This window comes from Chryseobacterium geocarposphaerae (assembly GCF_002797535.1).
In the GTDB taxonomy this organism is placed as follows: Bacteria; Bacteroidota; Bacteroidia; order Flavobacteriales; family Weeksellaceae; genus Chryseobacterium; species Chryseobacterium geocarposphaerae.
The window spans coordinates 230,686-346,028 of sequence record NZ_PGFD01000001.1; the positions used below are offsets into that span (position 1 = coordinate 230,686).

Consider the following 115,343-nt stretch of genomic DNA (forward strand, 5'->3'; position numbering starts at 1 on the left):
AAACCTGCTGAAGCACTTCCTACGAATGCACCTATAATAAGACTTATGCACAGCCATTTTAAAATATAAGGCAAAGCAGGAAATCTTCTGAAGAAAAATTGAATATGAAACTTTGTTTTGCTGCTGAATGTTCTTTGGTTTTTTGACATAACTTTCCTGATCGAATTACTGTTAATAATCTTTTAATCAGGCGTCATCAGCTTTGAAAAGCGGTTGGGTAAGGAAGAACACCATTTCCTTTTAATACTGCAAATATAAGAATTATGATTACAAAATAAAAGATTTATTATTCATGTGGATATCAACATTAAGTTTTAACCATTCAATGAATAATTATCAAATTCTATTAGCTTTATTTGGAATAAAAAATAAATAAAACGGATAATCGGTTATTTATTTTCATATACAGGATAATGCATCGCCTTATCTATTTCAATGGGGTTATTGTATTTTCTGATAACCTCCTGCATGCTTTTGGTTTGTGTATTTAATTCATCTACAGTATGAATTTCCTTTCCGTTGATATTAATTCTAAGATCGTTATTGGATTTGTTGAAATTATTTCTTTCAAAGGCGAAAGGATCATTATAAAACTCCATCATCAGCTTGTGTTTTTGCTTTTCGTTAATAGGAACGGCTTTATTTCCAAAGCTGGATTCCAGAAAATCTGAAGTGGAGTAGATCTTATCAAGTTTTCTGCTTTTAACAAGAGTATACATATAGTTTTTTTTGGCATCAGATAATTCAAAGATCAAACCGGGTAATCCACGGAATTTAAAAGGTCCTTCATTAAATGGAATATCTTTACAGAACCATGCAGTCCAGTTTCTTCCACCAAATTTTGTTGTTGCTTTTTGCAGGGTGTAATTTTCCACTTTTTTAGTCTCATCAGCAATCGTCCAATTGATTTTATCAGTAGTTTTAAATGTATAATATCCATTTTTGATATTGATGAAGTTTTCATTATCAAAGGAATTGATTTTTCTTTTCACCACTTGGCCTGTCATATCAGTATAGCTGGAATTCATTCCGAATTTTTTATTCAAAGAATCTGTAGTGGCAAGATCCCTCCCATAGAACTTCACTTCTTTCGGAGTGATATCCAGGATCATATTCACTTTTTCATATCCCGCCTCAGTAGAATCCATCTTATACTGAAGCTCATAAATATACCGGTGGGTTTGTGAGCTAACCAAAGAAATGATCAGTAAACAAGAAAAGGTTAATAAATCTTTCATAATTAATAATTTTGGAGTTGAGTCTATCTAAAATAAGAATGCTCAAGAATATATTTTCTGCTGATTCTTATACTATCAAAAATATCTTTATCACTGGAGTCCTGTTCAAGAAACCAATAGTTCAGTCCTGCTTTTTCTCTGGCTTCAAAAATCCTTTTAAAATCAATCGTTCCGTTTCCAATTTCAGCAAAGTCTTTTGTACCGGCTTTCATGTCTTTCACATGCCATAAGGGAAATCTTTTCGGGTATTTCTCAAAATAAACCAGCGGATCTAAACCGGCTTTTGAAATCCAATACAAATCCAGTTCCATTTTAATTAAATCTGAAGACGTATTTTCCAGGATAAAATCATAGATATTTTTTGAATCATCAAACTTTTCAAACTCAAAATCATGGTTGTGGTAGGCAAACTGAATTTCTGCCTTTTTTGTAATTTCTCCTGATTTATTAAATAATTCCGGAAGCTTTTGGTAATTTTCAATCGTTCGTTCCTCCGGAAAAAGATAAGAACAAACCATATATTTTGAACCGATGAAGTGTAAATCTTCAACTGATTTTTCCCAATTTTTTAATAAAGTGCCTTCATCGTTATGAAGAATACCTGTGGTATGATGCGAGCTGATTACTTTTAAACCCACATTTTTCAGAACAGACTGAAACTCATTTCTGGTTTTTCCGAAGAAAGAACCGTTATAACCATAGATTTCCAATTCTGTAAATCCTAATTCAGCCAGTTTCTCAAATGTTTTTTCGAGGTTTTTGGCAATAGCATCACGAACGGTGTACAATTGAATGGCCAATGATTTTTTATTCATATTTAAATTAGAAATTCCACAAGAATACAATCCTAAAAATCCCAGTGAAGATAATGTTATGAAATCTTTTCTATCCATTATAAAAAGGGTTTCATCTCATCTTCGATCTGCGTTCTCAGTTCCATAAGACGTTTTGCATATTGTTCTTTTTGTTTTTCCTCTTCGATTTCGGGAATCCATTTGGGAACGGGAAGCTTTTTACCGTTTTCATCAACGGCTACAAAAACAATGATGCAATGTGTTTTCTTATCAAAATTCGGTTGTTTCAGATTTCTTGAAAATACATTGATCGAAATATGCATACTTGAAGATCCTGTGTAAATGACCTGTGCCTCTACTTTTACAATTTCTCCGATTTTGATAGGCTCATAGAAACGGATTCCTCCGACATAAACGGTTACTGAGTAATTTCCACTCCAGGTTGTTGCACACGCATAACCAGCCTGGTCAATCCATTTCATAACGCTTCCACCATGTACATTTCCTCCGTAATTAACATCTGAAGGTTCTGAAATAAACTGAAAAGTAATAGGTTTGTTTTCCATTTCCACTAAAAATTTGATTGAATAAAGGTATTTAATAATTTTTAAAATCATAGATTAAATCCTACTTTTGAAACCGGAAAGTGAAATGAAAAAGAATTTAAATTAACAACAGACTTAAAATAATAATGAAAAAAGTATTTTATCTTAATACCTGCGACACCTGCAGAAAAATTTTAGCACAATTCGACCTTACAGACTGGGAGCTTCGTGAAATCAAAAAAGAACCGATCACGAAAGAAGAATTAGAAGAAATGCATAAAAAAACAAAGTCTTACGAAGCTTTATTCAGTAAAAAATCTACCCAGATCAAATTGAGAGGTTTGGATGTAAAGTCTCTAACAGAAAAGGATTTTAAAGAATTGTTATTGGATCACTATACCTTTTTGAAAAGACCTGTTTTCCTTACTGATAAAGAAATTTTTGTGGGGAATGATAAAAATAATGTGGCAGCTTTGCAGGAGTTTTTTGGAGTATAATAATCATGGGTTTAGGTTTAGAAATCAATTTAGTTTTTGATGCTAAAGAACCTCTTGAAGAGTATTTACATGTAAAAAATAAATATCAGTTCGATGGCAGAAGCGGGCTTAATCTGGTAATGTCAGGAGAAGGAGACGTTGATGCTGGAGATGATGAAATGAGGCTATTAAGACAAATTGAGAAAGTTTTACAGATAGATCTTACATTGTTGGATTTCTGGGAGAAGTATGATGAATTTATCGAAATAAGGTCTTTACGGTTGAAGCTGTTAGAGTTGGAAGATTTATTAGTAAATAATCCGGAATTTTATCATAAGATTTGCTGGGGTCATGATATCGAAAGAGGATATCTTAAAGAAATTTTCCTACAGGATGTCCGATTTTTAATTGAAAGGCTAAATTTAAATCTTAAAAATGGAGCTTGTCTGGTAAAATATATTTCTGACTAATTTTATAAAATCAGCCCCGCAATATCTGCGGGGCTGATTTATTTATATCTTTTTAAGAGATTATACAAAAGGAGCTTTCACTACTTTTGCAGGAATATTTTTGTTTCTTACCTGAATGAAGATTTCAGAACCTAATTTGAAGTGAGGTTTGTCAACATAAGCAAGACCCAAACCTACTTTTTTCATAGGAGACTGTGTTCCTGAAGTTACTTTTCCGATTACGTTTCCGTCTGCATCTACAACAGGGTAGTCGTGTCTTGGAACGCCTTTATCAGTTAATTCAAAACCAACTAATTTTCTGGTTACTCCTTCTTCTTTTTGCTTGGCAAAAGTCTCTTTAGATACGAAATCCTTATCGAATTTTGTGATCCATCCTAGGCCTGCTTCGATTGGAGAAGTAGTATCGTCGATATCGTTTCCGTAAAGGCAGAATCCTTTTTCAAGTCTCAAAGTGTCTCTCGCAGCCAATCCGCAAGGAATAATTCCTTCTTCAGTTCCTGCTTCGATGATTGCATCCCAAAGCTTTTCTGCTGCATCGTTGCTGAAATAAATTTCGAAACCGCCGCTTCCTGTGTAACCCGTATTGGAGATAATTACATTCTCAACTCCGGCTACAGCACCTACTGTGAAGTGATAGTAAGGAATTTCAGAAAGATTGGTCTCTGTCAGTTTTTGAAGAATTTCAGTAGCTTTCGGACCCTGAACCGCCAATAAGGACATATCGTCTGAAGCATTGGTCATTTTTGCTCCGAAAGTATTATATTTTGAAATGTGGTTCCAGTCTTTATCAATGTTTGAAGCATTGACAACCACGAAATATTTGTCATCTTCCATTTTGTAAACGATAAGATCATCTACAATCCCTCCGTTTTCGTTAGGAAGACAAGAATATTGAGCTTTTCCGTTTTCAAGAGCGTCTACATTATTGGTGGTTACGAACTGTAAAAGATCTTTTGAACCCGGACCTTCAATAAAAAATTGTCCCATGTGAGAAACATCAAACAATCCTGCTTTTTCTCTTACTGCAAAATGTTCTTCCGTTACTCCGGAATATTGTACAGGCATCTCAAAACCTGCAAAAGGTACGATTTTAGCTCCCAAAGAAACGTGTTTGTCGTACAATGCTGTTTTCTTCATATTTAATTTCTATTTCTTTATTTTAAAACTATTAAAGGTCTCGTTAAAGAGGCTCATATAGTTTCCGTTCCAGTATTTTTCACCACAATTGATGGCAATTAGATATATTTCTTTATCTCTCTGAAAAACTTTGGTGATCCAGAAAAGCTTTTCTTTCGGGTCAAAATATTCATAAAAATATTCTGTGTATCCTTTTTTGCTTTTGTTGCTTTTTACTTTATTTTCTTCATCAGAAGACTTGTAAAGAGCCAGGATGAATTTTTTTATTTCGGTGGAGGGTAAGTCTAAATCGTGATATTCTGAAATGGTAACTGCTCCGATCTGATTTTTAGGGAAAATATTGACAATATCCGTATTGTTCATAGCTACCCAACCTTCAGGATAATTGATAGAATAATTGGTATTTTCATACGTTTGTGTCTTTTGAGCTGATAAAAACTGCCCTAAGAATAACAAGATAATGAATAGTGAATGCCTGATCATCATTAAAAATGATATTTATATTCTTCTAAAATAATTTTGAACCATTCGGTGAAAGTCTCCGGCTTTTCTGCGATTTCCTTATTCAGATCGTCCATAGAAATATATCTTACTTCTTCTACTTCTTCTTTGTTAAGGACAAACCCCGCATTATAAAAGCCTGTGAAAACATGGTCTAGCTCATGTTCCCAAAGATCTCCTCCAACATCTGCTTTATAAATGAAATGGAATTTCTCCGAAAGATCTGTTTCTATTCCGAGTTCTTCTTGTAGTCTCCTCTTGGCTCCTTCCAGATAAGTTTCTCCAATTCTAGGGTGTGAACATACTGCATTCGTCCATTGGTTTGGAGAATGGTATTTTTTTGATGCTCTTTTCTGCAAAAGCATTTCACCTTTGTCATTGAACAAAAAAACAGAGAAAGCACGATGTAAAAGGCCATTAATGTGGGCCTGCTGTTTTTCCATTAATCCCAAAACTTGGTCATCGGGATTTACTAAAACTACGAATTCTTCCATTTCTACAAATGTAAGTGTAATAAATGTATTTTGGAAATTTTTGTGAAAACATCATAAATTTTGAAGTCTCAGAGGATAAGATTATGAAAATCACTTATTCAGGCTCTTTCCTATACGAACAAAAAGCATAGATAATGCTGCAAATAAAAGCAAAATCCCAAAGGAGTTAATGAGAACCTGGAAATAGCCAAGATTTATCGCATTTATAAAAGGATAGGGATAAAAGTCTGAAAAATATCCTCTGATTAATATATAAAAAAGATACAGTAAAGGGTAAATTGCCCAAGGTAGAATTTGCCTGTAGTTTAGTTTGTTTTTATTTTCATACAGATACCAATATATAAGAACGAGAATAGGAATAATTGTGTGCAGAAGTTCATCTACAAGCCTTTGTAATCCTTTTGGGTCCCATGTTGAACGGAGAATGATCTGATAAACCAGCCCTACAATTAAAATATAAATAGTAATGGCAGTCAGAATTCCCGGCTTTTTAATTTTGGGAATTCTGTTAAAAGCCTGCAATGTAAAATATCCGGCGACTATTATATTGGTAAGGATCGTAAAATAGCTGAAAAATCTGATGTTGGCTTCTGCAAAAGAAATCTGAATGTTTTTTACCATCAGATAATATTGAGCAATAATCGAAAACCATCCGACTAAAGCAAAGATCAAGGATAAAATTCTTTGTGTCATAAGGAGGTGTTTATCTTGATTTTTAAATATAGCTTTATTTTTTCTGAATAGAAAAATTTTAACCTGTAATAATAGAATAAGCGAAAAATTATTAATTTATTCCATTAATGTTATTTTTTATAGTAAAAATTTAATTTAAATGAACTTTAACAAAGGGTTTTTATTTTAAAAGTCATAAATTTGTTGATACAAAATTTCATAATGGAGTTAGAATACAAAGATCACATCAGTCCGATTCTGAAGGACGGAGTAAAAAATTACCTAATTGATATCGATGGAACCATTACAGAAGATGTTCCCAATGAAGAGCCGGAAAGAATGGTTACCTGTGAGCCTTTTCCCGATGCTTTAGAAACCATTAACAGATGGTATGATGAGGGACATCAGATTTGTTTTTTCACTTCAAGAACTGAAAATCTGAAACAAATTACAATCGATTGGCTGGATAAGCATGGGTTTAAATATCACAGCGTGTTGTGTGGGAAACCTAGAGGGGGGAATTATCACTGGATAGATAACCATTTGGTGAGAGCTACTAGATACAAAGGCAAATTTACTGACCTTATAGAAAAGCAGGTAACCATTGAAGTTTTTAAGGAAGATTAAAAAGTATAATTAAAGATTTAAAGATTAAACGATTAAAAGCAGATGCTTTTTCTTTGATTTTTAAATCTTTTAATTTTTAAATAATTAAAAGTATTTATGAAAGTTTTAGCAAACGATGGCTTAGATCAATCTGGAATTGATGCATTAAAGGAGAAAGGTTTTGAGGTAATTACAACAAAAGTAGCACAGGAATTTTTGGTAGACTACATTAATGAGCACAAGATCCAAACACTTTTGGTACGTAGTGCAACACAGGTAAGAAAAGATATTATTGATAATTGTCCATCCATAGAAATTATCGGAAGAGGAGGAGTAGGAATGGATAATATTGATGTAGACTATGCCAGAGAAAAAGGTATACATGTAATTAACACTCCTTCAGCTTCGTCAGAATCGGTAGCCGAATTGGTTTTTGCCCATTTATTTTCAGGAGCAAGATTTTTACAGGATTCTAACAGAAAAATGCCTTTGGTAGGTGATACCGACTTTGCGGGTTTGAAAAAAGCTTATACGGCAGGTATTGAGTTGAAAGGAAAAACAATAGGAATTGTTGGAATGGGGAGAATCGGTCAGGAAGTTGCTAAAATCGCTTTAGGTCTTGGAATGAGAGTAATCGCCGCTGATAGTAATGTAGGAAGAGCAAGTATTAAAGTGAAATTCTACAACAACCAGTTCATCAATGTAGATATTGAAACTGAGCCTTTACAGGATGTATTAAAGCATTCAGATTTCATCACGCTTCACGTTCCGGCTCAAAAAGACGGCTATATGATCGGTAAAAATGAATTTGAAATGATGAAAGACGGAGTAGCTGTTGTCAATTGCTCAAGAGGTGGGGTAATTGATGAAGAAGCTTTAATTGAGGCTTTAGATTCCGGAAAAGTAAGATTTGCTGGTTTAGATGTTTTCATTAATGAACCGACTCCTTCTAAAAAGATATTAAGTCATCCAAAAATTTCTTTGACTCCGCACACAGGTGCCTCTACTTTGGAAGCTCAGGATAGAATAGGACTTTCTTTGGCTGAGCAGATTTCAAGTATTCTTCAAATTCAGTAAGGAGTAATATTAAAATAATAAGAACGCCGCAAATTTGCGGCGTTTTTTATGAATTTTTAGCTTTCAGTAAGTCTCTGATTTCCATTAATAATTTTTGATCTTCTGTAGGTCCTGCCGGTGCAGGTTCTTCTGCCGGAGCTTCTTTTTTCAGTTTGTTGATTCCCTTAATCATAAGAAATAAAGCCAGAGCGACTACAAGGAAGGAAATAGCGGAAGATAGGAACATTCCGTACTTAATAGCTGTACCCGGAATCACCAGATCGGCCAGATTTTTTAAATTTAATTTTTCTAATGTGGGTGTTAAAATAGCAGGTGTAATAATATCCTCTACCAAAGAAGTGACAATTTTACCAAAAGCACCACCAATAATTACCCCGACAGCTAAATCTACCACGTTCCCTTTAACGGCGAACTCTTTAAACTCTTTGAAAAATCCCATATTTATATTTTTTTAATTGTTCCGAAAACTTATCTGAATGAATAATATTCACTAAATTTAAGAAAAACATTTTAAGTGAAAATTTTTACTGCAAAAAAAATTAGACAATGTGATGAATTTACGATTGCCAATGAGCCCGTTTCTTCTGTACAACTGATGGAACGGGCAGCACAGTCGTGTGTCAATTGGATTTTAGAAAACTGTAAAATTCATAAAAATTTTACAATCTTTTGCGGAAATGGCAATAATGGAGGAGATGGATTGGCTATTGCAAGACTGCTCTATTTAAAGGGCTTTGATGTGGATGTTTTTGTAAAAGATACCAAAGGGAATTTTTCTCGGGACGCAGCTGTTAACCTCAAAAAGCTAAAAGATTTTTCAGGGATCAGCATTAAAGAATTTAAAGATTTTCAAAAGGAAAGAATAACTGAACAGACCATCTGCATTGATGCTGTTTTTGGGACAGGACTATCCAGAAAAATGGAAGGAGAAGAACTGAAAATTATAAACGAACTGAATTCCTTACAGAATATAAAAATTTCAATAGATATTCCCTCGGGTTTATTGGCGGATAAAGATTGGGATGAAGATTCTGCTGTTTTCAAAGCGGATTATACATTAAGCTTCCAATTCTGGAAAAAGAGTTTTTTATATCCTGAAACAGGAAAATATACAGGCAAGGTTGTGATTTTAGATATTGGGCTTCATCCTCAATATATTAATGAAACTCATACAACTGATTTTACTGTTGATGATGAGGTTATTAAAAAAATATTCAGACCCAGAAATGAATATTCACACAAAGGAAGTTTTGGTAAGGTTGGAATAGTGGGAGGGAGTTATGGTAAAATAGGAGCTGCTGTTTTGTCGGTAAAAGCTGCTTTGAAAAGCGGTGCAGGGCTCGTTTTTGCCTACAGTCCAAAATGTGGTTATGATATACTTCAGACTTCTTCTCCGGAAGCAATGTTTATGGAAGGTGGAAAAGACTATATTGAAAATATTGACATTGATAAGGATATAGTCTTAGGAATAGGGCCGGGTTTAGGAACCCATCAGAAAACGGAAGAGAGTTTAATAAGGTTTTTAAAGAATTATTCAGCTCCTTTGGTGCTGGATGCGGATGCTCTTAATATTATTTCCAAAGATCCGTCATATGTAGATCTGGTTCCTGAAAGCTCCATTATTACTCCGCACCCCAAAGAATTCGAAAGACTTTTTGGCAAAACAAAGGATTCCTTTGAAAGATCTGATCTTGCTGTGCAAAAAGCCATTGAGCACAAGATTTACATTGTATTAAAAGATCATCATACTCAGGTTGTAACCCCGGAAGGAAATGTTTTTTATAATATTACAGGAAATTCCGGATTGGCAAAAGGAGGTAGTGGAGATATTTTGACGGGCATTTTGACATCATTATTAGCTCAGGGATATTCTCCGGAAAATGCTGCTGTTTTGGGAGTCTGGCTTCATGGGAAATCTGCAGATTTTGCAGCGGAAAAACATTCTAAAGAATCAATGCAGCCTTCGGATGTAATTAAAGAATTAGAAACTATATTCTTATACATCAACAAAAAAGTCACAAAGAAATTGTGACTTTTAAACGTTGTATTCTGAAAAAGAATTATTCAGGTTTGGCATTTTCTGCCTCAGTTATTTTGAACTTTTTGGAATAAATCATAATGATTACACCAGCTATCATAAACGGAATGGAAAGAATCTGCCCTGTATTTAATCCTCCAAACTGAATGAATTCATCTCCTTGAGGTTCTTTTAAGAATTCTACAAAGAATCTGATCGCCCAAAGAATAATAAAGAATAAACCAAATAACCATCCTTGCTGATATTTTTTGTCTGTTTTTCTATATAAAACCCATAAAAGAATAAAGAGAAGTACATAACCTACCGCTTCAAATAATTGAGTGGGGTATCTTGGAACAGTCACACCGTATTCATCACTCATCTGAGGGAAAAGAAACGCAAACGGAGAATTTGCCGCTACAGGCTTACCAATGATTTCTGAGTTAAAGAAGTTCCCCATACGTACAAAAGCACCACCTAAAGCCACTACAATTCCCAATCTGTCATACACCCAGAAAGGGTTTTTCTTAATAATTTTGTATGAATAATATAATGTTGTTAAAATCAATGCTAAAGTTGCTCCGTGGCTTGCAAGACCTGAAAACCCGGTGAATTTAAATTCAGGTTTTGTCTGGATCGGTAAAAATACACTCCAGAAATCCTGTTTGAAAAGCTCCGGCTGGTAAAAAATAACGTGTCCTAATCTTGCTCCTAAAATAGTTCCAATTAATGTCCAGGTGAAAAGAGGTTCAAGATATTTCTGATTAATATGATCAATAGTGAACATTCTTGTCATTAAAAGATATCCGAAACCAAAGGCAAAAATGAACATCAAACTATAGTAATGCAATGTAATTGGCCCCAGATGAATTCCGGTAGAAGGATCCCAGATTTTATATTCAGTATCCAATGCGACCTGATCGGTTGACTGTATTGTTTTTGGAACTTTTGCCAAATATTTATAATCTTCTTTATTTTGCGTAGGCTTAAAGTCTTTATCTAAAAACTGGTATCCGCTCATTTTAAACATATTCAAAGAACTGTCATAAAAAGCTCCCCATCCTCCTTTAGATTCCAGGTTAGCTGAATTTACAATAACAAGTGTATTATCGCTCTTCTTATTTGAAAAGTCTTTGAAAGTCTCAGCATCCGTAGTAGAAAATACTTTTACGGCTATTTTTTCATTATTTATCTTTAATGTGGCGTCAGAAAGTCCGTCTGCATAATTTTGTGAAAAAAGATTTTGTGCTAAAAAAGCAAAAACCAAGAGATAAAGTCTAAAGAATACATTACTCATTATAATGATGTTTTTATATTAATGATTACACTTAGGAGGTACGGGATCATATCCGCTTCCTCCCCATGGATGACATTTTGAAATTCTTTTTACACCCAGCCAAAATCCTTTGAAAATCCCATGAACCTGTAATGCTTCTATCATATAATGCGAACAGGTAGGTTCATAACGACAGTTTTTAGGAAGTAAAGGCGAAATAAACCATTGGTAAAATCGTATTAATAATACCAGTGGAAATGTGATGATTTTATTGAATGTAGGTTTCAAAACATTGCAAAAATAGCGTAAAAAATTGAAAATTAGTTTAAATTTGTTAGAAGTTTCGGAGCTTTAAATGTCTGTTGGTCGGATAAAATCGGGTGTTTGTCGATTTGTTGATTGATCGTTTAAAATCGAAGAAAAGTATTGTTCCGAACATTTACTTATATTAAATCTAGAAAATTGAATCAAAATATTCCCTTAGCTGAAAAATTGAGACCTAAAACATTGGAAGATGTTCTAGGACAGGAACATCTTACCGGAGAAAAAGGAACGATAAGAAAAATGATAGAGAATGATACACTGAATTCTCTTATTTTCTGGGGACCTCCGGGGACCGGTAAAACAACATTAGCTGAAATTATTTCTGAAAAATCCGGGCGCAAGTTTTTTAAGCTTTCCGCAGTTTCTTCAGGCGTAAAAGATGTAAGGGATGTTATAGAAGATGCCAAAAAACAAAATCTGTTTTCCGGAAAATCTCCGATATTATTTATTGACGAAATACACCGGTTCAACAAATCTCAGCAGGATTCACTTTTACATGCGGTGGAAAAAGGTTGGGTGGTTTTAATTGGTGCCACAACAGAAAATCCAAGTTTCGAAGTAGTTTCGGCATTACTTTCCAGAAGTCAGGTTTATGTGTTGAAAGCTTTAACTTATGAAAAGCTGGAAGAACTTATTGATATTGCTTTGACAAGATACAACAAAGATGAAAATGAGAATTTTGTAATTAAGGATAAACAGGCTTTTATTCAGTATTCCGGCGGAGATGGAAGAAAACTGATCAATTCTGTAGAGCTGGTTTTGAATCAGTTTAAAAATTCTGGAAAAAAAGAAATTCAAAATGAAGATGTAATGTCTGTTTTGCAGGAAACAATGGCACTGTATGATAAAAACGGAGAGCAACATTATGATATCATTTCTGCATTTATTAAATCAATGCGGGGCAGTGATCCGAATGGTGCGGTTTATTGGTTAGCCAGAATGATTGCAGGCGGAGAAGATATTAAATTTATTGCAAGAAGAATGCTGATCTTGGCCTCTGAAGATATTGGTTTGGCCAATCCTAATGCTTTGGTGATTGCTAACAACTGTTTTCAGGCCGTCAATGTAATCGGAAATCCGGAAGCAAGGATTATTTTAAGTGAAACGGCAATTTATCTGGCTGTTTCACCAAAGAGCAATTCTGCTTATGCTGCAATAAATGACGCGTTGGCTTTTGTAAAGAAAACCGGAAACTTACCGGTACCTCTTCATTTAAGAAATGCACCAACAAAGTTAATGAAAGATCTGGATTACGGGAAAGAATATAAATATGCCCATTCTTACGAAGGGAATTTTGTTGACCAGGATTTTCTTCCGGAAGAAATAAAAGATTTGAAATTTTATGAACCCGGAAATAATGCTACGGAAAAGAAAATTTATGATGAGCTTAAAAAGAAATGGAATAATAAATATTAAAAAAGGTACCTCACTGAGATACCTTTATTTTTTATTAAGTAATTGATCTACTTATTAGTATTGATATTTTTGAACCGTAGTAATAAATAATGTTTTCTTACCATTAAAATCTTTTACTTCAGTTTTATCAATGATATCTGCATAGATTTTAGTTGAAGCATCATTGAATTCATACCCTTCAATCACTACAGGATTATTTTCCGGAAGCTGGTATTGAGAGTTGAGTGTAGAAAGAGGCATCCAGTCTAAAGTTCCTACGTCTTTTTTATATTTTACTTCCGTCAATCCGTTCTGAGCCAAATAGCTGTATTTTTTTAAGTTTGCAGGAAGCGTAGCAGCTTTATAAGGAGTTGTACTTTGCACCATTCCTTTTCTGGCATTAAATAAGTTTACAGTTCCTACAGCATCATTGCAAACAGCAAACTTTACATTTGGGTTTTTCTGTGCAAATACGGTCACAGAAGCAAACATTAATAAAGAGTATAGAATTTTTTTCATAATCTAATAAATATAGGAATTAAAAACGCGATAAATATACTTCTTTTTTATGAATCTTCAATGCAAAAATGTATTATTTTGAGAATTGTTTAGAAATAAGTATTTTGTTACGGTTATTTATGATATAAGTAAAAAGCATCACTTGAAAGTAATGCTTTTGCTTATATATTATATATGTAAAATATAATTAATTTGAGATTTTACTTACGGATACCTTGACTTTTCCATCGGTTAATAATCCCAGATTTACACCGCCTGTTTCAACAGCAAATGTAATAGTTTCTCCCGCGTTTAGCTGGATCATCGTATTTAATGAGCTTGAAGTTACAGGAACCGCTGCTAAAGTAACTGTTAAAACGGCAACTCTCACAGCATCAAATATCTTTGTTTCATATACAGTGGTTCCGTTTTTTATAATACCCAGTACTTTACTTCCTAATAAGCTTAGATCAACTCCACCTTCTAATTGAAATTCATAATTCACCTCATACAGACCTGCTTCCGGTGCAGTATAAACACCGTTTACAAATGATGCTGAGTTACCTGCTTTTACATCAGTAGAAGTTAAATTAATTTTATTCCAGTTAGTTCCGGAAATCCCTAAATTTAATAGTGACCATGCTCCGTCTCTCGTTGCGTACACGGTTGTGCCTGAACCCATACCTGAACCTGAATTTCCAGTTAGTAACTTCCATGTACTACTAGTGGAATCATAATAATAATATCCAGGAGCTGTAATATTTGCTGTTTTTGGGGTAGGTGTCGTTACTGCAGCAGTAATATATACTATTACCCCATTTTGATTAGTAGTATATACAGCATCTTTAGCAGCTAGTTGATTACCAGTAATTCTTGGAGGAATAAATCCATCCACTTTAGTTACATCTGTTGGACTACCATTTACATCCAACGTTGCTGTGGGAGTAGTCGTATTAATCCCGACGTTTCCTGTCTGTGAATAGCCTGTTGCGAATAAGCCTAAGAAGATCAGGGTGTAGAAATTCTTTTTCATGTTTTATATTTAATTGTTTGTATTCTGAGTAATTAGTGATGTAAATATAATAAAAAAAGTAATGATTTTATAGTTTTTTTAATAAAAATAATCAGTTAAATTTTTGTTTTATTTAATAATTTACTTGAACTATTAAATATTTTTTTTGTTTTATTCTTTTTTATTTGTTTTTTGATGAATTATTCACAGTATTTTGATAATTATTGTTTAAAATTTTAATTCTTGTTCACTGAAATGATTTAAAATACTGGGGGTGAATTTTTAAGTTATTGATATTCAAATATATTTTAATTTTATTCTTGTTTTTCAGTTAAAAATATATCTCTAAATTGTGAAAATAATGTAAAAAATAAAGGCTGTTTCAAAAACATTTACTTTTGAAACAGCCTGAGATATTAATATTTGATTTCTTATTTATTGATTCTGATTCCAGTTTTTGTTAATAAGGTCCATTAAAAAATCCGGACATTTAATAATTTTGTTTGTTTCAGCAGATAAAAAGAAGAGAGTTGTGGAAGCTTCGGTTAATTTTACCTGGTCTTCATTGTAGATTTCATATTCAAATTCTATTCTCACTCCCGGTTTCTTTTTCAGGTAGGTATGAATTTCTAATTTTTGATCATATAAAGCAGGCTTTAAATACTTAATTTTATACTCAGAAACAGGAAGCCAAATTCCTTGATTTTCAATCTCATTATATGACATCCCTATACTGCGAAATAATTCAACTCTACCTATTTCCAGGTACTCTGCATAGTTCCCGTAATAGACATATTTCATAGGGTCTGTTTCTCCGTAACGTACTCGTATTGAGTGTGTTGTGTGTATCATTTTTAGACTTAAATTATACATACAAATATATTTTTAAATAATCAATACCTGCAATATTTTTTTTTGAAAATAAAAAATTGGACCTTTGTCTTCCTTCTAAAAATAATACTAACAAAAGAACTAATCAGGGCATAAATATGGATGAAAATTTAATGATGATATGGCAGAAATGCCTTCAGTTTATGCGTGATAATCTCAACGCAGCTGAAGATAATTCTGATCTTAAAAAGCTTGAAAAATCTTTCGACTTACTGTTTGATAAAGTGCAGCCAATTTCTTTGGTTGACAATAATCTTACATTAATGGTTCCGAGTGATTTTTACAAAGAGTATATTGAGGATAATTACCTGTCCCTGCTTTCTGCTGCCCTGAAGAAAAATATAGGAAAAGGTGTGAAACTTTGGTATTCTGTAATGGAAAATAAGCCGGTTGGTTTAGAAAAACCTGTTACGATGAATATGAAAGGAAAAACAGTTCCCACTCCGAAAGTCCAGGAAACTATGCCGCAAGGTTTCTCTTCCAACATAGTTAATCCGTTTGTGGTTCCGGGAATTAAAAAAGTAAATATAGATTCTAATCTGAAATCAGATTTTTCTTTCGAAAATTACGTAGAAGGAGAGAGTAATAAGTTTGCTGCTACAGTGGCGAGATCTATTGCCAAAAGACCGGGAGCAACTGCTTTTAACCCATTGTTTTTATATGGAGGTTATGGAGTAGGAAAAACGCACTTAGGACAGGCTGTTGGACTTGAAGTGAAAAGTCAATTTCCGGATAAGGTGGTGCTGTATCTGTCTTCTGAAAAATTTATTCAGCAGTTTATTTCAGCGGCAAAGGCGCATAAACAAACAGAATTCGCTAACTTCTATCAGATGGTAGATGTACTGATTATTGATGATATTCAGTTCCTATCAGGAAAATCTGCAACACAAGATAGCTTCTTCCATATTTTTGACTATCTGCATCAGAACGGAAAACAGATTATCCTTACTTCAGATAAAGCTCCGGCAGATATTATGGATATTCAGGACAGAATTGTTTCCCGCTTCAAATGGGGACTTTCTGCAGAAATAAAATCTCCGGATTTAGAAACCCGTAAGAAAATTATTGAAGACAAATTAAGCAGAGACGGTATCGTTCTTACAGAAGATATGCTTGATTTCCTTGCAGCGGAAGCCAAGACAAATGTGAGAGAACTTATTGGGGTGATCAACTCAGTGATTGCCTACTCTACAATTTATAAATCCGACTTAAGTTTAGAACTTTTAAAAGATACGATCAACAAAATTGCGGCTAATCAGAAAAAAGTGATCAACATTCCTTTTATTCAGGAAGTGGTATGCGATTATTTCGGAATTAAGAGGGAACAGCTTTTATCTAAAACAAGAAAAAGAGAAATTGCTCTTCCAAGACAGTTGGCAATGTATTTTGCTAAAGAATTTACCAATGCTACTTTTACGAAAATTGGAGAAGAAATGGGAGGTAAAGATCACTCAACAGTAATGTATGCATGTGAAACGATAAAAGATGTATCTAAAATCGATAAGGAAGTCAAAAAATACGTTAAAGAGCTTACCGAAAGAATTAAACACTAAAATACTTTAAATTAAATACAAGAGATGAAGAATATAGCCTATTCTTCATTTTTTGTTTAGTTTTGCCTGAAGTAATAATATTGCTTTCTAATCATTAAATCAGTTAATTTTTTAAATAAATATTCATGAAAATATTAATGGTCTGTTTGGGAAATATATGCAGAAGTCCTTTAGCAGAAGGAATTATGAAGACCAAGCTTCCTGAAGACTATATGGTGGATTCTGCGGGAACAATTTCTATGCATGAAGGTGAACATCCGGATAAAAGAGCCATAAAGACAGCAGCAAACCACGGTATAGATATTTCAAAACAACGTTCAAGACCTATTGGTGCTAAGGATTTTGAAATTTTTGATAAAATCTACTGTATGGATGTTGATGTTTTGGCAGATGTGGTTTCAAAAGCGGAGAATGAAGAACAAAGACAAAAAATATCCTTATTTTTAGAAGCTGCAGGAGATCATAAAAATACAGAAGTTCCCGACCCGTATTGGGGAGATATGAAAGATTTTGAAAACGTTTTTCAGCTTCTGGATAAAGGCTGCGACAAAATTGCAGAAAATTTATTGTTAGAATCGTAATTTACAATCATCATTAGAATAAGTCAAAACCATGCTTTTTTTATTACCTGCTTATCTTTCTGAAAATACTTCTATCACTCATTTTTCACCTGTGATTAAAGAATATATCATGCAGACAGATTACTTCTTTGTGGAAAATGAAAAAACCGCTAGGAAAGTAGTAAAGTTTTTTGCTCCTGAAAAAAAACAGTCAGATCTGAAACTTTTTCTTTTGGACAAATACACTGAGAACGCTGATATCAAAGAAGCACAGCAATTGATGCTGAAAGGTCAGGATTTCGGATTGCTTTCAGAAGCCGGACTTCCTTGTATTGCGGATCCCGGAAATTTAATGGTAAAATGGTGTCATGAAAAAAATATCAGAGTAATCCCGATTTCAGGACCTTCATCGATTATTTTGGCTCTTATTTCAAGTGGTTTTAACGGGCAGGAATTTACGTTTAACGGATATCTTCCGATTGATAAAAGCGAAAAGAAAAAACAGATTTTACAGTTGGAAAGTTTAGTTCAAAAAACAGGATATTCCCAGATTTTCATGGAAACTCCTTACAGGAATAATCAGCTTTTTGAAGATCTGACGAAGTTTTTATCTCCTAATACAAAGTTATGTATTGCTGCAAATATTAACGATCCTGAACAAGAATTTATTAGAACAAAAACTATTAAAGACTGGCAAAAACAGAAACCGGAACTTCATAAAATTCCTGCTGTATTTGTATTAGGTAAATAATTATAACAAAATTTTCAATTGTCATTCTGACGAAGGAAGAATCTCAACTACATTATTAGAGATTCTTCATTGCATTTTTGCTTCATTCAGAATGACAAGTTAAATGTTAGTTTATCTGGTATTATTTCTTCTTTCTGCCTCTCCATTTCCTCCAAAGAAAAATAAAAACAGGAATCAATAAAAAGAATGGCCAAAGTGATATAATTCCCAGAATAAAAGTCACGAAACTATTCCAACCTTCCGTTACAGAATCACCGAAACGGCTTCCGAAACCAATGTTCGAAGTGGCAGAGCTTCTTACTTTCTCTTTGTACAAGTTCAGATTTAATGTACTGTAATTTACACGGTCATCAATAAAGCGCAGTCTGCCTTCCGATACATCAATTTCGTCTTCAAGCTCGCGGATATTTTCCTGGATTTCCAGCATATCTTTCGTGGTTGCCGCACTTCTCAGCATATCTCTGTACTTTTCAAGATATATTTTTTTGTTAGCCAATTTTATCGAAACATCAGTATATTCCTCTGTAACATCATTTGATGATATATTTTTAGATAAAACAGATCCCACTCCGTTAGAAAAAGAATTGACAAGAGCATCAAAGTTTTTATGGGGAACTCTGATGGTAATATATAAATTTTCGTCTATATCCGTATTCTGAAATTCTTCCTTTTGTACGTAAGCTTTGTTGTTTTTTATAATTTCATTGATCTGATCCTGCGACTTCTTAAGATCTCCGACCTGGATTCTCATATCTCCATTTTTAATAATTTTCTTGGAAATAGTGTCAATTCTTTGTGTTGAAGAAGCCTTATTTTCTGAAGCAGTTTTCTCTGAAGGCTGAGACGCGTATGACGCAACAGGTGAGTTTACTGCTACTTTATCTTCTTGAATAATTTCTGTTAGGTCGGCACGAACTTCCTCTTTGGCAATATTTTCAGATTTTTTACAGCCGATAAGAATGATACAAAGTAGAGAGAAATATAATTTTTTCATACATAAAGTTTTGATTGTTTTATCAAAAAGTATGCGAAGAATTTATTTTTATTCCAAATTTTCAATAATTGTTTGAAATTGATGTGATTTTTATTGTTTAAGCAGTTCAAATACTTAAAATTGAATTTATTTTATATTTTTATTGAATGAAAAAGAGTCTTTTAGTCATTATATGTTTTCCTTTTTTAATCTATGCTCAGGAAGTTCCGAAACTGACAGATGAAATGGCGATTAAATTATCCGAAAAACCGCTTCACTGTATCAATCAGGAGTATCCGAATAAAACCGCACATATTATTAATAATGCCGGAGAAGTTCCGTTGAGTCCAAAAGATCTGCATCCGAGCTTCTATGGATGTTTCGATTGGCATAGCTCTGTTCATGGGCATTGGATGCTTGTTCGTTTATTGAAGACAAAACCTGGCTTACCGGTTGCAAAAGACATTGAAAATATACTTGATAACTCTTTTAAAAAAGAAAATCTTCAGACCGAAGTTGATTATTTCACAAAATATCAATTAACCGGAACATTTGAAAGAACCTACGGTTGGGCCTGGTTGTTGAAACTGGACGAAGAATTAGCAACCTGGAACCATCCGAAAGCGAAAATCTGGCATCAGAATTTAAAACCTTTAACGGATAAAATCCTGGATTCCTGGAAAACGTTCTTACCAAAGCAAACGTATCCGAACAGAACAGGAGTTCATCCCAATACAGCATTTGCTATGGTTTTTGCTTTGGATTGGGCAAAAGCAACAGGGGATAAAAATTTCGAAAATGAGTTGATAGAAAAAGCTAAATATTTCTATTTAAACAATACAAAAACTCCTGCTTATCTGGAACCGGACGGTTCGGATTTCTTTTCGCCAAGTTTAGAAATTGCTGACTTGATGAGAAGAGTTCTACCTCAAAAAGAATTCGTACAGTGGATTAATAAATTCTACGAAAAACGAAGCCTGGAAAATATTGAAAAAATTCCTGTAGTAAGTGATCTGAATGACTATCAAACGGTTCATCTGGTAGGATTGTCTTTTTCAAAAGCATGGTGTATGAAAGGAATTGCAAAATCCCTCCCGGATCATCATCCGTTGAAAAAAGAATTTCAGAAAACAGCAACTATATTTTTAAACAATGGACTTCCATTGCTCTTTCAGGGAAATTATGGCGGAGATCATTGGTTAGCAAGTTTTGCAGTCTATGCTTTAGAAGATTAATATCTTATTCCTAATTTTTTAAGAATAAAACTTAATAACCAGATCGGACCGATCAGAAGGAATTGTAAATCTTTCAGAAATGAAGGTTTTTTGCCTTCAATTTTATGTCCGACAAATTGTAAAATCCAGGTGATGATAAATATGGCCAGGTAAAAAATCCATGATTTTTTGCCAAAAGTGACATTGGCTAAAGAAACAAAATGCTCCATCAAAAGCATTACAAAAATCATGATGATGGCAATTCTCCATGACAATCTGAAATAAAAAATAGTTACCAGAGCCAGAGCGATGAAGCTTGCAATGCTCATGAATCCAAAATATTTCAGATATATATTGGGAGTCGGGATGTATGAGATGAAACCTAAAATAGTCCAGAAGATTAAAGGCACACAAATCCAGTGAATTAGTTTATTGGTAGAGTTTCTGTGACTATCGCCATATTCGGCAAGTAGCAAATCAATCTTTCTCATATCAAGGCTATTTTGTAAAATACTAAAATAATAAATTTTTGCAATCGCTCAAGACTTTGCTTACATTTGTGTTATGTCTGCCTTAGAAAAGTTCGGAGTTGATATTTTTACACAACATAATATATTCGAGAGAATTGCTGTCGATAAACCGTTCCGTCCTGAAAATCCTGCCTTCATTTTCATTAAAACGGGTACGATAAAGCTTAAGCAGCATTTCCGTGATCTTGAACTTTCTGCGAACATGTTCATGGTAACAGATCCGCAAACGATTTACGAAGTGGTTTCAGTGAGTGATGATTTTCAGTCGAGAATGGTTTCCTATAAACGTGAATTTATTTCAGCTTTATCACTAAAGTTCAACAGATTAATAACCTACCGTTACTTCAGGCAGCAAATGAACATCGGAGTTCCTTTTCATCAGGATGAAATGGATGTAGTCTGGAAAAGTGTGAATTTTCTTAAATATATCCTGGATTCGGAGACAGAAATGATGTACAAAAAAGAAATGGTGGAGCATTTGTTTTCTGTTTTCTGTTATCAGATGGCAGGAATTATTTCCAAAGAAGATAACAATTCGATGAATCAGATGTCGAGACAGGAGGAAATTGTATTTGTATTTCTGACTGATCTGGCGGAACATCATCTTACGGAGCGGTCAGTTGAATTTTATGCCGAACGTCAGTCGATTACAACCAGACATCTTTCATCAGTTATCAAGTCTATTACAGGGAAGTCTGCAAGTCAAATTATTGCTTTAGTTGTAATTAATGAGGCTAAAGTGCTTTTAAACTCTTCAAATAAAACTGTTTCGGAGGTTTCTTCAATTCTTGGATTCAGCGATCAGTACTCGTTTTCTCACTTTTTTAAGAAACATTTGGGCGAAAGTCCGTCACAATACAGACATCAGTTCGAAAACTAAAATCTTACATTTGAACATCTTTTTCCAATTCTCAAACATTTGTTTGAGTTTTTGAACGCCATAACTTTGTACTCGTAAAACAAGGTAAAATGGTAAAGAACGTAAAAACAGCACTATCACTCGTGGTAGCACTATTTCCTGCGCTGTTTTTTTCACAAGAAATAAAACAGATGACAGCGAATGAGGTGGCCGAACTTGCCGTGCAAAATCATCAGCAATTAAAAGTTTCGGCACAGAATATCGATATTGCCAAACAGAATACTAATGTTGTCAAACTTCAGAAACTTCCTACCATAACGGCTTCTACAAGTCAGTTTTATTTAGGGGATGCAGTGGCGATCGATAAAGATTTCTCCAATTCCACCAATATTCCGATGCCTCATTACGGAAGCTCTTATGCGGTTCAGGCAACTCAGCTGATCTTCAAAGGAGGATTGGTAAATAAATCTATTGAACTGGCCGGACTTCGCGAACAGCTTTCGAAATTGGATTTAGAAAGGAATAAACAGGATGTGAAATTTTTAGTCATCTCTAATTATTTGGATGTTTATAAGATCTTAAACCAACGGGAAGTATTTCAGAACAACAAAAGATTGGCTCAGGAAAGGTTAAAAAATATCCAGAAATTTTATCAGCAGGGAATGGTTACCCGGAACGAAGTGATTCGTGGTGAACTGGCCATCAAGAATTTAGATCAGGGAATTTTGACTTTAGCTAATAACAAGAAAATCCTGAATTATAATTTAAGTATTGCGTTAGGTTTACCAACAGATACGGAGATCATTCCCATTGAAAGTCTGGAGAGCAAGGATGCCGGAATCGGAATGGAATATTATATAAATCTTGCTCACGAAAGCAATCCTTTAATGAAATCTGCGAAAACCAATATGGACGTTGCAGACAAAAATATTGAGATTATCAAAACCGATAAGTTACCTACGGTTGCAGGCTTTGGAGGATATACTTTACAAAGACCGGTTACCACAAGAAATCCTGTGCTGGATATGTATTCCGGAGGTTGGCAAACAGGAGTTTCTTTAAGCTATAATATTGACAATTTATATAAAACGAAAGAAAGAGTAAAGCTAGGAGAGCTGCAGAAAACGCAGGCCAATGATGCGATGACGTTAACCCAACAGAATATTGATATGACTGTGAACGCGGTCTATGTAAAATACCAGGAATCTATTCAGCAGGCAGATATTTTAAATGATGCTAAAAGATTGGCGGAAGAAAATTATAAGATTACAGAAGCTAAATATTTGAATCAATTGGCAGTGCAGGCGGAAATGATTGATGCACAGAACCAGAAGCTGCAATCAGAACTGGATTATGCCAATGCGGAAATCAATGTGCTGTATCAATATTACAATCTTCTGAAATCTACGGGAACTCTTTAATTTTTAAAACTGAAAACAATGGAAAACAAGGAACAAAATACTCAAAATACATCTTCAGTACTTGTACAGTCAAGTGCTGCAGCAAAAAAGAAAGAAAATAAGAAAAATAAAATCAGAGCCATCATTTCAAATGTTATTGTCTTTTTGGTGATCGGTTTCGGATTGTTCTGGCTGGTTCGTGAATATTTTCATATTGGAGACAAAACTTATACCGAAGCAGCGCAGGTTGAGGAATTCATTAACCCGATTAATACAAGGGTTTCTGCTTATATCAAAGAAATAAAATTTATAGAGCATCAAAAGGTTAAAAAAGGTGATACACTGGTCATTCTTGATAACCGTGAAATTTTAACGCAGCTTGGTCAGGCTGAAGCGGCTTATCAAAATGCTTTGGCTCAAAAAACAGCTACAAGCTCATCGGTAAATACCGTTTCAAATAATGTTAATGTCATGGAATCTAACATTGCCGGTGCAAAAGCAAGACTTTGGAATGCTGAACAAAACTTAACCCGATATAAAAATCTTCTGGCTTCTGAAGCGGTTACAAGACAACAATATGATCAGGTAAAAACTGAGTATGACGCTCAAAAGGCTGCCTATGAAACGTTGGTGAACCAAAAGCAGTCAGCTAACCTTTCGACTACGGAAGTTAAAAGTAAATTAGGAATAAATGATGCCGAAATTAAAAGAACGAAATCTGCTTTGGATATGGCAAAAATCAATTTGTCTTATACGGTGATTACAGCACCTTATGACGGAGTAATGGGAAGAAGAACAATCTCCGAAGGACAATTGATTCAACCGGGACAACAAGTGGCAACGATTGTCTTAAACGGACAAAAATGGGTAACTGCCAACTTTTTGGAAAACCAGATGCCCAATATTAAAATCGGGGAAAAAATGATGATGACGGCAGATGCTTTGGGCGGACAAAAATTTGAAGGAGTGGTAACTGCAATTTCTGCGGCAACTGGTTCAAGGTATTCAAGTGTTCCGACAGATAATTCGACCGGAAACTTCATTAAAGTTCAGCAGAGAATTCCTGTGAGAATTGAGTTTACGGCTTCTAATAAAAAAGAAAATGTAGATAAGCTGAGTGCAGGGATGAACGTGAATGTGAGTTTTGAAAGTAAAAAGTAAAAAGTGAGATTCTATAAGTTAAAAAAATAGTAAGAGTTCAATTGAATTGATTATAAATCTACATAATACTTGAATCTTTTTACTTCTTACTTGGCTCTTATTTAAATCAACAAAAATGTACAACAAAGGATTATATAACGACTGGGTTCCGAAACCTGCACAGCTTTTACTGATTATATTGCTTCTTGCCGTAGTGATGCCATTGGGTGGAGTTTACGTGGGAAACATCAGTTATATAGTAAGCAGAACCGGTGCGATGACCGAATATTTCATGTGGGCGAATTATGCGACAACCATAGGTATGGGAGCATGTATGCCGGTTGTTCTCAGAATGAAAATGAGATTTAAGGTTCGGGATAAAATGACTGTTTTACTGGTGCTTTTGGGATTGCTGAGCTATCTCAATTCAACCACTCTTGATCCGATGATCTTTGTGTTTTCTTCATTATGTATAGGATTTTTGAAAATGATGGTAACGATAGAACTGTTTTTACCATTAATGGCAATGATCGGTAACCGGGGAATTTTTTACGGTGCGTTTTATACCTTTGTCTTAGTGCTTAATCAGATTTCTGGATATTATGCGGCACAGGTTTCAATTAATTATAACTGGCAGCATTTTTATGTCATCATGGCGGTCGCATGTTTTGTACTGGCTTTGGTGCATTGGGGTTTTATGCATGATAAATACTTTGCGTTAAAAGTTCCACTACATTATATTGACTGGCTGAGTATCCTGCTTTTTGTTTCTACATTTATGTTTTCGGCCTATGTTTTCTCATTTGGGAAACAGCAGGACTGGCTCAATTCAAAAAATATTATCAATGCGAGTATAGCAGCTTTCTTGAGTTTTGCTTTGTTAACTATTCGTCAGCTCACTTTAAAAAGACCTTATCTTTCTTTTAAAATATTCACAAAAAATAATGTTCAGCACGGATTGTTCATGCTTTTTATGTTAGGAATGTTTTTAGGAACAACTACAATTCAGAATTCTTTTGCAGTGGGAGTTTTGGGGTATGATCAATTAACGAATGCCAAATTAAACCTGTTAATGATTCCCGGGCTTATTGTAGCAGGAGTTATCGCAATATTTTGGTTTAAAAAAGAAATCCCATTAAAGATGTTTATCTTTTCCGGTTTTTCAGCAATGTTAGGCTATGCAATCGTAATGTACTTTTCGATGGTGCTGGAATTCAATTATGAAAACTGGTATTTACCGATGTTCCTGAAAGGATACGGAATGGGTTCGCTTTTTATTTCCGTTTGGTTTTATACGTTGGATAAACTGGAAATGGATGATATGTTGGCTGCTATCGGATTGGTATTGGTATGGAGAACATTTTTAGCCGTTGGAGTTTTCTCCGCAGTGTATTCATGGTTCCTGTATCATTTTCAGGTGGTTTCCATCGGAGATCTGGCTGTTTATATGGACGGAATGACTGTTACTTCCCAAAATGCAGCAGCTTTTAAAGCTATTCAGCTGAATGCCATCATTGTAGCCGGTAAAAAAATATTCGGATATATTATTCTGGCAGGAATATGTGTATTGGTTTATGTTTTTATACATCATTTCGGAAAAGAACGTTTCGGGTATGTAAGATTTGTTAAAATATTAAGTGGAAAATCAGCTTTAGCAAGAAAGAGACTGCGCGAAAGAAAAAGATTGTTACATGAAATAAAAGATGCAGCGGGTCCTGCATTATAAAGAAACCTTGTTTTTCACCTGTAAAACTCCATTTTATTGTAAGATGGGGTTTTACTTTTTTTATGGCTAAAAAATTAAACAATTATTTAAGAATATGAATTTTTTCATACTGATTTATTTTTATTGTTTCTAAATAAAAATTATTTTTGAAAATATTTTTATAAAATTTTTAATCAAGAAGAATGAAAAAGCATTATGTTGTTGCTGCTTTACTGATTTCAGGAGCTGTATTTTCTCAAACGACTACGGATTCTACAAACGCTAAAAGTATTGAGGATGTAGTCATTGTAGCTTCAAGAAAACCTACGAAAATCTCCGAAATTCCCGGTACGGTTTGGGTTGTTCAGAAAGAAAAAATCCAGGAGCAGGTAAAGAGTGGAGTTCCCATTAAAGAAATGTTGTCTATTTTAATTCCGAGTATGGATATTGGTCCACAAGGAAGAACCAATTACGGACAAAATATGCGCGGACGTTCTGCTTTAATTATGATTGACGGCGTATCATTGAACAGCATACGTACCATCAGCCGACAGCTTGATGCGATTGATCCTTTTAATATTGAAAGAATTGAAGTGCTTTCCGGGGCAAGTTCCATTTATGGAGGGAATGCAACAGGAGGGATTATAAATATCATTACCAAAGTTCCTTCGAAAAAAGGAATTAGTGGGGAAACAGAAGTGGGGGTCCGTACCGGGTTTATGGGGAATGATGACCATGATTTCCGTGCGGCACAATCTATTGCAGCAAAAGGAGAGAAGCTTTTCGGGAGATTAGGAGTTGCGTATCAGCAAAACGGCGGAGTGTACGGAGCTGATCAAAAACAGATCCTTACCGATATTACGCAGACGGATCTTCAATACAACCAGTCTTTAGATATCCTGGCAACGGGAGGGTATAAGTTTAATAACAACCATAAAATTACGGCTTCTGTTCAGTATTATAATTCCAAATTTAATGGAGATCGCAGTTTATATTTAGGTCAGAATCTTGCTGCTTTTACTACAAAAAATGCAAGTCTGCTGGAAATGAGAGATGGCTTTTCTTCGGATAAAAATATCGGAACGGAACGGTATATGGGAACCTTAGCCTATAATGGGAATAACATTTTAGGCGGTCAGGATCTATATGTTCAGTTGGCAACAAGAGGAGAAAAATTAGGTTTCTATCCGTTTCCGGGAACCGTAAAATTACCGGCAACAACTTCTTATATGTCTTCTTCCCAACAAAATACTTTTTATTCAGGCTTAAAAGCTTTATTGTCAAAATCCTGGCGAGGACTTAGTGTAACGTACGGGGTAGATATAGATCTGGAGAAATTTGAAGGAAATCAATCAGTGTACGATATCGCTAAGACCATGTCGAGTGGTGGCTTAGTTAATGAAACAAAGTACAGCTTGGGAAGATATCCTACCAATCATTCGGAAAGTTATGCAGGATACGTTCAGGCAAAATACAATATTCTTCCAAAATTACAGCTTAATGGAGGCATAAGATATCAGAATATGAATGTAAGAGTAGATGATTTCATAGGATCGCAGCAGCAAACTCAGGTGGCTATGGGATACGGAGCATCAGCTTCTGCCATTCCGGGAGGAAAAAGTTCTTATAATGTGACTCTTACCAACGCGGGATTGCTCTATAAATTTAATGAACAGCATCAGGTTTGGGGAACTTTCTCACAAGGAGTAAGTTTAGCAGACCCTTCAAAATACTACGGAATTGGAGTGTATACCCTGAATGCAGGCACAGGAAACTGGGATGTTACTTCAAGTATTAATGTAAAGGAGCAACCTTTACAGGCTATTAAAACCAATCAGTTTGAAGCAGGTTATCGTATTAGCAAAGGAGGATTAAGAGGACAGATTGCCGGATTTTTAAGTACTTCGGATAAAAATATTACGGTAGACAGAACCTCATTCCAGATTTTGGTTAATGATCTGAAACTAAGAAATATGGGAATTGAAGCTGAGGTTTCTTACAGCATGAATAACGGAGTGTATTTCGGAGCCAGCGGATTGTTGATTCAGTCTCAGGTAGATAATAAAGGCGAATGGCAAAAGCAGGAGATTTACAATGCTTCTCCATCAAAATTGGTGACTTATATTGGTTATAATGTCAAAAACTGGTCATTCAGATTCCAGTCATTGCAAAACTTTAAATTGAAGGATGATATTAATAACGAGATTGATGGTTATAATACCTCCGATTTAATGGTAGGTTACCGATTCAATTGGGGAAAATTCAATTTAGGAATTCAGAATATCTTTAATACAGATTACCAAACGATCTGGAGTAAGCGTTCTCAGGTGTTATATTCTTCCTATGGTATTCCTGAACTGTTTAATTATAAAGGAAGAGGAAGAACGTTCAATCTTTCCTATACTTTTGAATTTTAATTTTATAATAAAATAAAAACAGACTTCTTTATTGAAGTCTGTTTTTTATAAGTTAATCGGTAATTTTTAATTACGGAAATACTGTCTTACATCCGCTGAATCAAAAGTATAATCTGCCTGATTTTCAGATTTGTCTAATTTTTTACTGATGGTTAACGCCCATAAAACAAGTTCTTTGCAGAAGTTTTGGTCTTCTTTGCTCAATTCAGAGGCGTTTTCTTCAACAACTGTTGTAAGTGGTTGTATCTTATTCAGTTTAGCATAGAATTCTTTATCCGTATCTGAATAGTTTAACTCAAGCTGATTCTTCGAAAACCATTGGATCAAGTCTGTATATGGAGTTTTAATTCCCTCTTTTTCCAGTTTTGAAATACGCGGGAAAATATCCTCAAACAATCTCATAATGGCCTGATCAATCAGAATTTTGGCAACATGATCTGCACCTTCCTGTTCTCCTTCATACACCAGTTCGATTTTTCCGGTAATGGAAGGAATAATAGACATAAAATCTAAAAGACGGATGCTTGTTTTTTCTGAACCGGTTTCCAAAAGACGCAGTTTAGCCGCTGCAAAAAGGTTTTCCATGGCACTGATCGTCAATCTTGCGCTTACTCCGCTTTTGACATCCACATATTCGCTGTCTCTGGCTACGAAAGCTACTTCTTCCAAAAGATTTTTCGCCAAATCAGAGATCTGGATTTTGTCCCGATCTTCTGAAGAAATTAAAGCCTCCTGCTCGGTAATCTGCTTGGCAAGCTCAACACTTTTAGGGTAATGAGTGAAGATCTGAGAACCGATTCTGTCTTTTAAAGGCGTTACAATACTTCCTCTGTTGGTATAATCTTCAGGATTTGCAGTAAATACAAACTGAATATCCAAAGGCATTCTCAACTGAAAACCTCTGATCTGAATATCACCTTCCTGTAAAATATTAAACAGTGAAACCTGAATTCTGGCCTGCAGATCGGGTAGTTCATTCAAAACAAAGATCGAGCGGTTGGCTCTCGGGATCATTCCGTAATGTAAAACTCTTTCGTCAGAATAAGGTAATTTTAAAGTTGCAGCTTTAATAGGATCAATGTCTCCAATTAAATCTGCAATATTGACATCAGGAGTTGCCAGTTTTTCAAAAAAACGGTCTGAACGGTGAACCCATGAGATAGGTGTTTCATCACCAAGTTCAGCAATCAGATCTCTCGAATACTTTGATATTGGATGAAACGGACTGTCATTAATTTCGGAACCTTTTACAATCGGCATATATTCGTCCAAAAGATTGACCATGCTTCTGGCAATTCTTGTTTTTGCCTGTCCGCGTAATCCTAAAAGATTGATATGATGACCTGCCAAAATTGCTTTTTTCAATTGCGGAATTACGGTGTCTTCATAGCCGTAAAGTCCTTCAAAAACAGGTTCTTTTGCTTTGATTTTAGCAATTAAATTAGCCTGAATTTCCTGATTGATGGTTTTATGAGTATATCCTGAATTTTTTAGTTCTTTAAATGTTGTATCGTTTTTCATTTGTCTAATCATATAATGTTTTATATAGCAGTATTAATTAACGTCTTACTTTGGTTTAACTAACTGCTTTATTTTGGTTTGTAAAGACATTTAACTTTTATCTTTTTCCTTGGCTCTTTTAAATTCTTTTAATTCTATTCTTCTCGTAATCTTCAAAAATCATCTGTCCTAATCCTGAAAGTCCTGTAAGGAAAGCTTTTCCTTTATTCTGAGCGGTAAAGATCTCAACAAATTTTCGGAGATAAGGATCCTGTGCAATCATAAAGGTAGTGATCGGAATTTTCAGTTTTCTTGCCTGTGCTGCTTTATGAAGACACTCGGAAACAATTCTTTCATCAAGTCCTACACTGTTCATGTAATATTCTCCGTTCGGTAACTTCAGGCAGCTTGGTTTACCGTCGGTAATCATGAAAATCTGCTTGTTGGTATTTCTTTTTCTTCGCAGAATATCCATTGCCAGCTCCAAGCCGGCTACCGTATTTGTATGATATGGCCCGACTTGCAAATAAGGCAAATCTTTAATTTTAATCGGCCATGCTTCATTTCCGAAAACAATAATATCAATAGAATCTTTCGGATATTTTCGTTTAATTAATTCCACCAAAGCCATGGCTACTTTTTTGGCGGGAGTAATCCGGTCTTCGCCATACAGAACCATAGAGTGACTGATGTCTATCATTAAAACCGTGCTCATCTGAGCTTTGTGTTTGGTTTCTTCTACGATGAGGTCGTCTTCAGTCATTTTGAGATCTGAAATCCCGTTGTTGATCTGTGCGTTTTTCAGACTTTCGGTCATATTTACCGCTGATAAATCATCTCCATATTGGAAATTCCGGTTTTCTCCATCACGTTCATCTCCGATTCCGGTTTTGGTGGTTCGGTGATTTCCGACACCACTTTTCTGGAGCTTCCCGAAAATCTGATCCAGGGCATACTCTCGCAGTGCGGCTTCCAGTTTGGCAGTCAGTACATTTTTACCTTCTCCGGTTCTGGAATTGCCGTCTTCAGGATCTTCCGCTTTGATATAGCCGCGTTTTTTCAGATCTTCTTCAAAATCTTCACGGGTATATTCATCATCGAAAATATTGTATTCTCTGTCGAGCATATCGAGCCATTCAAAAGCTTCCTCAAGATCGCCGGAAGTGTGGATGAGCAAATCTCTGAATACATCGAAAACCCTGTCGAAATTGGAAATTTCCTCCGGAACATGCTTACTGAAAGTAAAACCCTGATGAACATTAAAACTTTTATTTGTCATGAGGTTGTTCTTGTTTTAAAAGATACAATTTAGGAAATAATGTGGGAACAACGTTGCCTGAGAAATAGAAAATGTTAATCATGCTTATAAAGTATTAAAATGAATTTGAGATGTATGATAGGTAAAAGTCTAATTACAATTATATTTTTCGTTTCTTTTTAGAAGATATTATCTTTGCACTCATATTTACAACTATGAAAGACTTAATGGGACGCGCTATCTGGGATTTTTATCATAACGAAGATCCGAAAGATTTGCAGACTGAAACTTCAATTTCCGAACTGGACGAGCTTCCGGTAGATTATCTTTTCCGCGATTTTGAAAATATGAATGATATTGAACAGAAAGCCTTAAAACTGTCCAGAGGAAAAATCTTGGATATTGGAGCAGGAGCAGGGTCGCATTCTTTATATCTTCAAAATGAAAGAAATCTGGATGTTACCGCATTGGATATTTCACCAAAATCGATTGAAATTTGTAAGCTAAGAGGAATTAAGAAAGCTGTTGCAGAAGATATGCTTCAGTTTGAGGGAGAAACTTTCGATACGATCTTGCTGCTGATGAACGGAACCGGGATTTTCCAGAGTCTTAAAGTTATTGATATTTACCTAAAGAAACTTTATTCTTTATTAAATGATAAAGGACAAATCCTTATTGACAGCACAGATATTTTATACATGTTCGATAAAGATGAAGATGGCGGAGTTTATATTCCGGCAGAAGGATATTATGGAGAACTGGATTATATCGTTCATTACAAAGGTGAATCTGAGGATCCTATTAAATGGCTGTACCTGGATTTCAATACTTTGAAAAATGCGGCTGAAAATAATGGTTTTAAAATTGAGAAAGTTCTGCAGGATGAAGATGCTTATTTAGCTAGACTGACTAAAAAATAATGAATTTAGAATGTTCGACAGGTTCATCATGACATTGCGAATATTCCATTTTGATGTCAAATTTATTTTATGCTTTATAAGATAAGCAAATAGTATTAGAAATGTCATGCTGAGCTTGCCGAAGCATCTTTTTTTTAAAGTATAAAACAAAAAATCCACATGAAATTCATGTGGATTTCTTTATCTGAAATATTAAAGATTATCCAATCTCAATACCATTTTCAACATTGCTGTCATCCGGAGTTACAAAAGATAGCTTTCCATCAGGTTTTGTTGTTAATAGCAACATTCCCTGAGATTCAATTCCTCTGATCTTTCTTGGAGCAAGGTTTAATAAAATCATTACTTGTTTCCCGATAACCTCTTCAGGAGTGAAGCTTTCTGCAATCCCCGAAACTACAGTTCTTACATCAACACCCGTATCAACGGTAAGTTTTAATAATTTATCTGCTTTTTCAACTTTTTCAGCTTCTAAAATGGTTGCTGTTCTTAAGTCTATTTTCGTAAAATCATCAAAAGTGATTTCTTCTTTCATAGGATTGGCGTTAGGGTTTGTTTTTTTATTGTTTTGCTTTGTGTCTTCTAATTTCTGGATTTGGGCTTCAATCACATCATCTTCAATTTTTGAGAAAAGAAGAGATGCTCCATTAATTTTGTGACCCGTTTCAATTAAAACAGATTTTGTCTCAACATCATTCCAGCCTGACCTCTGCACATTGAACATGTTCAATAATTTCTCAGAACTAAAAGGCATGAATGGTTCACACAGCTGAGCTAAAGCAACTGCAATCTGAGCTCCAACAAATAAAGATTGTGCTGTTTTCTCAGGATTGTCTTTAATGGTTTTCCAAGGTTCTTCTGTCTGAAGATACTGATTTCCGAAACGAGCTAAATTCATCAAAGCTGTTAGAGAATTTCTGAATTCATAATTTTCCAGGAATCCTGAAATTTCTTTCGCTGCTTTGTTGATTTCCTTTAATTCGGGACTGCTCATATCACCTTGAGGAACAATTCCGTCATAATATTTATGAATTAAAACAGCAACTCTATTGATAAAGTTTCCAAAAATTCCAACTAATTCAGAATTATTCTTCGTCTGGAAATCTTTCCAGGTAAAATTATTATCCTTTGTTTCCGGAGCTGATGAAAGAAGAGCATATCTCAATACATCTTGTTGTCCCGGGAAATCTTCTACATATTCGTGTGCCCAAACCGCCCAGTTTCTTGAAGTTGAAATTTTATCATTTTCAAGATTCAGGAATTCAAAGGCAGGAACATTTTTCGGCATGATATAATCTCCATGAGCCTTCATCATCGAAGGGAAAATAATACAGTGGAACACAATATTATCTTTTCCGATAAAGTGAACCAAATCAGAATTTTCGCTTTGCCAGTAATCTTTCCAGTCTTTTCCGTTTTTCGCAGCCCATTCTTTGGTGAAAGAAATATAGCCGATTGGCGCATCAAACCATACATACAGAACTTTTCCTTCTGCACCCGGAAGCGGAACAGGAACTCCCCAGTTCAGATCTCTGGTCATTGCACGAGGTTTCAGTCCGTCATTTAACCATGATTTAACCTGTCCGTAAACATTGGGTTTCCAGTCGTCTTTATGACCTTCAATGATCCATGCGTTCAGGAAGTCTTCATATTCATTGAGTGGTAAATACCAGTTCTTTGTTTCTTTTAAGATAGGAACATTGCCGCTTAGCATTGATTTCGGATTGATCAATTCTGATGGAGAAAGGGTAGAACCGCATTTTTCACACTGGTCACCGTAAGCGTTTTCGTTGCCGCAATTCGGACAGGTTCCGACGATATATCGGTCTGCCAGGAATTCTCCAGCCTGTTCGTCAAAATATTGTTCAGACAGTTCTTCGGTGAATTTTCCTTTTTCATAAAGAACCTTGAAGAAATCCTGACTTGTTTCATAATGATTTTTAGACGTCGTTCTTGAATATTCATCGAAGGAAATCCCTAGGTCTGAAAAAGATTTTTTAATGATTTCGTGGTATTTGTCGACGATATCCTGAGGGGTAACCCCTTCTTTTTTAGCTCTTATGGTAATAGGGATCCCATGCTCATCTGACCCACAGATAAACGCTACATCTTTTCCCAATCTTCTCTGAAATCTTGCGTAAACATCCGCAGGAATATAGACACCTGCCAAATGTCCTATATGAACCGGTCCGTTTGCATAAGGCAAAGCTGCCGTAATCATCTTTCTGTTTGACATTTAATAGTAAAGTTTTAGCTGCAAAGATACTGATTATCTCCGAAAATTAATATTTGTGATTTTTTAATAGTCGTAAAATATTAATTATACGTTAAACCTAAATATTTTGTTAAACAATTGTTTAACTTTTTATTATAATATAGATTGTATTATGTTTAGCATATCATCGTTTAATGTATTGGTCTATAGCAATCTAACTTTTTATTGGGTTTTAATATAAATAATTTTATTTTAATTTTTTGTTAATTTTATGATAATTATAAAATTTTTATAAATTGCAAGTCTGGTTTCATGCCAGAACTATAACGAAACTATATAAAAATAAGATTGTGAAAAACTTTACAACAGTACTAAAAATTGCGCCTGCATTTTTATTGGCTAGTTCCATGATTCACGCGCAGACCAAAGACTCTATCACCAAAGAGAAAAAGATAGAGGAGGTTGTTTTGATTGGATATGGTAAGCAGAAGAAAACGGATATAACCGGATCAATCTCTTCCATCAGTGCAAAAGATTTTAATGGGGGTGCTACTTCACCCGGACAATTGATTCAGGGAAAAACTCCCGGAGTTTCCATTGTAGGGAATAGTGGTGCACCAGGAGCCGGAACTGCCATCAGAATTCGCGGTATTGGATCTTTAAGCGGATCTCAGTCACCATTAATTGTAATTGATGGCGTACCTCAAGATTTTAGCGGGATAAGTGGGGCTTCTGATCCTCTTTCCTTAATTAATCCCAATGATATTCAAACATTTGATATTTTAAAAGATGCTTCTGCTACAGCGATCTATGGAAACAGGGCTTCAAATGGGGTAATTTTAATAACCACAAAGCAAGGAACAGCTGGTAAATTGAAAATTAACTTTTCAACTTTAGCTTCTGTGTCTACAAAAATGGGAAATGTAGATGTCTTAGATGCTGATGCATTCAGATCTTTTGTCAATCAAAATGCATCACCAAGCTATGTTGCCAGACTGGGTTCGGCAAATACAAATTGGCAGGATCAGATCTATCAAAAAGCTTGGGGTACAGATAATAATGTTTCATTCTCTGGAGGTGTTAAAGGTTTACCATACAGGGTATCATTAGGTTACAATGAACAAAATGGTATTGTAAAGACCAATTCTTTCCGCAGAACGTCAGCAGCATTCAATTTGAACCCAAAATTCTTTGATAATCACTTGAGTGTAAACGTTAATGCTAAAGGAACATTTACCGATAATCGTTTTCCAGCAACAGGAGTGATTGCAAATGCTACTTATTTTGATCCGACTCAACCTGTGTATTCGGGAAATTCTAATTATGGTGGATATTACGAATGGCTAGATCCGGCTTCTAACACTGGGTTAAACGTTAATGCAACTGCAAATCCGGTAGCTCAGTTAAATGCTGTAAGAGATGTTTCTTCTGTCTGGAGAGCTCTTGGGAATATACAGCTGGATTATAAACTTCATTTTTTGCCTGATTTACATTTCAATGTAAATGCTGGATATGATTATTCAAAAGGGGAAGGTGCAATTACCATTGATCCGGCTTATAAATCTGGTATCGGGGTCTTAGGCTCATACAGACCTTATTCAATGGAAAAGAAAAATAAGTTATTGGAAACTTATTTTAATTATACAAAAAATATAACAAGCTTAAAAACAAATGTAGATCTTACTGCTGGTTATGCTTATCAGGATTTTCATACTACTGCACCACTTGTAGTGACAAATCAAGGAAATGGACAAACAGCAGGGCAAGTAAATCCTGTTGACAGGAAATTGGTTCTACTTTCATTTTATGGAAGGGCGATATTTACTATAGCCAATAAATATATCATTTCAGGATCAATAAGACGAGATGGTTCTTCTAGATTTTATAACGGAACAAGAGATAATCTTTGGGGAAATTTCCCAGGAGTCTCTGTTGCTTGGAAAATTAATGAAGAAGAATTTCTTAAAAACTCAGGACTTAATACTTTAAAATTAAGAGCTGGTTGGGGTAAAACAGGAAATAATGAATTGGGAGATAATTATTATCCGGCATTTGCTTCATATAGTCCGAGTGTTCCTGGTGCACAATATCAATTCGGTTCACAGTATTATTATATGCTAAGACCAGATATTTATAATCCTAATCTGACTTGGGAAACCACAACAACACAAAACCTAGGAGTTGATTATGGTTTTGCAAAAAATAGAATTTACGGTGCAATTGATGTATTTAAGAAAAAAGCAGAAAAGTTATTAGTAGACTCACCGATTGCTGCTGGAGATTTAAGTAATCATAATATCTTAAATGTTGGTAGTATGGATACTAAAGGTATTGAAGGATCCATCACTTTTGTGCCTATAAAAAACGAGCGTACAACTTGGGAAGTATCTTTCAATGCTACACATTATAATTCTAAAGTAACCAATCTTGTAAGTGCAGCAAACGATTCATTCTTTATTCCAATAGGAGACATTACTGGAGGTGTTGGAAATAAAATCCAGGCTCATGCTGTAGGATACCAACCTTATTCTTTCTTAGTGTATCAACAGGTATATGATAATAACGGGAAACCTTTAGACGGCGTTTTTGTGGACAGAAATGGAGACGGAGTTACTAATGCAAGTGATATGTATTATTATAAATCTACTCAGCCTGATGCAATTTTAGGTTTTAATACGAAAGTAAATTATAAAAACTGGGATTTTGGATTAAGCGCAAGAGCTGTATTAGGAAATTATGTTTACAATAACGCTGCCTCTAACAGTTCATTACAATCTGCTTCTACTAATAGTTATCTTCAGAATGTATATTCTTCATCACCACAATATCAATTTTCATTACCTAGATATTTCTCTGATTTATTTATTGAAAATGCATCATTCTTCAGATTGGATAATGTGAATTTGGGATATAATTTTAAAGATGTATTCAGTAAAGGAAGTAGCCTGAAAGTTTATGGAATGCTTCAGAATGTATTTGTAATTACAAAATACTCAGGAGTTGATCCCGAAATTTTCGGTAACATAGATAATGGGTATTACCAAATGCCTAAAGTATATTCTTTGGGGCTTAATTTTCAATTTTAAATAGAATAACAAATGAAACCTAATAAAAATATTTTCAATAAAATAACAGTAGTTGCAGCTTTGGGATTACTGACGATTTCGACTTCATGTGTTAGTGATCTAGAGCAAGAGCCAAGAATAGGAGTCACTTCAACAAATGTTTTCAATGATTTTGCAAACTATCCAAGTGCATTAGCCAAAGTATATGGTGGTTTTGCGAGTGGAGGGCAAGAAAGTAATGGAGGAAATTCGGATATTAATGGTATTGATGGTAACTTTTCTCAATATACAAGATTATTATACACGATGCAAACATTACCAACAGATGAAGCGGTTATTGCTTGGAACGATGGTACTTTGCAGACAATTCATAAAATGACTTGGGATTCTTCAAATGAGTTTATTGCTGGAATGTATTATAGAATTTATACAGAAATTGCTTTTTGTAATGAATTCTTAAGGAATGTGACCGATGAAAAACTGGCATCAAATAATATCACGGGAGATAATCTTAAAGAAGCAAAATATATGAGAGCTGAGGTTAGGTATCTAAGAGCTTTATCATATTACTATGCACTGGACTTATTCGGTAATGTTCCTTTTGTAGATGAAAGCTATTTGCCGGGTTCTACTAATCCTCCTCAAAGAATTACTCGTGCCGATTTATTTAATTATGTTGAATCTGAGCTATTAGCAGTTGCTAATGATATGAGAGATGCACGAACTAATGCTTATGGTAGAGCAGATAAAGCTGCAGCTTGGTCATTGCTTGCAAGACTTTATCTAAATGCACCTATTTATAATGGAAGTAATCATAATAATGATGTAATTACTTACACTAATAAAGTAATTGCTGCAGGATATTCTTTAAAAACCAAATATTCAGATTTATTCTTGGCAGATAATGACAAAAATAACGCTGAAACTATTTTCCCTATTGTATTTGATGGAGTTCATACCCAGACTTCTGGTGGATCTACCTATATGGTTCATGCTGCAGTTGGAGGTAGTATGCCTTCAGAAAGTATGTTTGGAATCAATGGGGGATGGGGTGGTTTAAGAACTACAAAATCTTACGTTGCATTGTTTACAAATTCAAATGATCAGCGAGGGAATTTTTATACTAGTGGACAAAACCTTGAAATCAATAATTTAGGGGAATTTACAGATGGTTATGCTTTTATAAAATATAAAAATTTAACAAGTACAGGACAGTTTGGTTCAGATAGTGCAAAGAATTTCTGTGATGCAGATATTCCTTTATTTAGACTAGCAGATATTTATTTAATGTATGCTGAAGCAACTCTAAGAGGAGGAAACGGTAATACAGCTACTGCTTTGCAATATGTTAACGATATTAGAACAAGAGCTGGCTATACAACGCCATTAGCCTCTATTAACCTTGATTTTATACTTGATGAAAGAGGAAGAGAATTAGGATGGGAAATGACAAGAAGAACAGATCTTATTCGTTATGGTAAGTTTACCACAGGATCATATTTATGGCCGTGGAAAGGAGGAGTAAAAGATGGTAAGAGTGTCGAAAATTTTAGAAATCTTTATCCAATTCCAGCTAAGGATCTAGTTGCAAATCCAAATCTAGTTCAAAACCCAGGGTACTAATCTTAAAACACGATCAAAATGAAACATTTATTTAAAATATTAACATTTGCCCTAATAGGTTTTCTCATAATTGCTTGTGAAAAGGATGAAGATCAGGCAATTTTAGGAGATGGAACAAAGCCGTCTTTATCTGCAGATGCAACAACATTGGTTTTATTAAAGGATGATGAGGCTAATAAGGCTGTTAAATTCAGTTGGGTAAATCCTGTTTTTGATACTCCTGTATCGTTAAGTAATTCTTTGGAATTTGCTAAAGCAGGACTTAATTTTCAAGGAGCACACAGTGTTGATATTACTGCAAAAGACTTATCAGGAACTTATACAGTTGGAGATTTCAATAAAATAATGTTAGATTCAGGTTTTTTACCAGGAGTTGCAACTGCTATTGAAATTAGAATGAAATCTTCTGTTGGTAACGTAGCATTATATTCCAATTCTGTTACAATGACAGTTACTCCTTATTTAACAGCATTCCCTTCCTTTTATTTGGTAGGCGATGCTTCTGCAGTAGGCTGGGATGCGGGAACCTCTCAATTACTTTATAAGAAAGATAATTTTTCAACAATCTATACTTATTTGGAAAATGGTAAAACATTTAGATTCCTTGGACAACAAGGATGGGACCCGCTTAATTATAGTTTAGATACGGCAGGAATGAATGCAGGAAACAAATATTTTAAAACTTGGTCTACGAACTTAGTTGCTTCAACTCCTGAAAACATTCAGTTCAATGGAGTTACAGGAATGTATAAAGTTGTTATTGATGCGGATGCAGCAGTAAAGTCAATTACAGTTTCGGCATCTCCTGTGAATAGCTGGAATCCTACGAATGTTTATTTAGTAGGTACTGTAAATGGTTGGAATGCGGCAACGGCAATTCCAATGACAAGCCTAGGTAACGGGAAGTTTGAGTATACAGTAGCACTTCCTGCTGCTTCAGAATTTAAGTTCTTAGGACAACAAAGTTGGGGAGACCTGGATTGGGGAAATATTACAGCCGATGGAAACACAGGATATCTAGGACCGAAAGGAAGTAATGGTAATATCAAGTTTGATGGAACAGGAGGTAATTATAAAATTTCCGTAAATGTGAAATTAGGAACTTACAAAATCCAGCCATTATAAAATTAATTTAATCTGAATTTACATAGCCAAGTGCTGTTTTTATAAAAGCACTTGGCTATTTTTAAAGTTATAAATAGTCATTATGAAGAAAATTACAGTTGGAGCATTTTTGCTCTCAATGATGTTTGTGGGTGTTAATGCACAATCTTTAAAATCGCCGGACGGAAAATTTGAAATGGATTTTCAGCTGAAGCAGGGAGTTCCGTATTACAATCTTAAATACAATGGTAAAACAGTGGTGGAAGATTCTAAATTGGGATTGAGATTATTTAAAGATGCTTCAATAAAATTCGCGTCAGAAATTGCAAAACCAGAAGATGCCAAATTCGATCTGAACAATGGTTTTTCAAAAGTTGACGAAAAAAGAGATTCAAAAAATGAAACCTGGCAACCGGTTTTAGGGGAAAAGAAAAACTATATTAATCAATATAATGAATTGGCGGTTACGCTGAATCAGGCTTCTACGGATAGAAGTATTGTGGTAAAATTCAGATTGTTTAACGACGGATTAGGATTCAGATATGAATTTCCTCAACAGAAAAATCTGAATTACTTTACCATTCGTGAAGAAGATTCTGAAATTGATTTCCCGACAGATATGAAAGCCTGGTGGATTGTTGCAGATTACGATTCCCAGGAGTATAAATATCAGGAAACAAAAGTTTCTGAAATTCCTGCAAGATGGCCGGAAGCAGCAGATGCAAACGCTTCCCAGACTCTGATTAAAAATGCAGTTCAGTCCCCGGTAATGTTGAAAAGAGAAGGGAAAGAGCCTTTATATATCAATGTTGCTGAAGCTGCAGTTTTGAATTATCCGGCTTCTCATTTAGAAGTGGATGCTCAGAATTTCAAATTTAAAACCCATCTAACTGCTGACAGACAGGGAGCGAAAGGATATATTCAAACACCATCTGTTACGCCTTGGAGAACAATTATTGTATCTCCAAAAGCAGAAGAAGTAATGGCGTCTAAAATGATCTTCAACCTTAATGAGCCTACAAAATATACAGATACTTCTTATATCCATCCGACAAAATACATGGGTGTTTGGTGGGAAATGATTATCGGGAAATCTCAATGGGCGTATTCAACAGCAGAAAATGTACATTTGGATACAACCGATTTTACCAAACTGACTCCAAACGGAAAACATGCGGCTAACAATACAAAAGTAAAAGAATACATCGATTTTGCTGCTGAAAACGGTTTCCAGGGTCTATTGATCGAAGGTTGGAATATTGGTTGGGAAGACTGGTTCGGGCATTCAAAAGAATTTGTTTTTGATTTCATTACTCCTTACCCGGATTTTGATATTAAAATGTTAAATGAATATGCACACTCTAAGGGAATTAAATTAATCATGCACCACGAAACTTCAGGTTCGGCAACGAACTATGAAAGATGGGCAGATAAAGCCTTTCAGTTGATGAACAAATATGGGTATGATGCTGTGAAAACCGGTTATGTTGGAGACATTATTCCAAGAGGTGAGCACCATTATTCCCAATGGACGATCAACCATTTCTACAGAATTGCGGAGAAAGCCAATGAATATAAGATCATGGTAAATTCTCACGAATCTGTACGTCCTACAGGAGAGAGCCGTACTTATCCAAACTATATTTCTGCAGAAGCAGCTCGTGGTACAGAATATGAAGCGTTCGGAGGAAATAACCCGGATCATCAGACTATTCTTCCGTTTACAAGATGGATGGGAGGTTCTATGGATTATACACCGGGAATTTTCCAGACAAAACTAGACTATTATTTCCCTGGAGACAATCGTTTCGTAAAAACAACACTCGTAAAACAGTTAGCGCTTTATGTAACGATGTATATGCCTCTCCAAATGGCGGCAGACTTACCGGAAAACTATAAAAAGCACATGGACGCTTTCCAATTCATTAAAGATGTAGCGGCTGACTGGGATGATACGAAAATCTTATCGGCAGAACCCGGAGATTATGTCGTAACAGCCAGAAAAGCTAAGGGAACTGAAAATTGGTTTGTGGGAGGAATTACTGATGAAAACAAACGTGATTATACAGTGGATTTTTCTTTCCTGGGTAAAGGACAGAAGTATGAAGCAACAATCTACGAAGATGGAAAAGAAGCAGATTATATTAATAATCCTCAAAGCTACAACATCTACAAAAAACAGATTACAAGCAAATCTAAGATCAGTTTTAAAATGGCTAGAAGTGGAGGTTTCGCCATCTCGATTAAGCCTGTAAAATAAAAAATTTCTTAACTTTATAATCCTTAAAGGTTTTGCCTTTAAGGATTTTTTATATATTCTGTTTATATTCTTTGAAAACAGGATAGCCAAAAATCTTATTAAGCAAAATTTTATGAAAAAAATATACGCAATTATTGCACTTTCAGTAGCTGCAGTAGCCTTTTCCCAGAAACCTTTAGACAAGGTAGAGCCTGCATTCTGGTGGAAAGGAATGAAAAATCCTGAACTTCAGATCTTGGTGTACGGAAAAGATATTGCTAAGAATGAAATTGAACTTTCGGACGGTGTTCAGATTAAAAATATCCAAAAAGTTGAAAACCCGAATTACGTTTTTGTAACGGTTAATACCAATGAAATTAATGTTCCGAAGTTTAAGATTATCATTAAAAACGGGAAAAAAAATATAGGCTCTTACACCTATGAACTAAAGCAGAGAAACCCGAATTCTGCGAATAGAGAATCCTTTACTTCAAAAGATGTGATGTATCTGATCATGCCTGACCGATTTGCAAATGGTGATGAAAAGAACGATTCTAGTCCTAATTTAACGGAAAAAGCGAATAGAAACCTTCCCAATGGCCGTCATGGAGGAGATTTAAGAGGAATTATCAACAATCTGGACTATATTCAAAATTTAGGAGCAACATCCGTTTGGCTGACTCCTGTGAATGAAGATAATGAAAAGGTATATTCCTATCACGGGTATGCCCAGACAGATTTATACAAAATTGATGAGCGCTACGGAACCAATGAAGATTATAAAGAGCTTTCCCAGAAGTTGAACCGGAGAAATATGAAGCTGGTGATGGATTATGTGACCAATCACTGGGGAGTTTCTCACTGGATGATCAAAGACTTACCGACAAAAGATTGGATCCATTGGTTTAAAGATGGAGAAAACGGTTTCAGACGTTCCAATTATAAAACCACAACACAGTTTGATACCAATGCCTCTGAAATAGACAAAAAATTGGCATTAGACGGATGGTTCGATACCACAATGCCCGATATCAATCAGAAAAATCCGCTGATTCTGAAATATCTTACTCAAAATGCGATCTGGTGGATTGAATATGCTGAATTGGGAGGCTTCCGCGTAGATACTTATCCTTACAACGACAAAGAAGCCATGGCAAAATGGGCCAAAGCAATCACTGACGAATATCCGAATTTTAATATCGTTGGAGAAACATGGTTGTATACAGCGGGACAAATATCTGCATGGCAAAAAGATTCCAAAACTGGAGAAGCTGCTAATTATAATTCTTATTTACCTTCTGTGATGGATTTTATGCTGTATGGAGATTTACCAAAAGCCTTAAAGGAAAAAGAAGGTTGGGATTCCGGATTGGTGAAGATTTATAATGTATTTACAAGTGATTTCCTTTATCCAAATATCAATAACGTAATGGTTTTCTTCGAAAATCATGATACGGAAAGATGGAATGAAATTTTTAATGCAGATCCTAAAGCCTATAAATTGGGCCTTACTTTGATTTCTACCGTTCGCGGAATTCCACAAATTTATTATGGCTCCGAAATAGGAATGCGTGGTGATAAAAATAAAGGTGGAGATGCAGACATCAGAAGAGATTTTCCGGGTGGCTGGAAATCTGATAAACAGAACGCTTTCGATCCCTCTTCCCAAACCGCTGAGCAAAAGGAATTTTATCAGTTTACCCGTAAATTATTGAATTGGAGAAAAGGCAATGAAGTTATTCATACAGGAAAAACTAAAAATTTCGTTCCTCAGAATAATGTTTTTGTGTATTTTCGATATAATGAAAAAGAAAGTGTGATGGTGGTGCTGAACAACGATGAAAAAGAACAGAAACTGGACCTGAAACATTTTGCAGAATCATTGAACGGGTTTACAAAAGGGAAAGATATCATCTCTGATAAAGAATTTTCAATGCAGAATATTTTAACAATACCGGCAAAAACATCGATGGTGATTGAATTGAATTAAAACATGAATAGCACAAATGTTTTCACAATTAAAACTTTGTGATCTTACTTAAATGAAACGCCTTTGCGAACTTAAAAACATTTAGTAGTTAAAAAGAAAACTTTGCGCTCTTTGCGTTAAAAATAAAATTTAAGGTATATAATTAAATATGAAAAAAACAACAATATTCTTTACCTTCATCCTATTTATATTGAGTTTTATAGGCATTTCAGCTCAGTCAAAATTTGATAAAGAAAAGGCAGAAATCGGAACCATGCTCGATGAATTTAATGTTGCGGCTGCAAAAGCAGATTACACAAAATATTTCAACTATTTTGCGGACGAATCCACATTCATAGGAACAGACGCAACCGAAGTTTGGGATAAAAAAGCATTTATGATCTGGGCAAAACCTTATTTCGACAAGAAAAGAACATGGAATTTTACTTCATTAAAAAGGAATATTTATTTCAGTAAAGACAGAAAACTGGCTTGGTTCGATGAATTGCTGGATACTCAAATGAAGATCTGCCGCGGTTCCGGAGTCGTAGAAAAAATAAATGGGCAATGGAAAGTAAAGCAATATGTACTTTCCGTTACTGTACCCAATGAGGTAGTAGATAAAGTGGTAGTGGAAAAAACACCTATCGAAGATGCATTAATTCAAAAACTGAAAAGATAATGGCAGAAATGGCAGGAAGATATGATGCGGGTAAATTAGGAAGAAAAACAAAACCGAATTTATCCATGCTTCAAATCATCAATATGAGTATGGGTTTTTTAGGAATCCAGATGGCTTTTGGGTTACAAAACGGAAATGCAAGCAGAATTTTAGCCAATTTCGGAGCTGATGTTCATGAGTTGTCATGGTTTTGGTTGGTTGCGCCTGTTACAGGCTTAATTGTTCAGCCTATTATCGGGCACATGGGTGACAATACCTGGAGCCCGCTGGGAAGAAGGAAACCTTATTTTTTAATTGGAGCAGTCTTATGTGCAATCGGTTTGGTGTTGCTTCCGAATGCGGCTTCTGCAACACAGATGATGGCTGCAAATGTTCTGTTATTGGCGGTGATTTTTCTTGCAATGATGGATGCTTCCATCAATGTAGCCATGGAGCCTTTCCGAGCACTGGTAGGAGATATGCTGCCAAAACATCAGGGAACCATTGGTTTTTCGGTACAAACAATTTTGATTGGAGTAGGAGCGGTGATAGGTTCAGAGTTACCAAATTTTCTTGCAAATTTTCAAAAAATTAATCTAGATATTGATTTTTACTTGAGAAAAAATTTGTCTTTCGGCCTGCCTCAATGGATATTAGATATAAAATCAATATCTAATATCGCCCCGAGGGGATTTGTAGCAGATAATGTGATCTATGCATTTTACATTGGAGCTGCCGTTTTGATTTTATCAATTCTTTACACAATTTTTACAACCAAAGAATATTCACCAAAGGAATTTGCAGAATTTGCAGAAGAGAAACAAGAAAAGGATCAGCCATCAAGATTTACAGATATTTTCAAGGATTTTTCAAATATACCTTCCCAAATGAAAAGGCTGGGAGCAGTTCAGTTTTTTTCATGGTTTGCATTGTTTACCATGTGGGTGTTTACAACAAGTGCTTTGGCGACACATCATTTTGGGCTATCACCAGATGATACTCATTCTGCAGAATTTAATAAAGCGGGAGATTTAACAGGAAGCTTATTTGGAAGTTATAATTTTTATGCTATTTTCTTTGCTTTTGCTTTAACACCAATTGCGAAATTTATTGGTAAAAAACAAACCCATGCTCTTGCCTTAGCTTGTGGTGGACTAGGTTTGATTTCAATGTATTTTATTAAAGATGTTAGTTGTTTATGGATTTCAATGATTGGCTTGGGATTTGCCTGGGCAAGTATTTTGGCAATGCCATATGCAATGTTAATTGAAGTGATTCCACAGAAGAAAATGGGCGTTTATATGGGGATTTTTAACTTTTTTATTGTAATTCCTCAGATTATTAACGGAATTTTCGGCGGACCTATTGTAAGTGGTATTTTTGGAAAACAAGCTATCGATTATATTGTTGTTGGCGGAGTTTGTATGCTGTTAGGTGCAGTATTAACCTTGCTTTTCATTAAATCCGAAGCTGAAACTCCAAAAGAAATTGAAGAGGAAATCCAGCAGGTACATTTTTAAAATTCCTCTATATAATTATATATAGAGAGTTTTAAAGGTTATAAAATGGTGATTGAAAGAGGGATTTTTAATCACCATTTTATTTGTCCTATATTTTATTTAATATATCCTTGATTTTAGAGTTAATTTTTTTAGTAAAATCAATATATTTGTGTGTACTTTTTACCAAAATAAAAAAAATTAACAAAAAACATGAAAAAAACTCTACTTTTTGTAGCTATCCTTGCCAGTGTAGTTACAATAAGTGCTCAATCTGGCAATGTGGGAATCAATACTCAACAACCTACTGAAACTTTAGACGTTAATGGAACTTTACGTGTCCGTTCACTAACTGATGGAAGCAGTTCTTCTACTTACGATCAGGTGTTGGTGATGAAAACAGACGGAACAATAGGTAAGGCTTCAAGATCCTCCTTGGGAAGTTCTACATTGAATGCTTTAGTAAAAACTACCATTGAATCTGCAGGTATACATTGTAGTACAGGGGGATTGAAGGTTGAAAGCGGACAGGATACTAATGCGAACGGGGTTCTTGATGCATCAGAAGTGACATCCACAAATTATGTCTGTAATGGAATGCAGGGAGTGCAGGGGATACAAGGACCTCCAGGTCCGCAAGGGGCAACAGGAGCTACGGGAGCAACAGGAGCAACAGGAGTGGGATTAACAAACGGAACAGCAGGGGGACAGGTTTATTTAACAAGTTCTGTTTCTCCATACTCTCCTCAGGCTCCCCAAACTGCAACGGGAGATGTATTGATTAGCAGTACAGCCGTAACTACCATTGCAAATAATGCCATTACTACAGCAAAAGTTGCGGATAATGCCATTACTTTGGCTAAAATATCTGCAACAGGAACTAAAGATAATACAACATATCTTAGAGGAGACGGAACCTGGGCTACTCCATCAGGAGGAGGTTCTTCGGTAAGTGAAGGGTTAGGAAGATTAGTAGATGCCAATAATCAGTTAATTGGATATGTACAAAGTATAGGGACTAATAACTATGTTATTAAAACGAGTAATGGATATATTACAACAATTTCTATTGATGGATCTTTTATAGGAGCTCAAACATATTATAATGATTCAAGTTGTAATGGAATTACAAAATATATTAATTCTGGCGGGGCGGGAACTGTAGGTTATATCAGAAGTGGTAAATATCTTTATTATGAACCTACAACAGGAAAGTTTTTTAAACTTAAAAATATTAATTCAAATGGTATTGCTATTTCTGTAACTATCCCAAGTAGTAGCTATATTTATAATTTTAATAGTAGTACCAATGTTGGTACTTGTACCACAGGTAGTGGTGGAGCAGGTTGGCAAGTGGAAGAAACAGAAACAACGCGTGCCACAATTGGCTTACCAGCTACAATTACACTTCCGCTGACATTACAATAAGCTAAAATAAAAACTTAAAAGCGAATTCAACCTGAGTTCGCTTTTTTATTTAATTTATGAATGGAAAGAGAAAATTCAATTAAATTATACCGAAACTCTTTCTTACCCTACATCAACATTTTCCCAAACCATACTCTGTACATTTGTACTATAAATAATCACAGTATGAAAACAGTATATCATAAAGCAGACACAAGAGGTCATGCCAATCACGGATGGTTAAATTCTTACCATACATTTAGCTTTGCAGGATATCAAAATCCTGAAAGAACACATTTTGGAGTGTTGAGAGTGTTGAACGACGATACCGTAACCCAAGGAATGGGATTCGGAACACATCCTCACAGAGACATGGAAATCATTTCAATTCCTTTGGAAGGAGATCTGGAGCATAAAGATTCGATGGGAACAACTGCCGTTATTAAAAAAGGAGAAATTCAGGTAATGAGTGCGGGAACAGGCGTAATGCACAGCGAGTACAATAAAAATAAAGATCAGGCTGTAAAGTTTTTGCAAATCTGGGTTTTCCCGAGAGAAGTGGGAGTTGAACCGAGATACGACCAGAAAAGTATTAAAGAAGGAGAGAAAATCAATGGCTTCCAACAGATTTTATCACCCAATAAAAATGACGACGGGGTTTGGATTCATCAGGATGCGTGGTTTAATTTAGCTAATTTTACCAAAGGAAACGGTAAAAATTATATGCTTAACAAAAAAGGAAACGGAGTCTATGCATTTGTACTGAAAGGAAGTGCAAAAATCGGAGACAGAATTCTAAATGAAAGAGATGGTTTAGGAATCTGGGATACTCAAAGTTTCAATATCGAAGCAGTTGAAGACACTGAAATTCTTTTAATGGAAGTTCCAATGGAATTACCGGCTTATTTAAAATAAATAATTTCGCAAAGTAAAATTCCCCTCCATTGGAGGGGTGGCGAAAATTCAGAAAGAATTTTTGACGGGGTGGTTAAAACATAAATATTGATTTTAACGAAAATCTTCCCGACCTTTGTGTCAGTAATTAAAAAGCTTATTTAAAATAATATAAAAAACAATGAAAATTTTAGCAATAGCAGGATCCAATTCCGAAGCATCCATGAATAAACATCTGGTATCCTATGCAGCATCAATTTTTGAAAATGCTGAAGTAGAAGTAGTAGACTTAAATCCTTTTGAAATGCCGATTTACAAGCATGAAAGAGAATTGGCAAACGGAGTTCCTCAGGAAGCAAAAGATTTTGCCGCAAAAATTGACGGAGCAAACTTATTGTTGGTTTCTTTACCGGAGCATAATGGAACATACTCTACAGCATTCAAAAATGTGTTCGACTGGGTGTCGAGAATCAAAGACAGAACGGTTTGGAATGAAGTACCGATGTTGCTAATGTCTGCGGCTCCGGGAGCTAGAGGAGGAGCGGGTGTTTTGGAAGCGGCAACCAAACGTTTTCCTTTCCACGGTGGAAATATCGTAGAAACATTCTCATTGCCTTTCTTTAATGATAATTTTGACAAAGCAGCTCAGAAGATTTCCAACGAAGAGAAAGACAGTGAATTAAGAGAGAAAATCAAGAAAATTTCTGCCATCGAATCTATCCTTGAAAAATAGATTTGAAAATTAATATAAAATTAATATCTTTGCAAAAAGAAAAAAGATGAAAATTCAGACCTCCTTTAATCCGTATTTTTCCAAGAAAGGGAATATTGTGGGCTCTGAAATTCTGAGATAAAACAACGGCCGATAATCTACCAAGATTGTCGGCTTTTTTGTTTTCTAAATTTGAATAAAAAGTTTGAAATAAATTTCTAAAAGTAGACATGAGCAACACTTACAAATCAGCAGGAGTAGACAAAGAAGAAGGATACAAAACGGTTGACAAGATTAAAAAAGCTGTCGGTGAAACGCACAATTCAAATGTATTGAATCATTTGGGTAGTTTTGGAGCTTTCTACGAAATCGGCGGATACAAAAATCCTGTTTTGGTTTCAGGAACAGATGGAGTGGGAACAAAGCTTAAAGTGGCTTTGGACTCCAAAAAATATGACTCTATCGGGGTCGACTGTTTCGCGATGTGTGCCAATGATATTCTTTGTCATGGTGCAAAACCATTATTTTTCTTAGACTACCTGGCTTGCGGAAAACTGGATTCAGAAATTGCTGCTGAAATCGTTTTAGGAATGGTAGAAGCCTGTAAAGATAACAACTGTGCATTAATCGGTGGTGAAACTGCTGAAATGCCGGGAATGTATCAGCCGGGAGACTACGATGTTGCCGGGTTCTGCGTAGGAATTGTTGAAAAAGACCAGATTATTGACGGATCTAAAATTAAAGCGGGAGATAAAATTATCGCATTGCCAAGTTCAGGTTTTCATTCAAACGGATTTTCTTTGGTAAGAAAAGTGTTCCCGGATTTCAATGAAGAATTCGAAGGAAAACCTTTATATGAGACGCTTTTGGTTCCTACAAGACTATACTATAAAGATATTCATAAAGTACTTGCTGAGGTTGAAGTTGCAGGTATTGCTCATATTACAGGGGGGGGATTATACGAAAACATCCCAAGAATCATTGGTGACGGACTTTGCGCGACGATCGATGCTTCAAAAATTCAGATTCCAAGCATTATGCTTGAGTTGGAAAAAAGAGGCGGTGTAGCTCGTGAAGAAATGTTCGGAACATTCAATATGGGTGTTGGAATGATCGTAGTGGTAGATGCTGAAAAAGCTGAAAAAGTACTAAGCCTTCTTGATGATGCTTACGAAATCGGGGAAATTACGGAAGGAAGCGAGAAGATTAATTTGAAATTTTGAAAATTTATCAATTAGATAATGTTTCTATTTTATTTTCAAATTAACTCATTTTCAAATTGACTCATTAATGAAAAATATTGTTGTACTCGTTTCAGGTTCAGGAACCAACCTTCAGAGAATCATCGATACCATTGATAACGGAGAAATCCAGAATGCAAAAATATCTTTGGTAGTTGCAGATAGAGAATGTTACGGACTTGAAAGAGCAAAAAATCATAACATAGACAACGTTCTGATTCCGAGAGGAAAAAACTTCAGCAGCGAATTGGCTAAAATCATCCCACAAAATACAGATTTAATCGTATTGGCAGGATTTTTATCCATTCTAAAACCTGAGTTTTGTGAACTTTGGAAAAGGAAAATAATTAATATCCATCCGGCTCTGCTTCCGAAATTCGGAGGAAAAGGAATGTGGGGACACCATGTGCATCATGCTGTTATTGAAGCGAAGGAAAAAGAAAGCGGAGCTACCGTACATTTTGTGACTTCAGGAATTGATGAAGGAGAAGCTATTCTTCAAAAATCATTTGAAGTAACAGAAGATGACACCCCGGAAACTGTAGCGGAAAAAGTTCATATCATAGAATATGAGATTTTCCCAAAAGCAATCAATAAAGTATTGAATAATAATTAAACACAAATTATTAGCGATACAAATTCCCTTCCCTTGAAGGGGTAGTTAAAAAAGAAGTGATTAAACAATATTAATCCTTTGCTGAGTGAAATGCGCCTTTGCGGACAAAAAATATTCAGCAAGAAGTTTAGAAAAACTTAGCGCTCTTTGCGTTAAAATAGTAATTAACAAAACACATTTAGATTTAAATTATTTCGAAAAACAAGGAAAATCTAAGTAAAAATAAAGTAAGGCCCGGAAGTGAAAGACCCGGACTACAGTTTGAAATAGCTGTAAAAAGTAAAAAATCGAAAGTAAAATGAGCAAAAAAAGAGTTTTAATCAGTGTTTCTGACAAGAGCGGGTTGATAGAGTTCGCACAGTTTTTGGAAGCCCAAAATTATGAATTGATTTCTACAGGAGGGACGTTCAAACATTTGAAAGACGCTGGCTTAAATCCAATTCAGATTGATGAGGTTACCAATTTCCCTGAGATGTTGGACGGAAGAGTGAAAACATTACACCCGAAAGTTCACGGCGGATTGTTGGCGGTTCGTTCCAATGAAGAGCACATGAAAACAGTTCAGGAGCACGGAATTGGTCTGATTGACATGGTGATCGTGAATCTTTATCCTTTCTTCGAAAATGTAAACAAAAACATTTCTCTTCACGAAAAGGTAGAATTCATCGACATCGGAGGCCCTTCAATGCTTCGTTCTGCAGCTAAAAACTTTGATTCTGTAACGGTAATTACTGACGTAGAAGATTACGCAGCAGTGAAAATCGAAATGGAGCAAAACGGAGATACGTACATTGAAACTCGTAAAAGGTTGGCAGGAAAAGTATTCAATCTTACTTCTGCTTATGATGCAGCGATTTCAAGAATGCTTTTAGATGAGGAATATCCGACGTATCTCAATGCATCTTATAAAAAAGTTTCTGACCTTAGATATGGTGAAAACCCACATCAGACAGCAGCTTACTACGTTTCTACTTTCGAAAACGGGGCAATGAAAGATTTCGAACAGTTGGGAGGTAAAGAATTGTCTTTCAACAATCTTCGTGATATGGATCTTTGCTGGAAAGTGGTTACGGAGTTCAAAGAAGAAATGGCTTGCTGTGCGGTGAAACACTCTACACCTTGTGGAGTTGCCATCGGAACTTCAGCGTTGGAAACGTACCAGAAAACTTTTGAGTGCGATCCGGTTTCCATCTTTGGCGGAATTGTTGCAATGAATTACAAAATTGATGCGGCAACAGCTGAAGAATTAAACAAAACATTCCTTGAAATCGTAATGGCTCCTGAGTTTGACGAAGAAGCTCTGGAAATTTTAAGAAAGAAGAAAAACTTAAGAATTATAAAAATCGTAAACCCTGTTTCTGACAAACAGACTTGGGTGAAAATCGACGGAGGAATTTTAGTTCAGGACAATGACAGCATTTTCTCAGATGATATTAAAGTGGTAACTGAAACTCAGCCTACAGAAGAGCAGAAAAAAGCATTATTATTTTCTCAGAGAGTAGTAAAATATGTAAAATCTAATGCGATTGTAGTTTCAAACGGAATTCAGGCTTTCGGAATCGGAGGAGGACAGGTAAACAGAATCTGGGCAACTCAACAGGCGATTGAAAGAGCTAAAGAAAAATTTTCAGGAGACCTAGTATTGGCTTCTGATGCGTTTTTCCCTTTCCGTGATGTAGTGGATTTCTGCGCTCAGGAAGGAATTAAAGCAATTATTCAGCCGGGAGGAAGTGTAAAAGATCAGGACAGTATTGAAGCTGCCAATGAGCATAAAATTCCGATGATGTTTACAGGGATTAGACATTTTTTACACTAATTAAAATAGAATTAAAAAATAATTTTGAGATTGTATTTATAGCATTCAAAATTATATATTTGTACAATAAGACTAGATAATAAATAAAGTATGAGAATATTAATCATAGGTGAAGGTGGAAGAGAATCTGCCTTGGCAGCAAAACTTCAGAAAGACTCCAGAGTTACTAAAATGTTTTTTGCCAATGGAAACGCTACTACCGATGCAATAGGGAAAAATGTTCATTTATCAGAGATTAAAGAACTTAGAGATTTTGCAATCAAAGAAAAAGTAGATTTAACGATTGTTGGTCCTGAAGCTCCTCTTGTTGCAGGGTTGAAGGATGAGTTTAAGAAGCATGATCTTAAAGTTTTCGGTCCGACTCAAAAAGTTGCAAGTTTAGAAGGAAGTAAAGCTTTCTCTAAGAAATTTATGCAGACCTATGATATCAAAACAGCAAAAGCTGTAGTATTTGATGCTTATAACGATGCTAAGGAATATATTCAGACACAACAATATCCATTGGTAGTTAAAGCTAGTGGTCTTGCTGGAGGCAAAGGAGTGGTGATCTGTGAAACATTAGAAGAAGCAGAAGCTACGATTCACGATTTTATGATCAGAAGAATATTCGGAGATGCAGGTATCCGTATCGTTATCGAAGAATATTTAGAAGGTTTTGAAGCGTCAATTATTGCGTTCTCAAACGGTGAAAAGATCTTCCCTTGTATTGCTGCTAAAGACTATAAAAAAGCAGGAAAAGGAGATACAGGTCCAAACACAGGAGGTATGGGAACTGTAGCACCAAGCCCTGAATTTACTCAAGAGCATTATGCTGATTTTGAAAAAAATATTCTTGAGCCTACTCTAAAAGGTCTTAAAGGAGAAGGTTTCAGTTTCAAAGGAATCATTTTCTTCGGATTGATGGTGACTAAAAACGGAGCTTATCTGCTTGAATACAACATGAGATTCGGAGATCCTGAAACTCAGGTATTGATGGCTCTTATGGAAAACAATCTTTTAGACGTTATCCAGGACTGTATGAGCGGGAAAGACATCGAGCTTAAATTTAAAGACGAAAAAGCAGTTTGTTTGGTAATGTGTTCAGGAGGTTATCCAAGAAACTTTGAGACAGGATTTGAAATCGTAGGTGAAGATAAAGTGAAACACAGCCAGCTTTTATATGCAGGAGCAATTAAAAAAGGGGATACAGTTGTTTCTAACGGAGGTAGAGTACTGAATATCGTAGCTACCGGTGCAACTTACGAAGATGCCCGTAAAAAAGTTTACGAAGATGCAAGTCATGTACATTTCGATTACGGCTTCTACAGAGAAGACATCGGAAAGTTCTAAACAATAAATCAAAAAAGATTTGGAGAAATCCAGGTCTTTTTTTGTAAAGAATTATTCAATAGGATCGGGCTTTAGCCCGATTAAATAATATAAAAAGAGAAATTGGCTTTAGCCAAAACTTAAAAGATTAATTAAAAAATATTTAGTTAATTTTAATTTAAGATAAGACCAATTTTTGTCATTCCGTAGGCATCTAAGCTATTTAAATTTTTATCATTGCAGTAGAGGTTCCTACGGAATGACAAACACTCTTTTAAAGGATTAAAACAATTAAAAACTCATCATTTATCAATTATAAAAATGAACAACGGTATTATCATATTAGATTTCGGATCACAGTACAACCAGCTTATCGGAAGAAGAATCCGTGAAATGGGAGTATATTCTGAAATTTTACCTTTCAATACACCATTAGAAACACTTTTAGAAAAACAGCCAAAAGGAATTATCCTTTCAGGGGGGCCAAGTTCTGTAAATGCAGAAAACGCTCATTTGGTTGAAAAAGAATTATATGAACAAGGAATTCCTGTATTGGGAATTTGCTACGGAATGCAGCTTACAGCACATCTTTTAGGCGGAAAAGTTCATAAAGGAGTAAAAGGGGAGTATGGAAAGGCTCACTTAGAAATTGTAAAAGAATCTTCTTTATTAAAAGGAGTTTCTAATAACTCAGTAGTTTGGATGAGCCACTTTGATGAAGTTGGACAATTACCTGCAGGTTTTGAATTAAACGCAACATCAGGAGTAATTGCTTCAATGTCAAACGAAGATAAAAAAATCTACTGTGTGCAGTTTCACCCGGAAGTTTCCCATACAGAAGAAGGAGGAAAAATGTTGGAGAATTTCGTTTTCGGAATCTGTAATGCGGAGAAAAACTGGAAACTGACAAACTATATTGAAAAAACAGTTGAAGAAATCCGTGAAAAAGTAGGAGATCAAAAAGTAATCTTAGGACTTTCAGGAGGGGTAGACTCTTCTGTAGCGGCCGTTTTGATCCATAAAGCGATCGGAGATCAGCTGACTTGTATCTTTGTTGACACAGGTTTATTGAGAAAAGATGAAGGCAAGAAAGTAATGGATAATTATGGTGAACATTTCCATATGAACATTAAAATGGTAGATGCATCCGAAAGATTCCTTTCAAAATTAGCTGGAGTTGACGATCCTGAAGCCAAAAGAAAAATCATCGGAAACGAATTTATCCACGTTTTTGATGAAGAATCTCATAAAATTGAAGGTGCTAAATTCTTAGCCCAGGGAACGATTTATCCTGACGTAATCGAAAGTCAGTCTGTAAACGGACCTTCTGCAGTAATCAAATCTCACCACAACGTTGGTGGACTTCCGGAAGATATGGAATTTGAATTACTAGAGCCTCTAAGAGAATTATTCAAAGATGAAGTAAGAAAAGTAGGAGAAGAACTGGGAATTCCTCATCATTTGGTACACAGGCACCCTTTTCCTGGTCCTGGATTAGGAATCAGAGTATTGGGAGCTGTAGATGCTGAAAAAGTAAGAATTCTTCAGGAAGCGGATGATATCTTCATTGAAGAATTATACAAAAACGATTTGTATGAAAAAGTTTCTCAGGCATTCGTAGTGCTTCTTCCGGTAAAATCTGTAGGAGTAATGGGAGATGAAAGAACATACGAATATACAGCAGTAGTTCGTTCTGCAAACACGATCGACTTTATGACGGCAACGTGGAGCAGACTTCCTTACGAGTTTTTAGATACGGTTTCAAGCAGAATCATCAACGAAGTAAGAGGAATTAACAGAGTAGCTTACGATATTTCAAGCAAACCGCCTGCAACGATCGAGTGGGAATAATTTGACTTGAATTTAAATATAAATCCTGCCTTTAGGCGGGATTTTTTTGTTTAATATTTTTACATTTGTTATATGAAGATAGCATTTCTTGGTCCGCAGGCAAGTTTTACGCAGTTGGCGGCTTCACAGATATTTCCGGAAGAAGAATTAATACCCCAATCCAGTATTTTGGATTGTTTTAATGCCGTAATGAATAATGAGGTTGATAAAGCCGTTGTGCCTTTAGAAAATTCAATAGAAGGAACGGTTTCCATGACTTTGGATTATCTCTATAATTTTGATGTTTTTATAGAAACGGAACTGGTAATGCCAATTGCCCATCATTTGATGGTGCATCCTGAAAATTCGGTGTTTGAGAAGATCATTTCCCATCCGCAGGCTTTGGCACAAACCTATCACTTCAGACACGAAAATTATCCTGGAATTCCATCGCAAGATTTTAATTCCACCGCAGCTTCTGCAAAACTGGTGTCTGAGAATCCAAATGAAAAATGGGCGGCTGTAGCCAACCGTTCCGCGGCTAAATTGTATGGTTTAAAGATCATTCACGAAAATATTCAGGATTTTGAACAGAACCATACCAAATTTGTAGTGCTCTCTAAGAGCAAAGAAATCCTTGAGCTTCCCTTACAGAAGACATCAGAAAAAACATCTTTGATTATTACGCTTCCCGAAGATCACGCAGGAGGTCTTCATCAGGTGCTTTCCGTATTTGCATGGCGAAAAATGAACCTTTCAAAAATTGAAAGCCGTACCCTGAAAACAGGATTGGGAAACTATTTTTTTTTCATTAATGTAGCCAGTGAATGGCATCCTGTATTATCTCAAAATGCGATTGATGAGTTGATTGCGCTCAAAGCCAATGTGAAGTTTTTAGGGCATTATAATGAATATCTGTTTGTGGAATAATTATTGTGTAAAAATCCAGATAGTTGATTTAAATCTCTATGCCAAATATTTTTGTATTGCAATGATAAGCTAGTTTTGAGTATATTCTATGATAACTTTTTTAAATTTTAAAAATAAAACACTTCAAAGTGCACTTCTAACTATAGTATTTTATCTTGTTTATTATTTATTGAGCTTATTAGGAGAATATTTTAATAAAACAGGACCTTGCACACCTGGTTTGGGTATTTTACTTTTAATATTTTTACCTATTCTAACGCTTATTTTGTTGATTGTTAATTTGATTAAGTATTATTCTCGCAATGAAAAACATTTGAAATACAGTATATTAATTCATGGTTTAGTATTTTTATCTTTATTGTGTGTTTACATTTATATTTCAAAAGCTAAAATATAAACTACAGATTTATAATTTTCCCATTTTGAATACCTTAGACCAACCTATTTTTCATAATGATTATGTTTGATAAGCAGCAACGAAAACTCAAAAGATCAGCCAAATTATTTTCTGTATTAAGCAAATACGGCTTCAAAGATGTATTGGCGAGAATGCAGGGTGGAAAAAAGGTTGAGGATACTTCAGATGAAATAGTTTCTAAAGGAAGTGTTTATGAGAGAATTCGATTAGTATTAGAAGAATTGGGGCCTACTTTTGTGAAGCTGGGACAAACTTTCAGCAACAGGGAAGATCTGCTTCCTAAAGAACTGATTCAGGAGTTGCAGAAATTGCAGGATAAAGTCGAAACGGTAGAGATGAATGTTGAGGATATTCTGGAAAATGAATTTGATATTTCTGTGAATGATCATTTTACAGAAATTCAGAAAGTCCCTTTGGCAACGGCTTCTATTGCACAGGTTTATAAAGGAATTCTGAATGACGGAACTGAGGTGATTTTAAAAATTAAGAAACCTGATGTTCAGACTGTCATTGAAGATGATCTGTTGCTGATTAAAGACCTTGAAAAACTCGTTTCCTCTTACTCAGAAATAGGAGAGAAACTGAATCTGAAACAGGCGATTTCCACGTTCGAAAAATCTCTGCTCGAAGAAGTTTCATTGATTAACGAAAAAGAAAATATTCTGCAGTTTAGAAGGAATTTCAAAAGCAATAAAGAAACTTATGTTCCGAAAGTATATGAAGAATTCTGTAACAATAATGTTCTTTGTATGGAATTTATTGATGGAATAAAAGTAACTGATAAATCGATACTTTTGGCTAACAATATAGATCCTGTAAACATCTCTGAGATTGGTCTGAGACTTTTTGTGACCCAGATTATGGATTACGGTTTTTTCCATGCTGATCCTCATGCAGGGAATATTTTAGTGAAAAAAGACGGAAAAGTTGTTTTCATAGATTTTGGAGCGGTAGGAAAAATTCCGCCTAACGATAAAGAAGTACTGGAAAATCTTATTGTAAGCTTCGTGGCTAAAAATCCTCATAAGATTGTAAGATACCTAAAAAAAATGGCGATAAGCTATGAAATTCCGGATGAAAGAAGATTTGAAAACGATGTGGAAGATATTCTGAATTTTGTTCACAGTACCTCTTTAAAAGAGATCAATGCACAGGTGATTATCAATAAGATGAAAGATGTTCTAACAGATAATCGACTGCAGATGCCTGATTATTTTTATCTTTTGTTTAAAGGAATTACTTTGATAGAAGGAGTTGGACGAAATATTAACCCGGATCTGGATGTTGTAAAAAGTTTAAGTCCGTTTACCAAAAAGATTTTTGCCCGAAAGATCAGTCCGCAGAATCTTTTTAAAAGCGGAGTCGACCGGGTAATGAATTTTACGGACAATGTAGATGAAATTCCTAGGGAATTGCGTTCCGTTTTACAAAAATTGGATGAAAATAAATTTACGGTTTCCAGCGAGATAAAAAATCTGGAGAAAACGAATCAGTTAATTAAGTCAAGTATTGTTAATCTCATTTTAGCAATGGTTTTAGGAGCCAATATTATTGCAACATCAATTGTTTTTGTTTCAGAAGCTGGTCCCAGAATCGGAGAGTTGTCATTGGTTGCTGTTTTAGGATTTATCTTTTCAATATTTTTAGTGATCATCATTTTGCTGAGAATTACAAGAAAATAATTATAAATCATATCTGTCATTCTGACGTAGGAAGAATCTGTTACTTTTATTGAGATTCTTCCTACGTCAGAATGACAAACTTACTGTTAAGCTTTATCTTAAAACTTCCCTTCAAACTTTAAAAAATTAATTGTCTATCTTTGCAAAATGGAAAAACTCACTTTTGCAGATTTTGATCTTCCGGTTAAAATTCTTGATGTTTTAGCAGATTTAGAATTATTTGAACCTACTCCTATTCAGGAAAAAAGTTTGAAACCTATACTTTCGGGACGTGATGTGATGGGAATTGCACAGACCGGAACAGGAAAGACATTAGCTTATCTTTTACCGGTTTTAAAAACCTGGAAATACAATAAATCCGGAAATCCAACGGTTTTAGTGTTGGTTCCAACCAGAGAATTGGTAGTTCAGGTAACGGAAATCCTTGAAAAACTAACGGAAAACATCACTGCAAGAGTTATAGGGATTTACGGAGGTAAAAATATTAATACACAGAAGCTTTTATTTGATGGAGGGTGTGATATTTTGGTAGGAACGCCGGGAAGGGTAATGGATTTGTCTATTGATAATGCCATTTCATTGAAGGAAGTTCAGAAACTGATCATTGATGAGTTTGACGAAATGCTCAATTTAGGATTCAGACCTCAGTTGACGCATATTTTTGAGATGATGAAAGAGAAAAGACAGAATATCTTATTCTCTGCAACCATGACTGAAGCTGTTGACGAGATGCTGGATGAATATTTTGCAAGCCCTGTTGAAATTTCACTGGCAAAATCAGGAACACCGCTTGAGAAAATAGAACAGACCGCTTATAAGGTTGAAAATTTCAATACGAAGATCAATTTGCTTGAAAATTTATTGAAAAATAACGAGGATATGTCCAAAGTTTTGATTTTCAATAATAACAAGAAGCACGCTGATTTATTATTTACTAAAATTGATGAACTTTTCCCTGGGCAGTTTGATGTCATTCACTCCAATAAGTCTCAAAACTACAGACTGAAAGCAATGAAGCGTTTTGAGAATGAAGAAATACGAGGATTGATTACTACGGACGTAATGGCGAGAGGTTTGGATATCTCAGATATTACCCACGTTATCAACTTTGAAACACCTGATATCCCTGAACAATATATCCACAGAATCGGTAGAACAGGTAGAGCGGATAAAGACGGTAAAGCGATAACTTTTGTTACCAAAAAAGAAGAGCCTTTGATTCTTGATATCGAGTTATTGATGGATAAAGATTTAAAATTCATCGATTTCCCTGAAGATGTAAAAATAAATCCTAAAAAGATTGCTTCTGAAGAAGAGCATATTGCCATGAAGAACCCTGCTCCTGTAAAACTGAATGATGGAGGGGGAGCTTTCCACGAAAAGAAAGCAAAGAATACCAAAGAAAACTGGGGTGGACCTTCGAAAAGAAAAGCGCCTAAGAAGTTTGGAGCCAACAGAGCACAGCAGAAAGCAATCTCTAAATCTAAGAGAAAGAAATAAAATAAGAAACACTTCCATTTGGAAGTGTTTTCTGTTTATCTTTTTAAATAGACGATGTATTCATCATTCGTACCATCTCCGTCATAATCGTCATTCTCTCCCTGAAGAGCAAGTTCAGAATTGGTAAGATTTAATACTTTAAAGTTTATAGTATTATCTTCTAAATTCATTGCAAGTGTTTTTCCTGATTCATTGTAAGAATAGGTTCCCATATCGTTGTCGGAAACACAATTCCCTCCGGTTTTATAATAATCATTGCTGATTAATGCTCCATCTTCTTTGAATACAATAGTCGATTTAGCTGCACATTCATCCGGTATTTCTGTTTCAGAAGATCCATTGCCATATTTATAGCTGAATTTGTTAACCTTCCAGGTTCCGATTATTAAATTTTGATCATCATCATCTTTCTTACAAGAACTAAAAACGAAACCTGCAGCTACAGCTAATAATAAAATTTTTTTCATTGTTATTAATTTTTTTAAAGTTCACAAAGAAATGAATTTTTATTATATCGTGCAAGTAGAGTTTTTTATATTGTTTTTTTGAATTGAAAGTTGAAAAAATCATCCAATAAATGTGAATTCATGATTATTCATCATTGTTTTCACAAAGAAATTAAGCTGCTCGTTATTTTGTAATCTTAAAAAAAATAGCCTATTTCTTATTTGTTTTACTTCATATAAGGATTCATTACAGAAGTCCAAAGTCGGTAACCTTCAGGAGTCATATGGAGCATATCTTCTACAAAAAGGTCTTTTCTGATATTCCCGTTTGAATCGTTCATCACTTTTGTAATATCTATGAAATCAGCATTTTTTTCTTTTTTCATGAATTTAGCAATCTTTTTATTGGCTTCCTTCATTTGAGGCCATAGTTTCTCTCTGCTTGGCGAATACTTAATCGAAATATAATCTACTTCTATTTTCGGGAATTTCTGACGAATTTTCTGATAGAATGTTTTGAATCTGTCAACAACAACATCTGCTTTTAGTTTGTCATCGTCCGCAAAATCGTTTTCCCCACAATAAATGATGATTTGTTTAGGCTGATAATTTAAAAGATCATTCGCATAATAATTAAGATCTGTGAGCCTGGAACCTCCAAAACCTCTGTTAATAATAGTTTTGGTAGGAAAATAATTGGCTACATCCGTCCATTTTGTGAAGGAGGAGCTTCCGATCAAAAGAATAGCATTTTCAGGAGGAGTATTTTCCTGATCAATTTTTTTGAAATTTTGAATGTCTTGCCAAAACATCGGCTTTTTTTCCTGAGAAAAGAAAAGGGCAAAAGTCAGCAATAAGAATGCTGATAACATCTTCTTCATTGTTCTAAATTTTTGTAGGATAAAGGTATAAAAAAACTCCCGGAAAAACCGGGAGTTATGTATTATTATCTTTTAAATGACATATAAACTCGATCATTGACTCCATCTGCATTATAGTCAATATCAGTGGATAAATCTAAAATTTTAAGCTCAGAGCTTGATAAGATTTCTACTCTATAAGGTTGGTCACCATTATTATTATACTTTATGGTAAGAAGTTTAGTTTCTGTGTCATAAGTATACTTTCCTTCGCTTTTACCAGCGACTTTACAATCTGCACCGGTACCGTTATAATATGTATATGAAGTAGAATAATCAATACTGAAATGAGTAATGTCTTTTGTACTGCATCCGGTTACCGGAGTTGTTAAAAGAACAGTTTTACCATCTTTCCCTGATACAATTTCCGTTTTACTTGTCTTCCAATCTCCTTTTAGAATATCTAATTCGTATGCTTGCATATCGTCATCTTTACAAGAAGTAAGCGCCAAGGCTGAAAAGGCAAATAAAAGTAGCTGTTTTTTCATTATCACAAATTTAAGAATGTGCTAAAATATAAATAAATTTGTAATATCAGTAATGAAATAAAGGTTTTTTAAATGAATGTTTGCAAAAAAAATGAATTTATCTGTTTAAGGTTAAAAGTTTAGAGTTTCATGCCTAATTTTTAACTGTAAACTGAAACTCTAAATCTAACATTTTATTAATAGCTCATTTCTACAATCTTGTAGGCATCCTGCGGGGTAAGTTTTTTGTATTCTCCTAAACCTAACCAGTTTCGGTCTGTAAAAGCTTTTTCTACTTTTTCGGCTGTTCCCTTATAATCTTCCGTATATTCTGAAAGTTTGGTCTGGATATGTAAGCTGTGAAAGAATTCTTCCAGTTTTTTTATTCCCAGTTCTGCTTTTTCTTCTGTACTACCATCTTTGATTCTCCAGACTCTTTCTGCATATTGAGCCAGTTTGCCTTTTTTAGTTTCAAAATTATAACGGTAATGTGAAGGAGCGATAATCGCTAAAGTTCTGGCGTGATCAATTCCGAAATAAGCGGTTAATTCATGTCCCATTGCATGAACCGCCCAGTCTGTAATTACTCCTTTTTGGATCAATCCGTTAAGAGCCATAGTACAGCACCACATAAAGTTCCCGGCAGCTTCATAATCAAAATCATCCGCTAACACTTTCGGAGCAGTTTCCTGTAAGCTGATTAAAATACTTTCAGCAATTCTTTCCTGTAAATCTGCAGAAGAAGGAGCGGTCATATATTGTTCCAAAACATGAGTATAAGCATCTGTTAATCCATTCACAATCTGATTTTTAGGAATAGATTTTACCACTTCAGGATCTAAAACAGAAAATTGCGGGAAAAGTCCAGGACCTCCGGAAGATAACTTTTCATTAGTCTCTCTTCTTGAAATCACGTATCCTGAATTCATTTCAGAACCTGTAGCCGGTAATGTTAAGATGCTTCCGAAAGGCATTCCTTCGCCTTCAAAAGTTCTCACAGGTTTTTTTAAGATTTCCCACGGTTCTCCAACATAATTAGCAGCTGCAGAAAGAAATTTTGTTCCGTCAATGACAGAACCTCCGCCAACTGCTAATAAGAAGGTGATGCTTTTTTCTTTAATAAAGTCTAGAGCATTGATCAGTACTTCATATTCAGGGTTCGCCGGAACACCACCGAACTCATAAAGGTCGTGATCTTTTAAAGCTTCTTTTACCTGATCGTAAACACCGTTGTTTTTGATGCTTCCACCTCCGTAAATCATTAAGATTTTAGCATCTTTAGGAATTTCGTTGGAAATTTTAGCAATTTCACCTTTTCCGAAAAGTATTTTTGTTGGATTTTTAAACTCGAAATTAAGCATTGTTCTTACATTTTTTGTTACCCAAATGTACGGAATGCTTTTTCAAAAATAAGTTAAGATTGTTTTAAAATTCCAATGATCATCTTAAATGATACCTATTGAAACTTCGTCTTTATTTCTTCTAAAGTATAAGTAGCAGGTATTATTTCTTTTCCGGTTCTGTCCACAAAACCATAAAGATCTGATCTTGATTTAACCAAAGCCCAATCTTTTTTTATGGCGTCAAACTTTTCTATTTTAGAATAGATAGCAGGAACTCTTTCTTTTCCTGATTGATCAATTAATCCATATCCATCGGAGATCGATTTAACCAAAGCAAAATTATTATCCAAAACTCCAAATTTTTCAATTTTGGAATAGATAGGCTTTACGATCAGCTTTTTTTGCTTATCAATAAAACCAAATGTTCCGGAAGATGTCTTTACCAATGCCCAATCTTTGTGGTATTCATCATATTTATAAATTTTCTGATATTGAGCAAAAGTAAAATGGCTGAAGAATACAAATAGTATTAGCGCTGCTTTATAGAATGACCCAATTACTGATCTTTTAAAGTTCTGATTTTTCATAGTTTGTAAATTGGTAGAGCGAAACTATTGAAAAAAGGTATAAAGACAAAATTAAATTTACCAGTATTAATGAATTAAAGCATAATCAGATGTTTTTAATAGAATCCTTTACTTTTAGACTCTAGTTTTCCTGTTTTTCTATTTATCTTAACTAGAAATGATTCTTTTGTAACGGAAGAAGAGTTGCTAAGCTTTGACAGATACATAATGATATAATGATCTTCAATCTTATAAGCGCCTCCGGATATATTTGAGGAATCAAACATAAAACCATACGTTTGGGCAATCAGGAGGGCTTCCGGAAGATTATCAACAGAGCCGATAAAATTTCTCAATTGCTGTTCAGTTGAAAAGTATTTAGACTGGCTGTTTTCACAGGCAACAAGGTAAGAAAAACAGTTTTCACCTAAACATTTCTGAAAAAAACCTTTGTCAGGAGCAGGGTCATTAATCGTCATATATTCCGGCGCCTGGCTTTCATAGATAATAGCTTTGTCGGGATTCGGATTATTATGAAATACAGACCAGTATTCATATTTTTTATCAGGTACAATAAAGGGATAGAGTAGCTCGGTGTTGTCCAGGATTTCAGGTATTCTTTTGAAATCAGTAGGAACTGTACGTTGGGAGAGCATCAGACCTGGTAGCAGAAAAGAAAAGATTGAAATAATTCTCATAAGTGTTTTCTCAGATAAATTCGTGCCAGTTCAATTACTGGAATATAATTTTATAATATCCTTTTTCATCTGTTACATCTATTTTTATACCTGTGAAAGTTATCTTATTGATCTGATAACCATCACAGCCTCCTTTAAATTCTGATGACTGAATAGAAAAATCAAAAACTTTAATATTAGAACTAAATTTATAGTTTTTTGTACCGTTGTAGGCACCTACGTTTTCTAAAATGATTTTATCATCAGAAGTTTTGGTCAGCTGTACTCCGGTCTGGTTTTCTTCTACAATCGAATAAGAAGCCAAACTACCATTGGTGATAAGGTTTTCATCATTAGAATTAACGAATTCAAAAACGATAGGTTGGGGAGCGTTATAACAGTCTTCACCACAGGCAGTGAAAAGTAAAGCGATTACAAGGAATAAAAATATCTTTTTCATGGAATATAGATTGGTGGGAAATGTAAAATTAGCTATTAATGAATTGTAATCAAAATTAGAATAGCCTTAGTGTTATATATCCCGCAAAAATATTCATAAAATTTATATAATTTTAAACTAAACGTGATTTGAATTCAAAACAAAATCTCCTACATTTGTTATATGATACACGACCAACGCGCAGAAAAATTCAGGCAGATCGTGGAAAATAAGTTCCAGATCTACAATTCATTATTTATGAGCCTGCCTTATGATAAAATGACGAATATCGGGATGTTGCTTCCGTTTCTTTGTGAAGAAAGCAAAATCGGCTATGAAGCCGGAAAAACGCCTGAAGAAATTGTTGAAGAATTTTTTAAAAATCATACAGATTTGCAGACCGAAGAGCAGAAGCTCGAGCTGCTTTTTAAAATTATACAATATATTGAAAGACAGGTTGTTTTATTTGATAGTATTGAGGACGCTGCATTTCCGAATCTACACTCCGAGAGTGATAACGGAACGGTGACCAATATGTATGAACGTTCATTACAGGACCATAAGCTTGAAAAAATACGGGAAAAATTAAAGGATTTTGCAGTGAAAGTTGTGTTTACAGCCCATCCGACACAGTTTTACCCGAATTCGGTGCAGCGAATCCTTCATGATCTGAGAAACGCAATAACGACTGATTCCATTACAAATATCGATATGCTGTTGCAGCAATTGGGAAAGACTCCGTTTGTGAACAAAGAAAAGCCAACTCCGATTGATGAAGCTTTGAGTATTATTTATTACTTGAGATATGTATATTACGATACTATTGGTGAACTTTTTACTAAAATAAAATCAATATTCAGTAATGATCATTTTCATTTGCATGAAGATGTAATTCAACTTGGTTTTTGGCCGGGAGGTGATAGAGATGGAAATCCTTTTGTGACAGCGGATGTGACAAAAAGAGTGGCAGAAGAACTTCATTCTGCTATTTTAAAGGCTTACTATAATAATCTGAAAACAGTTCGAAGAAGGCTAAGTTTTAGAGGAGTTTCAGATGTTTTAACCAAACTGAGCAATGAACTTTATTCAGCAATTTTCAGAAATGAAAAAATTACGTCCGATGATATTATCAAAAGACTGGATGAAGCTGAAAAGATCTTAGTAGAACAACACAATTCGCTATTCCTTGACTTACTGGTAAATTTCAGAGATCGTGTAAGAATTTTCGGGACTCATTTTGCAACCTTGGATGTTCGTCAGGACAGCAGGATTCATCAGAAAGTTATCGATGAAGTTTTTGCTAAAGTTTACGGCGATTTGGAAGCGAGCAATGAGGATAAGTTTAATCAATTGATTCGAATCCCGGAAAAAGTAAATCCTGATGATTTTGAAGATATTATTAAAGATACTTTATTAACAGTTTCTCAGATTTCAGAAATTCAGCAACTGAATGGATTGAGAGGAATGAACCGTTATATTATCTCCAATTCCGACGCGGTAAAAGATGTGATGAATGTGTATGCATTTTTCAAAATCTGCGGCTATAAAGATGAAGATATCAATATGGATATTGTTCCGCTTTTCGAAACCATGGAAGGTCTTGCCAATGCTGAAAATGTAATGAAGGAATTATATCAGAACCCGGTTTACAAAAAGCATCTGGAAAAAAGAGGAAATCAGCAGACCATCATGCTTGGTTTTTCAGACGGAACGAAAGACGGAGGATATCTGAAGGCAAACTGGGAAATCTATAAAGCCAAAGAAGTGTTGACAAAACTTTCTGAAGAAAATGGAATTAAAGTGATATTCTTCGATGGTAGAGGTGGACCACCGGCAAGAGGAGGAGGCAAAACTCACGACTTCTATGCTTCACAGGGAAAAACGATTGCGAATAATAAAATAGAATTAACCATTCAGGGACAAACCATTACCAGCATTTTTGGGAATAAAGAGCAGGCGAAATATAATTTTGAGCAGCTTCTGACAGCCGGCGTTGAGAATGATGTTTTTAAAAATGCTAAAAAAGACTTAACCGAAAAAGAAAGGGCTTTAATCATTGAATTGGCGGAAATCAGTTATCAGAAATATTCGGATCTGAAAGCACATCCTATGTTTGTTCCTTATCTTCAGGAAATGAGTACATTGGATTATTACGGAAAAACCAATATCGGAAGCCGACCTTCGAAAAGAGGAAACGGAAGTGAGCTGAAGTTTGAAGATTTAAGAGCTATTCCATTTGTAGGTTCATGGTCGCAGTTGAAGCAGAATGTTCCGGGGTTCTTCGGTTTCGGTTTTGCCATGCAGCAGATGAAGGAGCAGGGAAGATTTGATGAAGTAAGAGAGCTATATAAAGGTTCGGATTTCTTCAAAACGTTGGTTTTAAACTCTATGATGAGTATGAATAAAACGTATTTCCCGTTAACTTATTACATTAAAAACAATCCGAAATTCGGTGCGTTCTGGAATATTTTGTTTGAAGAATATAATCTTTCCAAGAATATTATGTTAGAGTTAACTGGGTTTAAAATGCTTCAGGAAGAAGATCCGCTTTCAAGAAAATCGGTAAAGATTCGTGAAAGGATTGTTCTTCCTTTATTGAGTATTCAGCAGTATGCTTTAATGAAAATCCAGAAAGGAGAAGGGGATAGAGAAGCGTATGGAAAACTGGTAACACGTTCGTTGTTCGGAAATATTAATGCGAGCAGAAATTCAGCATAAAAGCTATCCCAACTGTCATTCTGAACGAAGTGAAGAATCTCTAAATAAAACAAATAATAATTAAAAATAAAAGCCTCTCGATTTGAGAGGTTTTTTAATTTATTCCTTTATAAATTTCTCATAATATACTTTATCCTTCGTTTGAATTTTCAGATAATAAACTCCTTTTGCAAAACTTTCAACTTTTACAGATTTTTGATTGTTGACTTTAGTAATTAATCGTCCCAAATTATCATAAATTTCAACAGAACTGACCTCTCTCTCCGAAGCGATATTTAAAATATTTCTAACAGGATTCGGAAAGATGACAAGAGAGTTTTGCTTAACGAGTTCAGAGGTATTTAAAACCGAATTATAAAAACTTCCGAAATTAAGAATTCCATATCCCATTTGATCGGTATAACTTGGAAATAGAGAAGCGGTCTGACGCAGTTTATTTCTCATCAGATCTCTGTTCATGGTAGAAAAAGCCTGAATAAGACAGGCAACGCCACCCGCAGCAATGGGTGTTGCAATAGAAGTTCCGGAAACAGTAATGAGAGATCCGTTGTCTACTGTTGTTGAGTTGGTACCTCTTGCCGCTGCATCAGGTTTGATTACTCCTGCTGAATTGGGTCCATACGAGGAAAATGCTGAAGATAGATTTGCGGAATTTACCGAGCCTATTGAGAAAACTTTTGCATTATCTGCAGGTGTTGTGATATAATGCCATGGTTGTTCTCCGGAATTACCGGCTGCAATCAATACAAATATTCCTTTGTTGACCGCAATTTCAGCACCTCTTGCAATGAATGAAGTCGTTCCGTTCATATTTGCGTAGGAATAATTATATTTAGGATCGTCAAAGGCAGAATATCCTAGAGAAGAGGTAATAAGATCTACACCTTTTCTGTCTGCTTCTTCGGCAGCTTCAATCCAGTACATTTCCTCTTCCGGAATTTCCACTGTGGTATTCTCACTTCTGTATAGATAAAAATCGGCATCCGGAGCCGATCCTACAAAACTGTTCTGAAGGTAACCTCCGATTGCTCCTAAAACTACAGAACCATGATTATTCAGGGTTGTATTGTAAATATCAGTGTTTTTTGCAACAAAATCATAGCTGGCTTTTATTTGGCTATTTGCCCATAATCTTGAAAAAGCAGCACCTGTATTTACGAAAGGAAATCCGGTGTCAATTATAGCAATAGAAACACCTGTTCCCGTATATCCTGCAAGATGCAGTGGCTTAAGATTGATTTGATCAATCTGTTCTAAACCAGAGCCATAATTGAAGATTGTAGATAGGTTATTGAATTTTTCAAAACCGTTCCATTTATTTTGATTCTGAATTTTTAAAGTTAATGAAGAATTTTTAGCAAAGCTTTGTACGGATGATACAAACGGAAGTGTTTTTATCAGATTGACCTGTGCCTGGTTAACGTTTACAGCGACGCCATTCAACCATTTGGAATAATCGGTCACAGGAATACCCAAGTTCTGTATACTTTGTATGTAAGATTGTTCTATGGGAGCGTCCTGATCATTTAGTGCTATGCCTAGATTGATTCTTCGGTTCAGGGATTTTTGAGTGAGTTCTGATAACGGATTTGCATAAAATGCAGTTTTATTCGGTTTATCATTAAAATAAACAAAAACAAGTTCTGTCTGAGCAGAAAAAGAAGAGCAAATTGCTAAAAAACAAAAAGATAGAAATTTATTCATGCATTTATTTTGTATAAAGATAAAACAAAATCAATAAAATTTTTGAAAGGATATTAAAATCCTTATTTTTACAGAAATAAATTATTACAGAATCGTGATATACAAATTTATGTAAACAGATACTAAGAATTTGGACGGTTGCGTATAATTAAAAATAAATTTATATATGAAAAAAATTCAGATGGTTGACTTGCAGAGTCAGTATTACAAAATAAAGAATGACGTAGATAATGCAGTTTTAAATGTAATGGATTCGGCGGCTTTTATCAACGGTCCTGAAGTAAAGTCTTTCCAGAATGAATTGGAGTCTTATTTAGATGTGAAGCATGTGATTCCTTGTGCCAATGGAACAGACGCTTTACAGATTGCTTTGATGGCGCTTGATTTACAGGAAGGTGATGAAGTAATCACGGCAGATTTTACTTTTGCTGCGACAGTGGAGGTAATTCATTTGCTTAAGCTTAAATCGGTATTGGTAGATGTGGACTATGATACCTTTACCATTTCAACGGAAGCCATTAAAAAAGCAATCACTCCAAGAACAAAAGCGATCATTCCGGTTCATATCTTCGGACAATGTGCCAATATGGAAGAGATTCTGAAAATTGCTGAAGAAAATAATCTATACGTTGTTGAAGATAATGCACAGGCAATTGGTGCTGATTATACTTTTGCAGACGGAACAGTGAAAAAGTCGGGAACAATGTCGACAGTTGGAACAACTTCATTTTTCCCTTCTAAAAACTTAGGCTGCTATGGGGATGGTGGGGCTATTTTTACAAATAATGATGAATTGGCGCACCGTTTAAGAGGAATTGTCAATCACGGAATGTACGAAAGATACTATCATGATGAAGTAGGAGTAAACTCTCGTTTAGACAGTATTCAGGCTGCTGTGTTAAGAAAAAAACTTCCTCATTTGGATTCCTATAATGAGTCAAGAAGAAAAGCTGCCGATTTTTATGATGAAGCTTTTGTCAATCATCCTAATATTCTGACTCCAAAAAGAGCAGAAGATTCTACCCACGTTTTCCACCAGTATACATTGAGAATTCTGAATGGCAAACGTAATGAACTGCAAAAATTCTTGACGGAAAAAGAGATTCCTGCCATGATCTATTATCCTGTAGCATTGAGAAAACAAAAAGCATATTATCAGGAAAGTAATGACACAGATTTCGTAAATACGGATAAGCTTTTAGATCAGGTGATTTCTTTACCCATGCATACAGAACTTGATGATGAGCAGCTGAAGTATATTACGGATGCTGTGCTGGAGTTTATGGGATAATTTATGCTTCACGACGAAAGGATTTTAAAAAATAAGTTTGCTTATTTTTTTACAATAGTTTTTATTCTTGGTTGGATTATTTACTATAGTGTATTTGCAATAAATATTTTACTTAGAGGTTACAGATTAGCTGAGAAATATGTAAAATTCAGATCTTTTGCATATTTTCTGAATTTTACTGTATTTGTATTATTAATAGTGACATTTGTACATATTTTTAAAGAATCAAAAAAAATATTTATATACTTAAATATTACAAGTTTTTTGATAGTAATTTTAGGTTCTTTAAGTTTTTATATGAATTACGGGGAACTTTGGAAAACATATATTAAATCTTTTTTAATTACACTTAGAAGAAATAGGAACACATAATGATTAAAAAACAATAATTAAAAAAATGGCAATACTCGTAACGGGAGGTCTTGGATATATTGGTTCACACACGGTTGTAGAATTATTAAATAACAATTTTGAAGTTGTTATTATAGATGATTTATCAAACTCGGAGAAATTTATCTTAAAAAATATTGAAGAAATTACAGGAAAAAAGCCTGTTTTCTATCCTTTCGATTTAAAAAGAAAAGAACTGCTGAATCAGGTTTTTGAAGCCCATCAAATTGATGGCTGTATCAATTTTGCAGCTTATAAAGCAGTAGGAGAGAGTCAGGAAAAACCTATTGATTATTATGAGAATAATTTATTTTCATTAATTAATATTTTGCAGGAATTTAAGGAAAGAGGTATTTCAAACTTTATCTTCAGCTCTTCTTGTACAGTTTACGGGCAGGCAGATCAAATGCCGATTGACGAAAATACACCGCTAAAAATGCCGGAAAGCGTGTATGGTAAAACCAAACAAATGGGGGAAGAGATTTTGATAGATTTTGCTAAAGCATATCGACGTAAAATTTCTTTATTGAGATATTTCAACCCGATTGGAGCCCATCCGTCTGCAAAAATAGGAGAGCTACCGATTGGAGTTCCGAATAATCTTGTTCCTTATGTAATGCAGACCGCTGCCGGAATAAGAGAAAAGCTAAATGTTTGGGGAAATGATTATCCGACTGAGGATGGAACTGCAGTGAGAGATTATATTTATGTTGTTGATCTGGCAAAAGCCCATGTCTCAGCCCTGAAAAGGTTATTGGAGAATCAATCTGGAGAAGCGGTAATTGATATTTATAATTTGGGTACAGGAAAAGGATCTTCTGTATTGGAAATAGTAAAAGCTTTTGAAACAGCAAATGATGTGAAAGTTCCATATCAGATTTGTCCAAGAAGGGAAGGTGATATTACAATTGCTTATGCCAATGCCGATAAAGCAGAAAAGGAGCTTAATTGGAAATCAGAGACGACTTTAGAAGATGCTTTGAAAACGACCTGGGAATGGCAAAAATATTTAAATTCAAGAAGATAATTTTTAAAAATTAAATGCTACTTTAGCAAAATAAGGGTTATGTATTAAAGAATCTTTATCAGCAAAATTTTAAATAGAAATTATGAAAACAGAAAGAATAGGCATTACATTTTCTTCCTTTGATTTGCTTCATGCGGGTCACATAAAAATGTTGGAAGAAGCCAAAACGGTATGTGATTACCTTATTGTGGGGCTACAAATTGATCCTTCACATGACAGGCCCAGCAAAAATAAGCCTACCCAGACTATCGTAGAAAGGTATATTCAGCTAAAAGCAGTGAATGCAGTTGATGAGATCATTCCTTATTATACGGAAGAGGATTTAGAAGATATTCTGAAGTCATTTGTAATAGATGTAAGAATCATCGGTGACGATTATATGGACAAAGATTTTACCGGGAAAAAATACTGCGAAGAAAAAGGAATTGAGATCTTTTACAATAAAAGAGATCACAGGTTTTCATCGAGCGATTTAAGAAAAAGAATTTTTGAAGCGGAAAAGCAGAAATTATCAAATAAAGAAATAAGCAAATAAAAAATCCCGAAAGTATTACTTTCGGGATTTTTTGTGTGATATAAAGAAGGATTACATTGGTCCTCCCTGTTGATCGTCTCCGGTTGCATTGGAGTTGATATCTTTTTTACGTTTTGGCTGCTCTACTTTTTCTCCTTGCTTAAATCTGTAAGTTAAAGAAATTGAGAACTGTCTTGGCTGCCATTGCATATATGAATCTCTAACACTATTTGCTGTATATGTTGTAGATCTCATTGATCTGGTGTTGAAGATATCCTGAATATTAAATGCTAATGTTCCGTCTCCTTTCCAGATTGTTTTTGACGCTCCAAAGTTAATAGCATACATATCTTTTCTGTCTTGGTAAGCTGTTTTTTGACCTCCTCTATAAAAGCCTTGAAGTTGGAAGCTAAATGTTTTGTCAACTTTAATTGTTGAAGAAAGTCTAGCTCTTGTAGAGAATCCTTTACCTTCAAAATTAGCAACTGCCTGAATCGGATTTCCTTCTTTATCAAAAGTATCGTATAAAGTACTTCCTTTTGTATTATATCCAAATAAATCAACGTTTCCTAAGAACTTCAACCAGCTTGTTGCATCCCAGTTGAAATTAAAATCTAAACCATAACGATCATCTGTACCCAAGTTAATTGGTTTCGTATGGGATTCTATGCGCTTTGGATCAATAATATTTCCATTATCATCTGTAGCTAAAATATTATATACCAACATTTTTGTGTCATCAGTCTGATGTCTGTAGTATAAGGTAGGATTCAGCGTAAATTTCTTTTTAGAAATACTATATCCAAATTCAAAAGAGTCAACGTAAGAAGGATTTAAATCTATATTTCCGTCGAAGATGTTTTGATTGTCACTATAATTTGGGTTAGGAATCATAAAGAATGATCTCGGACGGTCTATTCTTCTCGTATAGTTTAATAGGAGCTGATTGTCTTTTGCAAAATCATAGCTTAAATAAACGCTTGGGAATAAATTGTTGTAATTTTTAGTGGTTATAACTGAATTTTTAGCAGGATTGGGATTAAGACTCAGATAATTAATATCTACATTCGACAATTCATCTCTTACGCCCACCTGATAACCCAGTTTTCCGATTTTACTTTTGAATTGTAAATAGAAAGCGTTGAAGGTTTCTTTATATGTCGCATCATAAGTATATGGCTTAAGGAAATCCAAAGGCTTTGTTGCTGTGCTTTCACGGACATCATTACTGTAATTATTTGTATTGATGTCAATTCGGTATCCTGCCTCTAACTTTGAAATTTCACCAATAGGCAACTCATAGTCAACTTTACCAATAACAGATTTATTGATTGTATTCTGATTAATGATATCTTTTAAACTATTAATGGTATCATCAATATTAGTATCATTATATGAGCGGCTTCTCTGTAAACTTAGTGATAATGATAAATTCTGTCCTTTATTATCAAATTTATGATCTAATCCAAAATCTCCCTGAAAAGCTAGGTTATTGTTAGTCCCGAAAGTACTTCTGTTTGATGTATAAAAAGGATTTTTAAAAGGAGTATAAGTATAATCAATATTACCGAAATTTTCACTGTCGAATGTTCTTACAGTACCCGATGCATTTACTGATGTTTTTTCGGTGATATCATACACTATACCTGCAGAAGCATTATAGTTGTTATTTTTGCTTTTCGTTTCAGAGTTAGTATCTCTTTGTACCAAATCATCATCTAATACGGCATTGTTAAAATAATCATTGTTTCTACTTGTATTTTTTGACTCTCTGTATCCTCCACCACCATTTAGAAACCAAGTAAAATTGCCTTTTCTCCAGTTAAGGTTAGCATTTAAATTTGTTTGAGGAAGATATCCTAAAGTTCCAATAACACTACCGTTGAAACCAGTCTTCTTACTTTTCTTTAAAATAATATTTAAAATACCGGCAGTTCCGCTTGCTTCAAACTTTGAAGAAGGATTAGTAATTACCTCAATTTTCTCAATCTGATCAGCCGGAATACTTTGTAAAGCATTAGCGCCGTCATCAATTCCAAGTAATGCAGAAGGTTTACCATTAATTAAGAATTTCACATTCGAGCTTCCTCTCATGGAAACTGTACCATCAGTATCTACAGAAACAGAAGGTACATTAGAAAGTACATCCTGAAGATTTCCACCCTTACTTACAATATCCTGAGAAGGGTCGTAAGTCCTTTTATCAAGTTCAACTTTATAAGGTTTTGTGGATTGAGCCGTGATTACAACAGCTTGAATATCTCCGGTTTTTATATTGGTGGCACTTTTTTCCGGTTCAATAGATAAGGCGCCAATATTTCCTGCTGTGGTAATCTGTTTATTGATTACACTTTTCTTGTAATCGATTGCTTCTACCGTAATATCATAGTTTCCCGGGGTAATATCTAATTTATACTGACCTTTTTCATCAGTAAGAGCAGCATCGCTGAGAAGTTTGCTTGTCTTGTTGCTAAAGGTAACAGAAGCATAAGGTACAGGCTGGTTGTTTTTGTTGACAACAGTTCCTGAAATACCCACTTTTTCCTGTCCAAAAGCAAATGCGGCCGCAGAAAGTACAAAAGTAAGTCCTAAGGTTTTTTTAGTGAAAATGTTAATGATTTCCGTCTGATTCATAACGTTTTTTTTGTGTAAAATCGTGAAAGATTTACCTTAATATTGTGAAATTGTAAATACATCGAATTTTCATAATATTAAGATTGTTTATTATTTATAATGTATATGTCGCGTTTTAAAGCTAAATGTTAATTATTGATTAGTTAAAATAAAGTTAAATTTATTTTTTATTTGATATTATTTGAGTTGAGCCAGTCTTGATAAGCTTTTGCATTAATTGCATGCTCTTCCGCATTATCGGTAAATTTATGATAGCCAGGTCTTGATGGATCTGCACACATATAAATATAATTGTTGCTCTCAGCGTTTAAAACAGCATCAACAGAGTTTTTATCAACTATACAGATTGGTCCCGGTGGAATTCCCTTGTTGGCATATGTATTATATGGAGATGGAGTAGACAAATGCTTATAAAATACCCTTTTGATTTGCTCCTTGAAATTGGTCTGTTTATTGATGGCATAAATTACCGTTGGATCAGACTGAAGTTTCATGCCTTTTCTGTAACGGTTGAGATATAATCCAGCAATTGTTTTCTGCTCATCCTTCTTACCCCCGGATTCCTTATAAACAATTGAAGCCAAAGCATAAATCTGATCTCTCGTTAAACCTGATTGCTGCTCTTTGGCTTTTCTCTCACTGTTCCAGAATTCATTGTACTGATCATCAAATTTTTTGAAAAATTCTTCCGGAGTAACCGTCCAGAAAAAGTTGTAGGTATCAATGAAGAAATACTTTTTCAGATCTTCGGCATTATTGTAACCTTTTTCTGTTGCAATAGCATTAAGGTCGTTCACAAATTTTAAAGAATCCAATTCTGTTTTTTTAGAAACTTTACCGATCATCTGATAAACGTCTCCAAAATCACCAATTCTAAAGCTGTTTTCACTTTGATTTCCGGCCTTGATCATATTTACCAGGTTAGCATTCCCCAGTCCTTTTTGAAAGTGATATCTACCTGCCTTGAAATATTGAGCCAGATCTTTTTCTTTTGCCACGGCTTCGAAAGATTCTTGATTATCAACATATTTTGCCGCAGAATCCAAGATCTGTTTAAAACTCGCTTTGTGCGGAATCAAAACATATCCATCATTTTTGATATTGTTTCCGTAATATTTTTTATAAAATCTAACTCCAAAAAATCCGCCTACTACAAATACAAGCAGGATGATGAAAAGAATTGCTTTTTTCATTTAAATGGTGATTAAAGTTTTTTTGGTTTTTAAATAAGATCTACTTTTCCTCTAAAAACCTGTTTTGCGGGTCCTTCCAGCCAGATATTCTGAAAAGAATCTCCATTTTTCTCAGCATAAACCTTAAGATTTCCTCCCAGGGTTTTTACTTTTACAGAAATTAGATTGTTATTTTGAAGAAAAGTTAAAGCGGAGGCTGTAACTCCTGTGCCGCAGCTGTAAGTTTCGTCCTCAACGCCTCGTTCATAGGTTCTTACGAAAATTTCATCATCAGAAATTTTTTCCACAAAGTTGACATTGATTCCTTTTTCCTTATAGTTTTCAGAATTTCTGATGCCGTTTCCGTGGGAAAAAACATTATAATTGATAATATCTTCAACATATTTTACATAATGAGGCGAACCGGTATCCATCACAGTATCTTGCCCATCATTGGAAATGGTTTCTACATCCCTCATTTTAAGTTTTACGATCCCGTTGTGGATTTCTGCTTCATGCTCACCGTCGATGGCCATGAACTTACATTTTCCTTCAAAGATGTCAAGGAAAAATGCAAAGGCCACAGAACAGCGGGCGCCGTTTCCGCAAAAGCTTTTTGAACCATCAGAATTGTAATAATCCACTTCAAAATCATACCCTTTGGCTACATTAATTTTAATAAGTCCGTCTGCACCAATTCCAAAACGGCGGTCGCAAAGTTTTTGAATATTTTCCACTGAAAGATCATTCCATTCTCCGGAACGGTTGTCTATCATGACGAAATCATTTCCAGTGCCTTGATATTTATAAAAATCCATATTTTTTTGTCTCAATTTGAACTTGCAAAATTACTATAATTAATACAAAAAACGAACAGTGTTAACTGTTCGTTTTCTTATTTATAATGGTTTTATCTAAATCCACCACCACTTCTGTTGGGATTGTTATTTTGCTGAGAATTATTCTGCTGCGCACTTCCCGAATTGTTTCTGAAGCCACCATTTGAGCTGTTGTTAGAAGGATTTCGGTATTCGCTGTTTGAATTGGAAGAATTATTTCTAAATCCTCCCTGACGGTTGTTATTTTGGTTTTGATTTCCTTGATTACCTGGATTTCTAAATCCGTTATTAGGTCTTTGACCACCCTGATTGTTTCCGGTATTAGGTCTGTAACCGCCATTATAAGAACCATCGTTCACACCTCCTCTGAACCCGTTGTTAGGTCTTTGTGAGGTTGTATTTCTTCTCTCTACATATACTTTTCTCCTAGAATTATTATAGTTGTAGTAATAATAAGGCATTCCGTTGTCGTAGTAATAGGTGTAATCATTTCGGTAATAATATCCGTCATTTCCCCAATATCCTCCGCTTCCGTAATATCCGCTTGGAGCATAGTAATATCCGTTATTATAATATGGGTCCCCATATCCGTATCCAGTATCTGAATATACTGCACAAGAAGTGAGGCTGCTCATCATTAAAATGCCAAATGCTATTTTAAATAAATTTTTCATGACTTTAATTGTACTTTTTTTTCTTTATAACTTTTTTTCCAATTGAGGTATCCTAAGATAGCCATTATAGTAAATACCAAATATTGAACCGAAGTGATTCCGAGACCTTTATAAATCATCATAGGGATGCAAATAAAATCTCCTATAATCCAAAAAATCCAGTTTTCAATGCGCCTTTTAGCCATAAACCACATTCCGACTAAAAATATGGAAGTGGTTGCTATGTCTAGCTTATTGCCCCAATCTAAATGATATAAACCAAGATTCGTGCCTTTCATGGAAAAATGATTGTCTATATAAGGTTTATAATAATAGATGGTCGTAACCAGGATTATGCTGAACAGAAAAAGTATAATACCATATATCCATTCTTTTCTGGACGCCCAGGTTACTTCAACATGAATATGATCATCAGAATTTTTCGCCCATAATATCCAGCCGTAAATACTCATCACAGTATAATACACATTAATCATACAGTCTCCCAATAATCCAAAATTGAAAAGAATGTAAACGTATATTAAAGTGGAAATAATTCCGGTAGGATAGACCCAGATGTTCTTTTTGATGGAAAAATATACGCTCAGGATTCCGAAGACGGTTGCAAAGGCTTCCAGGAAAATCTGGAGAGAAGTATAGCTTTCATAGGGTTTTATGAAAAGATCATATATATTCATGAGTTCAAAAATAAACAAAAATTAAGAGAGTTGGAAATGATTTAAATGTAGTGGTAATCAGTTTTTTAAGGTTGATTGTTTAAAATTAATGACGAAAAATTGTCAATAAACGTTAAGGTTTCTAAATTTTTTATATTTTCGTAAATCTTTAATAAATAGTAAAATATGTCAAAAATCTGGACGAAAAAGCCGATGAGTGCTTTTGAGAATGATGTTAAAAGTAGTCAGCTTAAAAGAGTACTTGGTAAATGGAGTCTTACAGCTATCGGTATCGGTGCGATTATTGGGGGCGGAATTTTTGTGTTAACGGGTACAGGAGCTTATTATCATGCGGGTCCTGCATTGGCACTTTCTTTTATCATAGCTGGAATCGCGTGTGTTTTCGCAGCTCTGTGTTATTCTGAATTTGCTTCCATTCTGCCTGTAGAAGGTTCTGCTTATGCTTATGCTTATGGAACTGTAGGTGAAATTTTTGCATGGATTATCGGTTGGGGGCTTATCCTGGAGTATGCGATGGGATCTATGACGGTAGCGGTTTCGTGGTCCGGATACTTTAATAAATTGTTAAAAATGTTTGGCCTTCATCTGCCTGATTATCTTACTTCGGATCCGGCAAGTTATGCAGGAGAAGGCTTTTCAATGAATTTACCTGCTTTTGTAATCGTTATTGTAGTAATTTCTTTATTAATAAAAGGAACTAAGGAGGCAGCAAAAGCCAATAATCTTATTGTAATCATGAAAGTTTCAGCGGTTATATTTGTAATTATTGCAGGTGCTTTCTTTATTAATGCTGAAAACTGGAATCCGTTTATTCCTGCAGCTACAATGGTTAAAGAAGGCGAGACCATGAAAGAAGCGTACGGAATTCAGGGGATTATTTCCGGAGCTGCTGCAATTTTCTTTGCATATGTTGGTTTTGATGCCGTTTCAACTCAGGCCGGAGAAGCTATTAATCCTAAAAAGGATGTACCATTTGCAATTATTGCTTCACTTTTGGTGTGTACAGTATTATATATTTTAGTTTCATTGGTTCTTACAGGGATGATGCATTATACAGATTTTAATCCTCAAGGTAAGTTTCCTGATGCTATCAAAGCTCCTGTAGCCTATGCATTTGAAATTGCTGGTCAGGGGTGGGCCGGATATATTATTACGATTGCAGCAACAGTAGGTTTGATCTCTGTATTGATGGTAATGATTATGGGACAATCAAGAATTTTCCTGGGAATGTCTAAAGACGGTTTGATTCCTAAAATGTTCAGCGATGTACACCCGGTAAGAAAAACTCCTGCAAAAAGCTTGATGCTTTTAGGAATTGTAATTGCTACCGTAGCTTCATTAACGCCGATCAGTAAATTAGCTGACATGACGAGTTTCGGAACTTTATTTGCCTTCACTATGGTATGTGTGGCGGTTTGGATTTTGAGAAAAAGAGAACCTAATTTGCCTAGAAACTTTAAAGTTCCTGCATTACCTGTCATTGCAACATTAGGTATTTGTATCAATGTTTATTTGATCTGGAACCTAAGCCATGAGGCGAAATTATTATCAACTGCATGGTTAGCTTTAGGAGTAATTATATATTTTGCTTACAGTATCAGACATTCTAAAATTCATAAAGTTGGATATGGCGAGACGTTTAAAGCAGAGCAGGAGCCTTTACAAAAACCTGATTTAGATCTATAAAAAATTTAAAATGATATAAATCCACAGATTTTCTGTGGATTTTTTATTTTTGTTTATATGAAAAAAATATTTCCTCTGTTATTTTCCTTTTTAGGAGTCTTTTCGTTTTCTCAACAGGTGGTAAGCTTAGAAACCATCTTTAATGATAAAATAAGTATTCGTGCACTTGAAGTGTATGATAACAAAGTCTGGTACAGCGGGACAGATTCTAAATTCGGTTTTGTAGATATAAAAAATCCGCAAGAGCAGAAGCAGATTAAGCTGTCTGAGAAAAAATTACAATTCAGAACATTGGCTCAGAATAAGGATGCTTTTTACGCAATTAATATCGAAAGTCCGGCTGAATTTTTTAAGATTAGCAAAAAAGACTTGACATTTAAAATTGTTTTTAGAGACACTGTAAAAACCGCTTTCTATGATGCCTTACATTTTGTAAATAATGAATTGGCCTATACTTTTAGTGATGCAGATAAAGATAATCATCTGAAATTAGCTGTTTTTAAAAATGGGAAATGGAGTAATTTTAAAAATAATATAAGTCTGAATGAAGGGGAGGCTGCTTTTGCCGCAAGTAATACAAATATAGCTTCAAGCAAGAAATATCTTTGGATTGCAACCGGCGGAAAAGCATCAAGAATTCTGAGAATGAATTTAAAAAATGAAAACATTGAAGTTTTTAATACTCCATTCGTGCAGGGAGAATCTTCTCAGGGAATGTATTCAATAGATTTTTATGATGATAAATTTGGAGTTGCAGTTGGCGGAGATTATACAAAACAAGCAGACAATATCAATAATATCGCGACTACAAATGACGGCGGAAAAACATGGCGAGTTCAGGCATCAGGAAAAAATGCTGGTTATACAACTTGTGTGAAAATTAAGCCCGGTTCTAAAGGGAAAGAAATTATTTCGGTAGGAGATCAGCATATCAGTTATTCTTCAGATTTTGGAAAGACATGGAAAAAAATTTCTGATGAAAAAGGATTTTTTGTTTGCCAATGGATAGATGGGAATACCATAGTTTTTGCAGGGAAGGATAAGATTTCGATTATGGAATTAAAGCTTTAAAAGGCTGGCTAAATTCAAATTTTAAATTCTTGCCATAGAGCATATCTTTCAAATATAGTCCGTTCAATTTTCCTTCAATCTTAAATTTATTTAAAAAATGTCGATGAAAAATTTAAAGATATTTTTCCTTTTATTGATCCCTACACTATTTTACACTCAGAAAATAAGGGTTTTCATTTTGGCAGGACAGTCGAATATGAATGGTTTTGGCTTTAATAAAGATTTACCAAATGATTTGAAGACTTTTAAAGATGTTTACATTTTTCAGGGGAATTCTGTTCCTGATAGTGATTTGAATGGTGGAACAGGTAAATGGGATATTTTAAAACCCGGAAACGGAACAGGTTTTAAGACAGACGGGACGGTAAATACACTTTCCGACAGGTTTGGGTTAGAGATGTCTTTTGCGAAAAAGATCAAAGAATTATTCCCCAATGATAAAATTGCCTTAATAAAATATGCGAGAGAGGGAACTTCTATAGATAGTCTTGCTGCCGGACCTTTTGGGTGTTGGGATGCAGATTTCAACGAAAAAAACGGACTCAACCAGTATGATAACTTTTTAAAAACAGTAAAGAATGCTTTATCTGAAACTGATATTGACAAAGACGGTAAGAAAGACCAGATCGTTCCGTCCGGAATTCTTTGGATGCAGGGAGAAGGTGATGCCAGTTATGATGAAGCTATTGCCAATCGATATTATGATCATTTAAAGACATTAATGAATCAAATGAGAGCAGCGATGCTGACGGATGATCTTCCTGTCGTGATCGGAAAAATATCAGACTCAGGGAAAGATAAGTCAGGAAAAGTATGGAAAATGGGAGAGCTTGTGCAATATGCTCAGGAGAAATTTGTAAGAGATGACAGGAATGCAGCAATTGTCCGTTCAACTAAAAACTACGGTTATGGTGACGATCCATGGCATTACAACAGTGCGGGGTATATTGATATGGGACAAAAATTTGCCGAAGAGGTATTTAGACTCATTATAAATTCCGAAAAAAGACCCTAATATATTTCATGATTAAATATTCATAAGATATACTTAATTTTGCAGTAAGAAATTTCAAATTGAAATTCGGTTTAAAATTAAATCTGAAATGAATTCTTTAATAGATAAATACAATATTCCCGGACCTCGTTATACTTCTTATCCTACCGTTCCTTACTGGGATGAAGGTAGTTTTTCATCTGAAAAATGGACAGAAAGTGTAATCAGGACTTTTAAGGAAACCAATGCAGAAGAGGGAATTTCTATCTATATTCACCTGCCTTTCTGCGAGGCGCTGTGTACATTTTGTGCTTGCCATAAACGTATCACAAAACAACACAGTGTTGAAATTCCGTATCTGGAAAGCGTATTGAAAGAATGGCAGCTGTATCTTCAGCTTTTTGATGAGAAACCAAAATTAAAAGAACTTCACTTAGGGGGAGGAACACCGACTTTCTTTTCACCGGAAAATTTGAAAACCTTATTGGAAGGAATTTTTGAAACGGTTAAAATCGCAGAACATCCTGAGTTTTCTTTTGAAGGACATCCAAACAACACTACCAAAAAACATTTGCAGACACTTTATGATTTAGGCTTCAGAAGAGTGAGTTTTGGAGTTCAGGATTATGATCCTAAAGTTCAGAAGGCGATCAACAGGATACAGTCTTTCGAAAAGGTAAAAGAAGTAACGGAATGGGCTAAAGAGATTGGCTACAGAGGAATAAGTCATGATCTGGTATTCGGACTTCCGCATCAAACTTGGGAAGCCATGGAAAATACAATCCGTAAGACAATGGAACTGAAACCGGATCGTTTGGCATTTTACTCTTATGCACACGTTCCATGGGTGAAAGGAGTTGGACAAAGAGGATTTGATGAAAATGATCTTCCGAGTGGTGAAGAAAAGCGCCGTCTGTATGAAGATGGTAAAAAACTGCTGGAAGAATTAGGTTACATCGAAGTGGGAATGGATCATTTTTCTTTGGAACATGATGATTTGTATCAATCTTTACTTCAGAAAAAGCTGCACAGAAACTTCATGGGGTATACCTCAAGCAAAACTCAATTGATGGTTGGTTTGGGAATGTCAGCGATTTCAGACTCATGGTATGCTTTTGCACAGAATGTGAAAACGGTAGAGGAATATCAGAAAATAGTGGAAGAAGGAAAAATTCCTGTAGTAAAAGGACATATCCTGAACGAGGAAGATCTTATTGTAAGAAGACATATTTTGAATTTAATGTGTCAGCTTGAAACGACTTTTGATCTCAATAATTCTTTCCCTGAACTGGAAAATGCTTTTGAAATGCTGAAGGAAATGGAGAGTGATGAATTGGTTGAAATTCATGACCATCAGATTAAAATAACAGAAAAAGGAAGAGCATTTACCAGAAATGTAGCCATGGTTTTTGATTTGAGAATGATGAGAAATAAGCCGGAAACAAGAATTTTTTCCATGACAATTTAAAAATTGAAATTATCATTATATTGAAAAAAATCCAACCATTTATTGGCTGGATTTTTTTATAGATTTTTGAATATATTTTATTGAATAATTAATTTTTTACTGTAATATTTTAAATTTTCTGAATTCAGATTGATGAAATAGACTCCGGCAGGAATTCCTGAAATGTCGATCCCCTTATCTTTTTCTACTTTTTGAGATTCTAAAACAGTTTTTCCATCAGCACTGAAAATTTCAACAGAAATATCTTTGCCTTTTGCACCATCAATAAAAACTCTTTTTGAAGCGGGATTGGGATAAATTTTTATTTGTGGAGAAAGAGTATTTTCCTGTGTAGCCAATGTTCCTGAAGTAATTTTAAATATTTTTCCATTATTAACGGCAGCTACAAATAATTCATTCTGATTATTAAGTCCAAACGTTGAAAAATTGTTCCCGGAGAATGCTGAAGTCCAGGTTATGGAATCATCCGGATTTAAGATTCCGAACTGGGTAGAGCAGTAATCGGCAAAGATATATCTTCCCTGTAAAGTCGGATATTGGGTGCCTCTGTAAATATATCCTCCGGTAATTGAACATTTTCCTCCGGTGTGATTGTAAGCAGCCACGGGAAAAGTCAGCGTTGAAGTACTTGGACAGCCCGTTGTATTGTAAGGAGTATTCCCTTCATAGCATCTCCAGCCATAATTAAGACCGGCTTGAGAAATTGGCTGCCGGTTGATTTCTTCAATCTGACCTTGGCCTACATCTGCAATCATTACATTTCCTGAGGTAGTGTCAAAATTAAATTTCCAGGCATTACGCAGTCCGTATGCCCAGACTTCATCTGCCCCATCTACGCCAACAAAAGGATTGTTTGGTGGTATATTGTAAGGTCCTGTAGAATTAATATCAAGTCTCAGCAGTTTTCCCAGGAGTGAATTTTTATTTTGAGCATTATTGTTTGGATCTCCAGCGCTTCCTCCATCTCCGGTTACAATCCATAAATATCCATCGGGTGCGAAATGAATGCTCCCTCCATTATGATTGTCGAATGGTTTGGGGAGATTCAGGATAATTTTTTCTGTAGTTGGATCAGCAACATCAGGATTTGAGCTGCGGGTATATCTGGCTACGGTAATATTTCCGTTAGTATTATTGTAATACACAAAAAAATAACCGTTTGTTGCATATTGCGGGTGGAAAGCAAGGCCTAAAAGTCCTCTTTCTCCGCCATAGGTTATTTTTGAGCTGATATTCAGGAAATTGGTAGCGTTAGTACTTCCGTTTGATTGTAGAATTTTTATGATTCCATTTTGCTGAACAACAAACATTCTGCTGTCATTCGCATGTGCAATTTCGACGGGAGCTGTAAATCCCGTGGCAAATTCTTCTAAATTAATACTTTGGGCATTAATAATAAGAGAAGAAAAAATACTTGCGCAAAAAAGTAAATTTTTCATAATATTTTGATATTTAGTGTATTAAATCTGAATGAAAATTTCATACCAATCGAATGTTGAAAAATTCACTAAAATATCCTCAAAAAATTATTAAATCTTAAATGAAAATAAGAATGCCGATATATCTGAAAATAAACGATTTCTGTTGTTAAAAATTCATAAAATTCAATAAAATGATTATATTTGCCGACTTAATTTAACGTAGTTATAACAAAATGCAAGGAAAAGGACTTATTACAATTGTCGCTATTGTACTAGGGTTGATTTGCTTAAATGAGCTATTACCAACTTGGTACGCCAGCAAAATTGAAAAGCAGGCAACTGCTATTGCAGGAGACAATCCGGAAAAGTATCAGAAAGAAATTGCAAAGCTTTCTAAGGATACTCTGAACCTGGGATTCACAAAACTTTATTACACTAAAGCCAAAGACAAGGAAATGAAACTTGGTCTTGACTTGAAGGGTGGGATCAACGTTCTTTTGGAAATCAACCAAAGAGATCTTGTGAATGATTTAACCAATTATTCTACCAACCCTGTTCTTATTGAGGCTTTAAACAAAACTGATGAAGCACAAAAGAATTCTACAAAAGCTTACATCGACAATTTCTTCGAACAATTTGATGCTGTAAACAAAGCTAAAGGTACAAACCTGAAGTTGGCAGATCCTGAAATCTTCGGAAATACAACCCTTACTGAGGTGAAGTATAATACACCGGATGACCAGGTGAAAAGCATCGTGAAAAGAAAAATAGATGCATCTGTAGGAACGGCTTTTGAAGTAATCAGAACGAGAATTGATAAGTTGGGTGCAATTCAGCCGAATGTTCAGAGAGTACCTGGAACTGCTAGAATTTCTGTGGAAATGCCGGGAATGAAAGACATCGACAAAGTAAAGAAGATGCTTCAGACTTCTGCAAAACTTCAATTCTGGGAAGTACAGCAAATCACTGAAATTGCTCCTTATTTCCAAACATTGAGCACAATGGTAGCTGCAAAAGGAGATTCTATGGGTGTTGCAAAAAACACAAATTTTGCAAATATCATCCAGGGAGGAAAATCTATGAGTCCAAGTGCGGTTGGAAGTGTAAAATTATCTGATACAGCTGTTGTAAACAAAATTTTGAACAGCAAAGTAGCTCAGTCTTTACGTCCGGCTAACATTAAATATACACAATTCATGTGGGGTTACAAACCTGAGGCTACAGATACTGAAAGCTTAGTATTGTACGCAATCAGAGGTAACATCAACCAAAAAGCTCCGGTAGACGGTGCTGTTGAAACGGCTAACATTAGTTATGATGAGCTAAGCAGAATAGTAGTAGACATGCAGATGGATTCTAAAGGGGCTAAAGAATGGAAAACATTAACAGAGAAAAACGTTGGTAAACCAGTTGCGGTAACATTGGACGGTAGAGTTTATACTGCTCCGAACGTTGTAGGTGCAATTCCTAATGGTAGAACTCAGATTTCTGGTAACTTCTCTCAGGAAGAAGCTAAAGAATTGGTAGACGTATTAGGAGCGGGTAAATTACCTGCAGGTGCAAAAGTGGTTCAGGCTACAGTTGTAGGGCCATCTTTAGGACAAGAATCTATTGATGCAGGTCTGATGTCATTCATGATTGCATTTGCTATTATTATCGTTTATATCATTTTCTACTATGGTGGAGCTGGTGTTTATGCGGTAATTGCAATGGTTATTAACTTATTCTATATTTTCGGTATTATGGATTCGGGAGATTTCACTCTTACCCTTCCTGGTATCGCGGGTATCGTTTTAACGATGGCAGTTGCGGTCGATACGAACGTTATCATCTATGAAAGAACAAAAGAAGAATTATTTGCAGGCAAGAGTATTCTTGAAGCTTATAAAGATGGTTTCAAACATGCGTTGAATGCGATTATCGATGGTCACACAACTACTTTCTTAACGGCGGTTGTATTGTTCTTCTTCGGAACAGGACCTATCAAAGGTTTCGCTTTGACCTTGATGATTGGGGTTGCGATGACATTATTCACGTCTGTATTGCTTTCGAGAGTAATGATCTTCTCAAGATTAAATAAAGGAAAAGGACTTTCTGTTTGGACTCCTGCAACAAAGAACCTATTCAGAAATACCTGGATCGATTTCATCGGAAAAAGAAAATACGCTTACATTTTCTCTGCTGTGTTAACGCTGGTTTGTATCATTTCAATTGCAACTCACGGGTTCAAATATGGTATTGATTTTACCGGAGGTAGAAACTATGTGGTAAGATTTGATAAAGACGTTAAAGCTGAAGATGTTGAAGATAAATTAGTAGCATTATTCAAAACTGAAGATGGAAAGAATTCTTCTGTTGAAGCTAAAACTTTTGGAAGCAACAATCAGTTGAAGATCTCTACAGATTACCTTATCGAAGATGAATCATTAAAAGCTGACCAAATCATTGAGCAAAAATTGTTCGAAGGATTAAAAGCAAACTTACCTGCAGGAACTACATTGAAAGATTTCAAATCTGCAGATAAAGAACATGCTGGAATTATTTCTTCTGAAAAAGTAGGACCTTCCGTAGCAGATGATATTAAAATTCACGGTATTTATGCAGTTTTAGGAGCGTTAGGAATTATCTTTATCTATATCTTATTGAGATTTAGAAAATGGCAGTTCTCTTTGGGTGCGGTTGCTGCGCTATTCCATGATGCCGTAATCATTTTGGGAGCCTATTCATTGCTTCATAAATATATGCCGTTCAACATGGAGATCAACCAGGATTTCATCGCTGCGATCCTGACGGTATTAGGATACTCAATCAACGATACGGTAATTATCTTTGACAGAATTAGAGAATACTTAAGAGAGAAAAAATCTTTAACACTAGCTGGACTATTTGATGATTCTATTTCTAGTACATTAGGTAGAACATTCAACACCTCATTTACTACAATCTTGGTAATTTTGGCGATCTTCATATTCGGTGGAGATAATTTGAGAGGATTTATGTTTGCGATGTTAATCGGTATCGGATTCGGTACTTACTCATCCATCTTCGTGGCATCGGCAATCGCTTATGACTTCCTTAAAAAAGGAAAAGAAGAGGAAGTACATGGTAAATCTACTTCAAACAAAGAAGTACTTGCTTCAAAATAACTTATACTACAATAAATAAGAAAAAAGCCTTTCAAACCTGAAAGGCTTTTTTTGTGCGTAATGATGAATGACTCGAAATTTTATTTGAAGCTTTTCCCGCTTTCCGCACTCGCTACTTTAATTTGTTTCGGCAGCGGCGGCAAAGCCGCCGCTGCCGAAACAAATTAAAATGAGCTCAAACAATTACTGCAATCGGGGCTAGACTAAAGTCATTCATTTCAATTTGAAGTATCTTGTAAAATTTGTCATCGTTCAAAATCAATTTAAATAATATGGTTTTAGCCACCAAACGATTACTAACTATCAGTAAAAATCTAACATCCAATTAATATAATTTAGAATCATTATTTTTCCTTATTTGATTATTTTTGCACAGTTATGGAAAACTCAAAGAAAAAAGCCGCTATTGGCTTCATATTTATTACGTTATTGATTGATATTACGGGATGGGGGATCATCATTCCGGTAGTTCCGAAATTAATTGAGGAACTTATTCACAGTGACATAAGTGAAGCTGCCAAATATGGAGGTTGGCTGGGTTTTGCTTATGCATTTACACAATTTATTTTCTCTCCGGTTGTCGGGAATTTAAGTGATAAATTCGGACGAAGACCGATTATTCTTATCTCGCTTTTCGGATTTGCAGTTGATTATATTTTCCTGGCTTTAGCACCCACCATTTGGTGGTTGTTTCTAGGGAGGGTTATTGCGGGAATTACCGGAGCCAGTGTTACAACAGCGAGTGCTTATATTGCGGATATTTCAAGCGATGAAGACAGAGCCAAGAATTTTGGTTTGATTGGCGCCGCTTTCGGACTAGGATTTATTATCGGACCGGTATTAGGTGGAGTCTTGGGACATTACGGTTCAAGAGTTCCTTTTTACGCAGCGGCAGGATTGTGTTTATTAAACTTTCTTTATGGGTATTTCATTCTTCCGGAAAGTCTGGATAAAGATAAAAGAAGAGAATTTAACTGGAAAAGAGCTAATCCGATCGGATCATTTAAGTTTTTAGGAAAGCATCCCGAAATTTCGGGTCTCATAGTTTCTTTGATATTAATCTACATTGCAGGACATGCTGTACAGAGTAACTGGAGCTTCTTTACCATGTACAAATTCAGCTGGACTGAAAGAATGGTGGGGATTTCCCTCGGAGTTGTAGGTTTATTGGTGGGATTAGTTCAGGGAGGTTTGATTCGATGGACAACACCAAGATTGGGCGAACAAAAAAGCATTTATTACGGATTGGCCTTATATGCCATCGGAATGCTGTTGTTTGCTTTTGCCTCACAAGGCTGGATGATGTTCGTATTCCTTATTCCTTACTGTTTGGGAGGAATTTGCGGTCCGGCTTTACAATCAGTCATTACGAAAAGTGTTCCTTCGAACGAACAGGGAGAATTGCAAGGAGCTTTAACGAGTCTAATGAGTGCAACTTCTATTATCGGGCCTCCGGTGATGACGAATTTATTTTATTTCTTTACCCATGACGAAGCGCCCTTTAAGTTTTCAGGAGCACCATTCTTCTTAGCATTTGTATTAATGGCTGTAAGTGTAATTATCACTTATTTTAATTTTAAAAACAAGGATTCAGAAAAAGAAAGTATCAAATAAAAACAAGGGGATCAAATTTGATCCCCTTGTTGCTTTTGAAGAAGTATATGAATTTATGAAATGAATTTTACAATAATTGATGTTTTAAATATAATAAAGTATTTGAATTAAATCAAATTTAAGTGAATTAATTTTTCTTTAACAATTTAAATTGCTTATTAAAGGAGAAATTAATAGGTCCTTTGGACTGTGTTCGCATCCTTAGGCTCTGTCGGAATAGCAATCATATATTGAATTGTCTTAAACTCAAATAATAAAGCTTAAACTCTAAACCAGATATTTAACCCCTTATTGTTTAAATTCTTAAAATTTATTTAAAATTGATATATAGCATAATACAATTGCATAATCTTTCGTAATTTTGGCAAATGGAATTAAGCATTGGAGAAATGGCATTGATTGCCGTAGCAATCGTTGTATTATTCGGACCGGATAAACTTCCTCAGATTGCGCGTGACTTGGGAGCAGGCGTAAGAAAAATGCGTGGTGCAGTGGAAGACATCAAAACGGAGATCATGAAAGAAACCGATAATCCTGTTTCTGAGATCAAGCGTGAGATTGAAAAAGTAAAAGATGCTGCCAAAGATTTTAATCCCATGAAAGATATTGAAAAAGATATCTTAACCGAACCTTCTTCCACGAAAACAGAGCAGGTGCAAATTAAACCTTCAGAGGATGAAACGTATGAAGGACCTGTAAGCAGATAAGATAGAGTATGGAAGAAATCATTCAGGAAGATAAAAGCGTATTTTTATATCTAAATAACCTAGGAAGTTCCTCTTTCGATCAGTTTTGGATGCTGATTTCAAGTACCTGGATTTGGGTTCCGCTTTATATTATTTTCTGTTATTTACTTTTCAAAAATTATAAGCTAAGATCTTTTGTCTTTATATTAATATTTGTCGCGATCGGAGTTACTATTTCTGATCAGTTAGCAGGTGTATTTAAATATGGAGTTGCGAGATTAAGACCTTGCCATGACCCTAGTTTACAGGATCACATGAGAATTGTGAAATGTGGAGGTCAGTTCGGTTTTTATTCGGCACATGCTTCAAACACTTTCTTTTTAGCAACTTATTTAAGTTTTTTATTAAAAAATAAGCTAAATTGGTTTCCTTATTTTATATTTGTGTGGGCTGCAATCGTAGCATACAGCAGAATTTATTTAGGTGTGCATTTCCCGATAGATATTTTGGTGGGGGCGTTTGTTGGATCTTTATTGGGAGGGCTTTTTGCTATGCTCGCCAAAAAAGTGATCAACAAACAAACTAAAACTATATGAAAACAAAACTCCTATTTTTTACTTTCGCCACTTTTTCAGTGGTTCAATTATTCCACGGACAAGACAAAAAAACAGCAGAAGAATGTTTCAGTAAGGCCGACTATAAATGTGCTGAAGAACAATATACAAAGCTTGCTGAAAAAGAACAAATTCAGAAATTTCAGTCAGAATATTACGATAAACTCGGAACTTCACAACGCAGATTAGGTAAAACAACTCAAGCATTCAAATCCTATGAATCTGCTTTAAAATCAAACCCGAAATCTGTTTCTGTATATGAAAATCTGGCGTCTTTGCATAATCTGAAAGGAAGTAAAACGAAAGCTTTAGAGTATGTTAATACAGGGATATCATTAGAGCCAGAGAGTGCTAATCTTTATTTACTCCGGTCCAAAATATATGACAATCTAGGAAAGAAAGATTTGGCGCAGAAAGATTTACAGCATATTTTAAGCTTTGCTCCTGATAATATTCTTGCAAGAACCGGACTGGCGAATCTTAAAAAAAGAAACGGCGATCTTGAAGGTGCTTTAAAAGATTATAATCAGTTAATTTCTGAAAAGCCCGAATCATTATTATACAGCGGGAGAGGGGATATTTACCTTAAAATGAAAAAAACAAAAGAAGCGCTTGCTGATGTTAATAAATCAATTTCTGTTGATCCGAAATTCGCTCAGGCTTACGTTACCAAAGCTCAGATTCTGTTTGATACGGCAAAACCTAAAGAAGCATGTACGAATTTAGATAAAGCAGTAAGCTTAGGTTACGAAAAAGCCCTATTACAGGAGTATTATGCTAAATGTGAAAAAAATAATTGAGTTAAATATACTATATGAAATTCCCAAATCTGAAACTATTCGCTATCACAGTTTTTACTCTTGGAGCAATGACTTTTGCAAATGCTCAACAGGCTGAAACAAAGACTCAGGAGAATTCCCTTTTGGTAGCAGCTTTGAAAAAAGCTGAAGAACCTGCTTCCAAATCAATTTTTTACATTGATAAAGAAGAAAGCAGTATTGAAGCTGTAAAAAAAGTTCCTTACAAAAATATAAAAAATGTAACGGTGCTTACAGATGATAAAATCAAGAAAAAATTCAAAGAAAAAGGAATCACCCAAATAGTGATGGTAAATACAAAAAAATAATTTTATATTCACTTGGTACATCCTTTAAAAGAATGTGCCAAGTGAAAATATTGAGATATTTAATCGTTATGATATGGTTTTCCCTGTAAAATCTGATCAGCACGATACAACTGCTCCACAATAAACAAGCGGATCATTTGATGGGTAAATGTCATTTTAGATAATGACATTTTTTCATTGGTCCTGTTATAAATTTCATCAGAAAATCCATAGGCTCCCCCAATTAAAAGATGAATCTTTTTTACAGAGGAATTCATCCACATATCTATTTTTTGTGCAAATTCACGGCTGGTAAACTGTTTTCCTTTCTCGTCCAGAATCACAACCAGATCATTTTTATCAATGTGGTTCAGAAAAAGTTTTGCTTCTTCCTTTTTAAGAAGATCAGGAGTAAGGTTTTTAGCATTTTTTACATCCGGAATTTCGATAATTTCAAAATTCCAGTGTTTAGGGAGGCGTTTCAGATAGTAACTGATTAATGACGTGATTTCTTTATCATCAGTTTTTCCGATACAAAGCAAATTGATCTGCATTTCCTGGCTTTAAATATTTACGGGGACAAAGATATTCATAAATTAAAGAAAGACATAATTCACAGTGTTTTTAAACGTTTTCAAATTTAAAAATCATTACTTTTGTTAGAACACCAATCCGATGCAAGTAAAAATCCTTTCTTGTCTGCTTTTTTGTTTTTCATCAGTTTCTTACGCTCAGGAAATTGGTGAAACCCGGGATGAAAAATATCTAGAAGAAGATAAAAAGAAAGTTTCGGTGGTGACAGGATTGAGCTACATTCACAATATTTTCGGATTGTTATATCAGGATAAAATTTTTCGATTAAGGCCCAATGACGCATTTTACACCGAATTTTTCTTACGCTATAGATGGCTGGATGTGAGTTTTTCATTGGCTCCGAAACTCACAAGAATCAATAATGATGACCCGGAAAAAGGAAAATCAAAATACTTTAATGTAGGATTTACTTTTTTTGTGAGTCCGAAACTCCGGCAATATGTTTATTTTAGTCAGGTAAAAGGATTGTATTTTCAGGATACCAAAGAATTTATGCGCCTGATTTACGGTGATGCTTATAATGAGGAAGGATATCTGCAGTTTCCTGATGCTAAATACAGATCTTTTAAAGGAGAAACAAGTTATTTGCTACTGGGAAATAAAAACGATTACAGAAGTTTTAACAATATGACGTATGAGCCACTGAAAGACGTTTTTATTGTAAGTACAGGTCTGTTTTATCAGTATAATATTCTCAGTGACTTTAACAAAACAATTTATCAGGGTGAAATCTTTAATGAAAGTGGTGACAATTCTCCTTCAAAAGATTTCAGAATTGCTTTAAGATCGGGTGGAGGAGTACAGAAGAAAATTGAAGGGAATTGGTATGCAATATTGGAGGCTTATCCTGAATTTTATTATTCGAAACTAATTGGTGAAGACTTTCATGATTTTAATGTAGGGCTTTACTCTAATGCGAGAATGGGGTATGACAATGGAAAATGGTTTTTCGGAGGAGGATTTCAACTGAACTGGATCAACAGTTCTAATGAGAATTTTTACTCAACAACACAATGGTTGTTTCGGATGGGAATTGGTTTCCGGTTTAATTCCCCTACATTTGTAAACAGAAACTTTGATAAAATAGATCATATTTTAAAATAGAACATGGGTATAAAACTTCCTAGATTTATCTTGAAGATTCAAGAGTTTTTTGATGGTATTCATATTCCTGTTTTGGGAATATCGCTTTGGCAGATGTTTCAGATCTATATTTCAGGTATTTTTAAAGGAAAAATAGGCAGAAAAGCAGCGGCAATTTCCTGGAGCTTTACCATAAGTTTGTTTCCTTTTCTTCTTTTCCTGCTTTCCGTATTGCCTTATATGCCGCATTATGACAAGCTTCAGTTTTATATTTTTGAAGTTTTAATGCATAATGTTTTCCCATCCAATATGGAAGGAGATGTAAGAGGGTATATAGAAACCAATATTATTCCCAATATGAAAGGGATCAGCAATCTTACGATTATTCTGGCTTTGGTTTTTGCTACAAATGGTACTTTCTCATTAATTAATGGCTTTAATGAAAATTCTGAAGAAAAACTGACAGATGTAAAAGAATTTATTCTTTCTTTTTTCATTACCATCGGGTTTATTTCCATTGTATTTCTGACGCTTTTCGGAGTATACTATGTAGAGGTTGTTATGAAACTTTTTACACCGTCTTATGACATTTCATGGCTGGTGGATAACCTTTCAAAGATCATTGGATTCGTTTCATTTCCTTTGTTTTATTTTATCCTTTTAGCTTTATTTTACTGGTTGGGTACCGTGAAGATTATAAGATTCAGACAGGCGATTCCCGGAGCGATTCTGACGACAGTTTTATTTGTCCTTACAACCTATATTTTTGCCATTTATGTGAAAGATATTGCAAGGTATAACGTTTTATACGGCTCTATCGGAAGTATGATTCTTCTGATGGTTTGGGTAAATGTAAATGTATACCTGCTTCTATTCGGAAATGAGCTCAATATGGCCATAAGAAAATTAAGGCTTGAAAAATTACTTTCCGATGAACTTCAAAAAGAAGCTTTGGTGTATAAGGCTGCAGTTAAAGAACCTGATCTGGAAAGTGATGAAGAACATACCAGAAAATTAAATCAGGAAAACGATTCTAAAGCTTAAGATTACGTTAAAAAGTTTTTCTGATTTTTAGTCTTCTGAAAATTTCTTAGAGCTTATTTTCAAAATCATATATCCTAAAAAAGCAGATAAAAAAGAAGCCACCAATATGGCGAATTTGGCCTCATCCTGAATCTGTATTTCTGTTTTAAAGGAAAGTAAAGCGATAAAAATAGACATCGTAAAGCCAATTCCTGCCAAACAGCCTACTCCAATCATTTGCATCCATGAGCTGTTCTGTGGCAGCGAGCTTAGTTTAAATTTTATAGCAAGAAAAGAGAACAGGTTAATGCCAATAAGCTTACCTAGAACTAATCCGCAGACAATTCCGAGTCCTAACGTATTAGTGAGTCCTCCTATCATTGTAGCATTGAATGTGATATTAGTGTTGGCAAGCGCAAATATGGGCATGATTAAAAAACTTACCGGAACGCTTAATGTATGTTCAAGTTTTTCTAAAGGCGATATTTCTGTATCAGATTCATTGGTGGGAATTGAAAAGGCTAATAAAACACCTGCAATAGTAGCATGAATTCCTGAATGATGAAGAAAATACCATAAAAATATTCCCGGAATAATATAGAAAATAAGCTTAGTAACTTTAAAAAAGTTTAAAATAAATAGTAATAAAGTCACTCCTAAAGAAAGCAGTAAATACACCCAGTGTATCTGATCTGTATAAAATATTGCTATTACGAGTATTGCTCCTAAATCGTCTACAATAGCCAGAGCAGCCAGAAAAATTTTAATAGAATTCGGAATCCTGCTTCCCAGCATGGAAATAATAGCCAAGGAAAATGCAATGTCAGTAGCCATGGGAATTCCCCATCCGTTTTCGTATTGAGTACCAATATTAAAAATAGTGAAAATGACAGCCGGAACAATCATTCCGCCGATAGCAGCAAAGATAGGAAGAGAAGCATTCTTAAACGAAGAAAGTTCTCCTTCAATAATTTCTCTTTTAATTTCAAGACCTACTAAAAGAAAAAAGACAGCCATTAAACCATCATTGATCCAGACGCTTACCGGATATTCTAAATGAAAAACAGAAACACCTATTTTTTTATCTAAAAAACGCTGAAAGCCATCACCAACAGACGAATTGGCGATGAGTAATGAAATTATAACACATAAAATGAGCATAATTCCTGAAAACTGACTGTTATTAAAGAATCTTTTAAAATATAAAGTCAAATTCATATCAATCCCGATTATATTCTTCTTATCCTTGAAACACCATTGATTGCTTTAAGTTTTTTAAAGGTTTCTTCCAGCTGGCTTCTGTTCTTCACTTCAAGATTAATGGTACCGTTGAAAACTCCGTCATTGGATTCAATAGACATACTTTTCATATCCATTCCCATTGCTCCGCTTATGACAGCAGTTATATCATTAATCATTCCCATTCTGTCCAAGCCTTCAATTTCAATTTTTATTCTGTTTTTAAAGCTTTCCGCATTCACCCATTTGGCAGGAATTACACGGTAATCGTACTGAGCCCGAAGATTGATAGCATTGGGACAGTTATCGCTGTGTACTTTAATACCGTCAGAAATAGTAATAAATCCAAAAATTTTGTCTCCGGGAATTACCGTACAGCATTTTGCATAACTATAGTTCAGTTTTTCTTCATCTTTTCCAAAGACGATCATATCCAGATTCTGCTCTTTAGGCTCTTCATAATGAACATTTTTTGAAGGCGATTTTCTGAACCTGGAAAGTAAGTTGTTGAAAACGTTTTTACTTTCAATATATTTTCTCAGGCTGCTTGCATCCAGTTCATTATTCTGGAATTTAAGAAATAGTTCCTGGGAGCTCTTAAGATTGAAGAATTTTTGGAGCTTATTAATTTCCTCATCATTGAAATTGATTTTAGCATGGCGAAGCTTTCTTTGAAGAATTTCTTTTCCTTCTTCTACCAGCTGATTTTTTTGAGAGTTCAAATAGCTTTTAATCTTCGACTTTGCTTTGGAAGTCACTACAAATTCAAGCCAGTCAGATTTAGGCTTTTGATTTTGTGAAGAAAGAATATCCACCTGATCCCCGTTTTGGAGAATATAAGAGATAGGAACCAGCTTTCCGTTTATTTTGGCACCTAAGCATTTCATTCCTAAATCCGAGTGCACTGCAAAAGCAAAATCGAGCGCGGTAGCATTGGTTGGTAAAATTTTAATCTCACCTTTAGGCGTAAATACAAAAACCTCTTTTGAGTATAGATTAAGCTTTATGTTGTCCAGTAGTTCAGATGTAGAAAGATTTTGTTGTTGTTCCAATACTTCCCGGATCTCTGTTACCCAATTTTCAAAGTTACGGTCTTCAGAGCTTTGTTTGTAGCCCTCTTTGTATTTATAATGGGCTGCAACTCCTTTTTCGGCAATTTCGTCCATTCTTTCGGAGCGGATCTGAACTTCAATCCATTTTTTATCAGGGCCAAGAACTGTTAAATGTAAGCTTTCATACCCTGTCGAACGCGGTTGCGTAATCCAGTCGCGCATTCTTGAAGGATTACTGTGATAAACATCCGTTACGATAGAATATATTTTCCAGGCAAGAAATTTTTCATTCTTCGCATCCGATTTGTAGATAATCCTAATCGCATAATTGTCGAAAACCTCTTCAAACGAAACGCCTTGTTTCAGCATTTTTCTGTAAATAGAAGAAATTGCTTTTGCACGGCCTTTAATTTTGAAATTGAGTCCTTCTTCATGCAGTTTTTCAGAAACTTCTTTTTTAAACTCTTCAATATACTTTTCACGGCTTTCTTTGGCTAATTCCAATTTTTCCGCAATCTCATTGTAAATATCAGGATTGTTGTATTTTAAAGAAAGATCTTCAAGCTCAGATTTGATGTTATACAGTCCTAAACGGTGAGCCATAGGAGCATAAATATAAACCGTTTCGGAAGCAATCTTTTTCTGCTTATCCGGAGCCATACTTTCCAGCGTACGCATATTGTGAAGACGATCTGCAATTTTAATGAGAATAACCCTGAAGTCTTCGGAAAGCGTTAAGAGTAATTTTCTGTAATTCTCAGACTGCACCGAAATATTCTGATGATTCATGATGGAAATCTTGGTGAGTCCATTTACGATATTGGCTATTTTTTCACCAAAAATTTTCTTCAGATCTTCATAGGTATAATCAGAGTCTTCAATAACGTCGTGTAAAAGAGCACAGGCAATAGAAGTGGCTCCCAAACCAATTTCTGTAGCCACAATTTTAGCAACAGCAATAGGATGGTAAATATAAGGCTCTCCGGTTTTCCTTCTTTGCTCTTTGTGGGCATCTAATGCAATATCAAATGCTTTTCGGATGAGTTTGTTGTTTTCCTCATCCAATGTTCTATATGTATTGGAAATTAAATCTTTATATCTTGCAAGGATCTCTTTATTTTCTTGCTCTAAGTCGTAACTCATGTGAATGCCTATGTTATAAGACGAATATACGAAAAATAAAGAACTTTTCAAATAAGAAAATCCGCAGAATAATCTACGGATTCCTGGTTATTAGAATTATCAGAATTTGTATTTTATCAGAATTTTACTTCGGAATCTATGCCGCTGCTTGATCCTTTTATTCTTACTTCAGGACTGGTATGGATTTCAGCCTTATTTCTTGCGTCTATATATCCTTTTAAATGAGTGTAATCAGCCTGATCAATACTCATATCTTCAAATAGATAGGTTTTATGAACGGCGTTTTGGGTGAAAATATCTTTTGCCATATTTGCTTGGCTAGTATCTTTTACGGCTACACTTACAAGATACTGAGAATGATGAGGTGAATCATTCAGGTATACTATATAATCAGAACTTGGGAAACCTGAGTTTTCTAAATCGGTTTCAAGCTTTTTGTAATCGCTGTGATGTTCAAATAATCCAGCTAATATATTTGACATAAGCAATATGTTTTAAATTGTACTTAAAGGTAGTATTATTTTTGGTATAAATTAAATTATTTTTAATAATTTTTAACATTTTATATGTTTATCTATGTTAATTGATTGAATGTGTAGTTTTCTTCTATTGAACGGTTGTTTAAATTTTCAAATTTGCAAATAAAAAACGGGCCGTAAAGCCCGTTCCCCTGATTTCTCAGTTCATATAGTTTAGTTAATTCGTTCGTTTTTAATTTCCTCTACAATTTCAGGATTCAATAAAGTGCTGATATCTCCGAAATTACTGAAATCACCTTCTGCAATTTTTCTCAGAATTCTACGCATGATTTTTCCTGAACGGGTTTTTGGAAGCCCGGAAACAAACTGGATTTTATCAAGCTTGGCAATAGGTCCGATCTGGTCTGAAATTAACTGATTGATCTCTTTAACCAGATTTTCCTGCTTTCTGTCAGCTCCTGTGTCTTTTAAAATAACAAATCCGTATAAAGCATTTCCTTTAATATCATGAGGATAACCTACAATTGCAGATTCCGCTACAGCCGGGTGTTCATTGATGCTGTCTTCAATCGGGGCGGTTCCTAAATTATGTCCGGAAACAATAATTACATCATCTACACGACCTGTAATTCTGTAATAGCCAACTTCATCTCTTAATGCACCATCACCTGTAAAATATTTTCCGGGGAAAGCTGAGAAATATGTTTCTTTATATCGTTGATGGTCTCCCCAGATGGTTCTTGCAATTCCCGGCCATGGAAAACGGATACAAAGGTTTCCCGTTACCTGGTTTCCTGAAATTTCATTGCGTTTATCATCCATTAGAACGGGTTGAACTCCTGGTAAAGGCAGGGTGGCATAGGTTGGTTTTGTTGGAGTCACAAAAGGAAGTGGTGAGATCATAATTCCTCCTGTTTCAGTTTGCCACCAAGTATCAACAATTGGGCATTTTTTCTTTCCGACGTGATCATTAAACCAATGCCAAGCTTCATCATTAATAGGTTCACCCACAGACCCTATTACCTTTAAAGAGCTAAGATCATGTTTATCCACCCATTCTGTACTTTCTTTTGCTAATGAACGAATAGCAGTTGGAGCAGTGTAGAACTGAGTGACTTTATGTTTGTCAATAACTTCCCAGAATCTGTCTGGCTCAGGATAAGTCGGAACTCCTTCAAAAATAACCGTTGTTGCACCGTTTAAAAGTGGTCCGTAAAGAATATACGAGTGTCCCGTAATCCATCCGATATCGGCAGTACACCAATAGATGTCATTTTCTTTATAATTAAAAACATTTTTAAAAGTATAAGCGGTATAAACCATATATCCAGCACAAGTATGAAGCATTCCTTTAGGCTTTCCAGTAGACCCTGAAGTGTACAGAATGAATAACGGATCTTCTGCATCCATAATAATGGTTACGAAATCTGCTGAAGCTGTTTCATACAGATCTTCCATCCAGAAATCTCTGTGCTCTTTCATTTTGATTTCGTTATTGGTTCTCTTTACCACCAAAACTTTTTCAACACTAGGACTTTTTTCTAAAGCTTCATCAACGATACTTTTTAAATCTAAAACTTTACTTCCTCTGTAGCTTCCGTCTGAAGTGATTACCATTTTTGCGCCACAGTCATTTACTCTTGAAGAAACTGCAGATGCTGAAAATCCTGCGAAAATTACCGAGTGAACAGCACCTAATTTAGCACAAGCCAACATGGTTATGGCCAGTTCAGGGATCATCGGAAGATAGATACAGACTCTGTCACCTTTTTCAATACCCATTTCCTTCAAAACATTGGCGGTTTTGTTGACCCTCGTGTATAATTCATTATAAGAAATGTGTTGTGCTTCCTCTTTAGGATCATTGGGTTCCCAGATAATTGCTGTTTTATCGCCTCTTACCGACAAATGTCTATCCAGACAGTTTTTCGTAATATTTAATTTAGCATTTTTGAACCACGTGATTTTGGCCTCATTCATATCATATTTTACGACCTTGCTCCATCTCTGATACCACACAAAGTTTTGGTCAGCTATATTATCCCAGAATTTTTTAGGATTTTTGATAGACTTTTTATATTCTTCAAAATAATGTGGTAAATCTTCAATCAGGTAATTTCTCATATTCCTTTCGTTTTTGAAATTTGAATTTTGTTTATATTAAATGTATGCTTAATTTCTTATTTTAGCCTTATATTCTGTGATTTTTTCCTGAATTTCTTCAATGATTTTTTCGTCATCAATCGTTGATGGAATCTGGAATTCTTTTCCATCTAATAGGGTTCGTATTAATTTTCTTAAAATTTTTCCGGATCGTGTTTTCGGTAAACGTTTTACGGTCATCACATTTTTAAGACAGGCAACTGCTCCTATTTTTTCACGAACTGTTTTTACAATGTTTTTTTCTACCTCTTCTTCGGAGATTTGCGAGCCATTTTTTAAAACAATCGAAGCAAAAGGGATTTGTCCTTTCAGTTCATCATCAATTCCGACAACGGCACATTCTGCAACATCAGGATGCGACGAAACAATTTCCTCCATTTCCGAAGTGGAAAGCCGATGTCCGGCAACATTAATAACATCATCAACCCTTCCTGTGATGAAAATATATCCGTCTTCATCTTTTATGGCACCATCTCCTGAAAAATAATAACCGTTGTACTGTGATAAATAACTTTTTTGAAAACGGTCTTTATCATTCCAGATTCCCAGTAAAGCTCCTGGAGGAAGCGGAAGTTTGATGACCAAATAACCTTCATGATGCGCATCAAGTTCGTAACCGTTTTCGTCAAAAATTTTAATATCATATCCCGGAATTGGTTTTCCTGCGGAAGCTCTTTTGATTTTATAATTTTTGTCAAAAGTCATTAAGCCCAACATCGGCCAGCCGGATTCCGTCTGCCACCAATGGTCAATCGCAGGAACTCCGATATGTTCTGCAAACCAGTCTAACGTGGCAACATCGCATCTTTCACCTGCCAGAAACTGCTTTTTGAAATGACTTAAATCGTATTTTTTTACCAGTTCACCATTCGGATCTTCTTTTTTTATAGCACGAATTGCTGTAGGAGCCGTAAACATCACCGAAACTTTATATTCCGAAATAATTCTCCAAAAAGTTCCCGCATCTGGTGTCATAATAGGTTTTCCTTCAAAAATTATCGTGGTATTTCTGTTAATCAACGGACCGTAAACCGAAAAACTGTGCCCAACCGCCCAGCCAAAATCGGAAGCTGCCCAATAGGTTTCTCCCGGTTCAACGCCGTAAATATATTGCATGGAAAATTTTAAAGCCGTTGCATAACCACCTGTATCTCGTGTGATTCCTTTTGGTTTTCCTGTTGTTCCAGAGGTATACAGTAAATAAAGTGGGTGGGTGGATTCTATTGAAACACAATCTGCAGGTTCTGATTTTTGAACAAGTTCTTCATAATCAATCAGCCCTTCAAACATTTCATGTTGATTTTCTGCTAATTTTCTATTGTAAACGATAATGTTTTCAACTTTATCCTGAGCCAGTTCTATTGCTTTTTCTACCAACGGCAAATAAGGAATTCTCTTTGCGATTTCAACTCCCGCGGTTGCAGTAATAAGGGCTTTTGGTTTACAATCATCAATTCTCACGACCAATTCATGCGGTGCAAAACCTCCAAAAACGACATTGTGAATCACCCCGATTCTTGCACAGGCCAACATCGCAAATAAAGTCTGCGGAATCATCGGCATGTAAATAACAGCTGTATCGCCTTTTTGTAAGCCTAAAGAAACCAAACCTCCCGACAGTTTTGAAATTTCTTCTTTTGCCTGATTGAAAGTATATGTTTTCTTCTGATTGGTGACAGGAGAATCATAAACAATGGCGGTTTGTTCGCCGAAACCGTCTTCAATATGCTTGTCAATACACAAATAACACATATTCAGCTTTCCGTCTGAAAACCACTGAGTGTAATGTGTTTCATCTTTAGAAAGAATCTGCGTAGGAAATTCAAACCAGTCGATTTTCTGAGCCTGTTCTTTCCAGAAATTCTCTTTATCTTCTATGCTTCTTTGAAATAGCGTATCTGCATCCATATCAATTTTGCGTTTATTTTTTAACGTTCTGTCATTCGACGAAGGAGAAATCTATTAATTTGATATAGATTCTTCTCTCTCATTTCGTTCAGAATGACATTTAGGACATATTTTTCAGTCTTTTATTTTCTTTGTCATTCCAGGTCTACTCAAACATTTCTTCAATCTGCTGTATCAGTTTTTTGATTGAATAAGGTTTTGTGACATACGCATCGGCTCCCATTTCCAGTCCTCTCTCAATATCTTTCGGATTGTTTTTTGCACTCAGGAAAATGACTTTTGTATCTTTTAATTTTTTGTCTTGTTTGATGAGCTCCAATGTACTGTACCCATCAAGGTTGGGCATCATTATATCCAGTAGAATTACATCAGGGACCATCGTTTTTAAAAATTCCAGTACTTCGGTTCCGTCTCTTGCGATGAAAACATCATAACCGTTTTTCTTGAAACTGTATTCCAATGACATTAATATTTTGTGTTCATCATCTGCAATAATTATCTTTTTCATGTTGTGTGTTTAACTATGTTCAACTTCATTTTTATTCTTTATTTTTTCGGGAAGAGAAATCGTAAAAGTTACGCCCAGTCCGCTGTTTTCTGCTTTTATCGTTCCGCCTTGAGCCTGAACTATTTTTTTAGAAATGGCTAGCCCGAGTCCACTTCCTGTCGGTTTTAAAATATTCTGATTTTTCGACTGGTAAAATTTATCGAAAATCATTTCCAGATCTTCTTCCGGAATATGTTTTCCGGTATTGAAAATCTTAACGATTAATTGGTTGTTCTTTTCAGACAGTTTGGTTTGTATAGTCCCTTGTTCATCGGTGAATTTTAGGGCATTTCCTAAAATATTCTGAAATAATTGAATCATTCTGGCTTCGTCGTATTCAAACAAAAAATTGTTGAGAAGATTTACTTCGCTTAAATGGATGTTTTTCTGCTGAATTAAGTGAAGAAGCGGGTTTAAAGCTTTTTTATAGCTTTCAATAATGTTATTTTTTTGAATATTTAAAACAATTTCACCATGTTGGAGTTTATCCAGATACAGGATGTCGTTAATGATTTCGCTCAGCCTGTCCGATTCTGTGATGATGTTATTCAAAAACTCTTTTTTGATTTCTAAAGGAATATCGTCATCATCAGCCAAAATTTCTCCCGCTGAACGAATTGCAGTGATTGGTGTTCTTAATTCATGGGCAACAGAATCGAGAAAATCGTCTTTCTGGTGATCTTTGATGATTAAACTTTCATTGGCTCTTCTTAAATCGTCGGACAGTTTTTGAAGTTCTTCGGACTGTTCTGTAAGCTTTTTATTGAGGGTAATATTTTCTTTGGATTCCTCTAAAATATTAAGGACTTCCTTTAAAGATATTTTATCTTCTTTCGTTACGCCTTCAATCAAAATTTTCGCAGAAGCCGTTCCGATCCGTCCTGCTAAAAGGTTTTCCGAAAATTTAATAAACCTTGAATCGGCAGTTTCTGCCTGAGAATCGATATTGTACTTTAAATTAAAGATTCTTAATGCCTGTTCGGTTTTGTTTTTACCTAAAAATCTTTCCAGAATGCTTTTAATGTCCGAGACATAAGCCGTTCCTCGCCAAATGAATGCGTTTTCATGGTTTTGGATATATTTGTCAATATCAACATACAATTCAGCAAAATTCCGCTCACGATAGTTACCTTTACTGCTCACAGAAAGAATGGCAAATAAACCGGTATTGACCAAAATTGACCAAAAGAAAATCTGCGGAATCCTGCTTAAAAAAGAAATTTTAAAGAAATCAAAAGCATCATACATATCTCTTAAAGCTCCTTTGAACTCCTGGTTATAAGAGAAATAATATTGTGGAATGATCAATCCGAAATAGCAAATGGCCAAGCCTGCTAATAACCCAATCACTGCACCTTTATAGCTTCCTCTTCGCCAGAAGATAGCACCGAAAAATGCAGGAGCCAGTTGTGCAATCACAACAAATGAAATCAATCCAACCGAATCCAGCGAAGTTTTTAAAATAAAATATTTATAAAAAGCAAAGGCCATGATAATCAGTGCGAAAATGCTGAATTTCCTGATGTTGGTAATGAGTTTGGTATTCTGAACTTCATTTTCGGATTTAAGCTTTCCTAATAATCCGTAAGGAATAATTAAATTGTTGGAAAGCATGATGGATAAAGTAATGGCCGAAATAATAATCATCGAGATGCAGGAGCTTAATCCTCCAAGGAAAACCAAAACAGTAATTAGGGTATTATTAAAATGTTGAGGTATTAAAATAGAGTAGAATTCCGGGTTTACTTTTTGCCCGTCAAAAATTAATCTTCCGCCCCAAGCAATCGGGAAGATAAAAACAGTAAAAATCAATAAATAAAGCGGGAAAAACCAGATTGCTGTTTTGATGTGTTTTTCCTGTCGGTTCTCAACAATTGCGGTGTGGAACTGTCTCGGAAGAATACAGATTGCGGTTCCTGAAATCATACATAATACCATCCAGTTCATCGCATCTTCAACTCCGTTGAAAGTGTTTTTTGCTTTAAAATCTTCGAACTGGCTTGCTTTCTGATAGATGTCTGAAAATCCGTCAAATACAAAATAAATAACGAATAATCCTAAAATAATAATGAAGAACAGTTTTAGAAAGCTTTCTAAGGCAATCGCAGAAATGATTCCTAAGCGTTTTTCGGAAGCATCAACATATCTTGTCCCATAATAGGAAGAAAATAAAGCGATTAAAACAACAACAAAAGTAGCGTTATCGGTTAAAATATCACTAGACATCGGTGTTTCTGTTACCAAATGAAAAGTTTCTGAAATGGCTTTGATCTGCAAGCCAATATAAGGAACAATGGCCAGAAGACAAACAATGGTAATGATGGCACTGAAACTTCTGCTGTTCCCATATCTTAATGAAATAAAGTCTGCTAAACTGCTGATTTTATTCACTCTTGAAATTCGTACAATTCTGGTATTAATGTAAATCCATGCCGGAATAATAATGATAGGCCCGATGTAAATAGGAAGGTAATTGAGTCCGCTGGTTGCAGCAACACCAATACTTCCATAATACGTCCAGGCTGTGCAGTACACGGCCAGAGAAAGCGCGTAAATGTAAGGATTGTTGATCCAGAGCTTACTCTTCTTCTTCTCCGCCAAATAAGCGACTAAGAACAAAAGGGCCAGGTAAAACAAAACCACCGTAAATAACGCGAAACTACTCATCATATTTTTTTACGATTACAAAAGAAATAATGATGGAAACCATCCAGACAACGAAAATGTAAATCAAGATCATTGGATAACCAAAAGCCTCCCTTTCACTGTTGAACAACAATGAAACAGGAATGCTAAATGCGATCAGAAGTCCTATGCTCAGGATGATTAGCTTTTGTTCGTGTCTTTTTTTCATGATCTATAAAAAATAATTGACGGACAGATTCTATCCGCCAATTATCACTAACTTATTGTTTAAACTTTGTCGTCAGAATATTCTCCGGTTAAAGAGTAATAGCCGAAAATCGCCATTCCGCCTGAAATTATCGGCATCAAAACGAATAGAATGATGATTCCGAAAACCAGATCTTCCTGTTTCCCCGAGGTGATTTTTGGAATTCCCAACACTGTAATTCCGAAATATCCCACTACCAAAGCGATGGCTATCCAAAGTATGCCTAATATTTTTTTGAGTCCGTTCATTTTCGTTGTTTTAAAATTAATAAAAATTTGAGTGATTCAGTGCCTAATCGTGAATATTATTGTTCTTATTTTTAAGATAAAATAATCCGATTAATAAACAAACTCCGGCAACTCCGATAGGATACCAAAGTCCTTCCAGATACCATGTTGCATGTCCTGCTTCTTTTCCTGTCGTGACTAAGTAAGTTGCAACTGCCGGAAGCAACCCTCCAAACACTCCGTTTCCAATATGATACGGCAGAGACATTGATGTATAGCGGATTCTTACTGGGAACATTTCAACTAGGAATGCCGCAATAGGACCATAAACCATCGTTACAAAAATCACCTGAATGAATACTAAAAATACCAGATACCATTTTGTATTATCGGCTAATTTGATGCTTTGGGAAACTTTTGGTTCTTCTGCCTTTCCGTCTTTAATGACAGGTCCACTCGGTGACCAGTGTACAACGCTGTCCTTTTTAATTAAAGTTCCGTCTGTATAGAGCGTTTCTTTATGAAAACTGACTAAGCTGTCTGTTGCAATTTTATCATGGATTTTTGCTGTTCTTTTTTCTGTAATTCCGTTGGCTGCGATGGTTTTACTTTCAAGATTTACACTTTTAAACATGGAATCATAGATTGGTCTGTAGGCCATAATAGCGATTAGCATTCCTGTCATCATTACCGCTTTTCGACCAATTTTATCCGAAAGCCATCCGAAGAAAACAAAAAAAGGCGTTCCTAAAAATAAAGCGGTTGCCATTAATGAATCAACTTGTGCAGATTCTACATTCATTACCTTTTGAAGGAAACTCATGGCGTAGAATTGCCCGGTGTACCAGATTACCCCTTGTCCCATCGCGGCTCCGAATAATGCCAGTAAGACAAATTTGAAGTTTAATTTATGTCCGAAACTTTCTTTTAAAGGGTTTTTTGAAGTTTTACCTTCACTTTTAGCCTTGGCAAAAAGCGGAGATTCTTTCATGTTTCTTCTGATAATATAGGAAACTCCAACCATTAAAATGGAAATCCAGAAAGGAACTCGCCATCCCCAACCATCAAATTCTTCTGCAGAAAGAGTGGTTTTTGTTACTAAAATAACAATTAATGAAATGAAAAGCCCGGCTGTTGCTGTGGTTTGAATCCAGGAAGTCCAGTATCCTCTTCGGTGCGGTTGTGCGTATTCTGCAACGTAAGTCGCTGCACCGCCATATTCACCTCCGAGAGCTAAACCTTGCAATAATCTTAAGATTAAAACCAAAACCGGTGCTAAAAATCCGATGGTTTCATAGCTCGGAATACATCCGATCAGGAATGTTGAGAATCCCATAATTAATAAAGTTACCAAAAAGGTATATTTTCTTCCGATAAGATCTCCTAATCTTCCGAAGAACAAGGCTCCGAAAGGTCTTACCACAAATCCTGCTGCGAAAGTCGCAAGCGTAGATAAAAATGCCGCGGTTGGATTATCCGCCGGGAAAAATTTCGTTGCTAAAACTACGGCCAGACTCCCGAAAATGTAGAAGTCATACCATTCTATCAATGTGCCGAGTGATGAGGCAGTGATCACGCTCCAGATGGTGCGGTTTTTCTGCTTGTCGGTCATATTTTCATAGGCGTCGTGATGATGTTCGCTCATATTGCTTAAATTTTGATGTTAGTTTAAATTGATATTGAGTTTTCTTAAAGTTTATTTTTTATTTAACCACAAAAGAATCAAAAGATTAATACATTATTTATTTTAAGCTTACTGCTAGACTTCAAATCAGAACACATTAGTTTAAAAAATCTTTGATTTTTATCCTCTTGTGAACTTTGTTTTTCTAAACGGAAGGATGTCTTTTGTATCTTTTGTGGTTAAAATTTAATGGTTTTATAGGTAAATCTGGAATTGCACAATAAATTCTCCTTTAGACTTCGGGCTTTCCGTCGGGCTTGTATACATTGGCCTTGTCGAATATTGTGTAGTAATTTTTGCATGATGACCATCTATAAACCAGTTGGCTCCGACATCAAATTGTGAAGAAGACTTATCAAAAGCTTCAAAATTTTTGTGTGTATACGCCGCAAAAGGCTGTATTCTGATTTTCGGTTTTTCGGCCTGACTTGGCAAAAGTAAACCTGCCTGTGCATAGATAATATTACCTGTTCCGATCGTAGGTTGTAGATTTCCCGGTCCTGCAATTGCTTTATCGCCAATAAAATTTGGATCTGCAGAAGCAATATTCATGATTCCTAAATTTCTGATATAATTCGGGCCAAATTGATAGTTATAATACCCTGCATATGCTGAAACCGCCATTTTATTTTTCGCATTTCCTAAAGGAATATCTGTAAAAGCATCAACTGCCACAAGGGTAATGTCATGTTTTTCAATGTTTGAATTCACGGAAGTTCGTGTTCCGTCTTTTTGATGATAGAAACCTGCACCTACATTGAAAACCTTTTTTGTTCCCAAATAAGAACCTACTTTGAAAGGGAGTAGATTGGATTCTTCATCCAGAAACTGATATTCAACATATCCGGCTTTTGAGAAATTCGGATTTCCATTGTTATCAACCGCTACTGCTTTTGAAGGATCTGTAACATTTGTTGGTGTTAAATCTGTTGCGAAAGGCTTATTTAAACTAAAGCGATATTCTAATTTTCCATATTTTCCTTTTGCGAACATTCCCAGTTGTCTGGCGAACTGATCGGAGTTATCGATTAAAGGCCATGTGAAAATAGGGGAGTCAACTGTCAGGAAATTCAATGTTGAAGCCATAGTCATTCGGGAAAGTCCCATGTAATAATGCAATCCTGCTCCTAAGGATAAACTGAATTTGCCCGCTTCACCCGGTAAAATAACTGCATATTCGTTCCAGGCATCATGAAAAAACATCTGTGGCTTTTTTCCGTTTCCATAGCTTCCCGTTCCTGAAGTTCCCGAACCACCTCCGTTGATAAATGTCTGATTATTAATTCCAAAATGTGCTAAAATCATATATCTTTTGGAAATTTGGGCATATGCTAAAGCACGTAATCGTCTGTTTCCCAGGCTCCAGGAATTATCGGTAGGTTCTCCGCCAACCATACTTCCGGGGTTCATTTGGGTGTTTCTTAACCAAAATTGGTCCCACAAAATAAATCTGACATACTTATCGCCTTGTTGGTTTAAGTTAACTTTCAGTCCATTTCCATAATCAGGCGAACCTTGAGAATATAAAGAATTGCTGATTAAAGACAATCCAATAAAAGTGAGTAATTTCTTCATAAATTATCAATTTTTGGCGTTGTTTTTTATGAAAGCCAAATTGTAATTAATAATCTGTTTGAAGAAATTTAATATATATTATTGGTAATAATATAGTTAATGTTTAATCTTCTATGTTTTAGTTTAAAGTTTATAGTTATATAATATCATTTTTCAGATTCACAATTAACTTATTGACAATTCACTATGAAAACTATTTTTTAAACCGTTCCCATTTGATCAACATGTATTTATCAGCAAACTGAGTAATAATTAAGCCTGAATTTTTAATGTTTTCTTCTTTGCTCATATAGTCAATCAGTTCATTTTGCTTTAGAATTTTATACACCGGATGAAATTCTGAATGAGGAGGTCTTGTAATATTATACTTCTTGATCCATGAGCTGATTGTTACGTGTGAAACGCCGATAATTCTTTCGATTTCACGAAAACTTAACCCTTCAAGATAGAGTTGTAAAGCTTTTGTTACATAGTAATCATCAATTTGTTTTCCTAATTTTTTTACGGTAAAATAGTAATTGCAATCTTTACAAAGGAAGCGTTGCTTCTCATTCACGATTCCGCTTTTTACAACCTTAGTACCGTTACATTTAGGACATTGATTTTCCATAACTATATCTTTTTAGCAAATATATAATAATTTAGCAAAATATTAATTCAACGTAAAGATAAAATTACCTGTATATTAAATTAATTCAATAAAATTATCTTTTTTATTTGGTTTTAAAAGAAAATATATTTTAAATTTGCCAAAAAATTTAGATAAATAAATGGAAATAGAAATTTCCTCATCCATACATCTGATGTATGTGAGTGAAATACAGCAGGAAATGTACGATTCTGCACAGCGTAGAGGGACGGGTATTGCAAAACGTTCCATAGAATATTTAATTAAGAAGATTTCAGAAGGCAATGCTGTGGTGGCTACTGAAAACGGAGAGTGGGTAGGTTTCTGCTATATAGAAACCTGGTCGCATGGTCAGTTCGTGGCTAACTCCGGGTTAATTGTTTCTCCTAAATTCAGGGAAAGGGGTGCTGCAACTTTAATCAAGAATAAAGTTTTCCAATTATCTAGAGACAAATATCCGAATGCGAAAGTATTTGGGCTTACGACAGGTCTTGCCGTGATGAAAATCAACAGTGATTTAGGCTACAAACCGGTAATTTATTCTGAGCTGACTCAGGATGAAGAGTTCTGGAACGGCTGTAAAAACTGTGTGAACTATGAAATTTTAATGAAAAAAGAACGTAAAAACTGCCTGTGTACGGCCATGCTTTTCGTTCCTGAAAATATAACAAAAAATGGAGCTGCCCATACGCAGCCGGAAATTAAATATAGCAATGAACAAGAAAGTCATCTTAGCGTTTAGCGGAGGTTTGGATACCTCTTACTGTGCTAAATATCTTAGTGAGACACTGGGATATGATGTGTATGCAGTTACTGTAAATACCGGAGGTTTTTCTAAAGAAGAAGAGAAAGAACTGGAGAAAAAAGCCTTAAATCTTGGGGTAAAAGAATACAGGTGCGTGGATGCTCAGGAAGATTATTATAATTCTTGCGTAAAGTATTTGATTTTTGGAAATGTTTTGAAAAACAATACCTATCCGTTGTCTGTAAGTGCAGAACGTACGATTCAGGCACAGAAAATTGCAAAATTAGCGATTGAAGTCGGAGCTGATGCTATCGCTCACGGGAGTACAGGAGCAGGAAATGATCAGGTTCGTTTTGATTTGATTTTCCAGGTAATGTGTCCGAATGTTGAGATTATTACGCCGATTCGTGATAAGGTTTTGTCCCGTGAAGAGGAAATTGAGTTTTTAAAAAATCATGGTTACGAAATGGAATTCCAAAAAGCGCAATATTCTGTGAATAAAGGACTTTGGGGAACTTCAGTGGGTGGAAAAGAAACGTTGACTTCAAGAAATTACTTACCTGAAGAAGCTTTTCCTTCTCAAATTAAAGAAACTCAGCCTTCTGAACTGGAAATTGAGTTTAAAAATGGTGAAGTTGTAGCAGTGAATGGCGAAAATTTTGAACATTCGGTGTATGCAATCCAAAAGATTGAAGAATTGGCTTCGGCTTACGGAATAGGCCGTGATATTCACGTTGGAGATACGATTGTAGGGATTAAAGGAAGAGTTGGTTTTGAAGCGGCTGCAGCATCTGTGATTATCAAAGCGCACCATTTATTGGAAAAACATACGCTTTCAAAATATCAGCAGATGATGAAGTCCCAATTATCCGATTGGTACGGAAACTGGCTTCATGAAGCACTTTTCTTGGATCCTGTGATGAGAAATATTGAGTCTTTCCTTATTGATTCTCAAAAAACGGTCAGCGGAAAAGTTTTTGTAACGCTTCATCCATATAGATTTATTTTAAACGGAATTGAATCTGAACAGGATCTAATGTCCGATAAATTTGGAAGTTACGGAGAAGCGAACAGAGCTTGGACGGGTGAAGATGTAAAAGGTTACACAAAAATTGTAAGCAATTCCTTAAATATATATCACCAAATTAACGGAGTGAAGATATGAAAACAGTAGGAATTGTAGGCGCCAACGGTTATACAGGAAGTGAACTGGTTCGTCTGCTGGCTTTTCATCCCAATGTATCATTGCGTTTTTTATATAGTCGTTCAAATTCGGGAACAAAGATTTCAGATTTGTACCCGGATTTAGCGACAGTTTGTGAAATGGTTTTAACGGATAAGCCTGAAGAAGTAGACATTTTATTTTTATGTCTTCCTCACAAAGAAAGCCAGAATTGGCTGACTCAAAATCCTGTAAAAGATTCAACGTTGGTTATTGATTTAGGAAACGATTTTCGTTTGGACGGTAATTTCGGAAACAGAAATTTTATCTACGGATTACCTGAAATCAACAAAAAACAACTTTCAGGGGCGAAAAGCATTGCCAATCCGGGATGTTTTGCAACAGCTATTCAGCTTGCCTTGCTTCCTTTGGCTCAAAAAGGTTTGTTGAATGAGGTGTACACAACAGGCATTACAGGTTCAACAGGTGCTGGTCAGTCTTTGCAGGCAACAACCCATTTTACCTGGAGGAATGATAATATTTCAGCATATAAAACCTTGACACATCAGCATGTGGATGAGATTTTACAGCAGCTAGTTTCTTTTAATACGAATGAAATCAGTTTGAATTTTGTTCCATGGAGGGGAGATTTTGCGAGAGGAATTTTTACGAGTTCCACGGTGAAAACAGATTTAGAACTTTCAGATATTGAGCAATTGTTTAAGGATTTTTATGCAGATGAGCCTTTTGTAAAGGTAAGCGAAAAAGCAATTGATCTAAAGCAGGTTGTCAACACTAATCGCTGTGTGATACAGATTGAAAAAAGTGGGAATGTTGCGGTCATTCACTCAGCGATTGACAATTTGTTGAAAGGAGCTTCCGGCCAAGCCGTTCAAAATATGAATATTGCGATGGGCTGGGAAGAAAATTCAGGATTAAATTTGAAACCAATGGCGTTTTAAACGTGAATAGTTAATAGGTCAATCGTGAATTTTTACAACTCCAATCAAAAAATGACTTAGGAAAATGGAGCGTTAAGAAAAATAGTTTTGTGAACGTTAAGAAAATTCTACTGTTCGAAGTGCGACACAAATGTAGAACCGAAGAACAAATGTCGATTTCGCACAAGTTTTAGAATTTTTAGAGAACAAAAATATTTTTTAGCGGAAGTTTCCAAGTCTTGAACTTTTGTTTCTTTTGCTTCAAGGCAAAAGAAATTGATAAAAAATAAAATATGAATTTATTCAACGTATATCCATTATTCAACATCAATCCTATAAAAGCTCAGGGATCATTCCTTTGGGACGATAAAGGTGAAAAATATCTTGATTTTTACGGAGGTCATGCGGTGATTTCTATCGGACACAACCATCCGCATTATCAAAATCAGTTAAAAGAGCAATTAGATAAAATTTCTTTCTATTCAAACTCGGTTCAGAATGAATTACAAACTGAACTGGCTGAAAAATTAGGAAAATTGTCAGGTTTGGAAGATTATAATCTGTTTCTGTGCAATTCAGGCGCTGAAGCCAACGAAAATGCTTTAAAACTGGCTTCTTTTCACAACGGAAAAAATAAGGTGCTGTATTTTTCAGGTTCATTCCATGGAAGAACTTCAGCGGCAGTTTCGGTGACGGATAATCCCAAAATTGTAGCTCCGGTAAATTATGATGAAAGATTCATTAAGTCTGAATGGAATAATATCGAACAGCTTGAAGAAGTTTTCGAAAAACAAGGAGGTGAAATTTCATCCGTTATTATCGAAGGAATCCAGGGAGTTGGCGGAATTATGATTCCAACGGTTGAATTTTTAACTAAAATCAAAGAATTATGCGAAAAACATGATGTTGTCTTGATTTTGGATGAAGTTCAGTCAGGATACGGAAGAAGTGGTTATTTCTTTGCTCATCAGGAATTTGGAATTGAAGCCGATATCATCACAACAGCTAAAGGAATGGGAAAT

The 115,343-nt window shown here is 35.1% G+C and carries 98 protein-coding genes, 2 pseudogenes and 1 riboswitch (2 of these 101 only partly in view); of the genes and pseudogenes, 54 read left to right on the forward strand and 46 right to left on the reverse strand.

What is annotated here, in order from left to right; genetic code table 11:
* The 4 genes from CLV73_RS01025 to CLV73_RS01040 all read right to left on the reverse strand — a co-directional run.
* Positions 1-149 carry the 5' portion of a voltage-gated chloride channel family protein gene (locus tag CLV73_RS01025; protein ID WP_185116749.1) on the reverse strand. 1,156 nt of this gene lie to the left of the window's left edge, so only the first 149 of its 1,305 coding nucleotides appear in the window; its start codon is at positions 147-149; its stop codon lies off the left edge, out of view.
* 31 nt (positions 150-180) lie between these two features.
* A riboswitch (Fluoride riboswitch) is annotated at positions 181-247 on the reverse strand.
* Between the two features lie 142 nt (positions 248-389).
* Entirely contained in the window at positions 390-1,238 is an 849-nt protein-coding gene (locus CLV73_RS01030; protein WP_100375049.1) for a GLPGLI family protein, read from the reverse strand.
* 23 nt (positions 1,239-1,261) lie between these two features.
* Positions 1,262-2,131, reverse strand: a complete 870-nt coding sequence (locus CLV73_RS01035; RefSeq protein WP_100375050.1) for a sugar phosphate isomerase/epimerase family protein — start codon at positions 2,129-2,131, stop codon at positions 1,262-1,264.
* The gene (locus CLV73_RS01040; protein ID WP_100376941.1) at positions 2,131-2,598 is read right to left on the reverse strand and encodes an acyl-CoA thioesterase; all 468 of its coding nucleotides are present in this window, start codon (positions 2,596-2,598) and stop codon (positions 2,131-2,133) included. The genes CLV73_RS01035 and CLV73_RS01040 overlap by 1 nt, the downstream gene beginning before the upstream one ends.
* Before the next feature lie 125 nt (positions 2,599-2,723).
* On the opposite strand from CLV73_RS01040, the gene CLV73_RS01045 reads away from it, so the two are divergent.
* The gene (locus tag CLV73_RS01045) at positions 2,724-3,074 is read left to right on the forward strand and encodes an arsenate reductase family protein (protein WP_100375051.1); all 351 of its coding nucleotides are present in this window, start codon (positions 2,724-2,726) and stop codon (positions 3,072-3,074) included.
* Positions 3,075-3,079: 5 nt separating this feature from the next.
* Positions 3,080-3,523, forward strand: a complete 444-nt coding sequence (locus tag CLV73_RS01050) for a hypothetical protein (protein WP_100375052.1) — start codon at positions 3,080-3,082, stop codon at positions 3,521-3,523.
* 60 nt (positions 3,524-3,583) lie between these two features.
* On the opposite strand, the gene gcvT is transcribed toward CLV73_RS01050, so the two are convergent.
* The 4 genes from gcvT to CLV73_RS01070 form a co-directional block, all read right to left on the reverse strand.
* Positions 3,584-4,660: a glycine cleavage system aminomethyltransferase GcvT gene (gene gcvT, locus CLV73_RS01055; RefSeq protein WP_100375053.1), complete on the reverse strand. Its 1,077-nt coding sequence runs from the start codon at positions 4,658-4,660 to the stop codon at positions 3,584-3,586.
* A 9-nt stretch (positions 4,661-4,669) separates the two neighbouring features.
* On the reverse strand, positions 4,670-5,146 hold the full coding sequence (locus tag CLV73_RS01060) for a hypothetical protein (protein ID WP_228424139.1): 477 nt from the start codon (positions 5,144-5,146) through the stop codon (positions 4,670-4,672).
* Complete coding sequence (idi, locus tag CLV73_RS01065; protein ID WP_100375055.1) at positions 5,146-5,655, reverse strand: isopentenyl-diphosphate Delta-isomerase; 510 nt, start codon at positions 5,653-5,655, stop codon at positions 5,146-5,148. Before idi ends, CLV73_RS01060 begins: the two co-directional genes overlap by 1 nt.
* Positions 5,656-5,745: 90 nt before the next feature.
* Entirely contained in the window at positions 5,746-6,348 is a 603-nt protein-coding gene (locus CLV73_RS01070; protein ID WP_100375056.1) for a Pr6Pr family membrane protein, read from the reverse strand.
* Between the two features lie 201 nt (positions 6,349-6,549).
* Here CLV73_RS01070 and CLV73_RS01075 point away from each other — a divergent pair, with 201 nt between their 5' ends.
* Both CLV73_RS01075 and CLV73_RS01080 read left to right on the forward strand, forming a co-directional pair.
* Positions 6,550-6,954, forward strand: coding sequence for an LNS2 domain-containing protein (locus tag CLV73_RS01075; RefSeq protein WP_100375057.1), 405 nt, complete (start codon positions 6,550-6,552; stop codon positions 6,952-6,954).
* A gap of 96 nt (positions 6,955-7,050) precedes the next feature.
* Positions 7,051-8,010, forward strand: a complete 960-nt coding sequence (locus tag CLV73_RS01080) for a D-2-hydroxyacid dehydrogenase (protein ID WP_100375058.1) — start codon at positions 7,051-7,053, stop codon at positions 8,008-8,010.
* Positions 8,011-8,056: 46 nt separating this feature from the next.
* Here the strand turns inward: CLV73_RS01080 and mscL are convergent, their stop codons facing one another.
* Positions 8,057-8,449, reverse strand: coding sequence for a large-conductance mechanosensitive channel protein MscL (gene mscL / locus CLV73_RS01085; RefSeq protein ID WP_100375059.1), 393 nt, complete (start codon positions 8,447-8,449; stop codon positions 8,057-8,059).
* A gap of 75 nt (positions 8,450-8,524) precedes the next feature.
* On the opposite strand from mscL, the gene CLV73_RS01090 reads away from it, so the two are divergent.
* Positions 8,525-10,042: an NAD(P)H-hydrate dehydratase gene (locus CLV73_RS01090; RefSeq protein WP_100375060.1), complete on the forward strand. Its 1,518-nt coding sequence runs from the start codon at positions 8,525-8,527 to the stop codon at positions 10,040-10,042.
* 28 nt (positions 10,043-10,070) lie between these two features.
* On the opposite strand, the gene lgt is transcribed toward CLV73_RS01090, so the two are convergent.
* Together lgt and yidD are read right to left on the reverse strand one after the other, a co-directional pair.
* A complete protein-coding gene (gene lgt / locus CLV73_RS01095; RefSeq protein ID WP_394336974.1) occupies positions 10,071-10,937 on the reverse strand; it encodes a prolipoprotein diacylglyceryl transferase in 867 nt (288 codons plus the stop codon).
* A gap of 405 nt (positions 10,938-11,342) precedes the next feature.
* Positions 11,343-11,591, reverse strand: a complete 249-nt coding sequence (gene yidD, locus CLV73_RS01100; protein WP_100375061.1) for a membrane protein insertion efficiency factor YidD — start codon at positions 11,589-11,591, stop codon at positions 11,343-11,345.
* Between the two features lie 174 nt (positions 11,592-11,765).
* Between yidD and CLV73_RS01105 the strand changes: the two genes are divergently transcribed.
* On the forward strand, positions 11,766-13,043 hold the full coding sequence (locus CLV73_RS01105) for a replication-associated recombination protein A (RefSeq protein ID WP_100375062.1): 1,278 nt from the start codon (positions 11,766-11,768) through the stop codon (positions 13,041-13,043).
* A gap of 54 nt (positions 13,044-13,097) precedes the next feature.
* On the opposite strand, the gene CLV73_RS01110 is transcribed toward CLV73_RS01105, so the two are convergent.
* The 3 genes from CLV73_RS01110 to CLV73_RS01120 form a co-directional block, all read right to left on the reverse strand.
* Positions 13,098-13,541: a hypothetical protein gene (locus tag CLV73_RS01110; RefSeq protein WP_100375063.1), complete on the reverse strand. Its 444-nt coding sequence runs from the start codon at positions 13,539-13,541 to the stop codon at positions 13,098-13,100.
* A gap of 187 nt (positions 13,542-13,728) precedes the next feature.
* Complete coding sequence (locus CLV73_RS01115; protein WP_100375064.1) at positions 13,729-14,553, reverse strand: hypothetical protein; 825 nt, start codon at positions 14,551-14,553, stop codon at positions 13,729-13,731.
* Between the two features lie 414 nt (positions 14,554-14,967).
* The gene (locus CLV73_RS01120; RefSeq protein WP_100375065.1) at positions 14,968-15,384 is read right to left on the reverse strand and encodes an acyl-CoA thioesterase; all 417 of its coding nucleotides are present in this window, start codon (positions 15,382-15,384) and stop codon (positions 14,968-14,970) included.
* Positions 15,385-15,521: 137 nt separating this feature from the next.
* On the opposite strand from CLV73_RS01120, the gene dnaA reads away from it, so the two are divergent.
* From dnaA to CLV73_RS01135, 3 genes are all read left to right on the forward strand, one after another.
* Complete coding sequence (gene dnaA / locus CLV73_RS01125; protein WP_100376943.1) at positions 15,522-16,976, forward strand: chromosomal replication initiator protein DnaA; 1,455 nt, start codon at positions 15,522-15,524, stop codon at positions 16,974-16,976.
* Positions 16,977-17,101: 125 nt separating this feature from the next.
* Positions 17,102-17,557: a low molecular weight protein-tyrosine-phosphatase gene (locus CLV73_RS01130; protein ID WP_100375066.1), complete on the forward strand. Its 456-nt coding sequence runs from the start codon at positions 17,102-17,104 to the stop codon at positions 17,555-17,557.
* Positions 17,558-17,588: 31 nt separating this feature from the next.
* Positions 17,589-18,287: an SAM-dependent methyltransferase gene (locus CLV73_RS01135; protein WP_100375067.1), complete on the forward strand. Its 699-nt coding sequence runs from the start codon at positions 17,589-17,591 to the stop codon at positions 18,285-18,287.
* Positions 18,288-18,408: 121 nt separating this feature from the next.
* Here CLV73_RS01135 and CLV73_RS01140 read toward each other — a convergent pair whose 3' ends face one another.
* Positions 18,409-19,281, reverse strand: coding sequence for a DUF4349 domain-containing protein (locus CLV73_RS01140; RefSeq protein WP_100375068.1), 873 nt, complete (start codon positions 19,279-19,281; stop codon positions 18,409-18,411).
* Positions 19,282-19,427: 146 nt separating this feature from the next.
* Between CLV73_RS01140 and CLV73_RS01145 the strand changes: the two genes are divergently transcribed.
* Complete coding sequence (locus CLV73_RS01145) at positions 19,428-20,495, forward strand: DUF2891 domain-containing protein (protein ID WP_100375069.1); 1,068 nt, start codon at positions 19,428-19,430, stop codon at positions 20,493-20,495.
* Here CLV73_RS01145 and CLV73_RS01150 read toward each other — a convergent pair.
* The gene (locus tag CLV73_RS01150) at positions 20,492-20,965 is read right to left on the reverse strand and encodes an Mpo1 family 2-hydroxy fatty acid dioxygenase (protein WP_100375070.1); all 474 of its coding nucleotides are present in this window, start codon (positions 20,963-20,965) and stop codon (positions 20,492-20,494) included. The two genes, CLV73_RS01145 and CLV73_RS01150, sit on opposite strands and share 4 nt — an antisense overlap.
* Before the next feature lie 73 nt (positions 20,966-21,038).
* On the opposite strand from CLV73_RS01150, the gene CLV73_RS01155 reads away from it, so the two are divergent.
* The 5 genes from CLV73_RS01155 to CLV73_RS01175 all read left to right on the forward strand — a co-directional run bounded on the left by CLV73_RS01155 (position 21,039) and on the right by CLV73_RS01175 (position 28,525).
* The gene (locus CLV73_RS01155) at positions 21,039-21,884 is read left to right on the forward strand and encodes a helix-turn-helix domain-containing protein (protein ID WP_100375071.1); all 846 of its coding nucleotides are present in this window, start codon (positions 21,039-21,041) and stop codon (positions 21,882-21,884) included.
* 89 nt (positions 21,885-21,973) lie between these two features.
* Complete coding sequence (locus tag CLV73_RS01160; RefSeq protein ID WP_100375072.1) at positions 21,974-23,284, forward strand: TolC family protein; 1,311 nt, start codon at positions 21,974-21,976, stop codon at positions 23,282-23,284.
* Between the two features lie 18 nt (positions 23,285-23,302).
* Complete coding sequence (locus CLV73_RS01165; RefSeq protein ID WP_100375073.1) at positions 23,303-24,424, forward strand: HlyD family secretion protein; 1,122 nt, start codon at positions 23,303-23,305, stop codon at positions 24,422-24,424.
* Between the two features lie 115 nt (positions 24,425-24,539).
* A complete protein-coding gene (locus CLV73_RS01170; protein ID WP_100375074.1) occupies positions 24,540-26,129 on the forward strand; it encodes an MFS transporter in 1,590 nt (529 codons plus the stop codon).
* Between the two features lie 182 nt (positions 26,130-26,311).
* Positions 26,312-28,525, forward strand: a complete 2,214-nt coding sequence (locus CLV73_RS01175) for a TonB-dependent receptor (protein WP_100375075.1) — start codon at positions 26,312-26,314, stop codon at positions 28,523-28,525.
* A gap of 66 nt (positions 28,526-28,591) precedes the next feature.
* On the opposite strand, the gene CLV73_RS01180 is transcribed toward CLV73_RS01175, so the two are convergent.
* Together CLV73_RS01180 and CLV73_RS01185 are read right to left on the reverse strand one after the other, a co-directional pair.
* Entirely contained in the window at positions 28,592-30,046 is a 1,455-nt protein-coding gene (locus CLV73_RS01180) for a sigma 54-interacting transcriptional regulator (RefSeq protein WP_100375076.1), read from the reverse strand.
* 118 nt (positions 30,047-30,164) lie between these two features.
* Positions 30,165-31,304 carry a vWA domain-containing protein gene (locus tag CLV73_RS01185; protein ID WP_100375077.1) on the reverse strand — a complete coding sequence of 380 codons (1,140 nt, stop codon included), beginning with the start codon at positions 31,302-31,304 and terminating at the stop codon, positions 30,165-30,167.
* A gap of 194 nt (positions 31,305-31,498) precedes the next feature.
* Here CLV73_RS01185 and CLV73_RS01190 point away from each other — a divergent pair, with 194 nt between their 5' ends.
* Entirely contained in the window at positions 31,499-32,203 is a 705-nt protein-coding gene (locus CLV73_RS01190) for a class I SAM-dependent methyltransferase (protein ID WP_100375078.1), read from the forward strand.
* A gap of 199 nt (positions 32,204-32,402) precedes the next feature.
* Here CLV73_RS01190 and metG read toward each other — a convergent pair whose 3' ends face one another.
* A complete protein-coding gene (gene metG / locus CLV73_RS01195; protein WP_100375079.1) occupies positions 32,403-34,439 on the reverse strand; it encodes a methionine--tRNA ligase in 2,037 nt (678 codons plus the stop codon).
* Positions 34,440-34,768: 329 nt separating this feature from the next.
* On the opposite strand from metG, the gene CLV73_RS01200 reads away from it, so the two are divergent.
* From CLV73_RS01200 to CLV73_RS01295, 18 genes are all read left to right on the forward strand, one after another.
* Positions 34,769-37,504, forward strand: coding sequence for a SusC/RagA family TonB-linked outer membrane protein (locus CLV73_RS01200; protein WP_100376944.1), 2,736 nt, complete (start codon positions 34,769-34,771; stop codon positions 37,502-37,504).
* 12 nt (positions 37,505-37,516) lie between these two features.
* The gene (locus tag CLV73_RS01205; protein WP_100375080.1) at positions 37,517-39,106 is read left to right on the forward strand and encodes a RagB/SusD family nutrient uptake outer membrane protein; all 1,590 of its coding nucleotides are present in this window, start codon (positions 37,517-37,519) and stop codon (positions 39,104-39,106) included.
* An 18-nt stretch (positions 39,107-39,124) separates the two neighbouring features.
* A complete protein-coding gene (locus CLV73_RS01210) occupies positions 39,125-40,231 on the forward strand; it encodes a SusE domain-containing protein (RefSeq protein WP_100375081.1) in 1,107 nt (368 codons plus the stop codon).
* Positions 40,232-40,313: 82 nt separating this feature from the next.
* Positions 40,314-42,470: a glycoside hydrolase family 97 protein gene (locus CLV73_RS01215; protein WP_100375082.1), complete on the forward strand. Its 2,157-nt coding sequence runs from the start codon at positions 40,314-40,316 to the stop codon at positions 42,468-42,470.
* A 112-nt stretch (positions 42,471-42,582) separates the two neighbouring features.
* Positions 42,583-44,439: a glycoside hydrolase family 13 protein gene (locus CLV73_RS01220; protein ID WP_100375083.1), complete on the forward strand. Its 1,857-nt coding sequence runs from the start codon at positions 42,583-42,585 to the stop codon at positions 44,437-44,439.
* 148 nt (positions 44,440-44,587) lie between these two features.
* Positions 44,588-45,100, forward strand: a complete 513-nt coding sequence (locus CLV73_RS01225) for a nuclear transport factor 2 family protein (RefSeq protein WP_100375084.1) — start codon at positions 44,588-44,590, stop codon at positions 45,098-45,100.
* Positions 45,100-46,599: an MFS transporter gene (locus tag CLV73_RS01230; protein ID WP_100375085.1), complete on the forward strand. Its 1,500-nt coding sequence runs from the start codon at positions 45,100-45,102 to the stop codon at positions 46,597-46,599. Before CLV73_RS01225 ends, CLV73_RS01230 begins: the two co-directional genes overlap by 1 nt.
* A 192-nt stretch (positions 46,600-46,791) precedes the next feature.
* Entirely contained in the window at positions 46,792-48,006 is a 1,215-nt protein-coding gene (locus CLV73_RS01235) for a DUF7151 family protein (RefSeq protein ID WP_100375086.1), read from the forward strand.
* 165 nt (positions 48,007-48,171) lie between these two features.
* Positions 48,172-48,900 carry a pirin family protein gene (locus tag CLV73_RS01240; protein ID WP_100375087.1) on the forward strand — a complete coding sequence of 243 codons (729 nt, stop codon included), beginning with the start codon at positions 48,172-48,174 and terminating at the stop codon, positions 48,898-48,900.
* A 160-nt stretch (positions 48,901-49,060) separates the two neighbouring features.
* Positions 49,061-49,612, forward strand: a complete 552-nt coding sequence (locus tag CLV73_RS01245) for an NADPH-dependent FMN reductase (protein ID WP_100375088.1) — start codon at positions 49,061-49,063, stop codon at positions 49,610-49,612.
* A 209-nt stretch (positions 49,613-49,821) separates the two neighbouring features.
* Positions 49,822-50,814, forward strand: a complete 993-nt coding sequence (gene purM / locus CLV73_RS01255) for a phosphoribosylformylglycinamidine cyclo-ligase (RefSeq protein WP_100375090.1) — start codon at positions 49,822-49,824, stop codon at positions 50,812-50,814.
* Positions 50,815-50,881: 67 nt separating this feature from the next.
* Entirely contained in the window at positions 50,882-51,448 is a 567-nt protein-coding gene (gene purN / locus CLV73_RS01260) for a phosphoribosylglycinamide formyltransferase (RefSeq protein WP_100375091.1), read from the forward strand.
* Positions 51,449-51,746: 298 nt separating this feature from the next.
* Positions 51,747-53,264 carry a bifunctional phosphoribosylaminoimidazolecarboxamide formyltransferase/IMP cyclohydrolase gene (purH, locus tag CLV73_RS01265; RefSeq protein WP_100375092.1) on the forward strand — a complete coding sequence of 506 codons (1,518 nt, stop codon included), beginning with the start codon at positions 51,747-51,749 and terminating at the stop codon, positions 53,262-53,264.
* A gap of 90 nt (positions 53,265-53,354) precedes the next feature.
* Positions 53,355-54,593: a phosphoribosylamine--glycine ligase gene (gene purD / locus CLV73_RS01270; protein WP_100375093.1), complete on the forward strand. Its 1,239-nt coding sequence runs from the start codon at positions 53,355-53,357 to the stop codon at positions 54,591-54,593.
* 300 nt (positions 54,594-54,893) lie between these two features.
* Complete coding sequence (gene guaA, locus CLV73_RS01275; RefSeq protein ID WP_100375094.1) at positions 54,894-56,423, forward strand: glutamine-hydrolyzing GMP synthase; 1,530 nt, start codon at positions 54,894-54,896, stop codon at positions 56,421-56,423.
* Positions 56,424-56,495: 72 nt separating this feature from the next.
* Entirely contained in the window at positions 56,496-57,332 is an 837-nt protein-coding gene (pheA, locus tag CLV73_RS01280) for a prephenate dehydratase (protein WP_100375095.1), read from the forward strand.
* 459 nt (positions 57,333-57,791) lie between these two features.
* The gene (locus CLV73_RS01290; RefSeq protein ID WP_100376945.1) at positions 57,792-59,432 is read left to right on the forward strand and encodes an AarF/UbiB family protein; all 1,641 of its coding nucleotides are present in this window, start codon (positions 57,792-57,794) and stop codon (positions 59,430-59,432) included.
* A 147-nt stretch (positions 59,433-59,579) separates the two neighbouring features.
* Complete coding sequence (locus CLV73_RS01295) at positions 59,580-60,932, forward strand: DEAD/DEAH box helicase (protein ID WP_100375097.1); 1,353 nt, start codon at positions 59,580-59,582, stop codon at positions 60,930-60,932.
* Between the two features lie 35 nt (positions 60,933-60,967).
* Here the strand turns inward: CLV73_RS01295 and CLV73_RS01300 are convergent, their stop codons facing one another.
* The 7 genes from CLV73_RS01300 to CLV73_RS01330 form a co-directional block, all read right to left on the reverse strand.
* Complete coding sequence (locus CLV73_RS01300) at positions 60,968-61,399, reverse strand: lipocalin-like domain-containing protein (RefSeq protein ID WP_100375098.1); 432 nt, start codon at positions 61,397-61,399, stop codon at positions 60,968-60,970.
* 206 nt (positions 61,400-61,605) lie between these two features.
* Positions 61,606-62,259, reverse strand: a complete 654-nt coding sequence (locus CLV73_RS01305) for a GDSL-type esterase/lipase family protein (protein WP_100375099.1) — start codon at positions 62,257-62,259, stop codon at positions 61,606-61,608.
* A gap of 65 nt (positions 62,260-62,324) precedes the next feature.
* Positions 62,325-62,720, reverse strand: coding sequence for a lipocalin-like domain-containing protein (locus tag CLV73_RS01310; protein WP_228424141.1), 396 nt, complete (start codon positions 62,718-62,720; stop codon positions 62,325-62,327).
* A 242-nt stretch (positions 62,721-62,962) separates the two neighbouring features.
* Complete coding sequence (locus CLV73_RS01315) at positions 62,963-64,126, reverse strand: iron-containing alcohol dehydrogenase (RefSeq protein WP_100375101.1); 1,164 nt, start codon at positions 64,124-64,126, stop codon at positions 62,963-62,965.
* A 95-nt stretch (positions 64,127-64,221) separates the two neighbouring features.
* Positions 64,222-64,695: a WG repeat-containing protein gene (locus CLV73_RS01320; protein ID WP_100375102.1), complete on the reverse strand. Its 474-nt coding sequence runs from the start codon at positions 64,693-64,695 to the stop codon at positions 64,222-64,224.
* A 95-nt stretch (positions 64,696-64,790) separates the two neighbouring features.
* Positions 64,791-65,372, reverse strand: a complete 582-nt coding sequence (locus CLV73_RS01325; protein ID WP_100375103.1) for a hypothetical protein — start codon at positions 65,370-65,372, stop codon at positions 64,791-64,793.
* A 34-nt stretch (positions 65,373-65,406) separates the two neighbouring features.
* Positions 65,407-65,811, reverse strand: coding sequence for a putative periplasmic lipoprotein (locus tag CLV73_RS01330; RefSeq protein ID WP_100375104.1), 405 nt, complete (start codon positions 65,809-65,811; stop codon positions 65,407-65,409).
* Positions 65,812-65,973: 162 nt separating this feature from the next.
* On the opposite strand from CLV73_RS01330, the gene CLV73_RS01335 reads away from it, so the two are divergent.
* Positions 65,974-68,508, forward strand: coding sequence for a phosphoenolpyruvate carboxylase (locus CLV73_RS01335; RefSeq protein WP_100375105.1), 2,535 nt, complete (start codon positions 65,974-65,976; stop codon positions 68,506-68,508).
* A 99-nt stretch (positions 68,509-68,607) separates the two neighbouring features.
* Here the strand turns inward: CLV73_RS01335 and CLV73_RS01340 are convergent, their stop codons facing one another.
* Entirely contained in the window at positions 68,608-70,212 is a 1,605-nt protein-coding gene (locus CLV73_RS01340) for a S8 family peptidase (RefSeq protein ID WP_100375106.1), read from the reverse strand.
* 166 nt (positions 70,213-70,378) lie between these two features.
* On the opposite strand from CLV73_RS01340, the gene CLV73_RS01345 reads away from it, so the two are divergent.
* The 3 genes from CLV73_RS01345 (at position 70,379) to CLV73_RS01360 (ending at position 73,455) form a co-directional block, all read left to right on the forward strand.
* On the forward strand, positions 70,379-71,503 hold the full coding sequence (locus tag CLV73_RS01345) for a DegT/DnrJ/EryC1/StrS family aminotransferase (protein WP_100375107.1): 1,125 nt from the start codon (positions 70,379-70,381) through the stop codon (positions 71,501-71,503).
* A 397-nt stretch (positions 71,504-71,900) separates the two neighbouring features.
* The gene (galE, locus tag CLV73_RS01355; protein WP_100375109.1) at positions 71,901-72,920 is read left to right on the forward strand and encodes a UDP-glucose 4-epimerase GalE; all 1,020 of its coding nucleotides are present in this window, start codon (positions 71,901-71,903) and stop codon (positions 72,918-72,920) included.
* An 82-nt stretch (positions 72,921-73,002) separates the two neighbouring features.
* Positions 73,003-73,455 carry an adenylyltransferase/cytidyltransferase family protein gene (locus tag CLV73_RS01360; protein WP_100375110.1) on the forward strand — a complete coding sequence of 151 codons (453 nt, stop codon included), beginning with the start codon at positions 73,003-73,005 and terminating at the stop codon, positions 73,453-73,455.
* A gap of 51 nt (positions 73,456-73,506) precedes the next feature.
* On the opposite strand, the gene CLV73_RS01365 is transcribed toward CLV73_RS01360, so the two are convergent.
* From CLV73_RS01365 to pnuC, 5 genes are all read right to left on the reverse strand, one after another.
* On the reverse strand, positions 73,507-76,068 hold the full coding sequence (locus CLV73_RS01365; protein WP_100375111.1) for a TonB-dependent receptor domain-containing protein: 2,562 nt from the start codon (positions 76,066-76,068) through the stop codon (positions 73,507-73,509).
* Between the two features lie 167 nt (positions 76,069-76,235).
* Positions 76,236-77,261, reverse strand: a complete 1,026-nt coding sequence (gene mltG, locus CLV73_RS01370) for an endolytic transglycosylase MltG (RefSeq protein ID WP_100375112.1) — start codon at positions 77,259-77,261, stop codon at positions 76,236-76,238.
* A 29-nt stretch (positions 77,262-77,290) separates the two neighbouring features.
* Positions 77,291-78,058 carry a diaminopimelate epimerase gene (gene dapF, locus CLV73_RS01375; protein WP_100375113.1) on the reverse strand — a complete coding sequence of 256 codons (768 nt, stop codon included), beginning with the start codon at positions 78,056-78,058 and terminating at the stop codon, positions 77,291-77,293.
* Positions 78,059-78,150: 92 nt separating this feature from the next.
* Positions 78,151-78,753, reverse strand: coding sequence for a hypothetical protein (locus tag CLV73_RS01380; protein ID WP_100375114.1), 603 nt, complete (start codon positions 78,751-78,753; stop codon positions 78,151-78,153).
* Complete coding sequence (gene pnuC, locus CLV73_RS01385) at positions 78,750-79,430, reverse strand: nicotinamide riboside transporter PnuC (RefSeq protein ID WP_100375115.1); 681 nt, start codon at positions 79,428-79,430, stop codon at positions 78,750-78,752. The genes CLV73_RS01380 and pnuC overlap by 4 nt, the downstream gene beginning before the upstream one ends.
* Before the next feature lie 165 nt (positions 79,431-79,595).
* On the opposite strand from pnuC, the gene CLV73_RS01390 reads away from it, so the two are divergent.
* From CLV73_RS01390 to hemN, 4 genes are all read left to right on the forward strand, one after another.
* Positions 79,596-81,116 (forward strand): APC family permease, encoded by a 1,521-nt coding sequence (locus CLV73_RS01390; RefSeq protein WP_100375116.1) that lies wholly within the window; start codon positions 79,596-79,598, stop codon positions 81,114-81,116.
* A 57-nt stretch (positions 81,117-81,173) separates the two neighbouring features.
* Positions 81,174-82,187, forward strand: coding sequence for a WD40/YVTN/BNR-like repeat-containing protein (locus CLV73_RS01395; RefSeq protein WP_100375117.1), 1,014 nt, complete (start codon positions 81,174-81,176; stop codon positions 82,185-82,187).
* A 103-nt stretch (positions 82,188-82,290) separates the two neighbouring features.
* Positions 82,291-83,202, forward strand: coding sequence for a sialate O-acetylesterase (locus tag CLV73_RS01400; protein ID WP_157798692.1), 912 nt, complete (start codon positions 82,291-82,293; stop codon positions 83,200-83,202).
* 88 nt (positions 83,203-83,290) lie between these two features.
* Entirely contained in the window at positions 83,291-84,649 is a 1,359-nt protein-coding gene (hemN, locus tag CLV73_RS01405) for an oxygen-independent coproporphyrinogen III oxidase (RefSeq protein WP_100375119.1), read from the forward strand.
* Between the two features lie 77 nt (positions 84,650-84,726).
* On the opposite strand, the gene CLV73_RS01410 is transcribed toward hemN, so the two are convergent.
* On the reverse strand, positions 84,727-86,088 hold the full coding sequence (locus CLV73_RS01410) for a PQQ-dependent sugar dehydrogenase (RefSeq protein ID WP_100375120.1): 1,362 nt from the start codon (positions 86,086-86,088) through the stop codon (positions 84,727-84,729).
* Positions 86,089-86,303: 215 nt separating this feature from the next.
* On the opposite strand from CLV73_RS01410, the gene secD reads away from it, so the two are divergent.
* The 6 genes and pseudogenes from secD (at position 86,304) to CLV73_RS01440 (ending at position 93,256) form a co-directional block, all read left to right on the forward strand.
* The gene (gene secD, locus CLV73_RS01415; RefSeq protein WP_100375121.1) at positions 86,304-89,216 is read left to right on the forward strand and encodes a protein translocase subunit SecD; all 2,913 of its coding nucleotides are present in this window, start codon (positions 86,304-86,306) and stop codon (positions 89,214-89,216) included.
* A 372-nt stretch (positions 89,217-89,588) separates the two neighbouring features.
* Positions 89,589-90,830, forward strand: a pseudogene (locus CLV73_RS01420) (TCR/Tet family MFS transporter); the annotation flags it as partial.
* 368 nt (positions 90,831-91,198) lie between these two features.
* Positions 91,199-91,537, forward strand: coding sequence for a Sec-independent protein translocase subunit TatA/TatB (locus CLV73_RS01425; protein WP_100375123.1), 339 nt, complete (start codon positions 91,199-91,201; stop codon positions 91,535-91,537).
* An 8-nt stretch (positions 91,538-91,545) separates the two neighbouring features.
* Positions 91,546-92,112: a phosphatase PAP2 family protein gene (locus tag CLV73_RS01430; RefSeq protein ID WP_100375124.1), complete on the forward strand. Its 567-nt coding sequence runs from the start codon at positions 91,546-91,548 to the stop codon at positions 92,110-92,112.
* Positions 92,109-92,930, forward strand: coding sequence for a tetratricopeptide repeat protein (locus CLV73_RS01435; protein WP_100375125.1), 822 nt, complete (start codon positions 92,109-92,111; stop codon positions 92,928-92,930). The genes CLV73_RS01430 and CLV73_RS01435 overlap by 4 nt, the downstream gene beginning before the upstream one ends.
* Positions 92,931-92,944: 14 nt before the next feature.
* A complete protein-coding gene (locus CLV73_RS01440) occupies positions 92,945-93,256 on the forward strand; it encodes a hypothetical protein (RefSeq protein WP_100375126.1) in 312 nt (103 codons plus the stop codon).
* Positions 93,257-93,315: 59 nt separating this feature from the next.
* On the opposite strand, the gene CLV73_RS01445 is transcribed toward CLV73_RS01440, so the two are convergent.
* On the reverse strand, positions 93,316-93,789 hold the full coding sequence (locus tag CLV73_RS01445) for a 23S rRNA (pseudouridine(1915)-N(3))-methyltransferase RlmH (RefSeq protein WP_100375127.1): 474 nt from the start codon (positions 93,787-93,789) through the stop codon (positions 93,316-93,318).
* Positions 93,790-93,910: 121 nt separating this feature from the next.
* Here CLV73_RS01445 and CLV73_RS01450 point away from each other — a divergent pair, with 121 nt between their 5' ends.
* Positions 93,911-94,933: a DUF4421 family protein gene (locus CLV73_RS01450; RefSeq protein ID WP_100375128.1), complete on the forward strand. Its 1,023-nt coding sequence runs from the start codon at positions 93,911-93,913 to the stop codon at positions 94,931-94,933.
* A gap of 3 nt (positions 94,934-94,936) precedes the next feature.
* Positions 94,937-95,956 carry a YihY/virulence factor BrkB family protein gene (locus CLV73_RS01455; protein ID WP_100375129.1) on the forward strand — a complete coding sequence of 340 codons (1,020 nt, stop codon included), beginning with the start codon at positions 94,937-94,939 and terminating at the stop codon, positions 95,954-95,956.
* A gap of 27 nt (positions 95,957-95,983) precedes the next feature.
* On the opposite strand, the gene nhaA is transcribed toward CLV73_RS01455, so the two are convergent.
* From nhaA to CLV73_RS01515, 12 genes and pseudogenes are all read right to left on the reverse strand, one after another.
* A complete protein-coding gene (gene nhaA, locus CLV73_RS01460; RefSeq protein ID WP_100375130.1) occupies positions 95,984-97,153 on the reverse strand; it encodes a Na+/H+ antiporter NhaA in 1,170 nt (389 codons plus the stop codon).
* 11 nt (positions 97,154-97,164) lie between these two features.
* On the reverse strand, positions 97,165-99,369 hold the full coding sequence (locus CLV73_RS01465) for a RelA/SpoT family protein (protein ID WP_100375131.1): 2,205 nt from the start codon (positions 99,367-99,369) through the stop codon (positions 97,165-97,167).
* A gap of 116 nt (positions 99,370-99,485) precedes the next feature.
* Positions 99,486-99,851, reverse strand: coding sequence for a hypothetical protein (locus tag CLV73_RS01470; protein ID WP_100375132.1), 366 nt, complete (start codon positions 99,849-99,851; stop codon positions 99,486-99,488).
* Positions 99,852-100,061: 210 nt separating this feature from the next.
* A pseudogene (gene acs / locus CLV73_RS01475) lies at positions 100,062-101,990 on the reverse strand (acetate--CoA ligase); the annotation flags it as partial.
* A gap of 30 nt (positions 101,991-102,020) precedes the next feature.
* On the reverse strand, positions 102,021-103,919 hold the full coding sequence (locus CLV73_RS01480; protein WP_100375134.1) for an AMP-binding protein: 1,899 nt from the start codon (positions 103,917-103,919) through the stop codon (positions 102,021-102,023).
* 145 nt (positions 103,920-104,064) lie between these two features.
* Positions 104,065-104,427 carry a response regulator transcription factor gene (locus CLV73_RS01485; protein WP_100375135.1) on the reverse strand — a complete coding sequence of 121 codons (363 nt, stop codon included), beginning with the start codon at positions 104,425-104,427 and terminating at the stop codon, positions 104,065-104,067.
* 9 nt (positions 104,428-104,436) lie between these two features.
* Positions 104,437-107,133, reverse strand: coding sequence for an ATP-binding protein (locus CLV73_RS01490; RefSeq protein WP_169925749.1), 2,697 nt, complete (start codon positions 107,131-107,133; stop codon positions 104,437-104,439).
* On the reverse strand, positions 107,126-107,320 hold the full coding sequence (locus CLV73_RS01495; RefSeq protein WP_100375137.1) for a hypothetical protein: 195 nt from the start codon (positions 107,318-107,320) through the stop codon (positions 107,126-107,128). Before CLV73_RS01495 ends, CLV73_RS01490 begins: the two co-directional genes overlap by 8 nt.
* Positions 107,321-107,379: 59 nt before the next feature.
* Positions 107,380-107,607, reverse strand: coding sequence for a DUF6814 family protein (locus CLV73_RS01500; RefSeq protein ID WP_100375138.1), 228 nt, complete (start codon positions 107,605-107,607; stop codon positions 107,380-107,382).
* Positions 107,608-107,650: 43 nt separating this feature from the next.
* Positions 107,651-109,231, reverse strand: a complete 1,581-nt coding sequence (locus CLV73_RS01505; RefSeq protein WP_100375139.1) for an MFS transporter — start codon at positions 109,229-109,231, stop codon at positions 107,651-107,653.
* 234 nt (positions 109,232-109,465) lie between these two features.
* Entirely contained in the window at positions 109,466-110,845 is a 1,380-nt protein-coding gene (locus CLV73_RS01510) for a porin (protein WP_100375140.1), read from the reverse strand.
* A gap of 193 nt (positions 110,846-111,038) precedes the next feature.
* Positions 111,039-111,455, reverse strand: a complete 417-nt coding sequence (locus tag CLV73_RS01515; RefSeq protein ID WP_100375141.1) for an IS1/IS1595 family N-terminal zinc-binding domain-containing protein — start codon at positions 111,453-111,455, stop codon at positions 111,039-111,041.
* Positions 111,456-111,615: 160 nt separating this feature from the next.
* Between CLV73_RS01515 and CLV73_RS01520 the strand changes: the two genes are divergently transcribed.
* The 4 genes from CLV73_RS01520 to CLV73_RS01535 all read left to right on the forward strand — a co-directional run.
* On the forward strand, positions 111,616-112,215 hold the full coding sequence (locus CLV73_RS01520) for a GNAT family N-acetyltransferase (protein WP_228424143.1): 600 nt from the start codon (positions 111,616-111,618) through the stop codon (positions 112,213-112,215).
* Positions 112,187-113,383, forward strand: a complete 1,197-nt coding sequence (argG, locus tag CLV73_RS01525) for an argininosuccinate synthase (RefSeq protein WP_100375142.1) — start codon at positions 112,187-112,189, stop codon at positions 113,381-113,383. Before CLV73_RS01520 ends, argG begins: the two co-directional genes overlap by 29 nt.
* Positions 113,380-114,342, forward strand: coding sequence for an N-acetyl-gamma-glutamyl-phosphate reductase (gene argC / locus CLV73_RS01530; RefSeq protein ID WP_100375143.1), 963 nt, complete (start codon positions 113,380-113,382; stop codon positions 114,340-114,342). The genes argG and argC overlap by 4 nt, the downstream gene beginning before the upstream one ends.
* 272 nt (positions 114,343-114,614) lie before the next feature.
* On the forward strand, positions 114,615-115,343 hold the 5' portion of the coding sequence (locus tag CLV73_RS01535; RefSeq protein ID WP_100375144.1) for an aspartate aminotransferase family protein. 411 nt of this gene lie beyond the right edge of the window; 729 of the gene's 1,140 nt are visible here — the first part of the coding sequence; its start codon is at positions 114,615-114,617; its stop codon lies off the right edge, out of view.

Excerpts from the sequence above, each read along its gene's own strand:
- CLV73_RS01030 (WP_100375049.1), bottom strand. The coding sequence starts at position 1,238 with ATGAAAGATTTATTAACCTTTTCTTGTTTACTGATCATTTCTTTGGTT.
- CLV73_RS01035 (WP_100375050.1), bottom strand. The coding sequence starts at position 2,131 with ATGGATAGAAAAGATTTCATAACATTATCTTCACTGGGATTTTTAGGA.
- CLV73_RS01040 (WP_100376941.1), bottom strand. The coding sequence starts at position 2,598 with ATGGAAAACAAACCTATTACTTTTCAGTTTATTTCAGAACCTTCAGAT.
- CLV73_RS01045 (WP_100375051.1), top strand. The coding sequence starts at position 2,724 with ATGAAAAAAGTATTTTATCTTAATACCTGCGACACCTGCAGAAAAATT.
- CLV73_RS01050 (WP_100375052.1), top strand. The coding sequence starts at position 3,080 with ATGGGTTTAGGTTTAGAAATCAATTTAGTTTTTGATGCTAAAGAACCT.
- gcvT (WP_100375053.1), bottom strand. The coding sequence starts at position 4,660 with ATGAAGAAAACAGCATTGTACGACAAACACGTTTCTTTGGGAGCTAAA.
- CLV73_RS01060 (WP_228424139.1), bottom strand. The coding sequence starts at position 5,146 with ATGATGATCAGGCATTCACTATTCATTATCTTGTTATTCTTAGGGCAG.
- idi (WP_100375055.1), bottom strand. The coding sequence starts at position 5,655 with ATGGAAGAATTCGTAGTTTTAGTAAATCCCGATGACCAAGTTTTGGGA.
- CLV73_RS01070 (WP_100375056.1), bottom strand. The coding sequence starts at position 6,348 with ATGACACAAAGAATTTTATCCTTGATCTTTGCTTTAGTCGGATGGTTT.
- CLV73_RS01075 (WP_100375057.1), top strand. The coding sequence starts at position 6,550 with ATGGAGTTAGAATACAAAGATCACATCAGTCCGATTCTGAAGGACGGA.
- CLV73_RS01080 (WP_100375058.1), top strand. The coding sequence starts at position 7,051 with ATGAAAGTTTTAGCAAACGATGGCTTAGATCAATCTGGAATTGATGCA.
- mscL (WP_100375059.1), bottom strand. The coding sequence starts at position 8,449 with ATGGGATTTTTCAAAGAGTTTAAAGAGTTCGCCGTTAAAGGGAACGTG.
- CLV73_RS01110 (WP_100375063.1), bottom strand. The coding sequence starts at position 13,541 with ATGAAAAAAATTCTATACTCTTTATTAATGTTTGCTTCTGTGACCGTA.
- CLV73_RS01115 (WP_100375064.1), bottom strand. The coding sequence starts at position 14,553 with ATGAAAAAGAATTTCTACACCCTGATCTTCTTAGGCTTATTCGCAACA.
- CLV73_RS01120 (WP_100375065.1), bottom strand. The coding sequence starts at position 15,384 with ATGATACACACAACACACTCAATACGAGTACGTTACGGAGAAACAGAC.
- dnaA (WP_100376943.1), top strand. The coding sequence starts at position 15,522 with ATGGATGAAAATTTAATGATGATATGGCAGAAATGCCTTCAGTTTATG.
- CLV73_RS01130 (WP_100375066.1), top strand. The coding sequence starts at position 17,102 with ATGAAAATATTAATGGTCTGTTTGGGAAATATATGCAGAAGTCCTTTA.
- CLV73_RS01135 (WP_100375067.1), top strand. The coding sequence starts at position 17,589 with ATGCTTTTTTTATTACCTGCTTATCTTTCTGAAAATACTTCTATCACT.
- CLV73_RS01140 (WP_100375068.1), bottom strand. The coding sequence starts at position 19,281 with ATGAAAAAATTATATTTCTCTCTACTTTGTATCATTCTTATCGGCTGT.
- CLV73_RS01145 (WP_100375069.1), top strand. The coding sequence starts at position 19,428 with ATGAAAAAGAGTCTTTTAGTCATTATATGTTTTCCTTTTTTAATCTAT.
- CLV73_RS01150 (WP_100375070.1), bottom strand. The coding sequence starts at position 20,965 with ATGAGAAAGATTGATTTGCTACTTGCCGAATATGGCGATAGTCACAGA.
- CLV73_RS01155 (WP_100375071.1), top strand. The coding sequence starts at position 21,039 with ATGTCTGCCTTAGAAAAGTTCGGAGTTGATATTTTTACACAACATAAT.
- CLV73_RS01160 (WP_100375072.1), top strand. The coding sequence starts at position 21,974 with ATGGTAAAGAACGTAAAAACAGCACTATCACTCGTGGTAGCACTATTT.
- CLV73_RS01165 (WP_100375073.1), top strand. The coding sequence starts at position 23,303 with ATGGAAAACAAGGAACAAAATACTCAAAATACATCTTCAGTACTTGTA.
- CLV73_RS01170 (WP_100375074.1), top strand. The coding sequence starts at position 24,540 with ATGTACAACAAAGGATTATATAACGACTGGGTTCCGAAACCTGCACAG.
- CLV73_RS01175 (WP_100375075.1), top strand. The coding sequence starts at position 26,312 with ATGAAAAAGCATTATGTTGTTGCTGCTTTACTGATTTCAGGAGCTGTA.
- CLV73_RS01180 (WP_100375076.1), bottom strand. The coding sequence starts at position 30,046 with ATGAAAAACGATACAACATTTAAAGAACTAAAAAATTCAGGATATACT.
- CLV73_RS01185 (WP_100375077.1), bottom strand. The coding sequence starts at position 31,304 with ATGACAAATAAAAGTTTTAATGTTCATCAGGGTTTTACTTTCAGTAAG.
- CLV73_RS01190 (WP_100375078.1), top strand. The coding sequence starts at position 31,499 with ATGAAAGACTTAATGGGACGCGCTATCTGGGATTTTTATCATAACGAA.
- metG (WP_100375079.1), bottom strand. The coding sequence starts at position 34,439 with ATGTCAAACAGAAAGATGATTACGGCAGCTTTGCCTTATGCAAACGGA.
- CLV73_RS01205 (WP_100375080.1), top strand. The coding sequence starts at position 37,517 with ATGAAACCTAATAAAAATATTTTCAATAAAATAACAGTAGTTGCAGCT.
- CLV73_RS01210 (WP_100375081.1), top strand. The coding sequence starts at position 39,125 with ATGAAACATTTATTTAAAATATTAACATTTGCCCTAATAGGTTTTCTC.
- CLV73_RS01215 (WP_100375082.1), top strand. The coding sequence starts at position 40,314 with ATGAAGAAAATTACAGTTGGAGCATTTTTGCTCTCAATGATGTTTGTG.
- CLV73_RS01220 (WP_100375083.1), top strand. The coding sequence starts at position 42,583 with ATGAAAAAAATATACGCAATTATTGCACTTTCAGTAGCTGCAGTAGCC.
- CLV73_RS01225 (WP_100375084.1), top strand. The coding sequence starts at position 44,588 with ATGAAAAAAACAACAATATTCTTTACCTTCATCCTATTTATATTGAGT.
- CLV73_RS01230 (WP_100375085.1), top strand. The coding sequence starts at position 45,100 with ATGGCAGAAATGGCAGGAAGATATGATGCGGGTAAATTAGGAAGAAAA.
- CLV73_RS01235 (WP_100375086.1), top strand. The coding sequence starts at position 46,792 with ATGAAAAAAACTCTACTTTTTGTAGCTATCCTTGCCAGTGTAGTTACA.
- CLV73_RS01240 (WP_100375087.1), top strand. The coding sequence starts at position 48,172 with ATGAAAACAGTATATCATAAAGCAGACACAAGAGGTCATGCCAATCAC.
- CLV73_RS01245 (WP_100375088.1), top strand. The coding sequence starts at position 49,061 with ATGAAAATTTTAGCAATAGCAGGATCCAATTCCGAAGCATCCATGAAT.
- purM (WP_100375090.1), top strand. The coding sequence starts at position 49,822 with ATGAGCAACACTTACAAATCAGCAGGAGTAGACAAAGAAGAAGGATAC.
- purN (WP_100375091.1), top strand. The coding sequence starts at position 50,882 with ATGAAAAATATTGTTGTACTCGTTTCAGGTTCAGGAACCAACCTTCAG.
- purH (WP_100375092.1), top strand. The coding sequence starts at position 51,747 with ATGAGCAAAAAAAGAGTTTTAATCAGTGTTTCTGACAAGAGCGGGTTG.
- purD (WP_100375093.1), top strand. The coding sequence starts at position 53,355 with ATGAGAATATTAATCATAGGTGAAGGTGGAAGAGAATCTGCCTTGGCA.
- guaA (WP_100375094.1), top strand. The coding sequence starts at position 54,894 with ATGAACAACGGTATTATCATATTAGATTTCGGATCACAGTACAACCAG.
- pheA (WP_100375095.1), top strand. The coding sequence starts at position 56,496 with ATGAAGATAGCATTTCTTGGTCCGCAGGCAAGTTTTACGCAGTTGGCG.
- CLV73_RS01290 (WP_100376945.1), top strand. The coding sequence starts at position 57,792 with ATGTTTGATAAGCAGCAACGAAAACTCAAAAGATCAGCCAAATTATTT.
- CLV73_RS01295 (WP_100375097.1), top strand. The coding sequence starts at position 59,580 with ATGGAAAAACTCACTTTTGCAGATTTTGATCTTCCGGTTAAAATTCTT.
- CLV73_RS01300 (WP_100375098.1), bottom strand. The coding sequence starts at position 61,399 with ATGAAAAAAATTTTATTATTAGCTGTAGCTGCAGGTTTCGTTTTTAGT.
- CLV73_RS01305 (WP_100375099.1), bottom strand. The coding sequence starts at position 62,259 with ATGAAGAAGATGTTATCAGCATTCTTATTGCTGACTTTTGCCCTTTTC.
- CLV73_RS01310 (WP_228424141.1), bottom strand. The coding sequence starts at position 62,720 with ATGCAAGCATACGAATTAGATATTCTAAAAGGAGATTGGAAGACAAGT.
- CLV73_RS01315 (WP_100375101.1), bottom strand. The coding sequence starts at position 64,126 with ATGCTTAATTTCGAGTTTAAAAATCCAACAAAAATACTTTTCGGAAAA.
- CLV73_RS01320 (WP_100375102.1), bottom strand. The coding sequence starts at position 64,695 with ATGAAAAATCAGAACTTTAAAAGATCAGTAATTGGGTCATTCTATAAA.
- CLV73_RS01325 (WP_100375103.1), bottom strand. The coding sequence starts at position 65,372 with ATGAGAATTATTTCAATCTTTTCTTTTCTGCTACCAGGTCTGATGCTC.
- CLV73_RS01330 (WP_100375104.1), bottom strand. The coding sequence starts at position 65,811 with ATGAAAAAGATATTTTTATTCCTTGTAATCGCTTTACTTTTCACTGCC.
- CLV73_RS01335 (WP_100375105.1), top strand. The coding sequence starts at position 65,974 with ATGATACACGACCAACGCGCAGAAAAATTCAGGCAGATCGTGGAAAAT.
- CLV73_RS01340 (WP_100375106.1), bottom strand. The coding sequence starts at position 70,212 with ATGAATAAATTTCTATCTTTTTGTTTTTTAGCAATTTGCTCTTCTTTT.
- CLV73_RS01345 (WP_100375107.1), top strand. The coding sequence starts at position 70,379 with ATGAAAAAAATTCAGATGGTTGACTTGCAGAGTCAGTATTACAAAATA.
- galE (WP_100375109.1), top strand. The coding sequence starts at position 71,901 with ATGGCAATACTCGTAACGGGAGGTCTTGGATATATTGGTTCACACACG.
- CLV73_RS01360 (WP_100375110.1), top strand. The coding sequence starts at position 73,003 with ATGAAAACAGAAAGAATAGGCATTACATTTTCTTCCTTTGATTTGCTT.
- CLV73_RS01365 (WP_100375111.1), bottom strand. The coding sequence starts at position 76,068 with ATGAATCAGACGGAAATCATTAACATTTTCACTAAAAAAACCTTAGGA.
- mltG (WP_100375112.1), bottom strand. The coding sequence starts at position 77,261 with ATGAAAAAAGCAATTCTTTTCATCATCCTGCTTGTATTTGTAGTAGGC.
- dapF (WP_100375113.1), bottom strand. The coding sequence starts at position 78,058 with ATGGATTTTTATAAATATCAAGGCACTGGAAATGATTTCGTCATGATA.
- CLV73_RS01380 (WP_100375114.1), bottom strand. The coding sequence starts at position 78,753 with ATGAAAAATTTATTTAAAATAGCATTTGGCATTTTAATGATGAGCAGC.
- pnuC (WP_100375115.1), bottom strand. The coding sequence starts at position 79,430 with ATGAATATATATGATCTTTTCATAAAACCCTATGAAAGCTATACTTCT.
- CLV73_RS01390 (WP_100375116.1), top strand. The coding sequence starts at position 79,596 with ATGTCAAAAATCTGGACGAAAAAGCCGATGAGTGCTTTTGAGAATGAT.
- CLV73_RS01395 (WP_100375117.1), top strand. The coding sequence starts at position 81,174 with ATGAAAAAAATATTTCCTCTGTTATTTTCCTTTTTAGGAGTCTTTTCG.
- CLV73_RS01400 (WP_157798692.1), top strand. The coding sequence starts at position 82,291 with ATGAAAAATTTAAAGATATTTTTCCTTTTATTGATCCCTACACTATTT.
- hemN (WP_100375119.1), top strand. The coding sequence starts at position 83,291 with ATGAATTCTTTAATAGATAAATACAATATTCCCGGACCTCGTTATACT.
- CLV73_RS01410 (WP_100375120.1), bottom strand. The coding sequence starts at position 86,088 with ATGAAAAATTTACTTTTTTGCGCAAGTATTTTTTCTTCTCTTATTATT.
- secD (WP_100375121.1), top strand. The coding sequence starts at position 86,304 with ATGCAAGGAAAAGGACTTATTACAATTGTCGCTATTGTACTAGGGTTG.
- CLV73_RS01425 (WP_100375123.1), top strand. The coding sequence starts at position 91,199 with ATGGAATTAAGCATTGGAGAAATGGCATTGATTGCCGTAGCAATCGTT.
- CLV73_RS01430 (WP_100375124.1), top strand. The coding sequence starts at position 91,546 with ATGGAAGAAATCATTCAGGAAGATAAAAGCGTATTTTTATATCTAAAT.
- CLV73_RS01435 (WP_100375125.1), top strand. The coding sequence starts at position 92,109 with ATGAAAACAAAACTCCTATTTTTTACTTTCGCCACTTTTTCAGTGGTT.
- CLV73_RS01440 (WP_100375126.1), top strand. The coding sequence starts at position 92,945 with ATGAAATTCCCAAATCTGAAACTATTCGCTATCACAGTTTTTACTCTT.
- CLV73_RS01445 (WP_100375127.1), bottom strand. The coding sequence starts at position 93,789 with ATGCAGATCAATTTGCTTTGTATCGGAAAAACTGATGATAAAGAAATC.
- CLV73_RS01450 (WP_100375128.1), top strand. The coding sequence starts at position 93,911 with ATGCAAGTAAAAATCCTTTCTTGTCTGCTTTTTTGTTTTTCATCAGTT.
- CLV73_RS01455 (WP_100375129.1), top strand. The coding sequence starts at position 94,937 with ATGGGTATAAAACTTCCTAGATTTATCTTGAAGATTCAAGAGTTTTTT.
- nhaA (WP_100375130.1), bottom strand. The coding sequence starts at position 97,153 with ATGAATTTGACTTTATATTTTAAAAGATTCTTTAATAACAGTCAGTTT.
- CLV73_RS01465 (WP_100375131.1), bottom strand. The coding sequence starts at position 99,369 with ATGAGTTACGACTTAGAGCAAGAAAATAAAGAGATCCTTGCAAGATAT.
- CLV73_RS01470 (WP_100375132.1), bottom strand. The coding sequence starts at position 99,851 with ATGTCAAATATATTAGCTGGATTATTTGAACATCACAGCGATTACAAA.
- CLV73_RS01480 (WP_100375134.1), bottom strand. The coding sequence starts at position 103,919 with ATGGATGCAGATACGCTATTTCAAAGAAGCATAGAAGATAAAGAGAAT.
- CLV73_RS01485 (WP_100375135.1), bottom strand. The coding sequence starts at position 104,427 with ATGAAAAAGATAATTATTGCAGATGATGAACACAAAATATTAATGTCA.
- CLV73_RS01490 (WP_169925749.1), bottom strand. The coding sequence starts at position 107,133 with ATGAGTAGTTTCGCGTTATTTACGGTGGTTTTGTTTTACCTGGCCCTT.
- CLV73_RS01495 (WP_100375137.1), bottom strand. The coding sequence starts at position 107,320 with ATGAAAAAAAGACACGAACAAAAGCTAATCATCCTGAGCATAGGACTT.
- CLV73_RS01500 (WP_100375138.1), bottom strand. The coding sequence starts at position 107,607 with ATGAACGGACTCAAAAAAATATTAGGCATACTTTGGATAGCCATCGCT.
- CLV73_RS01505 (WP_100375139.1), bottom strand. The coding sequence starts at position 109,231 with ATGAGCGAACATCATCACGACGCCTATGAAAATATGACCGACAAGCAG.
- CLV73_RS01510 (WP_100375140.1), bottom strand. The coding sequence starts at position 110,845 with ATGAAGAAATTACTCACTTTTATTGGATTGTCTTTAATCAGCAATTCT.
- CLV73_RS01515 (WP_100375141.1), bottom strand. The coding sequence starts at position 111,455 with ATGGAAAATCAATGTCCTAAATGTAACGGTACTAAGGTTGTAAAAAGC.
- CLV73_RS01520 (WP_228424143.1), top strand. The coding sequence starts at position 111,616 with ATGGAAATAGAAATTTCCTCATCCATACATCTGATGTATGTGAGTGAA.
- argG (WP_100375142.1), top strand. The coding sequence starts at position 112,187 with ATGAACAAGAAAGTCATCTTAGCGTTTAGCGGAGGTTTGGATACCTCT.
- argC (WP_100375143.1), top strand. The coding sequence starts at position 113,380 with ATGAAAACAGTAGGAATTGTAGGCGCCAACGGTTATACAGGAAGTGAA.